Below are 89,695 nucleotides of genomic sequence, written 5' to 3'. Positions count from 1 at the left end.
ATCAAACTCTCCAATAAAGTGTTTGTCTAGCATCATAAATAAAAATTGACGTTTCACGTTGTTTGTTTCGTTCAGTTTTCAAAGAACTTATCCGTCGCTCATTTGCGACTTCCTCATGTTAACATCTTTGTTTTTCGATGTCAACATTGTTTTTTTCTTGTTTTTCATTTCGCTTTCTGCTTTCGTGCATCAGCGACGTTTATTAATATAGCATGATGATTTCCGAAATGCAACACCCTTTTTCAATATTTTTTATAAAAAGTGTCCAACTTTCCTTCCTTGTACCATATACTGAAAATATCAGCTTATCTATTACACCAAATTACGGGGAGGAATACAAATTGGAACACTTCGATTTATTACTTAAGATAGGCCTCTCTGCCATTTTAGGATTTGCAATTGGTTTAGAACGGGAACTAAAGCGAAAGCCACTAGGTTTAAAAACTTGCTTAGTTATTTCTATTATCAGTTGTTTACTTACTATTGTTTCAATTAAAGCAGCTTACAATTTACCAAGTTCTATCTCAAACAGAATCACTATGGACCCCCTCCGCTTAGCAGCTCAAGTTGTATCGGGAATTGGTTTTTTAGGAGCGGGAGTTATTTTACGTAGAGGTAACGACAGCATCGCAGGCTTAACTACTGCTGCCATGATTTGGGGCGCATCAGGAATTGGTATCGCAGTGGGCGCAGGTTTTTATTTAGAAGCTATTTCTGGTATGTGTTTCCTCATGATTAGCGTAGAACTTATTCCTTTTGTTATGAATATTTTAGGCCCAAAGTCTCTTAGACAGCGCGAAATTGCGGTAAACCTTGTCGTAAATAGTATGGAAAATATCCCTACAGTCATCGATGATATAAAAAAGATGGATATAAAAGTTAAAAATATGAAACTTAAAACATTAGAAAATGGAGCTCATTTTCTGCAAATGAAGCTATCTGTTGATCAAAAAATGCGTACAGCTAATGTATACTATGCAATTCAACAGCTTGATAGCGTTCAACAAACCGAAGTGGAAAGCATCTGACAACTCCCTCACTCATGAGGGGGTTTTTCTTTTTTCATAATGGCAACAATATAACTATATAAATCCAAGTTAGAAAACCGACATAAAAACCTTTTTTAGGTGAGCGAGAGCGTCTGGCCATGCGCAGAAGCGGTTAGGGCCTTTTTTTCTGCATAGCAGCAATCTATATGTGGAGAAGTCAAAATGGATTTATATATATTGATACAGGAGGAGCTACAAACATTGAATGTAAGAAGTAGTATTTTAGATACATTTCGCAATTCTATTATTTTACGACTGGTCACCTTAATTGGTTTATTCATCCTGTTCTTCGGATTTCTTATTCACAAATTAGAACCCGTTCACTTTCAATCATGGTTTGATGGTATATGGTGGGCACTTGTCACAACATTCACTGTTGGATACGGCGATTACGTTCCTCATAGTATACAAGGAAGAATCCTCGCGATCATTCTCATTTTATTAGGAACCGGATTTGGTTCTTATTATATGGTATCTTTTGCGACCGAAATGATTAGTAAACAATATATGAAAATAAAAGGTGAAGAGGCTGCCTCTTGCCATAAACATATGATTGTTGTCGGCTGGAACGAACGTGTGAAACACGTAGTAAGTCAAATGCGCGTATTACAACCAAACCTTGATATTGTTCTTATAGATGAAACACTCCCTCTGCTACCGAAGTCATTTCATCATCTACAATTTATTAAAGGTTGTCCTCATCATGATCACATTTTACTCAAAGCAAATATTCGTACTGCGCATACTATTTTGATTACAGCTGACAAAGAAAAAAGCGAGAGCTCTGCTGATACACAGTCTATTTTAACCATCTTAACAGCGAAAGGATTAAACCCAACTATATATTGTATCGTTGAAATGTTAACTTCCGATCAAATTCATAACGCGAAACGAGCAGGTGCAACAGAAATTATTGAAGGAAATAAATTAACGAGTTATGTATTTGCCGCTTCTTTATTATTTCCTTCGATTTCAGAAGTACTATTTACTATTTACAATGAAATTACTGCAAATAAATTACAACTTCTGCATACTCCTGAACAATACGATGGTGAAACTTTCGAATATTGTAACTGCGATTTATTAAAACAAAATATACTTTTACTTGGTTTACAACGTGACGGACACTATCATATAAATCCGATTCATTCCTTTACTCTGCAAAAAAATGATCTACTGATTGTAATTAAACATTAAGCAAGTATCCTTCTAATTCTCGAACTAAAGCTTTCCCAATATCAATATATTTTGCTTGAATATCTCCGTCTGGATCTTTCGGTTCTGCAAACTGATCAAAAGACGTCATCCCTGCTGTAAATGTATTTACTTCATCATCTAATTCGTCTTGATACACATGTGACAGAAGGTACGGTGTATCAAGGCTAACGATAACTCCATTTACATCAAGCTCTCCTTCAATGGCTGTAAACGGTAAGCGTAAAAATTGATATCCTCCCTCTTCATCTATTTTATAATCGAAACATCCCTTCTCATAATCCCAATTTCCGCCGATTGTATAGCCCAGCGGCTTTAATGTTTCTTCCAATTGGAAAAGAGCAAAGGTTTGTCCTTCTAGCTTCGAATGAATCTGAATCAAATGGATCATCCTTTCTAGATTTTTTTTAGCATTCCCGATTCGTGCTGTATATATCGGCGATTTTTTCAATATATCGGCGATTCGACACAAAATAAAGATTCCTCGACATTATTCGGCGAGCATTCACTAAAAAAAGCCGTTGGGATAATCCCAACGGCTCCGCTTTTCTTATTGTCTAGCTCCAGCGGCTAGAATGGTCGGTGGCTTCGCGCCTTCCTGCGAGGCAGAAAACACCTCTACGTCAGGAGCTCCATCCATCTCCCATTCTAAACGAGCCGCCTCCGCTTTTCTTATTGTCTAGCTATGCCTCCTAGCCCCTCCCGTCTAAGAACCTTCCGCACAAGAAAGTAAAAAACACTTTCTGTGCGAAAGAACCTTAGCCGACGGGCCTAAACAGTCGGCTCCGCTTTTCTTATTTCAAACGTTCTTCTAATTCTGCTTTTAGTTCTTCGAATCCTGGTTTTCCAAGCAATGCAAACATGTTTTTCTTGTATGCTTCTACGCCTGGTTGGTCAAAGGGATTTACGCCTAGTAGGTAGCCGCTCATCGCACATGCTTTTTCGAAGAAGTATACGAGATAACCGAATGTATACTCATTTAATTCAGGAATGTTTACGATTAAGTTTGGTACACCGCCATCGCTATGTGCAAGTAGTGTTCCTTCGTATGCTTTCGTATTAACGAAGTCTACAGTTTCACCAACAAGGTAGTTTAATCCATCTAAATCGTTCTCATCTAATTCAATTTTTAGTTCATGTGTAGATTTCCCTACTTTTAGAACTGTTTCAAATAGGTCACGGCGTCCTTCTTGAATGTATTGACCTAAAGAATGAAGGTCAGTTGAGAAGTTTGCAGAAGATGGGAAAATACCTTTTTGATCTTTTCCTTCACTCTCACCAAATAATTGTTTCCACCATTCAGAAAAATATTGAAGTGCTGGCTCATAGTTCACAAGCATTTCAATTGTTTTTCCTTTATTGTATAAAGCATTACGTACAACCGCATATTGGTAAGCTGGGTTTTCTTCAAGCTCTGATTTCGCAAAATCATCATGAGCTGCACTTGCACCTTGCATCATTTCTTCGATATTTAAACCACTTACAGCAATCGGTAATAAACCAACTGGTGTTAATACAGAGAAACGTCCGCCAACATCATCTGGAATCACGAATGTTTCGTAGCCTTCTTCGTCAGCTAATGTTTTTAAAGCACCGCGCGCTTTATCTGTTGTTGCGTAAATGCGTTTACGCGCCTCTTCTTTTCCATATTTCTCTTCTAATAACTTGCGGAAAATACGGAATGCAATTGCAGGTTCTGTTGTTGTACCTGATTTGGAAATGACGTTAATCGAGAAGTCCTTACCTTCTAATACATCCATTAAATCTTTCATGTAAGTGGAGCTAATGTTTTGTCCAACAAATAGCACTTGTGGAGTTTTGCGCTGTTCTTTAGACAGCATATTGTAGAAAGAATGATTTAACATTTCAATCGCTGCTCGTGCTCCTAAGTAAGAACCACCAATACCAACAACAAGTAAAATGTCAGAGTCATTTTTAATTTTCTCCGCGCACTTTTGAATGCGAGAAAATTCTTCTTTATCGTATGTAAGCGGAAGTTCTACCCAACCTAAGAAATCGTTTCCTGCTCCTGTTTTTTCATGAATTGCATGGTGTGATACTTTTACTACATCACGTAAGTATGTTAGCTCGTGTTCACTAATGAACGATAATGCTTTTGAATAATCAAACGTTACATGTGTGCTCATTTTTTTGCCTCCAATACAGTATGTATATGTATTTCTTTCTTCACTTTAGCGAAACCACCGTTGTAAATCAAGCGAACCACAAATTGTAAGCGTACCCAATTTGTTTTTTTTACAAAATCGTCATATCTCCTGTTTTTTCGATGAGAAATTTAATTTTTTTTGTATAAGAAGGGCAAAAGGTATCCATTCTATAAAAGAAGCTTGATTCAGCGAGTAAACGTAGCTCGTTTGTGCTTCATCATTTAAGGAGGGACTGCTTAAGATGAGTACATTACAACGCATTGCTTTAGTATTTACGATTATTGGCGCAGTAAACTGGGGACTCATTGGCTTCTTTCAATTCGATTTAGTAGCAGCTATCTTCGGCGGACAAGATACAGCACTTGCTCGAATTATCTACGGCATTGTAGGTATTTCAGGTTTAATTAACCTTGGTTTATTATTTAAACCTTCTGAAGAACTTGGAACACACCCAGAAGCACGTCAAGTTCGATAACTTATGATATTATAAAACATAGATCTCCGCTTGCTTGTAAACAAGTGGAGGTCTATCCTACCTTCCGACATACGGACGTTTCTTTATTCTGATTACAAGAAACGTTTGATTCTTTTATATCATAACGTAACACAAATAAAAGCAGGGAGCATGGCTCCCTGCTTTTATTTTGTAATCTGCGATTCTTCAATCCACTCTGTTAACTTGTCTCGTAATGTATTAAATCCATTTGCAGATGGATTTGGAATACGTACTTTCCCTTGTTTCCGTTTGGCAGCCTTCAATGACAAACTCATTTTTCCGTTCTTCTCATCAACTGAAAGTACCTTTACTTCCACTTCATCTCCAACTTTTAAAAAATCATGAATATCTTTTACATATCCATTTGTAATTTCAGATATGTGCACAAGCCCTTGTGTTTCTTCATCTAATGCAACAAATGCTCCGTAATCTTGAATCCCTGTTACTTTCCCCTTCACAACCACTCCAGTTGTATATTCATTTAACATAAGAAACACTCCCATATGTTTACCTTTTGTATTAGTAAATTATACCACCTAGTTGACTTTCATTCAAAATTCATGAAAAAAATTCCTTTTACATGTATAAATCTTCAAATATGGGGATAAAATACTAACACATGGCTTTCTAGTATTCCCCCCCTTTTATGGACAAAACGTATTGCGTTTTGTCCTTTTTTCATTCTCTACAAACCGCTTCATACGTTTCATCGCTTCCATAAGCTGTTCAAGTGACGTTGCATACGAACAGCGAATAAACCCTTCGCCGCTCTCACCAAATACACTTCCAGGTACAACAGCTACTTTTTCTGCTAACAATAAACGTTCAGCGAATTCCGCTGAAGATAATCCCGTCGAACGAATCGAGGGAAAGACGTAAAATGCTCCGCCAGGCATATGACACTCTAATCCCATTTCATTAAATGAAGTTGTCATAAAGTTTCGGCGTTGTTTATAACTCTCACGCATACGAATAACCTCTTGTTCTCCTGAGCGCAGTGCTTCTAGTGCCGCGAATTGAGACATCGTCGGTGCGCACATCATCGAATATTGATGAATTTTTAACATGATAGCCGCAAAATGTTGAGGAGCTGCAATTAAACCGAGGCGCCAGCCGGTCATCGCAAAGCCTTTTGAAAAACCAGAGATTAAAATCGTATGATCACGCATATGTTTCACACTTGCAAAACTTGTATATGTTTCATCATAAACAAGCTCAGCATAAATCTCGTCTGATAATACAATCAAATTGTATTTCTCCACAATAACAGCAAGTTTCTCCAATTCTTCTTTATTTAAGAGCGTTCCTGTCGGATTGTTTGGAGAACATAGTAAAATCGCTTTCGTATTCGATGTAATCGCCGATTCAATTTGGTGCGGCTGCACTTTAAATTCATCCTCTGGAGATGTAGACACAAGCACCGGTACACCGCCCGCTAACGTAACAAGCGGCGCATATGATACAAAGCTTGGTTCAATAATAATTACTTCATCACCGGGATTAACAATGGTACGCATTGCCACATCTAACGCCTGACTCGCTCCAACTGTTACAATGATTTCTTCTTTCGGATCATAAACTACCGAAAACTGTTTGTGTAAATATTTCGAGATTTCCTCGCGCAGCTCTAATAATCCAGCATTCGCAGTATAAGCTGTATACCCTTCTTCTAGCGAACGAATGCACGCTTGTCTTACATTCCAAGGAGTAACGAAGTCAGGTTCTCCAACCCCTAATGAAATAACCCCTTTCATACCGGCAGCCAAATCAAAGAACTTACGAATACCGGATGGTTGTAAAGATTCTGCTACCTTTGATAATTCAAATTTACTCACGGTGCCACCACAATTCGTTTATCATCATCTTTGTTTTCATATATAATTCCCTCATGTTTATACTTTTTCAAAATAAAATGCGTTGTCGTTGATACAACAGATTCAATTGTCGCTAACTTCTCCGCAACAAACGTTGCAACTTCAGCCATTCCTTTTCCTTCTATCGTAATGGAAAGGTCATATGTCCCTGACATTAAATACACCGACTTCACTTCTGGATAACGATAAATTTGTTCTGCTACCGCATCAAATCCAACACCATGCTTCGGTGTAACTTTCACATCAATCATTGCCGTTAAACCTGTGTGTTCTTTTACTTTTGTCCAATCAATCAGCGTTACATAATCGACAATCACTTTTTCTCTTTCTAATTTTTCAAGGATTGCTATTACTTCTTCTACATCTATGTTTAACATTTTGGCTAATGTTTCTTCAGATAATCGGCTACTTTTTTCAAGACAAGCTAACAATTCTAATTCTTTTTCTGTCATTGCAATCTCCCTTTCTTTTTTGTATATTTTCTAAATTATACAGACAGCTTTTCCGATTTGAAAAGAAGATTTTTTTCAGGAATTATGTGACAATACATAATGGAAAGGGGCTGGAGCTATGAAACAAAGAGTCTACATTGCAGAAAAAGTTCCTGCATTTGTTGAAGAATATATTGCTGAGCATTATGAGTACGAAAAGTGGGATGGTAATGAAAAAATCCCGCGTCACGTCTTATTAGAGAAAGTAAAAGATAAACACGGACTATTAAATTTCGGGGCTAGTATTGATGATGAACTACTCGAAGCTGCTCCGCAATTGAAGGTCGTAAGTAATATTTCTGTCGGCTATGATAACTTCAATATCGAAGCCATGAAGAAAAGAAACATAATCGGAACGAATACACCATACGTGTTAGATGATACTGTCGCTGATCTTGTCTTTGCGTTAATGTTATCTGTATCGCGCCGCGTTTGTGAACTTGATTGTTACGTAAAGTCAGGACAATGGAATGCGGAAATTGGCAAAGGGCATTTCGGCTTAGATGTTCACCATCAAACGATTGGAATTATCGGTATGGGGCGTATCGGCGAAGTCGTTGCAAAACGTGCAAAATTCGGTTTCGATATGGACGTTTTGTACTATAATCGAAGCCGTAAAGAAAAAGCAGAACAGGAGCTTGGCGCAACATATTGCGAATTAGAAACGTTACTGCAAAAAGCAGATTTCATCGTTCTTCTTACACCATTAACAGAAGAAACGTATCATTTCATCGGGGAAAAAGAATTTGATTTGATGAAAGAAACAGCTATTTTCATTAATGCATCCCGCGGGAAAACAGTAAATGAAGCCGCCTTAATTGAAGCATTGCAGCAAAAGAAGATTTTCGCGGCAGGCATTGATACATTCACACAAGAACCAATCGAAAAGGAGAACCCGTTGTTATCTCTAACAAATGTCGTGACGCTCCCTCACATTGGTTCAGCGACGTTAAAAACACGCCGAACTATGGCAATGACAGCAGCAAAAAATTTAGTAGCTGGATTGCAAGGGAAGACACCGCCGAACGTTGTGAATGAACTAAAATAATGAGAAAGCGCCTGTTTGTCAAAACAGGCGCTTTCTCATACCCTTTTTGTAACTACTCAGCTATACCTTTTAGAAATTTAGAAAAGGGGATGATTTTAGTGAAAGTGTGTCTCTCTATTACTTATAAATTCATTTTTTGACATGTAGACTGTTGTCATGCAAACAGGGCAGGAGCCTGCACTTATTGTCTACTTTTGTTTTCAAACCTTGCACGTGGCGGAAAAAAGCCCTGACCGCTCCTATGCATCGCCAGTCCCTCTCGTTTATTTAAAAAAAATGCTTTTCTGTCGGTTTTTCATAAAGTAACTGAGTAGTTACCCCTTTTTTTAATAGGAACGTATAAGTCAACCTTTGCTTTTCCTTCTGGATCAGTTGCCGGGTTATTCATACAAAATTCAAGGCACGGTTTATCATCTGCATCGTACTCACTATTAGGTAACCATTGTCCAAAGATACTTTGATAAGCAAGAGCAAATTTATCGAGAGTATCGTAAAACTGATACAAAGCGTAAGTGCCGCCTTGCAACGTTTTATATTGTATGTCATCATTATTTTCTTTATAGAAGTCTTTCGGGATTGTTACACACGCATCGTAGCGACAAGCATATTCATCAACAAAATTAGGATCATCTAATGAAATTCCAATCGAATATTTTGTTTGGTCAATTCCATGTTTATGTGCCCATTCCCCTAATTTACTCCATGCACGAAACGTTTCTAAATAACTCCCAACGTGTCTCACATACGCTACTTCATAATCAGGTAATTCTTTAATCGTAATATTCATTGTCCATATCCTCCTTAACAAGTTATTGTTGCTACCATTAGCGTAGCAAACGGAGGCAGACATCTCTTCTTGATTCTTGCTCATATATAACGAAATATTGCTATTATGAAAATTATTTTTCCTAACATCAGTAGGAACGATATGAAAGTGCTTTTTAAATAATGCATGAAATGTTGAAGCTGATTCAAAACCACAGAGATTACCTATCTCTAATATTGATTTGTTCGTTTCTGTTAAGTAGTATACCGATTTTTGAAGACGCTTTTTATTGACAAAAGACATCGGGGTTTCGCCAATAATAGCTTTAAAAATCTTACTAAAATGATGCTTGGAAAAGTTCGATACTTGAGCTAATGAATCAAGATTAATTTTTTCCGCGTAGTGGGCTTCAATATATTTTATAACCGTTTCAATTCGAGTTTGATAATCATTGTTCATATAAATCCCCCTACTCCTTCGTTAATAACAGCTTTCAATTCTCCTAAAAAATTCTCCCTTACTACTGCTTTTCCTTCTCGTTTCATCTAGGATAATTCACACTCAAAAAGGAGATGATATGAACAAAAAACAACGGAGTGATGAAGATGGAAAACGAAGTTCAACTCCCTCACTTCACCTTTTCTACAAGAGGGATGACGATTCATTATGAGCTCTATCAGTCTTTCAATGCCGAAGAAAAACCAACATTTGTTTTAATTCACGGGTTTCTCTCTTCAACCTTTAGTTATCGGCGTCTCATTCCCCTTTTAACAAAGCAAGGGAATGTGATTGCCCTAGACCTACCGCCATTTGGAAAAAGCGATAAACCTTGTCATTTCACATACTCTTATGGGAACCTCGCAACGATCGTCATTGAGCTTATCGAACATTTACAAACAAAACACGTTATTTTAGTAGGCCATTCGATGGGCGGGCAAATTGCGTTATATGTAAACAAATTGCGGCCTGACTTAATCCAAAAGACGGTTCTTTTATGCAGTTCAAGTTATTTATCACGGGCGAAGCTTCCGCTTATCTATACTTCCTATTTGCCGTTCTTTCATTTATACGTAAAAAATTGGATTGTAAGGCGAGGCATCATCCATAATTTAATGAACGTTGTTCACGATCATTCTTTAATTGATGATGAAATGATGCAAGGCTATGCAGCACCTTTTTATGATAATCGCATCTTCCCAGCACTGACTCGCATGATTCGCGATCGCGAAGGAGACTTAACGTCAAAAGAACTGCAAAAAATCTCAACACCTACTTTGCTCATTTGGGGAGAAAAAGATCGTGTTGTTCCTATTGAAGTTGGACACCGCCTGCACAATGACCTGCCGCATTCATACTTTATTTCTTATGAAAACACAGGACATTTATTACCTGAAGAAAAACCAGAGCACGTATACGAAGAAATTATGACTTTCTTAGCAAATTAAGAAAACAAAAGGCAGATATCAAAAAGTTCGCATTCATGAACTTTTTGATATCTGCCTCTACAGAAAAAACTATAGACTACAGCTACCGCCATCTTTTAATAACAACAACTGTTCTGCTAACCATTGACACTTTTCAATAGGTAATGTTCTATCAAATGATATTAAATAAATGTGCTGTATTTTCTTTGCGATATATTTTGCATCATCAAACGTACTTACAATGTAGACGATGTCGCTTGCTTCCGTTTCATAAAATTCCGGCCCCATTTGAAACGGGTCCCAATTCTTCACAAAGTCTATCATCTTCTCATATGTCCCCATACACTTCCCGCCTTTTTCTTAAATTCCACTTCCCTTTATCGTATCATATCAGCTATGCTAGAAGAAATGGGAGAAAATTCAATATATTTGTTCTAATCGAAGGGAGTAATACATATGGGGAACTTTAACGAAATGATAAATCGCCGCGGAACAAACTCCGTTAAATGGGATACACATAAAAACGAGGAACTTCTTCATGCCTGGATTGCAGACATGGACTTCCCTGTTCCCTCACCAATTCAAGATGCTTTAACAAAACGTTTACAACACCCTATTTTCGGTTATAACACTTCAAGTGAACAAGTAAAAGAAGCAATTTGTCATTGGGTAAAAACACAATACAATTGGGTTATTGAAAAAGAATGGCTTGTCTTTAGCGCTGGCATCGTTCCTGCACTTAGTGTTTCTGTACAAGCTTTTACTGAAAAGCAAGATTCAGTGCTTGTACAACCGCCTGTATATCCACCATTTTTTGAAATGGTAACAACGAATGGACGCCAAGTGCTGACCAATCCGCTGTACTTAGAAAACGGTGTTTACAAAATGGATTTTGAACAGTTAGAGAAACAATTTCAGCAAGGTATAAAACTAATGTTTCTGTGTAGTCCTCACAATCCAATTGGACGTGTATGGACAGCAGAAGAGCTCACAAAACTCGGTGCACTCTGCGAATTATATGATGTAACCGTCATTGCAGACGAAATTCATGCTGACATTATCTTTAATGGACGTAAGCATATTCCACTTGCCTCTTTATCATCAAACTTAGCGAAGCGAACTGTTACATGCATCGCCCCAAGTAAAACATTTAATATCGCTGGGCTGCAAGCATCAGTTATTATTATTCCAAATGAAAAGCTGCGAAATGCCTTTACCGCTGTGCAACATCGCCAAGGCTTTCATGGTTTAAACACATTTGCTTACGCAGCCATACAAAGTGCGTACACAGAATGCAATGAATGGCTAGCAGATCTGTTAGCTTATATAGAAGAGAATGCACAATTTGCATGTGACTTTATTAAACAGCATATTCCGCAACTATCCGTCATTCAGCCAGATGGTACGTTCTTACTTTGGATTGACTGTTCCAAACTTGGACTAACACAAAGTGAACGAATGGAATTATTAGAGACAAAAGGAAAAATCATCGTAGAACCTGGAGAAAAATTCGGTGCCGGCGGTGAGCAACATATTCGTTTAAATATTGGCTGTCCGCGCTCCGTATTAGAAGATGCGCTCCGCCGCTTACAATATACCTTTTCATGCAATTCCAAGGAAAAGCTATCTATGTGACTTGAATCTAGTTATTATAGTAAAAGAGCTGGAAATATTCTTTCCAGCTCTTTTATTTATCAGTATTTTTAGCTTTTATCGGTATCCACACTTCTTCTTTTGCGTTCACATCATCCGGACGATAATCATCAGCCATAACTTCAAAATGCTCCCTTACATCTAAACTATAATTTGACTTCGGTAACCACTCTTGAAAAATATACTGGAATGTACTCAAATCAGAAGCTGTTCCTTGATGTATGAAAACAGCATATAAGCCGCCTGCTAGCGTATGCGTGGATAATTCTGAAGAAGTATCTGTTTCGAAATGTTCCACCTCAACAGCAGCCCATTTTTCATAACTATAGTTCATATCACTTAAATTTAAAGGCGTTTTTAACACCTTTATAGAAAGAAAACAGGAGTTGCTTCTGTATGGGATACAATTTCTTAATGGCATAAATGTTTTCCATATTCCCATTGTAACTTCAGGATCCTTTGCAAAAGTTGTTTCTTTCCTAACTCCAACAATTTTTTTGGCCGGGATATTTATTATTTTAGGTTCCATTCTTTTCTTTCCTCTCATCCTTACTATTCAACATGAATATCTATACTAGAAGTTTGATTAAGGTTTATCTTTCTTATGTATGTACGTGTTCTATTATAAAGTGAAACTTTAATCAGCCCTCACCAATTGGGCTTTTACGGACAGTTTATCTCCCACCGAACATTCTAGCCACTGAAGCGGGACAAAGGTTTTTCTGGATAATTTCCCTAAAGATAATCCCAATCATATATCAACTGAAAAAACTATACATACTTTGGTAAAATATATTTTAGTGTACTCTCTATATAAATACAAATTGAAAAAACAAACTTAAAGACCGTGCACAATTATCATATATTTCCTTTTCCTACTTATGCCATCAAAATATAGAAAGGCCGCCATATTTTTTCTAGGCGACCTTTCAAATGTTCAGTTTTCTTTATTTTTCTTTTTCCTTTTTTAGATCCGAAGCTTTTTTCACAATGATACCGCATGCAATTCGTTTCCCCGAATTTCCAGCTGGTTGTGTCATCCCATCATCTGCATTTTCCGTAATAATAAGTGATGCACCGTCTTTTCTGTTCATCGTTGTTTTTCCTTCTTTTAAGTTCACTTGCGGTGCCGTGATATCCACCTTAATCTTTCCTTCACCATCTGCAATCACATTCGGCAAATCTCCATTTTCAAACCCTTTTGGGTTTAATAACCCATGCTTTTTATTATTTGGATTAAAATGATTCCCAGCAGAAGTAAAGTCCGGCGCTTGGCATTGCCCTACTTCATGAATATGTAATCCGTGTACACCAGGTGTAAGCCCCTCTGCTTTAATCGAAATCTTTACTCCACTTGATTGCTGAATAACCTTCGCCGTTCCTACTTGATCTCCGGAAGCATTATACAACTTCACTTCTATTTCTTTCGGGTTCTCTTTCGCACATCCGGTAAAGAGGATCGCTGCAAAACATCCCAATACGAGTTGCTTTTTCATCCGTGTTCCCTCCAAACTCATTCTGTTCTTATATTGTCCGAGCCTAGAAGGAAACATACAAAAACAACTTTTCCCTAATTACCGATTTTCCATAATGCGTTTTTCTATCTCTTTCAATTTTTCCGCCTCTCGCTCTGATGATTTAATAAACATACGCCACGTCGCAATTGCTCCAATGATAAATAGTACACATACAATGGCTGGTATAATATATTCTGTCTTATCTTCCGGAAAGTATAAAGGCATCATAACTGTTCCCTCCTTTGTTCATTTCCTTGCTACAATAAATTATACAGAAAATTCAGTCTGAACAAAACTTCCTTTCTTCTTTGACTCATTCCCTTCCATTGCTTACTATAAAACTGAGGTGAAAAATATGAATGAAACATTCCAAATTGGCGATATTGTAACAGGTATTTATAAAACAGGTAAGTACATCGGAGAAATTACAAACATCCGTCCGCAACATTATCTTGTAAAAGTTCTAGCTGTCGTGAAACATCCTATACAAGGCGACCTACATAATGTAAAACAAGCCGACGTACCTTTTTTCCATGAACGCCGCGCCTTATCATTTCGTGAACAAACAAATATTCCGCAATCAATGGTGAAACGTTATGAAGGCGATGTACCAGATTATAAAGAATCACTGCAAACAGCATTAACAGAACAAATCATGCAATTACAAGAAGACGACACGCCATTCGCAGAGCGCAGCTTACAAATGCTAGAACAATTAAAACATGATTATCAATTGTAAAAACAACAAAACGACCAAACTACAATTAAAATTGTAATTTGGTCGTTATTGTGCACTTACTCTTTTTAATACTTTTGAAAAGTCTACAAGTTCACCAAGTGTCGGAGGAGCTGGTTTTACTAAGTATTGTTTATCTTTCTCCACAAGTTTAAAAATATTATATGTCGTCATCGCATCATCTAACGCACAGTGATGCTTACCTGTTCCAACCTTTCCGTATGCTTCAATCGCTTTCCATAATCCAGTTTGATTTCGCTCTCCAAAAAAACGCTTATACTCTAATGATAAGTCACGACATTGTCCTGCAAATGGATAAGGAATATTCGCTACTTCACAATTATGCTTTAGCACTTTCATATCCATATTTCCCCACGTCACAACCGTTGTAGTGCAACGTTTTTCATAGTTTGCTAATCGTTCAACAAGCATTGCAAATGAAATCCCATTATCCACTGCTTCTTGCCCAATTCCTAAAAATGTTTTGCACCGCTCTGTTAATGCCGAAAAAGTTGCTGGTTTTACATAAGAAGAATACGTATCAACTACAACATGATTCACAACCGAAACAATTCCAACCTCAATAATTTCTGGAAAAAAACCTTTTGGCTTTTTACGATTTTGAGGCATCGTGAACTCAAAATCTAAAAATAAAAGTTGTTGTTCATCCATACGATCCCTTCCTTATTAACTCTTCCATTTTCATCCAGTATACCATAACAAATCACGACGAACACTTTTGAATTTACGAATTTTAATGTAGAGACCAAATCCAAATGAAACTTTCACTTCATACATTCCATAAGGTGTATCTTATATATATGTCAAATAGCAGCAAATATTTTCAAAAACAAGAAAATGGCTTAATTCATTTTTGCAGAAAATATGACAAAACAAGGGCTTTCATTTACAACATACATTTTTCTACTTTATAATGGCTTTAATTGTGTTTATTTCGCAATTGTATCAAATAATAAGAAAAACTTCTGAGAGGAGATGAGATTTTTGCACGAAACAACACAAGAAATTGCAAACTGGCAATACTACTTTGCAATTGTTGTCTTTTTAGTTACATATGCCATTATCATTTCTGAAAAAATTAATCGTGCTGTCATCGCGCTGCTCGGTGCAGCCTTAATGGTCATTGTAGGCGTTGTGGATTTACATAACGCTTTTACAAAGCATATTGAATGGGGAACGATTACCTTACTTATTGGTATGATGATTTTAGTTAACATTACAAGTAAGTCGGGAGTCTTTCAGTACGTTGCGATTAAATCCGCAAAGAAAGCAAAAGGAAATCCAATTCGCATTTTAATTGTTCTTTCCTTACTAACTGCAGTTGGGTCTGCTTTTTTAGACAACGTGACAACTGTTCTTCTCGTTGTACCAGTTACACTATCCATCACACGTATTTTACAAGTTAATCCCGTTCCATATTTAATATCAGAAATTATTTTCTCAAATATCGGCGGAACGGCTACACTTATTGGTGACCCGCCAAACATTATGATTGGCTCATCAAATAAACATCTAGATTTTAATGCCTTTTTAGTGAACTTAGCTCCAATTGTTATTATTATTATCGCTGTAACAGCGGTTATATTGTACTTCGTATACAGAAAACAATTAGTAGCTGATCCGATTCAAATTAAAAAATTAATGAGTTTAAATGAAAAGCAATATATTAAAGATCCAGTGCTGATGAAAAAATCATTAACGGTACTTGGACTTACAATTATCGGCTTTATGACACACTCTATTTTTCATATTGACGCAGCAGTTATCGCTTTAACAGGGGCAACTGTATTAATGTTAATCGGCGTGAAGGAACATGAAATTGAAGATGTGTTTGCACACGTTGAATGGGTTACGATTTTCTTCTTTGCTGGCTTATTCGTTCTCGTTGGTGGTCTTATTGATATCGGTTTAATTAAGTCATTAGCACAGCAAGTATTAAATGTAACTGGCGGTGACATTTCCTTTGCTTCTGTACTTATTTTATGGGTATCAGGTATCGCCTCTGCAACGATTGATAACATTCCGTTCGTGGCAACAATGATTCCACTTATTAACGATATGACAGTTGGACTTGGCTTAACACCATCCGATGCACAAGTTGATGTACTTTGGTGGTCATTAGCACTCGGTGCTTGTTTAGGTGGAAACGGAACATTAATCGGGGCATCTGCAAACGTAATTGTTGCAGGTATCGCAAACCGCGAAGGACATGGCTTTAGCTATATGGAATTCTTAAAAGTCGGCTTCCCAATTACAATTGTTTCATTAATCATTTCGAACATTTATATTTATTTACGTTACTTAATGTAACGTAAAAACGGAAGGGAAGTCCCTTCCGTTTTTTCTTTCTCTCAATATCTCGGTTCATTATTTCGGATTACGAATAAGTGAATCGGGAGAAAAATAGAACATGTAATAACGTGTAGAACCGTATATAGTACTGCATTTGTTGTGTATCTTTCAAATAATAAATATACAATATAAATCCCTACCACCAATAAGAAAAGTGAAGATATGAATCCTAAAAATGGAATCCATCTCATAATAAAACAAGCTACATATACACCGAATAGTTTCCAGCCTGATTGCGGTTGCATAAATTGCGGTAATTTCTTCCCAATTAAATCTCCCCATATTTTAGAGTTTAAAAATGGGATAAATGCAAAGAAGGAATCTTCGCGCTCATCCGCTTTTGCCATGTTATACAAAGCAAATGCCGTTAACAAATAAGCAGCTACTAGCCAAACTAATGCAATAATAATAAAAATAAGTCCTAACGCTAAAAATCCGGCTATAATCCCATCATCCGCTGTCCCGTTTATTACAACTTGATCCCCCATCCTAATACCCCCTTCTGTCTTAGTTCCATTCTTTTTCTATATATTCGCCATAAAAAGTATTAAGAAGTGGATAAAAAAATTTTTATCTATGCTACACTTAAATTGAAAAATATGAATGTGGAGTGAGCCTAATGCATCCTTTTACCGTAAGCTTACAAAAACACTTTGAAGCACATCGTAACCGTGAAAAAGCAGAACCAATGGAACGTTATATGAAAAATCACTTTCCCTTTCTCGGCATTCAAACACCAGAGCGAAAGCAATTATTTCGTGAAGTACTGCAAAGCACTGAAGCACCGAAAGCAGCAGATCTTCCCATAATTGTTCGCGAACTTTGGGCACTGCCAGAACGAGAATTTCAAATGCTTGCTTTAACGCTACTCGATAAATATCGAAAACATTTAGATGAAACATATATTCCTCTCTTAGAAGAGCTCATTACAACAAAATCATGGTGGGATTCGGTTGATATGCTCGCAAGTCATTTTATCGGCCTTATTTTAAAAGCACATCCACATTTAATCGAAACGTATATGCAAAAATGGATGGCATCTAACAATATGTGGCTCCAAAGAACATGCCTGTTATTCCAGCTCAAGTATAAAGAAAAAACAGATACGAAGCTTCTCTTCTCATTAATCGAACAGCTAAGTCACTCAAAAGAATTTTTCATTCAAAAAGCAATCGGCTGGGCACTTCGTGAATACGCAAAAACAAATCCTCAAGCTGTATGGGAATTCGTCCAAACGCATGAGCTCGCACCACTTAGTAAACTTGAAGCTACTAAACATATTAAAAATGTATTTGCAGAGTAAGTTTTGGGCTATACTACATAACAAACACTGCATATACTAACCTAAACACACGCTCTCTATTGTGAATTAGAAAAGAACATGATAGAATATGGTCATCTATTTTTTAAATATGGTAGCGATGAAGGACAAATAAGTACTTGCAAAGAAGAAGCGATTCAGGGATGGTGCAAGCCTGAAACTGCAAGGAAACGGCAGTCCCGAGCAATACAATATAAAGTGGACATACACCTTTGTGTGTCAACTAGGGTGGAACCGCGGGCAAACGCTCGTCCCTAGGCAAATAAGCCTTGGGATGAGCGTTTTTTTTATTGAAAAGCGGAGGCGGCTCGCTCAGAACAGGAGGACGTTGGAGTTCCTGACATAGAGGCGCTTTTGGCCTCGGCGGAAGGCGCGAAACGACCGACTGTTCTAGCCGCTGGAGCTGGATCTATTGAAAAGCAAAAGCGGCTCGCTCACCTAATCGCTTCTCCAAGTACTACACCACCTTTCATCGCCAATACGTTATCTTTTAAGGAGGAATTGAAAATGGCTTCAATGGAGCAAATCGTAAACTTAGCAAAGCATCGTGGTTTTGTTTTCCCTGGTTCTGAAATTTACGGCGGTCTTGCAAATACTTGGGACTACGGTCCACTTGGTATCGAATTAAAAAACAATGTAAAAAAAGCTTGGTGGAAAAAATTCATTCAAGAATCTCCGTATAACGTAGGTTTAGATGCAGCAATTTTAATGAACCCAAAAACTTGGATAGCATCTGGACACGTTGGAAACTTCAACGATCCAATGATCGACTGTAAAAAATGTAAAGCGCGCCATCGTGCTGATAAATTAATTGAAGATGCACTAGAAGCAAAAGGTATCGAAATGATTGTTGATGGTCTTACTTTCGATCAAATGGCTGGATTGATGAAAGAACACGAAGTAAAATGCCCAGATTGCGGTAGCGAAGACTTCACTGAAATCCGTCAGTTCAACTTAATGTTCAAAACATTCCAAGGCGTAACAGAATCTAGCACAAATGAAATTTTCCTTCGTCCTGAAACAGCACAAGGTATTTTCGTAAACTTTAAAAACGTACAGCGCTCTATGCGTAAGAAGCTTCCATTTGGTATCGGCCAAATCGGTAAAAGCTTCCGCAACGAAATTACGCCTGGTAACTTTACGTTCCGTACACGCGAGTTTGAACAGATGGAACTTGAATTCTTCTGCAAACCTGGTGAAGATTTAGAATGGTTCACATTCTGGCGCAACACTTGTAAAAACTGGCTTCTTACACTTGGTATGAATGAAGAAAGTATGCGTCTTCGTGACCATGGTGAAGAGGAATTGTCTCACTATAGTAATGCAACAACTGATATCGAATTTAAATTCCCATTTGGCTGGGGCGAACTTTGGGGTATTGCATCTCGTACTGACTTTGACTTGAACCGTCATATGGAACATTCTACTGAAGACTTTAACTATGTAGATCCACAAACGAATGAGCGTTACGTACCATACTGCATCGAACCATCTCTTGGCGCAGATCGCGTAACATTAGCATTCTTATGTGATGCATATGAAGAAGAACAATTAGAAAACGATTCTCGTACAGTTCTTCGTTTCCACCCAGCATTAGCACCATTTAAAGCAGCTATCCTGCCGCTTTCTAAAAAGCTATCTGAAGGTGCTGCGGAAGTGTTCGCAGAAATTGCGAAAGACTTTATGGTAGACTTCGACGAAACAGGCTCTATCGGTAAACGTTACCGCCGCCAAGACGAAATCGGTACACCATTCTGTATCACATATGACTTCGATTCTGTTGAAGATAAAGCAGTAACAGTACGTGACCGTGACACAATGGAACAAGTACGTATGCCAATTAGCGAACTAAAAGGCTTCTTAGAGAAGAAAATTCAATTCTAATGAAAAAAGGACTGCTAGAAGCAGTCCTTTTTTTCATGCCTACCAATATATCGGCGAAAGTAGAGCATTTATCGGCGACTTTTACGATATATCGGCGCTTCGACATGATTTAAAGACCCTTCGACGTTGTTCGACACGCGAAATGCAACGCAAAAAGATAAAAACGATTGCCCGCATCGGCAATCGTTTTTATCGCTTTTCTTTCACCGCAACTGTACATCTTGAAATACAAATTAAATTATTTTCTTCATCAATAATTCGAATGTCCCATACCATTGTCGTCTTTCCTTTATGAAGCGGCGTTCCAATCGCTGTGACTATGCCGTCTCGTTTAGACAGCAAATGATTTGCATTAATTTCAAGACCAAAACAAATATATTTCTCTTGATTAATTAAATTAAATGTACCGACACTAGCAACTGTTTCTGCTAAAGCAACAGAGGCTCCTCCGTGTAAAAACCCCAATGGTTGATGCGTACTTCCATGTACCGGCATCGTCGCCACAACCTTTTCCCCTGTCATTTCTAATAATTCAATACCTAACGCTTCCATTAATGTTTTAGGCATATGACTGTCTCCTTTCAAATTACCAAAAAATGCATAATAAAATCTATTTCTTTTCAAACTATTAGTAAATCATCTATGGAGGTATATTATATGAAGAAACTATTATATATCATGTTACTTTTTTTCTTCTTAATTGCTATTGTACCAAAAGAAACAATAAGAGCCCAAGCATCTAACATTACAATTGAAGTCCATACTGCAACCCAAAAAGGTAAGAAGCCTTATTTTGAATATCAGCTCAATTACCCGCAATTTCGTAACATTCCAAATGAGAAATTTCAAAAGAAAGTAAATAGATATTATGAGAAAAGCATAACTGAGTTTAAACGGAGATTAGAAAAAGATGCAAAAACATATTATGAACAGTTCAAAGAAACTGATGCTCCGTTTCATCCATATGTTGCAAATGTTGACTACAAAATTGGATTCAATACATTCCCATTACTCAGTCTGTATGTAAACTATTATCAATACACAGGCGGCGCTCACGGCATGTATGAATGGAAAGCAAATACATTCGATATAGAGCAGAACAAACCGCTTCGCCTAGCAGATTTATTTCAAAAAGATAGTCAATATGAAAACATTATTAAGACCGAAATTGTTAGACAAATTGAACAAAATAAGGAGAATTTCTTTCCAGACGCTTCCGAGAAAGTAATGAATGAAAAAAAGCTCAAATATGTTTTAGAACAAGACAATTTAATGATTTATTTCCCTTTATACGAAATTGCACCATACGTCAGTGGCATCCCGCAATTCCGTATTCCTTATACACTACTTCGTGAAGTTTTAGATCCGAAATACCAAAATATTTTAATTGACAACGCCTAGATGGATTCATTACTATAATGTTAACCTAAAAACAACAGGAGGTTAACATTATGAGTAAACTTCGTGCATTAGACTTAGCTTTAGCCGCTATGTTTGTCGCACTTATGGCGATTGGTGCCAATATTACATCTTGGGCACCATTTCTACAAGTTGCAGGCGTTCCACTTTCTATGCAGCCATTCTTCGCTATTTTAGCTGGTCTTCTTCTTGGAAGCCGTCTTGGGGCCTTATCTATGATCGTTTATACATTAGTTGGAATTGCCGGAGCACCTATATTTGCTGGATTTAAAGCTGGATTTAGTCAATTATTAAGTCCAACTGGCGGATTTATTATTGCTTTCATTATTGTTGCTTATGTAACTGGTAAGATTGTTGAGCAAGTGAAAAAGCCAAAATTCGGGACATTCGCAACAGCTTCAGCTGTTGGAATCATCCTTACTTATGTCATTGGAACAACTTATATGTACTTAGCTATCAATTACTGGATGGGTGGTCACATTAGCTATGTAGCTGCCTGGAAAATTATGATGTGGTTTGCAGTAAAAGATATTATCTTTACAATCATTGGTGCAGTTATTGCACCTCGTATATACTATGCGGTTCGCCGTTCTGCCTATCAAAGTAGCCGTTTTGCTTCCTAAAGTGAAGCTTCCATCAGTGACGCTTTTCTCACTGATGGAAAGCCCGCCCAACCGGGCTTTTACGGGCAGTTTTCTTACCTGCTCTTCTTCAGCCCTTACTGCCCACGAATAGCGGGATAAAGTGAAAATACCCTTATTTGGCAGGAATCGCGATTGTCTTTCATACGAGCTAAAGAGGATATTCTCCTATTGGATAATATCCTCTTTTTCATGGCTATTACCAAGATATATATTTGATTTTTACATACAAATAAATTATGCTTGAAAAAGAATTAAATTAAAGTAAGGATTTGATTAAAAATGAGTAGAGAAGCATCTCAAGACAAGGCAAAAAAATTTCTCATTGTAACACTATTTTTCACACTTGGGACAGCTTTAGGAAAACTACTTGGATTCGCAAAAGAAGTAACACTTGGAGCTTATTTCGGTACAAACTATGCTGTTGATGCATACGTTGTCGCTTTAAATATACCTACGATTGTTTTCACTGGTATTACAGGGGCTTTCGCCTTTTCTTTCATTCCTATCTTTATGGAGTTAAAGGGAAAAAATCCGGTTAAAGCATATCGGTTCATGAATAATTTTTTAAACATTGTTCTACTTATTTTTTTCATTCCGCTTTTGCTCATTGAATTGCAGCCCCGTTTCTTCATTTCACTCTTTGCGCACGGGCTTCCTGAGCAAACAGCTTTGTTATCAGCTCACTTAATACAAATTATTTTTCCGACCGTATTTTGTACATTCATGATCGATATTTTTAATGCTTATTTGAACAGTTTACATAAATTTCGTATTACAAGTATGCAATGGGTTGTATTAAACGGAATTACACTTATTATTTTTGTGGCCCTTGTACAATGGATTGGAATTTATGCACTTGCACTTGGTGTTATTGTCGGAAACATCGTACAAAATATACTCGTTTATGTCGCTTCCAAGAGGGAAGGATATCGTTATCAATTTATAATCGACTTTAAAGACCCTTCTTTAAAAACAATGATTTCTTTGAGCATTCCTGCTTTTATTACAAGTACGTCTGTTCAAATTAATCTACTTGTTGATCGTACACTAGTTTCTGGATTAAATGAAGGATCTATTGCGGCGCTTAATTATTCCCAAAAGCTATACTTTATTCCACTTGGGTTAATTGCTGCTCCTGTCTTAACAGTTATGTATCCTAAATTTGTTGAATACGTGAATCAATCAAACTGGAAAGACTTCGCAAAATTAATGGAAACAAATATAAAGGTGCTGTTATATTTATTTATTCCTGTCTTTATTTATTTCACCTTTTTTACAGAGGAAATTGTCAAAGTTATTTATAACTATGGGGCATTTGGGAAAGATTCTATTATAATGACAGCAACCGCGCTGCAATTTTATGCGTTAGCTGCCCTTATGCAGCCATTAAAAGACTTACTTGACCGTTTGCTTTTTTCTTTGAAGCTGAATCGATACATTATGTATGCATCGATTATTTCCATGATTATAAATGTTATATTATGTATTATACTTGTTAACCAGATCGGTTTAGCTGGTGCAGCTCTTTCCACTTCAATAGCATCGGCGAGCACTGTACTTATGCTATTATGGATGCTCCGAAAATTCATGAAAGAGAAAGAACAGGTGAACTTGCGCTACGGTGGCTTTTTATTCAAATGTATTGTTGCATCTTTTGTAAGCTTGTATACTTCCAAACTGCTGCTTCATTTCTTACATGATACAAAGTTGCTTATCTTATTAGCAATAGCAATTGGTGCCATCGTTTACTTACTCGTCACTTACACATTAAAGATAAAGGAGCTACAACAATTGCTATCGCTATTTTTAGGTAGAAGGAAGGATATAAATGAATAAAATTATGTACCTTTTAAATTATATCGGGGATGGAGGATCAGAAAAATACGTTCTAGATTTAATGGAATCTATTGGTCCAGAGCACTGTATCCTTGTGTACTCTATTCCTGGTCCTTTCTTAAAAAAGTTTGAACAACTAAACGTGCCGATGTACCGCATTAACATGCGTCATCCTTTTGATATACAAGCTGCTCTGCAATTAAAGAAGATTATCAAAAAAGAAAAAATCGATATTGTTCATGCACAATTTTTACGTGAAAACTATATTGCAATTTTAGCCAAACTTTTAGGTGCTCCTATTCGGGTCATTTGGACATATCACGTAAATGTGCCGATGCCATTTCACCTAAAGTACAGCAATTCTTTTTTTACTCGCTATAATGATGCAATCATTTGCATCTCTCAATTTATGAAGCAGCAACTATGTCAAAAGGGCGTACCAGAAAAAAAGATACATGTTATTTATAATGGCGTTGCAGATCCATATACAGATGTCCCTCTTTCTCAGCATGTGCCGAAAAAAATTGCTGTTATTGGGAGGCTAAGCAAAGAAAAAGGACAACCCTTCTTATTAACAAGCTTGCAAAAGTTAAAAGCTCTGCATCCATCTTTAGGGTGGCACTGCGATATTATTGGTGAAGGGCCATTAAAAACAGAATTAACAACTATGATTCAAGAGTTATCACTAAGTGAGTATGTATCCTTGAAAGGATTTCAAGACGATATTATAAAAGAGTATACAGAACATGATATTATTGTAATCCCATCAGAAAATGAAGGATTATCCTATGTCGCTATTGAAGCAATTGCTATGAAAAAACCTGTGATTGCAACAAATGTCGGCGGCTTGCCAGAAGTAATCGTTCATAACCAGTCAGGGCTACTAATACCATATGGATCGGAAGAAACATTAGTTGCTTCCTTAGCACAATTATTACAAGATGAACAGTTATATCATTCCTTAGCAGAATGCGGACGCGAACATTACTTACAACACTTTACTTTCTCAAAAATGGTGAACGAAGTTACAACTATTTATCGCATACCATCATCATGTTAAAGGAGAATATATATGACATATTCAACTCGATTCTACTATATATGGGCAAGTATCTTCTTCATTATATTGGGATTATTATTTCCATCAACTTATACCGGGCTTTTCATTTCTTTCGTACTAGCATGTGCTGCTTTTCGAGATGAAAAGCTCGGTATTGCTTATTTATTACTATTTATCCCAATGCGCCCATTTCTCGTTGCTTTTAACCCTGGGTTAAAGTTTATTGGTCTATTTATCATCATCTCTCTATTATTGCGTCTATTACGGCAATATCGAAATAATATTTCAAAGCTTTTTTCATTCCGATACTTTGAAATATTATACTTTCTTTTCTGCTTGTTTGGCGCTGGGATCGGTCTATTAAACGGCGTTTCATTCATTGCAATTGCTATGCAATTACACACATTGCTTCTATTTTATTTTGTGTACTATATCGCGTCCCGCATCACCATTCATCATGAGGATATAGTGTTTTTTGCGAAAATTACTTTTATCGCGTCTAGCATTATGTCCATGCAAGGTTTAATTGAAAAACTATCATTGCGTACTATGTTATTGCCGGAAGCTTGGAAAGATCTTGTCCTCGCTCCGACAAATAAAATTCGGATATACGGAATGGCCGGCGGTCCAAATGAATTAGCATTATATTTGACGTTAGCTTTTCTCATTTCTTTATACGTTTTGCAACACGTATCAGGGAAAATGAAATATGTCACATATACAGGGCTTACACTTATTGCCACAACATTATGGCTCACATATTCACGCGGTGCATTTCTGACAGTAATCGTCTTTATGCTTATCTATCTATGTATCCACCGAAAGATTCCAATTTGGAGATCATTGCTAGTCATCTCCCTTTTGTCATTCCTATGTGCAACATGCATCTCAAAAATGACAAACTATTTAGAGGGAGATCAAGTAGGCGTAAAACGATTTACAGAAGCATTATCAGAAGACACGGTTGAACTTAGTAAACAGGACGGACGCATTTACTACGTAAAAAAAGCAGTTGAAATCTTTCAAGATAAGCCGATTACCGGCTATGGACTAGGTACATTTGGGGATGCTGCTACGCAAACTTTTTCATCCCCTATTTACGAAAAATATGAGATTACATGGAATTTTTATTCTGACAATCAATACATTCAAATACTTGCTGAGACAGGTATAATTGGCGTGCTCTTATGTGCGGGATTTACATTTGGATTCCTTTCGCTTCTTTGGAAATATAGGAGACAAGCACAGTTTGCTCCTCTTACTTTATATTTAATAGTTGGAGCGATTATTGGCAGCGCATTTTATAACATATTAGAAAATGCTTCGTTTATGATGTATTTCTTTTTAACAGCCGGGTATATACAGCATGCCACGAAAAAAAGCTACTGAGGATTCAGTAGCTTTTTTCTTATACTATTTCTTTCCTAACTTTCTTACCTGTACAATCGTAAACAATATCGTAAGGATGATGCTTATACCGGAAATCATCATTCCAAGTTTTAACCCTGGAGAATGGTAAGTAAGCACCACTTCATGGTTACCAGCTTCCGCCTTCACTCCTAGCAATCCATCCACAACTGCTGTTGTAGTATGCTCTTTCCCGTCGATTGTAACTGACCAACCAGCATCATAAGGAATCGGGAATACAAATGTAGCTTCATTCTTTAACGAAATATTCCCTTTCACCATTTTTCCATAGTTTTCAGTAACCTTCATACTACTTTTTTGTAATGCTTTTATTGTCTCATTAAACTTGTCTATGTCTAATCCATAGAACTGTAATCCTTTTAATGAAAAGATATCTTCCTGTTCAACTTTGATCTTCATCGTCGTAATCCCATTTGTTGGGAAATAACCAAAATCAATCAAAGTTTTTTCGATATCTGGCGGTAAATAACACGGATACTGATCATTCACCATAATTTCTTTCCAATTTTCAATCCCTGTAGCTAATCCGTATAATTGAACCTCTTTTGGTATATTTACTCGAATCGTAATATATCCCGGTTTTTCCTTATTAACTCGTTCATATTTTCCTTCTTGCCCTGAAATAGCAGCCATATTTTCCAATGAAATCTTTGGATCTTCTAGCTTTTTAAATAACGTTCCTTCTTTTATATTAATCAATTTTTCTTGGAAAACAAATGGATTTTCTTCATCTTTAGAAGGTATATGTTCGATTGGATAACCAAATGGAATCATATTGTTAACCTTAAACACATTAGCAAAACCAAATTGATTTATTTTTTCATGCCCATATTTCGGTACGCTGCCGTCTTCAATTTTATATCCAATTTTTAAAATCGCATCCATAAGCAACGTGTCACCATGGTTATTGGATACTAAAAGGTCTGGAGACGTTGAATAGCCCGTTAGCTTTAAAAAGCGATGAAATGATCCATTTGCCATCGAGTTAAACGTTTGGAAAGATGGATAATCATATTGTAAGGAATCATTTAGCGTTCGGGAATATTTAGTACTTACGCGATAACGCTCTGCATTAACTTCATTTACATATTGAATAGCTTGTTTCGCATCTTTGTTCAATTCGTACTCATCACGCTTTGTATAAGCCATTTCTTTATGTAGTCCATGAATATATTTTCTTGTATTAAACCCTATGTCACATATTAAACATAGAAGCAATAATCCTGTCGTTATTTTTGTTAATGATGGTTTCATCATACGAATATGCAATACGACAACACTAAATGTTATAAAGATAGCGTTTATGATAAGTATCTTATTATGAACTACTTCATAATGTTTCACTGACAATGCATACAATAAAATTAGATGTAAACCATAACTAATCCATAACGGCAATACATCTTTTCGACTTATATGTTGAAATACTCGCGCTGCCATAAAAACAGCTAACATCACAAAAACAAACGCAAAACGATATGGATAGGCATTTGGCCACTTATTTCCATGCCATGCTAAATTTAAAAATGGAATTGCAAAACTACAAATTAAAAACAGAAATACAAATATAGATAAGAATTTTTCTCGTTTATTAATTTCTTTATTAACAAAGAATAAAGGTAATAATACGAGTACTAATGTGGATGCATATACGTTCGGATTACCAAATAAACTTGAATCATATCCACCAGATAATAACTTCCAATAGAAAAGAAGTAAATCAAGTTTCCATTCTAATTTGAATTCCGTTGAACTGATACTATATGGGTTACTCTTTAATGCTTCAAAAGTTGGAAGAATAATCACTGCTCCTATTCCAACAGCTAATCCCGTTCCTATGCAGAAAAGAAGAAAATGTTTTCCCCATGCTTTTATATCCCGAAACTCATATTGTGTAAAGAGTCGAATCATAAAATAAAGGAATGTAAAAATCCCAAACATAAAGGAAATATAGAAATTTGCGATAAACATAATTGCTAATGCAGCCGTAAAGAAAATAATCTTTTTATCTCGTAAAAGTTTTTCAACTCCCATTAAAACGACAGGTAGAAATACAATACCATCTAGCCACATTACATGAAACGAATAGGCCATAACAAAGCCTGATAATGCATAAGCTGTTGAAAACAATAACAACCCTTTATGCTGCTTTCCTATCAAATAACGTAAAAACAAGCCGCATGTTAATCCTGCAAACCCTACTTTTAAAAGTGTAATAAGAAAAATAAATTCCGGAAGGTTTGCTTTATTAAAGAAGAAAAGAAGAAGAGAAAACGGACTTGATAAATAGTAAGCAAATGTTCCAATAAAGTTAATTCCCCCGCCTAACTCCATTGTATATTGTAAACTCTTACCTTCTGTAAATACACTATGTAAATAAGAATAAAATTGAACATATTGCGTGCTTAAATCACTAATTAATACTGAATAGTTCCCAAACGGATACATACCAAATATAGCATAGCTTAAAAGCAGTATCCCGAATGGAATGAAAAAGAACAGAACGCCATATAAACTCCTTAATTGTTTCATTATTTTATGCTCCCGTTTTATTTTTATTTTTTTGTATACTTTCCTTTTTTCACATAAATGAACATATAAAAATCCTCCCTAAACAGGTTCTGCTACCCCTGCTTAGAAAGGATTCTCTTTCACATTACTTCCTCTTCTTTGGCACGATCAAACAAAGAATAACCGCTGCCAATAAGCTAATAACAGAAACGATGACCCCTACTACAAATCCAGGGGATGTATACTTCAATTCAATTGTATGTGTTCCTTTTGGTAGTTCTACGCCAAGAAATGCATCATTTAATTTCAGTACTTTTCCATCTTTTCCATCAACTGTTACTTTCCATCCTTTATCATATGGGATAGATAAGAAAAGGAGATTATCTTGTTTTACATCAATCTTTCCTTGAACACTGCGACCCGTATAGTTTGTTATGTTCAATGGTTGTTGTTTTAATTCATCTACACGCTTTTCAAATGTATCTATGTCGAGTCCATAGAACAACTGCTGATCTAATTCAACGGAATGACGTTTTACCTTCACTTCCACTTCTACTTTTTCATTTTCAAAAGAGCCTAGATCAAGGATACCATTGTTCCAATAATAAGATGGATAATCAGACACGTCGCTGTCTGGTCCTTCACCGATTGTTTTACCTAATGTTTTTCCATTTACGTAAACCTTTGTTACACCAGTTGGTTCTACACGTAATTTTGTATATAGCTGTTGTTTTCCTTTAACGTCAAACACGTATTTAATGCTAGCTGTCTTATCATCTTGTTGTCTAACTAACTGGATTGTTTTTTGGTTTGTGAGAGCTGCTTTTTTCTTCTCAGCAGCAAGTTGCTTTTTACTTTTTTCTGCAGCATCTACTACTGCTAAGTTATTATATTGAACAGAAATTGGTTCAAGCGGCTTATAATAGCTAGCAGGTTGTCCATTTAACTTGCCAATTAGTTTATTTTGCTCTTCAAATGAGTTTGTATAATTCGTTTTTTGAACTTTTAATTTCTCTTTGCCTTTTGTATCAAACTCATCTTTATTGACCATATATCCAAACGGAAGAGCATTTTTATTCTCGTATACGGAAATATCTCCGACACTGTCAATTTTGTCAAAACCATATTTATTTAATGGACGATCCGAAATCATATACTTCATACCAAATAAGGCATCAGTTGAAACAATTCCTTTGCCATTTTGCAAAATTAATGCGTCCAAATAACCGTAACCTAAATCTTGCATATATAAATTCAAATGCCCATTCGCAACAGAATTGAAATGAGTAAGTCCTTTATACCCAAAGCGTATTGCATCGTTCCAAGTTCTTCCCATTGTCGTTTCCATGCGATATAGCCCTTTGTCTTTTTCAGCTACTTTTTGAATTGTTTCTTCATATCTCGGGTATGGAGATGCATATTCTTGACGATTAATATAGCCATACTCATAACCCATTAACTTAATCATATATACTGTGTTAAGTGCAACATCTAGTCCAACTACAGCTACTAATGCGAAAGATACCAATGCTTTGTTCTTTGTTAATCGAACTTTTGCATATAGTAACAGCGCATATACAACAACGAAAAAGATGTTTGCCATCATTTTATTGGATTGCATATAAGAAGGTGCTACTTTTCCTAATAAAACAATCATAAATAAGTTAAAGAAAACGACCTTTTTCAATGCCGGTAATAATTCTTCTCCGAATACCAAAAACGTTCGAACAGCCACATAAATAAGTAAGAATGACAATACAAACGAATAACGATATGGGAAATTTGTTGGTGGTTCAAAACCATGCCAAGCAATATTTAAAAATGGTATTTCAAAAGAAAGGACGATAAAGAGCATCAATGCCCCGTATACAATTTTTTCTTTTAATGAAATTTTCTTTGTTACAAAGAACAACGGAACAAGTAAGAGTGTTAATACACCAGCATACACGTTTGGCATTCCATTAACTGTTGTATCGGTAATTCCATTAAAGAAACGACTATAAAAATCAAATGGGTCAAAATTAAACGCTGTAGAAAACGGCAGTTTCGTACGCTCTGCAAAGTTACTCTTTAAGTCCATATACGTCGGCAGCGTAATAAATGCTGACATTCCTGCTGCTAAACCTGTTCCAATGCAGAACCATACAAACTTTTGCATAAATTGCTTTACATTACGAACGTCATACAGGACACAGAAACGCGCCACAAAATAAATAAATGTAAAGATTCCTACCATAAAGGAAATATAGAAGTTTGTAATAAACGTAAGAGCTAAACTAAAAATAAACAATCCGTATTTTTTAGTCGTCAACAATTTCTCAATTCCGAGCATAATGAGTGGCAGTAAATAAATTGCATCCAACCACATCACGCAGAAGGAATATACTGTTACAAATGACATTAATGCATAAAAAGTTGAGAATAATGCGATTGTAATTTCACGACGCTTCATCATATGACTTAAATAATGCGTCATTGTCACGCCAGCTAATCCAACCTTTAATAATGTCATAACCATAATAGCTTCTGGAATATGAGCACGACCAAAAAAGAGAATTAAAATAGAAAACGGGCTTGCTAAATAATAGGCAAATACGCCTAGAAAATTTAGTCCCATTCCGCCTTCCCAACTATAAAAAATGCTTTTCCCATTTTTCATAACATCATATAAATATGTGTAAAACTGTACATACTGTGTGTGCAAATCAGTAACAAGAATTGATTTTTCTCCAAATGGAGCTATTCCAATCAGTATAAACATTACACCATAGATAGAAAACGGAAGGAAAAAAGCTAATGCATATAAAAATTTCTTTTTCTTGAATAAATCTAACAGCTGTTGCATTATACTCCTCCATATCATTCCTAGTTCGAAAATATATGTATAAAAAACAATAGCCGGCATCAAGCCAAGCTATTTGTTTTTTATGCATTTTGGCCTTGTTTCACGTCGACCTTCTTTTTAAATATTATATATTTACTTGCAAAATAGTTAACAACAACAACAATAACATTCGCGATAATTTTTGATACTAAATCATTGATACCTAACCATTCAATTAATACAATCATGGATGCGATATCAATAAAGTACGATAACACGCGGAAGCCCATAAAATAAAAGAATTCTTTCAGCGCATGGGCAAAGCTTGTTGGCTGACTTTTAAATACGTACTTTTTATTTGTAACATACGCAAACAACACAGATACAATCCATGCGATTGTCGTAGCAACTTTATAATCCATTCCAGCTAAAGTTGCACAAACAAAATACGTAACGATATTAACCAGCGTCGTTAAACCGCCAAAAAGCAAATAGTTAAAGATTTCCTTCGTTCTGTTATTCACGTTTTTAATCTCCTAACGATTTGATTTTACTTTATGATCTTCTACGCGATATAACTTTGCTGTCGGCTTTTCATCCAAATTTGTCACTTTATCATCATTATACTCATCTACAAAGTACAGTGGACGATTTTTCGTTTCATTAAAGATACGACCTAAATACTCACCGATAATTCCAATTGAAATCAACTGTACTCCACCAAGGAATAAAATCGCTGTCATCATTGATGGATATCCAGTTACAGATTCACCATACATCATCGTTTTAATAATAATCCAAAGCATATAGCAAAATGCGCCAAATGATACGGTGAATCCTAAGAAGGATGCAAGACGTAATGGAAACGTTGTAAAGGATGTGATTCCTTCAATTGCTAAATCCATTAGCTTAAAGTAGTTCCATTTCGTTTCACCAGCTGCACGTGGATCGCGGTCGAATAAAATTTCTTTCTTATTGTATCCAATCCAACTGAACATTCCTTTTGTATAACGCTGTGTTTCACGAATTTTCTTTAATGCTTCCACGCAGCGTCTATCCAATAAACGAAAATCTCCTGTATTTTCTTGAATTGGGATTCTTGTTGTTTTCTTTAATAGGCTATAGAATTTTCCAGCCGTCCATTTTTTTGCCCAAGATTCTCCTGCACGAGAACGTCTTTTGGCATAAATATCATCATAGCCTTGCTCCCAATATTGAATCATGTCTGGGATTAATTCTGGCGGGTCTTGTAAATCAGCATCAATAATGATAACCGCATCTCCCGTCGCATGATCAAGTCCTGCGATCATAGCCGTCTCTTTTCCAAAGTTACGAGATAAGTCTACATAAGAAATGCGTTTATCACGCACTCGAAATTCTTTGATCATATTTAATGTATTATCTTTACTTCCATCATTTACAAATAAAATCTCGAAGTTGTAGTTTGGCACCGACTCAATTACGCCCGTTAACCGACTGTACAGCTGATCTAACACTTCTTCTTCATTGTATGCCGGTACTAAAATTGTAATGGTCTTCAAAGAAGGTACCCCTTTCTTTTTCAAATTTTCTCAGTAAAGAACAATTTATAAGCACAGATTAGACATAGTAAATTGGATGTTTCCCTTAGAATACCTCATTCTCCAATTCACTATGTCTAATCTTACACATCTATCAATAATTAATTTTTAACCGCTTGTTCTTGCACTAGTTTTTGCATAATTTGCAGTAAATCTTCTTTTAATTCATCATGTTGCAGCGCCATTTCAATTGTTGTTTGAATAAAGCCAAGCTTTTCACCAACATCATAACGTTTTCCTTCAAAATCGTAAGCAAATACGCGTTGAATTTCGTTTAGATTTTGAATTGCATCCGTTAATTGAATTTCACCGCCAGCACCGATATGTTGCTCTTCTAAGAAGCGGAAGATTTCAGGTGTTAAGATATAACGACCCATAATCGCTAAATTTGAAGGTGCTGTACCTTGTGCTGGTTTTTCAACAAATTGTTTTACTTGATAACGACGACCATCTTTTTCTAATGGATCAATAATACCGTAGCGATGTGTTTCATTTTCTGGAACTGTTTGCACACCAATTACAGATGATAATGTTTTTTCATACTCATCGATCAATTGTTTTAAGCAAGGTGTTTCTGCTTGCACAATATCGTCTCCAAGTAATACAGCAAACGGCTCATCACCAATGAATTTACGCGCACACCATACTGCATGCCCTAAACCTTTTGGTTCTTTTTGGCGGATATAATGAATATCAACCATTTTAGAAGAAGCTTGTACTCTTTCAAGTAACTCATACTTTTTCTTCTCTAATAAATTTTGCTCTAATTCAAAGGCATTATCGAAATGATCCTCAATCGAACGTTTTCCTTTACCTGTAACGATAATAATATCTTCAATACCCGCAGCCACTGCTTCTTCAACGATATATTGAATTGTTGGTTTATCAACAATCGGTAACATTTCCTTTGGCATTGCCTTCGTTGCTGGTAAAAAACGTGTTCCAAGACCAGCAGCAGGAATAATAGCTTTTCTTACTTTTTTCATGTTTACAACCTCTTTCTTTATGGTTTTACATGGCGAACATTTTTTTATTTCCTATCAGTTAATTTATCCTACACAGGATAAATTTATTGTACAAAGCACACTTAATATAGAGAACATAAATATGAAGTACCTCGTCATAGTAACTCTTGTATAGTATCTCTCTAGGAATCTTACACCCTTTTTGCTTTGTAATATTCCCTTGTTTTTTATGACAAAGTGACATTCCCTACAAATTTTACATGATTGTCTCTTCATTAGTCAAGGTTTCCTCAAACTTGTCATAGATTGATAACATAATAAACGAGCGCCATGTCAACTGATTCTGTGAAAGAAATCCTTTATTTTGAGAAGCCATTTCCCATGAAACAGTTTGTTATGCGCAGTCCTTTTTCCATTATTTTTCTACGACAAAGTATTCTCAATACATGTACCTTTTACTTATTTATTAAATCTTTATGCAATAAAAAAAAAGGGATTTCTCCCTTTTTTATTGTACTCGATTCATAATAGCTTTTTTAATCGCTTCAAGTTTCTCTTCACTATGTTGTAAGGAATCACCTTGCACACCGAAGTAAAACTTGATTTTCGGCTCTGTTCCCGATGGGCGTAAGCAGAACCAAGATCCATCTGCCAAATAATACTTTAATACATTTGATTTTGGTAATTTGATTTCTTCTGTCGCATTTTCTTCTACTTTTGTTCTAACGCTTGCTTTATAATCTTCAGCAATCGTTACTTCTAAGCCCGCAACTTCTGTCGGTCTATTTTCACGGAACGACGTCATCATAGTTTGAATTTGTTCTGCTCCGTCTTTTCCTTTTAACGTTAAGGAAACAAGACCTTCACGGAAGAATCCGTACTTTTCAAATACTTCAAGTAAACCATCATACAATGTTTTACCTTGTGCTTTATAATATGCAGCAACTTCACATGCAAATAATACAGATTGTACCGCATCTTTATCACGGCAGAACGGACGAATTAAATAACCATAACTTTCTTCATAACCGAACTGGAACTCATATTCTCCGCTCGCTTCATATTGCTTAATCTTTTCACCGATAAATTTAAAGCCAGTTAACGTATCAATTGTATCAAGTCCGTAAGATTTTGCGATTGTACGTCCTAACTCTGATGTAACGATTGTTTTTAATACAACACCGTTTGTTGGTAAAATACCTTGTTCTTTCTTTTGTGATAATAAGTATTCTAGCATTAAAGCACCTGTTTGGTTTCCTGTTAACACTTGATACTCACCATCATGATTGCGAACTGCAACGCCAAGACGATCCGCATCTGGATCTGTTGCAATTAATACATCTGCATCAATTTCTTCACCGTATCGAATTGCCAATTCAAACGCAGCATGTTCTTCTGGATTTGGTGATTTTACTGTTGAAAAGTCTGGATCTGGCTGTTCTTGTTCTTTTACAACGGTTACATTTTTAAATCCAACTGCCTCTAATCCGCGGCGAGCCGGAATGTTAGATGTTCCATGTAAAGGTGAGAAGACGATTTTTAAATCTTGTCCAATTCCCTTCACAAGCTCTTTATTCAAAATAACTGTTTTTAATTGTTCTAAATATGCATCGTCAACTTCTTGACCGATAATCTGTAGAAGACCGTTTTGTTTCAATTGCTCTACATCGGCAACCTCTACTGTCAATTCATCACTTACATGATTTACATATTGAATTAACTCATCCGCTTCTTTCGGAGGCAATTGTCCCCCATCATCTCCGTATACTTTGTAACCATTATATTCCGGAGGGTTATGGCTTGCTGTAAGAACGATACCACTGTACGTATGTAAATAACGCACCGCAAAGGACAATTCTGGTGTTGGGCGCAGACTTTCAAATACGTATGTTTTAATACCGTGAGCACCTAATGTTGCTGCCACCTCCATTGCAAACTCTGGAGATTTATGACGAGAATCGTATGCAACAACAACGCCGCGTACTTTTGCTTCTTCGCCTTGCTTTTCAATAAAATGAGCTAAACCTTCTGTTGCTTTACGAACAGTATACACATTCAAACGATTTGTGCCGGCACCTAATTCTCCGCGCATACCGCCTGTACCAAACTCTAAATTTTTATAAAAACTATCTTCAATTTTCTTCTCATCACTTTGCATTTCTTCTAGTTGCTGCTTTAACTCTGCATCTAAATCTGTAAAGGAAATCCAGCGTTCATATTCTTTTTTCCATTCCATGTTGTTTTCTCCTCTCAATCAGCATAGTCTCATTATATGAAAAAAATTATGCTTCCCTCAATATTTTTTATTTTTTTACAACATTTAATTCCCTATTTATCGTAGAAAACCATTGATGCATACCAAAAAAAAGGATTGGCAAATGCCAACCCTTTCCTCACTTACTCTTCATTTCCAAATCTTTCAACAAACGTTGCCAATGTACGCACCATTGCTCCTGTCCCTCCGCTTGGACCTAAGTCATGTGCGCTACTTGTATCAGATGTTCCCGCGATGTCTAAATGCACCCAAGGTGTTTCTTCTGCAAATTCTCCAAGGAATACCCCTGCCATAATTGCATGGCCCTCACGTCCTGGGGAGTTATTTAAATCTGCTAACTTACTATTTCGAACACGCTCTTTATCGAGTTCGAAAATCGGTAATTGCCAAATTGTCTCATCTGTTTCCATCGATGCTTCTAACACTTGCTCATAAAATGCTTCGTTATTTGTCATAGCACCTGTTGTATGAGTTCCTAAAGCTACAATAACACCACCTGTTAACGTTGCAACATCAACAAGGTAATTCGCTCCAAGATTCTTCGCATACGTAATACCGTCAGCTAACGCTAGGCGGCCTTCTGCGTCTGTATTTAACACTTCAATCGTTTTACCACTCATTGATGTAATCACATCATCTGGTTTAAATGCAGTTCCGCTTACCACATTATCTGTCGAAGGGATAACAGCCACTACGTTTTGCTCTGGGCGAAGTTCACCGATAATTTCCATTGCGCCAAGAACAGCTGCCGCACCGCCCATATCGCCTTTCATACCAACCATACTTTCACGTGGTTTTAGAGAATAGCCACCTGTATCATATGTAATCCCTTTCCCAACTAAGCCAATTACATCTGTCCACTCTTCTTTTCCTTTATATAAAAGAGCAATCATTTTTGGAGGCTCTGTAGAACCTTGGTTTACCGCAAGTAGAGCACCCATTCCAAGCTCTTCCATTTCCTCTTTCTCGAGAACTTTATAATCCATATCATACTTTTCGGCTAGTTCAACAGCATAATTTGCTAAAGCCGTTGCTGTCAACATGTTTGGCGGCATATTGATAAGCGTACGCGCAGAGTTTGTAGCACGTCCATGTACATAGCCAACTGTTAAGGCAGCTTCAATTTCTTGCGTATCTTCCTCTGTAATCACAACAAAGCTATCTAATTGATGCGCTTCTTTTTTATCTGTTTTATATGTTACTAACTCATATGTACCAAGGAAATATGTTTCTGCAGCAATGTGCGCAACATCAACAGCGTCCAGTTTTTCTGTAACAAATGAATCTAACATAAATGCCACACTTTTCACTTTCGCACTTTGCAATGTTTTCGCTAACTTTCCAAGTGCACCGCGCAGCGTTTCTGTCGTATATTTTTCTTTTTTGCCAAGACCAACAAAATAATAACGCTTTACATCTGTTTTTCCTAAGCTATGTACTTTCGAAATAACTTTTTTCTTTGGAGAAATTTCCTTTTCATCTAGTAGCACTTGTAAATGTCCATCAAACGCTTCGTTTAATTCCTTTACAAAACTACTCATTACTTCATCTTCAAATAATGCAACAACTACTGCTTCATGACTTGCTAATTCTTTTTGTACTAGAAACATGTCAGCACCCCCTGTTTTTTCTCTTCCTATTATACCTTTATTTTCAGGAAAATGCGATAATTCAAACTTCTTCCATATATAAAATAAATGGCGGAAACTTCGGCAAATCCTGAATTTGCTCATATGGAATTTGATTTATCTCTTTTGGTAACATTTCACGACACGTTTGAATGAACTGTACAACTTTTTCAACATTCAAGTTCCAATAAACCTTGCAATAGGGAGTCAAATACATTTCAGCTACTTCCATCATCATTCGTGCGCCCTTTATATTCCCGTAGCTATAATGATACTGTGCAACTGTCATTTGCAATAAACCTTTTAAAAACAAATTCCCTCGGTCCTCAAGCCACATTTCTTCTAATAAATCATGGCACGTATAATAATCACCTTCATTATATTTTATAAAAAAATCATAATACGCTAAAGGATAATCTTTCATCATATCTCTCCCCTTACCGCGTTTTTTCTTCTCCATTTCACTCTATGATAACAAACGAAAAAAAGTCTAGCGCTACAAGCGTCTAGACTACTGTTGTTTTAAATATTGCGCGCGAAACACTTGCAATGTTTCGTCTTCATTTAAAAGCACTAAATCTTGTTCTGTAAGTTTGCCATTGCCCACTTTCACAACGTAAACATTCACTTTTTTCTTTCCCCATTGATTATATACATCTCGCACGGTTTCATAATATAAATCAAGGCGATCCCCTTGAATTGCACCGCCTTTATCCGCCACAACACCGTAGCCATATCCAGGAACGAACAGAATTGTCCCAATCGGAAATACGCGAAGGTCAGCTGCGATTGTTGAATATATATCTCGTTTTACCTTCACCCCGGAATATGTAATCCCGTACTGAGGATGTCCTTTTGTTTTTCCTGTCGACTCCCTACCAGCTGTATATCCTGTTGCAGTAACTTCCACCTGGCGATACTTTGACCAATCTTTTGCATTCTCTAAAGCGCGAATCACTTCGGCACTTGGAATCGCCTGCTTATTTTCTTCAGCTGCATGTACGACTTTCACTTCATTTTTCTTATACATATGAATCATTTCAGAAAGAGAGATTCCTGACATAGCTTGCCAAGTTACACACAATGCAGCTACAAATAAGCAAACCATTATCATGCGAATGCTATATTGTTTTATCATTTTCGTTTTCCACACTCCTTCATCGTTATTGTGCCCCAACTGATGAAGAAAATATTCATGAAAAAACTCCTCAGAAAGGAGCTTTAAAACATTTGATATCCACGTTGCCGTAATGATTTGATTACAATACCAGATAGAGCAGCGCCAACTAACCCCGTTGATAAAATGAAAATGTCAGCCTGTCCAAGATGAAGAAAACTTGTTCCTAATGAAGAAAATGCTTCTTTCGGCTTTACAAAGTAATCTAAGAAATCAACTTTATCAATAATAAATACACAAATAAGCGGATATACAACAAGCATCACCCATGTTGCCCGCAAAATCATATTTAATAAAAAACCAATTCCAAAAAATAAAACTAAGAATAACATCATCGAAATTAACAAAACAGGTATGCTCATTATTTCCATCCCTTCTTATTTATTTTCTGTATTTCCTACAAAAACGTTATATGCTGTATAACCAAACTGATCTCCTGGATTTAACGTCCCGTCCATTTGTAAAAGCGGAAATGGCATCGCTTCTAATAAATACTGTATTAACACAGAAGCACTTTCATCATTTATGATATCTTTTGGAAATAAAAACGCTCCTTCAGACAATTCTCGCTCCTGAATAACAATCTCTTCTCCTTTTGGCTCTAAAAGAAAAATAATCATATTATCACTAATCTCACCCTGTATTACACCTGATCGCACACTTACAATTCCGTTCACACAGGTAGCAATTCCTGTCTCTTCTAACACTTCACGCTGCACTGCTTGATCGATTGTTTCGCCTTCATTGACAAAACCAGCAGGCAATGACCATTTTCCTTTTAATCCGCCATAGTTTTTCTTAACGACAAGCCATCTTCCATCTGACGTTACGACAAGACCACTTACCGCTAACCATACCTTTCCACGTTTACTCATTACTAGAAACCCCTTCCGATCAAACGAACAGAATATTCATTCTTTTCTTTCATTATACTATAAAGATTTCAAAAGGAGAACGCGTCCCCCTTTTGAAAAAGAACTTTACAAACAGCTGAATATTCAGTAAAACCAAAAACAAAAAAAACAGAAATAGCTATAATAGCCATTTCTGTTTTGAATTACAAATTAAAATAGTTTTAATTTACCTTTTTTAAGAACTAATAAAGGTCCGCCAAGTATGAATAAATAACGGTTATCGATTACTTTCTTCATAAATGAAGCTTTCCATCCAGTTAATTTTTTGCCCATTACAACGCCCATTGCATCGTCATGACCTAATGAACATACAGAACCTTTGTTATCGAATACAAACTTTTGTATTTCGCCTTTACCACGAACAAGAACAGCTAAGTTATGCGCAATGTTGTAACCTTGTTGAATTGCGATTTGTGCTGTCGGTGGGTATGGACGGTTAATTTCTTCGTTAATAATTAACGCTGCATCACCAACCATGAATACTTCTTCATGACCTGGAGCGTGCATGTACTCATCCACTTTTACACGGCCGCGCATTGCTTCAAAGCCAGACTCTTCTACAATGCCGTTACCACGTACACCTGCAGCCCAAACTACAGTTGCAGATTTCAATAATTCTACATCGTCGCCGTTTGCAACAATAATACCTTCTTCAGTTGCTTCTTTAATCGCTGTACCGATGCGGAATTCTACACCTTTTTTCTCTAATTGTTTTACAGCATACTCAACTAGCTCTGGGTCGAAACCAGGAAGTGCTGTTGGAGCAGCTTCAACACAAATGATACGCGCTTTTTCGCGAGGAACATCATACTCTTTGCAAAGTTCAGGAATACGGTTTGCAAGCTCACCTACATACTCGATACCTGTAAATCCAGCACCGCCGACAACGATTGTAACTAACTCATCGCGTTTTTCTGAAGCATATAGTGAGAACATGTACTCCATATGATCACGAATTTGCCGAGTTGCATTAATGTTAGCGATTGAGAATGCATGCTCTTTTAATCCTTTAATTCCAAATGTTTCAGACTCGAAACCAAGGCCGATTACTAAGTAATCATACTCTAGCTCGCCATTTTTTAAGATAACGTGCTTTTCAGCTGCTTTAATTTCTACAACTGTGTCTTGCACGAAGTTTACTTTGTTTGTGTCGATTACATCTTTAATGTCTAAACGAACTTTGTCGTGATGCAACGTACCAGCTGCACTTTCATGTAACCAAGTTGCTTGATAGTGATAGCTGTTATTATTTACTAATGTGATTTCAGCTTCACTTACAGATAATGTTTTTTGCAGACGAACAGTAGTAATCATTCCGCCATAACCTGCGCCTAAAACTACTATTTTGGGCTTCTTCAACCTAATCACACTCCTCTTCTTTATATAGATAGTTAAAAATAATAAAAATAGTGCTAAAACAAATTAAATGTTAAGAATGTAAAATTTTTCACATTCTTAACATTATCAATAACAAGTTCAAAAATTGTTACGAAATTTGTCACAAAAAATTAATATATTTACTTTCCTATACTAGTCGTTTTCTCTTTACTTTTCAAGCACTTGTAAAATTATCGATATATTAAAATAATATGCCCTTTTTAAGTTTTTCGACATTTGCTTATTTACTAAGCAAATACAGCTTTTTACTGGACTCTTTCGCTTTCTCTTATGCCGTATATATATTGAAACACCAACAAAAATACACATAATTACCAAACATTACATCCTTTACTTATTGGCGAGTTTCTTCTATATATAATATATCCATACAAAGCGCATACACAATTCAGTCGTTTTCTACGGTATTTTTTCATAAAATATGATATCATTTGTCTTGAGTGCGCTTGCACTCCGCTCATGGAAGTTTCGTATAACATACATACGAGTGTATATAGGAGAAGCACGAAAAATTTCCTAATTATAGGGGGAGTAAACAGTGACAGAAAATCAAAAGGTATACGACATCACTATTATTGGTGGAGGCCCAACTGGATTATTCACAGCTTTTTATGGCGGTATGAGACAAGCAAGCGTAAAAATTATCGAAAGCTTGCCACAACTCGGGGGTCAATTATCCGCATTGTATCCTGAAAAGTTCATATATGATATCGCAGGTTTTCCAAAAATTCGTGCACAAGAACTGATTAACAATTTAAAAGAACAAATGAGCAAGTTCGAACCAACCATTTGCTTAGAAGAGGCTGTTCAAACATTAGAGAAACAAGAAGATGGCGTGTTCAAACTTGTAACAAATAAAGAAACACACTATTCTAAGTCCGTCATCATTACAGCTGGAAACGGTGCGTTCCAGCCACGTCGTTTAGAATTAGAAGGAACAGAAAAATTCGAAAAAACGAACTTACACTATTTCGTTGATGATATGAATAAATTTGCCGGCAAACGCGTTGTCGTCTTTGGCGGCGGAGATTCTGCAGTAGACTGGACAATGATGTTAGAGCCAATCGCTGAGGAAGTTACAATCGTTCACCGCCGTGATAAATTCCGCGCACATGAGCATAGCGTTGAAACGTTAATGAACTCTCGCGCACAAGTGAAAACACCATACATTCCAATTGAACTGATCGGTGAAGAGAAAATTAAACAGGTTGTCCTTCAACATGTGAAAACAGAAGAGAAAGTTGTCATTGACGTTGATGATGTCATCGTCAACTACGGATTTGTCTCTTCCCTCGGTCCAATTAAAGACTGGGGCTTAGATATCCAAAAAAACAGCATCGTTGTAAATTCCAAAATGGAAACAAATATCCCTGGTATTTACGCAGCTGGTGATATTTGCACATATGAAGGAAAAGTAAAATTAATTGCATGCGGATTTGGCGAAGCACCAACAGCAGTAAACAACGCAAAAGCGTACTTCGATCCAAATGCAAAGCTGCAACCAATGCATAGCTCTAGTATGTTTTAATAAAAAGAGACTGATTCAAAGATGTACCTTTGAATCAGTCTCTTTTTTATGTGCCCAGCAATTTATCAGCGATTTTCACGATATATCGGCGGAAGTGAGGCATTTATCGGCGGTTCGACACAATATAAAGATCCTTCGACGATGTTCGACACACAATCCACTATCCTCTCCCTGTATAATTATGGTACAATAAGCAGGAACGTTTGTTCCTATTCAAAAAGAGAGGATGATACAATGATGCAACCTAAAATCGTAAAAAAAGAAGCTTTTCAAGCCATTGGTGTCTCTATTACTACAAACAATGAACTGGAAATGTCAAGCGACGGAAAAATCCCTCACCTATGGAATCAATACTTCCAAGAACAAATTAGCAACCTCATTCCAAATCGGACTACACAAACAGAAACGCTCGCACTATATTCCAACTATGAATCTGATGAAACAGGCTTCTATACGTATACAATTGGTGTCCCTGTTTCCACTGTTATTGATACACCAGAAACCATGACATCATTCACGATCCCCGCTGCTACATACGCCGTATTTACAACGCGCCGAGGACCGCTATCCGAAATCATTATAGAAGCATGGCAAGACATTTGGAACTGGTCAAAAGAAAATAAACGTGCGTTCACAACAGACTTCGAACTGTATGATGAACGAGCTTTCGATCCAAACGACGCTCAAGTTGATATTTACATTGCGCTATCTTAATACATTAAAAAGACACAGTAGATGCTGTGTCTTTTTTCATACTTATTCCTTGTCATACCGTTATATACGATTTTTAATCAACAGATGAATATAACACTGAATCTCCAAAAAAAGCCTTACATTACATATCGCCAAATCTTACAAAACTGTTATGTTTCTGTAAGATTCGGCGATAGCAAGTCCATTCGTTCTCCTACATAATAAACGTATAAACAACAAACAAAAGCAAACAAATTTATGAGGTGATACATATGAATGGAAATAAAATTTTATCTGCGCTTTCGTACTTCAGTGTTCTCTTTGCACCTATCTTGTTCCCAATTATTGTTTGGATCGTAGGCGATTATGAAACAAGAAGTCACGCTAAACGTGCCCTTTGGACACATATTATTCCAGGCATCGCTACCTTTATCGGACTTGCAGTATTAGGAATTATGGATGTTGGTTTTAATCAGCCTGATAAGGCACTTGCGATTGGTTCAGTAATTGTGGTATGCATTTGTGCTCTAATTAGCCTATACTACTTTATTTGGAATATGGTAAAAGGAATTAAAGTCCTTAAAGGATAATTTCTCTCAATAAGAACGGATCCCCTAGCTAAAAACACAACCACCAATATCTCCCCTAAGAGACGTTTGGTGGTTTTTCCTTTTTCAACATGAAAAATCCGCTGGGCAAATTGCACTTTTTTGAATACAATAAAAAAGTATCTGTATAGAAAGATTAGAAACTGTTAACAAAGATAAAAAGACATATGACAGAAAGGGATTCATATGGAAGAATTACAGAAAAGTAAACCTGCCCTAGCAGAAACGGAAATGCCTTTATTAAAAAATACAAACTTCCTATTTCTTTGGGCAGCCACTCTATTTTCAAGCTTTGCCTTAGCATTTTTTACGTTTTCCCAAACGTGGTACATAGCAAAAACATTAAATTTAGAAGCATCACTCGGCGTTGTCTTTGTCGCTCTTAGTGTTCCCCGCCTCATCTTCATGATTATCGGCGGAGCTGTTGCAGACAAATTCCCGAAAAAGAATATCATGTTTTATTCTAATATCGTTCGAGCACTTCTTGTCACGATCATTCTCATTTGGTTTATTGTTGGGCACGTCACACTATACACATTTGCTTTATTTGCACTATTCTTCGGCTTAGCCGATGCCTTTTTCTGGTCCGCTGATGGTTCTATCTTACCTGAGCTCGTAGCGAAGCATCGCCTTACACAAGCAAATTCACTTACACAAATGACGAATCAAGCATCAGTTATCTTCGGCCCTGTCCTTGGCGGGATACTGATTAAATTCAGTAATTATGAGACAATCTTTACAATAACCATTCTATTATTAATAGTCGCTGCCATACTCATTCAAAAGGTGCATTCAAACGTAGGACAAGAAGAAAAACAAGCAAATAAAGGTATGTTCACTTCTATTAAAGAAGGCATTCTTTATGTGAAAGAATCTTCTTTTTTATCAACCTTCCTTATTTGTAGTGCCTTTTTAAATTTGTTTTTAATCGGGCCAATGCAAGTTGGTTTTCCATTGTTCGTAAAAAATGTACTGCACGGTGACTCTTTACAATTTAGTTATTTAGAAGCAGCAGTTGGCGGCGGAATGGCCATCGGCGCTGTTATCGTTGGACTGCGAAATATTAATCGCCGCCGCGGATTATTTTGCATTATTATGATGCTGTTGTCAGGTGTTTTCTTCTTGTCTATTAATTTCAGTACAACACTTTGGCAAGCGCTTCTTTCCGGCTGCTTTTACGGCATTACGATCGCAATGGCAATTGTGCCGCTAATGGCTATGATTCAATCAACTGTAAAGGAAGAAATGATGGGCCGCGTTATGAGCTTACTTATGTTATCATCGATGGGCTTTATCCCTGTTTCTTATGCAGTTACTTCACTTGCCTTAGCAGCTGGAATACCGATTGTTACAGTTATGAAAAGCGGTGCCATTGCGGTCATTGTCTTTGTACTCTTTATCGCAATCCGCGTTCCAACTGTACGGAAATTTGATTGAAAGAAAGGAGTTATGCTTCAAACGCATGACTCTTTTCTTTTTCACTTTCAAATGGATTATACAAAACAATCCCGCTATTCCGCCGCGCTTATGCCTTTCTTTTGTGAACACACGCTTAATAATCCCAAGTTGTTCAAGCCTCGCCACAGAACGGCGCACAGTTCGTATACTTTTCTCTATTTTCACAGCGATCGTTTCCATTAACGGACATGCAACACCAACCGTTTTTTGTTTCTCATTCACCGCATATCTCCCTAACAAACAAATAACAAGAAAATCCGTTTTGTTAATTTGAGATTGATACTGCGTCAAAACTTTCTGCTGATATGTATTAAATTCTTCTTTATTTTGAAATTCACTATGCTGCTTCATTAATGAATACAATTTACTCATGTTCATCGCCCCCTTTTATAAATAAGAGAAAATATATAAAATTGGCGAGGAAATTTATTGTATGATGGAAATAAATTCTTCCAAATGAGGTGAAAAAATGATTGTAATCAGTGCATGTTTAGCTGGAATTGCTTGCCGTTATGATGGAAACGACAATCTCGTTGCAAAAGTTCAAGAACTACTCGAAAAGGAAGAAACAATTCTTATTTGCCCTGAAGTGTTAGGCGGATTACCGACACCTCGTATGCCTGCTGAAATTATCGGGGGCAATGGCGATGATGTACTAGATGGAAGGGCGAAGGTTATCGATCGCAGTGGAAATGATGTCACAGAAATCTTTATTGCGGGTGCCTACAAAGCATTAGAACAAATAAAAGATCTAAACCCTGAGTATATTATCCTAAAAGAACGCAGTCCATCATGCGGAAGTTCTGTCATTTACACAGGTGAATTTAATGGGCAAAAACAAGATGGTTACGGCGTTACGACCGCATTATTTAGACGACATGGTTTTATTGTTATTTCAGAAGAGGATTTTGTAACACAGTGAAAAAAACGCTAAAAAAAGAAGATAACCGACTACTACAAATAATTGGTTATCTTCTTTTCATTTTCGTTTTGTTTAAAACCTCATACGTACCAGGAAACCGCTTACATTAATGACCAAACGCCCTCATCCCACCTAACAAGAAAGAGATTTTTCTGTCAGTTTTCAACTTGTATATAGCTTATTACGAGGCTGACTTTTTCGCCCCATAACGCTGTTCAATACGTTGTTCAATTTTTTCCATCTCTTGTTTATCATTCAGTATTTTTTGTTTATTCTCCTGTACCAATTCTTTGAAAGATTTATTAAGTAATTTACAATGCTTTTTCACCTTCATCATTCCTCCTTATTTTCTATGAAATCAAGACTTAGAATGAAAAATAATCACATAAAACTTTTTTCTTTTTGTAAAAACTTGTCTTTATTTGTCGAAAAATTCTTCTTAATTAGATGATACTATAACTTTTGCATTTTCAAAAGAAAATTTTTTGAACATTTTGTGAAATCGACAGATCATAACATATAAGTTGCTGCTACACCGAACAGGAGATGACCGTTTCTATGTATACAAAAAGAGCGTCCAGCCTTAGACGCTCTTTTTCGTTAGCAAGGTATAATGATAGAAAAGCATGTTCCTTTTCCTTTTGAACTCTCTATTTCTATATCTCCATTTAACTCTCTAATAATGCTGTATGCAATCATAGTGCCGAGTCCAGTCCCTTTTTCTTTTGTTGAATAAAATGGCGTGGCAATTCGCTTTACTTCTTTTTGGGACATTCCAATTCCCGAATCAATAATATCAATTACAATATGACTTTTGATTTTTTGTGCATGAATTTGTAACACTCCACCATCTATCATAGCTTCAATTCCGTTTTGTAAAATGTTAGTGAAGCACTGTTTTAATTTTTCAGGATTCGCATTTATATACAAACACTCTGGAATATCTTTCTGTATTTCAACGTTGTATGAAAATGCTAGCGGAGAAATCGCATTTGTTACTTCCCGAAATATACACTTTATATTTAGTCGTTCTTTTATTGTATTTTGTGGTTTTGTTAGAGATAAATAATCATTGATAATCAATTGTACTTTTTCTAATTCCATTAACATAATTTTCAAGTATTCATCTTGAGATGTTTTTGACAGTTCGTTTTCACGGAATAATTGCGTGAATCCATATACAGTCGTTAACGGATTATGAACTTCATGTGCAATCGATGCGGCTAATTCACTAGCTGTATAAAACTTTTCAGCTCTTTGAATTTTTTCTTTCATTTTAAATTTCTCAATCATTCCCTCTACTAAATAAATAGACAATACTCCTGTGAAGGCGTTAACCAGTACATAATTAATCAAAAATCCAATAAAAACCGTTTCAATTTTACCATATATTTCAATTTGATTCATTAGCGCAGAGATAGAAAAAAAACTCGTACAAATCAAAAGCAATAGTGTGTGAAACAATATTTTTTTTCTCCTAAAATAAATAGGGAGAAAATAACGTAATATTGTCGTAACAGCTGTAGTTATAGTATATATAATAACTGATGAAAAAAAGCCGTTTCCGCCTAAGTAAAATCGATACCCCATATATACAATACTTATACAAATAATACTTCTTGTATTTCCATATAGAAGTACTAAAAGAATAGGAATAAACCGCAAATCATAAATATACCCATCATGTAAATGAATAGGGAATGTCATACAAAAAACAATTGCGATCGATGAAAAAAAAGAAATTAATATATTATTATGTGGTTTTTTTTCTGTCTTATCTAACCAAAATACTTGATAACTAAGGATACAAATAATAATAATAAATGCATTTAATAGTAGTGTAGAAATTCCCATGTTCTATGCCTCCCTAATTTTTTGTAAGGGGGATCATACACTCTTCCTTGAAAACGTTTTTAATTTCATATTACGTTTTTTTGATTTATTAGTTCATTATGTTTTTCGATTTTAGAAATAATAGCTAGGCATATGTGCTTTTTATTGTATATAGTAATTAAATGTAGAGACGTACAAGAAAGAGGAAATGGGAAAAAGCTATCTAATTATTTTCTGAAAATTCCGTTAATTTAAAAAGAAAAACCATCTTCTCTATTATAGAATATCATGAAAATGAGCAAATAACAACAAAAAATCTCAAATTTCTACCTTTTTCGCCATTTTCTCCTATTTCCTCACAAAATAAAAACCCCCTTAACGAGTGAACTTAGTCATTCATCGTCAAGAAGGTTAGTATGATTAATCTTTAAAGATACGCACTACATAAATGCTATCTAACATTAGCATTCTTCAGGCTTACCAGCATTCGTTGCTGTGCGGAAAGATGATCCGCAGCCACATGATGCGATCGCGTTTGGATTGTCGATTGTAAATCCGCCGCCAAGCATCGATTGCTTATAATCAATTTTTACTCCTTTTACAATTGGAGCACTTTCTTTATCAATAACAAATTCAACACCGAAAAATTCAAGAACTGTGTCGTCTTCATTTGGTTCTCTTTCAAATCCTAAGCCGTAAGAAAGACCACTACATCCACCGCCGTGTACAGCAAGGCGAACGTATCTTTCTCCTTCTTCAGCGTCTTTTAACATATCTTTAATTTGATATGCTGCTTGTTCTGTTACAGTAATCATAGAATCCACCATCCTTTCTTCTATCGTTCTATTATACATCTTTACTCTTCAATCTTATAATAATATACACCGCTGCAAGTGACTTCTGCTGGACCATTCATGAGAACTGTTCCTTCTTCTGTCCATGTAATCATTAAATCTCCGCCTGCTAAATGAACCGTGATTTCTTGTCCTCGCTTCATCTTTCCATTTAAGATTGCAGCTACAACTGCAGCACATGCTCCTGTTCCGCATGCTTGTGTAATGCCAGAACCACGTTCCCATACACGAAAATGCATTTCATGATCATCTAGTACTTCAATAAATTCGACATTTACACTTTCCGGAAACATCTCATGTGTTTCTAATACAGGTCCTAATGTTGTAAGCGGTGCTTCTTCAATATTCTCTACAAAAATAACAGCATGCGGATTTCCCATTGAGACAGCCGTAAATGTATAACGGTGGTTATCATAAAGGAAATCTTCACAAATAAATGGCGTTTCTCCTTCACCTAACATTGGTAAATCAACGCGTTTTAACCTAGGTGCCCCCATATCTATTGTAGCTGAAGTTACAATTCCATCGAAAGCTTTTACTTCTGCTGTAACGATTCCTGCTAACGTTTCAATTGTGAACACAGTCTCTTCTACTAGTTTATGCTCATATGCGTACTTTGCAACGCAGCGCAGCCCATTACCGCAGCTTTTTCCTTCTGAACCGTCTTTATTAAAAATACGCATTTTCACAGGAGCAACGTCAGAAGGACAAATTAAAATCATCCCGTCGGAACCAATTCCAGTATTCACATCTGATACTTTTTCCGCAACTTGTGCAAGATGCTCTTCTGCAATTTGTTCTTCAAACATATTTACATAAATGTAGTTATTCCCAAGTCCGTGCATTTTTGTGAAAGAAAATTGTGCCATGTGATTTCACTCCAAAATTTTTGATTGTTATAAGTATAAAATGAGCGCTTTTTGAAAACAATAAGAATGTCCCCCGTTTCTCATATTCAACGACAATTTTGGCGTAACAATGTCGTGCTTACACATATGGTGTAAGAAAAAAGCCCTCAGACAAAGGGCTTTCTTTTTTTGTATCTCCTAATTTGTTAACCTGCTCTTTCGAAATAATTTTATACGTTCAACTGAAAAAGACGCTGCCTCATTGCAACGCCCTAAAACATCGGATTTTCATCTAAATAATCATATATATTTTTCACAAGTTCATCCGGTGTTTCCCCTTTTACAACTTCACCGTTCACAAGCGCATATGGCCCTTCAAAACAAACACCGCAATATCCAAGACATCCATACTCAATCACATCTAAATTTGGATCTTTCTCTAATTGTTCACGTGCCTTTTGTGCACCATTTGCAAGGTTGCCAACACAAAACTCAATTAATGGTTTAATCAACCTTAATCCCTCCTGTATCTATTTCAAAGCTTGTCTTATAACAGTAAGCCTAAGATGTTTATCTAAATCCAGCGAAAAGCCCCAACATTCTACTAATTCTGAACGTTCCGCTGCTATGCAATGCAAAATACAGCATGACCTCCACTCGCTCCCCTGTTTTAAACATGGCATGTAGTAGAATATGGATCTGACCGCTTCTATACACGGCCAGATGCTCTCGTCCACCTATAGAAAAAGAAGGCTTTATATAAATCCAATTTGACTTTCTAACACACAAGTCGCCGCCATGCTGAACAAAAAGTAACCTGCTACTTTCTTTCTCTCTTTGTTTTAACATTATCTGTGGCAGAAAAAGGCCCTGACCGCTTCTACGCATGGCCAGACGCTCTCGCCCACCTAAAAAGAAAAGGGTTTATGTCGTTTTTCTACTTAGTATTTATATAGAATGGTCCATAACATCGCTTTCACTTTCTTACTATTGTACAACAGAGTATGCATTCACGCATTGTTATTTGCTTCTAAATTCGATATAATTTGAATGAGTAAAGTCAAAATATTTTTGTAATATAAAAATTTCTATGATTAGGGGATATTTCAACAGAAAAGGGGTAATCCATCATGAAGCACCTCGTAATACTTGGTGGCGGCTACGGTGGAATGAGAGTTTTACAACGTCTTCTTCCGAGCAACCAACTTCCAGATGATGTTCAAGTAACATTAATCGACAAAGTACCGTATCACTGTTTTAAAACAGAATACTACGCATTAGTAGCAGGAACGATTTCTGAAACGCATATTCGCATTCCATTTCCAGAGCATCCACGACTAAATATTCAATATGGCACAATAACCAATGTTGATCTAGAAAACAAAGCTGTTCATCTTGAGGGCAGCGAAGTTGTCAATTATGATGACTTAATTATCGGACTTGGTTGTGAAGATAACTACCACAACGTTCCAGGAGCGAAGGAAAATACATATAGCCTTCAATCCATTGAGCAAGTTCGTCAAACATATCAACAACTAAATGGTTTAGAACCACACGCAACAGTTGCTGTTGTAGGAGCTGGACTAAGCGGCGTTGAAGTAGCAAGTGAGCTTCGCGAAAGTCGTCCAGACTTAAACATTTATTTATTTGACCGAAAAGATCGCATTCTTTTCCCATTCCCAGAGAAATTAAGTAGATACGTAGAAGAGTGGTTTTTGAAACATAATGTTACAATTGTTCGCAACTCGAACATTACAAAAGTAGAACCAAACATTGTGTATAACCACGATGAACCACTTGAATGTGACGCAATTGTATGGACAGCTGGCATTCAAGCGAGTGAAGTCGTTCGTAATCTCCCTGTCGAGCATGATAATAGCGGGCGGGTTGTATTAACAAAATATCATAATATTCCAGATTACGAGAATGTATATGTGCTAGGTGACTGCGCTGCATTGCCACATGCACCATCTGCACAGCTTGCAGAAGGTCAAGGTGAACAAATTGTCCAAATATTATTAAAACGTTGGAACAATGAAGCATTACCAGAAGAGCTACCTGTTATTAAACTAAAAGGTGTTCTCGGCTCTCTTGGTAAAAAACATGGCTTTGGTTTACTGGCAAATCAGCCATTAATGGGCCGTGTACCTCGCCTTTTAAAATCGGGCATTCTTTGGATGTATAAACATCATAATGGTTAACGAAGACAAGGGCCCTATGTGGCTCTTGTTTTTTCTATAATGAATAAGAATCATTATTCCTATCCTTCACGTTCCTCGAAGAAATGCGCTCCTTACCTAAAAACATTGAAATTACATTCCTCCTATCATCAATGCATACTTAATGAAACAGCAATTCTATTCAACAATATACAGAAAAATATTATTGAATTAGTATATATAACTATATAGAATAAAAAAGATAACTCATCTAAATTAAGGAACTTATATAAATCCATTTTAATTTTTCCACATATAAATCGTAGCTATGCAGAATACAATATGACTTGTACTCGCTTGCTCCCTGTGTTTTAAAACCTCGCATGTGGCAGGAAAAGGCCTTGACCACTTCTAGGCATAGCCAGATGCTCTTGTCCTCCCTAAAAAGAAAGAGTTTTTTTAACTTGGATATATATAGATAACTTAAAACTACTCACCTATAGATCTTTACAAAAAAAATTACCTTAGGAGGTACATCTTATGACTATATTTTGGCGCTCTGAAAAAGAAACAAGGTCATGGCTTAAACAAGCTGAACGATTGCACATAGAAATCAATGTGAATAATCCTGATATTTTATCAAAAGTCCAAATGATCCGTTTAAACAAATCCGATTTACAAATGATAAAATGTATTCAGCCCCTTATCGAACAAAATATAGAAAGGCTTGTCGATGATTTTTACAATAGTATTCTAGAAATAAATGAATTGAAAGAGATTACTCAAAAACATAGCAGTGTAGACAAATTGAGAAACACATTAAAGGTCCATTTAGTTGAACTGTTTAATGGAAAAATCGATAATCACTTCCTAGAAAAGCGGCTTAGAGTCGCAAAAGTCCACTATCACATTGGTCTAAAGCCAGCCTGGTATATGGGGGCCTTTCAAAACTTACAAAATTCACTCATCAATATAATCTCAAATACAATAAGTGCAAAAGAAGAAGTAACAACTTTTATAACAGCCATCACTAAAATATTAAGTTTGGAGCAACAAATTGTTTTAGAAGCATATGAAGATGAAAATCTAAAACAAAGAAATGGACAATATGAAAATGCCAAAACTGAAATAAAAGGGAAAATTTTAAAAACAAGCTTAGAATTAGTTTCTCTTGCTGAAGAGACAAACATATCTGTAGAAAGATTAATTGAAAATAGCAATACAGTAAATCAAATGGTGATTAGGAGTAATGAAGACTCTACAATGGCTCAAGCGTTTACAAAAGAGGGGCAACAGAAAATTAATGACCTAGTACAAAATATACAAGGCATTTCCACAAATATTGAAAATATGAATCATTCTGTGACAAAGTTATCTGAAGCTTCCTCTCAAATTACCACCGTTGTAAAAATCGTACAAAACATTGCAGATCAGACCAATTTATTAGCTTTGAACTCAGCTATTGAAGCAGCAAGAGCCGGGGAACACGGTAAAGGATTTTCGATAGTGTCAGAGGAAGTTAGAAAGCTTGCAGAAGAAACAAAGAATTCAGTTGGAAAAATTCAAAATTTAATCCATTCCTCCAATGAGTATACGCAGCATGTAATAGAGACGCTGAAACAAGTCAATAAAACAGTCCTTATAGGAAATGAAACGTCTTCTCAAGCCCACGAATCATTTACAAAAATTTCCGAATCCATTTGCGAGAATGTTCAAAAAATTAACCTTGCTAAAAATCAAATGGATGATTTAGTAGTAGCTATTAAGGAAATAGGTACGGCTACTTCTGGTGTGACAGAAGCAGCAGAACATCTAAACGAAACCGCTAACTTAGCATAAAGTGCATCTTCCATCAGTAGAAAGAGAATCCCCTCTACTGATGGAATCACCTAATCAATTGAGCTTTTTCTAGATTCTTAAAGAAAAGATACCCCCCACCCGCTCATATAAAATTAAAATATAACTACTCACCTATACCTTTTAGAAAAGTGTATGATTCTAGTTAAGATGTGCCTCTCTATTACTTATAAATTCATTTTTTGGCATATAGACTGCTGTCATGCAAACCGGGCAGGAGCCTGCACTTATTGTCTACTTTTGTTTTCAAACCTTGCACGTAGCAGGAAAAGGCACTGACCGCTCCTATGCATCGCCAGTCCCTCTCACCCATTTAAAAAAATGCTTTTCTGTCGGTTTTTCATAAAGTAACTGAGTAGTTACTTTAAAATTATCATTCTTTTCACGGCATATAACTTTTTACTTCATTCCATTTCCCCCTACATTGTTTGACGCTAAACAACAAATACTGCTTCGTCATCTGAGCGCGTCTCCATCTTGATAAAGACGATTTTAATCCTTCTTTTTGACGAATCCAGTACACCTCTTGCAGAAGTGGTTCCCATTCTTTACAACTGTTCATCATATATTGCAGCCCTTCATCTTTCGAAACAATCCGTTCCATCTCTAGCGTGCACATAATACGTCCCATTGTCACAACAGCAAACTCTACCCATTCTGTGGATAAAAATAAATATGGACGCTTTACTTTCTCACTCCAATATTGTTCTACATTGTATTTCATTGTGCTGACAACATCATCCCACGTCACTACATATGGAAGCTCGTCTGCTGTTTGACCCAAAACCGTAATACCGCAATTTTTTATCGTCCACCACGTCACAGAATTAATGTCCCAATGTCCTTCATTTATTTTTCCCTCTGAACAATACAAGTATGGTGACATCTCATGATTTTGCTTTCCTACATGGGCAAGCGGAACATACATCCCGTCCATCCGTTTACCGAGGTCATGTGTACAGAGCCTCTTATGTAATTCACAGATTTTCACCTTCTCTGCTTCACTGACCGCTTCTTTCGTAACCGTTACGAAGTCAATATCACTCGATTCTGGATGAAACGCAGCTAATGCCAATGAACCATATACATACACTCCAACTAACTTTTCATTCGAAATTACTTCCTGTAGTTCATTCACGTATTGATCTAAGAAGAACTTCACTTCTTCTGGTATAAAATGCTTTGTTACGATATCCATAAGTATACTCCTAACGCTACTGCCACATTCGGAATTGCCGCAAATGCATTCGTTTTCGCAGATTGAAAGCGAGATTCTTTTCGCGTTGGCTTTGCCGAAGCAAATGTCCCTCTTGCTCCTAAAATGAAGCCATCTATACAAAGAAATGCTGCACTAGCTAAGAAAAAGATGTTCAGCCAACTTGCTAACGAGTAAACCGCTGCTGCATCCCCTTTCATATAAGCAATACTACTGACTAGAAAAAGCCCGATAATCCCTATTACAAACCCTTTTTTCATCCTATTCATCCTCCTAAGCACAGAAAAAGCCCCTGCGATTCATAGTCTACGTTGCAAGAGCTTTGTGAGTGATAAGTTATGTTATAAATATTTATCAATTTCTTCGTATACATCCTTTAAGCGCGGATTACCTTCTCCAACAATCTCATGATTCACGAGAACAACAGGATAAAATAAGTCTTCTTCAATAACACGCTCAGCAAAAGCGCGTTTTTCTTCCTCTGCTTGCTCCGCATGAATATCCACATATTCAAAATGGAATTTATTTTCTTGTCCTTCATATTTTCGTCCAATCGCTGCTTGCAGCCATTCATACGTTTCCGTTGAAGATGGCATTCCAACGCAGCTTGCACATACAACCTTCGCCCCGTAAACACTAACTTTTATCATATTCTCTCCCCCATTTGCACATTCATTTCTTTCTACATCTTATTGTCACATATAAGAAAGAATCTTCCATAAACTAATTTGACAACATAAGAAAGATATTAAAAATAGATTTTCCCCTGTATCTTGATTATAATAAAACTGATGAAAGGAGTCGATAAAAATGGAAAACGAAAACTTACACGAACAAGTAGTAGAAGTATTAGATAAATTACGTCCATTCTTACTTCGCGATGGCGGTGACGTAGAATTAGTAGATATCGAAGACGGTATCGTTAAATTACGCCTTCTAGGTGCTTGCGGCAGCTGCCCAAGTTCTACAATCACATTAAAAGCAGGTATCGAGCGTGCTCTTTTAGAAGAAGTACCTGGAGTAATTGAAGTAGAACAAGTATTTTAATCTAAAAGCGGAAGCGGCTCGCTCAGAATGTGAGGGGGATGGAGCTTCTGACATAGAGGCGCTTTTTGCCTCGGCGGAAGACGCGAAGCCACCGACTGTTCTAGCCGCTGAAGCTAGATAAACTAGAAGAAGAGACCCACTACGGTCTCTTTTTTCTAAACTACATATTACGTTAGCCAATCAAGCTTACGAATTCCTAACTTATCAATAGGTAGACCGATGAGGTCATAAAACTGCTGAAGAAATTGTTCCGACTGATCTACGCGCTGCAAAATGGTTTCTAATTTATCTTGATATACATATTTTTGCGCTTCACTTCCCGCTAAATAATATCCTTCAACTGTTTCAAAATAATGAAGCGGAAAGAGAAGACGGGCAAACAATAACCGCCAGCCAAACGAAGATAATGGATAGTTCCGTTCGTAGTCGCTTAAGAACTGGACAATCGTTTCTTCCCAGTTCTCTTTTTTTTCAAAAGAAGTATAACGTACCCATTCGGCTAAGTCGCGACTTGGATGGTCATACACCCAATCAACCGGCAGCTTTAATCGCTTTGTCTCCTGCCAAAGCAAGGGTGTAAATCGTTCCTGACAAATGGTTGCAGCATCAGCAACTTGAGGAGTATCATCAATTTCTGTATCTACTACATATTGAATTGCATTTTCGGCAAGACCTAAGTGGTACGGAAATGACTCAATAAATAATTGTTCAAACATATCAGTAGGGTGACTCACCATTTTGGATTGCCAAAAACGTTCGAGCTGATCTAATCGTTTTTCCCAAAGCGCCTTCCATTCACCAATTCGGCTAAGATGTTCAATTTCTTCTGAAAAGAATGCACCGCGTTTATGAAATAACGATAGCTCACTTCCTAATGAAATAACATTACGCTCTAACGTACGTATTCCTTTTAACAAACAATAATTTGCTTTTTCTAGCTCACTAACGTAATAACCTTGTACGTTGGGCACAAACGTCGCAACGGTAATATCACCTTGCTGATTCATATAATCACTTAATTTCTTCATTTCAACAAGCTCTTCTTCTTGCAAATGACCCGTAGCAAGAAGCACATAAATTTTATTACGAACCCAAAAGCTTTTATAAGGACCAAGAGGTGTAAATTCTTTGACGTGTATATGATAGTTCTCATAAATATGTTGAATCATCGTACTCGCCACCTACATTTTTTCTATATATATATGAGCCGGTAATTAACTTTCATGCCTATGCACATCATACACCTATACGTATACAATATTAAAAAGAAAAAAAGGTGATAAACATGACACAACGAAATGAACTACAAGAAAGAGCATTACAATTACTACAAGAACGCGGTGTAAAAATTGACGATATTGCAGAACTCGTTTATTTTCTTCAAAAAAATTACCATCCAAATTTAGCAATGGAAGAATGTCGTTATAACGTAGAACGCGTCTTATCCAAACGTGAAGTACAAAATGCCCTCATTACAGGAATTGAATTAGATGTTCTTGCTGAAAAAGGTTTGCTAAGTGCACCTCTTCAAGACATCATCCACCGCGATGAAGGATTATACGGAGTAGACGAAGTTGTCGCCTTATCTATCGTCAACGTATACGGCTCAATCGGCTTCACAAACTTTGGCTATATCGATAAATTGAAACCAGGTATTTTAAAATATTTAAACGATAAATCTACAGGTAAAGTTCATACATTCCTTGACGATATCGTTGGAGCGATTGCTGCTGCTGCCTCAAGTCGTTTGGCGCATAGAGCTGCACATGCTGAATAATACACCAACAAGAAAACCAGCTTCTTTAGAAATAAAGAGCTGGTTTCTCTTATTTTTTTTCGCATTTCAACACATCATACTCCATAAGCACAAATTCCCTACCTCTGCTCATAAAAGACACTCTCTTTTGAAAACCTGCTTTCATATATAGAGCAATAGCCCGCTCATTAAAAGCCGCAACACTTAACCGAATTGTCTCTGGCTTAAACTCTTCCTTCGCAAACTGCAATCCCGCTTGTAAAAAAGATATCCCCAATCCTTTTCCGGTTAACGCCGGTTTCATCCCAAGTCCGATATCTATGGCGCGCTCACCTGTGTATAACTTCGCATCTCTTCCGCCTGGCACCTGTGCGTTATCCCCAAAACAAAAATAACCGATGAATGTATCCTGCTCATCACAAATGCCGTAATATGTACCATCGAGCAATTCTTTTAACGTTTCAGCTTCCCCAGTAAAACTATACAGGTCATACGGGGCCTCATATTGCCATGTATTGATTTCTTCCGCTTCTTCTAATGTAAGGTTATGAATGTTCATTTGTATGCTCTCCTCGCTTTCCTTATACCTATTCGCCTACACGAAAAGAATTCCTGTTACACAAAGCATCTTCTTTGCTATCTCCTAGTAAGTAACTGCGGTAGTTACAAAAGATGTTTTTGATTGATTTGGAACATACTACTCACATATCCACATATAGGAGGAACTATAATGAAACATTTAATCGTTTATGCACACCCGAATCCACAAAGTTTTAACCATGCGATTTTAGAAGCACTACAAGGACGACTACAAGAAAAAGGACACGAGGTGCGCGTTCTATACGAGCGTTTCTTCTGTGGATATTGAGATGAGAAAACAATACCTTGAAAAATCCACCTTGTGAGGTGGATTTTTTAGTTTCCAATCATCTTAGGAATATATCTTTGCAGGACTTCTTCTAACTCTTTTATATCTTCATTTCGAATCAATAAATTCACATTGTTATTCCACTTTTCTATACCACGATCCAAAAAGATATTCTCTTGCGGAAATTGTCCCGGTACGAATGTTTTATAACCTTTTACTTCTTGATAAGGATAATAATTTATTCCATCCACAACTCCTGCTTCATAAACCTCGATGTCCCTTAACAATTGAACCGTTAAAAGGCTCGTAAAGCAAATTGCTACAGCATAAACCCCCACCTTTAATAAAAACTTTTCAAAACTATCAATCTCACCATTCGAATATTTAACACACGTTAAAACAAGTTGTCCAATAAAATAAATAGGACAAAATAGCATAGAGAAACATTGTTTTGCCCGGCGATACATTGCAATCCGTTTTCCAATTTTCTTTTTCATGCTATTTATCTTATATATTTTCCATAGTAGCACTGCGAAAGCACTTGTCATGAAAATAAGGATAACCATTAATACTGGTTTCATTTCTAAACCTCCTTCTCTTCCATACTTCTATCTTAACTAATTATTTTCGTATCAAAAATGTAATTTTGCATATTTCTCTTATAGTCATCCATACAAACCCTTAAAAATAAAAGAAGCCAAACACCTTGTTCGGCTTCTAAACATCAATTACAATTCATTTCTTCTCCGACTATAAGCTACTGTATAGATAGTTATCCCAGTTAATACGGCAACAATAAAAACGAGTAGTAAATTACTATACAAGTACGCTTTCGTATTTTGTATAGTGGAAAGTAACGGATATTCTAGTATATGTTTTGTTAATAACCCACCAACAATAGCCATCCCTAGTCCTTCTGCTAAGAAGCAGGCGAAGCTGAGAAACCCCATACCCGCCCCGACTTCCTTTGGCCCCAAAGCAGCCGCAACACTCGTGGAAATTACTGTTTTAACGAAAGAGAGTCCGCCAAACATTACGATTAGCATAGCCGAAACTAGCCATGGTGTTTGATCTGCAAATAATGAAATGATAAAAAAGCTTGCAAGAATGAAAGACGAGCCCAGCCATAGAACAAATGTCGTTCCTCGTTTATCAACTAAGCTGCCACCAATAAGACCAAATAGCACGACACTCATCGTTCCCGGGAATATAACCCATCCAATCATACTTGCAGACAGTTGGTGTACATCCCTCATCATATAAGGAATCATTGTTATACAACCTGCCACAGTACCTAGAAGAATACCGCCAGTTAGAACGCCCCATATAAACTTTCGGTTCGTCAATAATCTTGGTTCTATAAAGGGCTGTTCCACTTTGTGTATATGCAAAGTGAAACCTGCAAATAACGCAAAACTAATCGCCAAATACAACCAATTATATTGCGTTATATTTATAGTGAATATAACAATTCCACAGGACAGTAACGCTATCCCCCAAGTATCTATCTTCTTCCCCTTTACGGATTCATTCGGAAGTTCTTTTAGAAAAAAAGGGATCGTGAAAAGTGTCAGCATCGGAATCAGGAAAAGAACGGGCCACTGTACATAATGAACAATCGTTCCGCCAAGAGCTGGGCCTATAACTTCCCCCATCGCTACCAACGAGCCGATTATGCCAAATGCTTTCCCGCGATCTTCTGATTTCACGTAGCGTGCAACGATTACCATAATAAGCGCCGGCACTGCTGATGCCCCAACACCTTGAATAAACCGTGCAGCAATTACAACAAAGAAATGAGAATGTGCCAACACGCCTAAAAGTGATCCGCCGCTATAAGCTAGCAGACCAAAGAGAAGTAATTTCTTCACACCATACTGATCACTGATTGTTCCGTACGTGATTGACCCAATCGCAAATGAAATCATAAAACTTGTATTTACCCAGTTAGCCAAAGACGGCGCTATACCAAGGTCCTTCGCGATATCAGGTAAAACTACATTAAATACCATTTCATTCAATACACTGAAGAATGCAAGAAAGCCAAGCCATAGAAAAGCTTTCTTCACATCAGTAAACATATAATTCGGTAAATCTTTTTCCACCAGGATGATACCCCCATTTTAAAGGGGAGCCACGCAGTTTATAGGGTAAATGATACGTTTTCCCCTCGAATTTGTACCCTCATCATGTTTGTGCACTTCATAAATACGCCTCCTTACTACATTTTCCATATTATACTATTCACCTGTTCTGCAAGAAAGAAATAAAATCTCACACAATTCGACCGCATTTATCATAAAAAATAGGCAATCATTTACGATTGCCTATCTCTTCTTACATCTTCTCAATCCACTCCGTCAAACTGTGGACAACATGCGTTGGCTGCACGTCATATTCTGTTAACTTCTCCACAGATGTGACCCCTGTGTGGACAAGTAGTGTATCCATGCCCGCATTCATGCCTGCTAAAATGTCGGTGTCGTAGTTATCCCCAACCATTAATGTCTCTTCTTTCGTTGTTCCGAGTACTTTTAATGCTTGTTCCATAATAATGGATTCTGGTTTACCGATGAAAATTGGATTTACTGTTGTGGATACTGTTACAACGGATGTTAAGGAACCGTTTCCTGGTAATAAGCCGCGTTCTGTCGGAATGGCAATATCACCGTTTGTGGAAATAAATGTTGCCCCGTTTCGAACGGCTAAGCATGCTTTTGCTAATTTTTCATATGTAACTTCTCGATCTAGCCCAACAACAACAAAATCAGGATTACTATCCACAAGTGTGAAGCCTTTTTCCACAAGTGCATCACGTAAACCTTCTTCTCCAATCATATATACAGAAGCATTTTGTTTTCTTTCATATATAAAATTTGCCGTGGCCATGCTTGTCGTAAATACTTGCTCTGGTGTAGCTGGAATATCAAACTGAAGCAGCTTGTCTGCAACTTGCTCCGGTTTACGCGTCGAGTTGTTCGTCACAAATAAATAAGGTAAGTTCCGCTCTTGTAGCGCCTTTATAAAATCACTCGCCTCTTCAATGCGTTCTTCGCCTCGGTACATTGTTCCGTCTAAATCAATTAAATAGCCTTTATACACAGGTGTCACTCCTTTTTGATACTTACTCTCTTCTTATCGTATCCTTTTTTCAAAAAGAAAAAAACGCTTTTTCCAAAAGCGTCTCGTAATGTTCATTTTTTTTCTTTTATTTGATACGAACAGAAGCAGTCTCCATCGCACATACTTGATAATACTTTCACATCAGCATTTGGCAATAGCTTATTATACATGCTTTTTTCATCATGACAAATTTGCGGAAACTTTGCAGCTACCTCTATTAACGGGCAATTTTGCTTTTGTAGGATGAAAGAACTTTCAGTTTCTTGTTCTACATGCACCATATATCCGTTTTTTTCTTGCATTATCGCAATTTCTTGTAAGCGCTCTAATGTTGTTTCCTTTCGATTCACACGTTTTGCTAATTGTTGTTCCATACGATTCGTTCTTGCCCGCAAAATCTTCTCAACGAGCCTCGCATCGCCAATATGCTGTAAGTCTTCTAACATCTCAACTGCAAATTGCTTATATTGCTTCGGAAACAAGTCTTCTCCTTTTGTGCTTAAGCAATACACATACATCGGTCTCCCGACATGTTGCCGAACCAAGTTCATTTCAATAAGCCCATCTTTTTCGAGATTATTTAAATGACGGCGCACAGCCATCTCTGTAATTTGCAATACTTCTGCTAATGCCGCAACAGTTTGTTCTCCTCTTACTTTTAAAAGTTGAAGAATTTCCTCTTTTGTGGAACGCATCGCTTCCCCCATTTCTCAACCTTCTTTCCTTTCCTAAAGTTCTAATGGACCGTGTACATCAAGGCCCATTAGAACCAACATAATCTAATCTCCTGCAAACGCAGATACCGGTCCAAGTTCTTGTTCCAAATAACGACGAATATTAGCAGGATATTGTTTCACCATATCAATATGCTTTTGCACTGTATTATACACGTCTGCGTGATTCATATTTACATACTCTTGTACAATCATTTTACGAAGACGAACAACTTCTTTTAAACGTTCTCCTTCTTCATTTGTAACAACTTTTTCATCCACTAAAATATCAATAATATCTTCATAGCTGCCTGGATCGCGCATAATAAATCCATCAATCATGGCATTTCCTACATCTAAAATACAATCGATCATGAGATGCGCCATACGCTCTAACGCATATTCATCAAGCGCTCCCTTATATTCTTGCTTTGTTTGAAATGCTGCAACAACTTTCTCTAAACACTGTAACATTTGTTCAATTTTTTTCCGATCTACAAAGTACATATATGTCACCTACCTGGTAATTAAAGCATTTTCATCACCAATTGTACCCTTTTATTCAAAAAAAATCGACAATTTTTCGAATTCACCTTTTTCTCGTTCTTTGTTATAGTTATATTTGTATGATTTTCGAAATTGGAGGAATGTCACAATGGAACGTGAACTCGCATTAGAAATTGTCCGTGTAACAGAAGCAGCAGCCCTTGCATCAGCACAATGGATGGGCCGTGGAAAGAAAAATGAGGCAGATGACGCTGCAACAACTGCAATGCGTACAATGTTTGACTCTGTTAACATGGCAGGTACTGTTGTGATTGGCGAAGGGGAACTTGATGAAGCACCAATGCTTTACATTGGAGAAAAGCTTGGAACAGGAAACGGTCCAGAAGTAGACATCGCCGTTGACCCATTAGAAGGAACAAATATTGTAGCAAAAGGTCTTGCAAACGCGATGGCTGTTATCGCTGTCGCTGATAAAGGAAACCTTCTACACGCTCCAGATATGTACATGGAAAAAATCGCGGTTGGTCCAAATGCAGCTGGTAAAATTAGCTTAGATGATCCAATCGAAAAAACAATTGAAATTGTAGCAGAAGCAAACAATAAAAAAATTCGCGACTTAACAATTATTATCCAAGAGCGTGAACGTCATCAAGAAATTATTGACCGTGTTCGCGCAAAAGGTGCACGCGTAAAATTATTCGGTGACGGTGATGTTGGAGCCTCTATCGCAACAGCTCTTCCAGGCACGGGAATCGACTTATTTATCGGTACTGGTGGTGCCCCAGAAGGCGTTATCTCTGCTGCTGCACTGAAATGCCTTGGCGGAGAGATGCAAGCGCGTCTCGTTCCAATGAACGAAGAAGAAGAAGCACGCTGCCTTGCAATGGGCTTAGAAAATCCGCGTCAACTGCTTATGCTAGATGATTTAGTATCCGGCGATGATGCAATCTTCTCAGCAACAGGTGTATCTGCTGGCGAGTTATTAGACGGTGTGAAATTCCTTGGCGGCGATTTAGCCGAAACATATTCAATCGTTATGCGCTATAAAACAAGAACAGTGCGCTTTATTAAAACGCACCACCATTTAGATCATAAACCACACTTAAATTTAGATATTTAAAAAGGAGTCATATTCATGGAAGAACGTTTTTTTCTTTACGATGACACAGTAGAAACAAAAACGCGTTTCGTAAGCTTTATGGGAGAAAACGAACGCCAGGATTTAGCACTTTTGTACTCCGATCGTCATTATGGCAAAACAATCGTCCTTGATATGCAGCGCAATAAATTTGCAATTATCGGTCGTGACGATTTAGAAGAACCTGGCTACTTAGAACATGCATTTTCGATTTCTGAAGAAAATGCAGAAGAATTACGCTCATTTTTATTTGAACTGATGTAATCCAAATTACCAGCTTATAATAGAGCTGGTAATTTTTCACTTAGTTTGTTTTGAATTTTCAGTTTAATGTGATATACTAACGACAAATCTATTTGGATAGAAAGGATGTTACACTACGTATGCCAACATTTACTTTGTAATGGATCAGCAACTGGATAGCATTACTCTCAAAAAAGCACAACGCTTTTTGCAAGGGAGTAGTCTGCCCAATTCCCATTGCAAAGGAACGTAGCACATCTGCAGTATGATTGTTACGAAGGTTCCTCATAGGGGAACCTTCTTTTATTTTTCTCTTTTTTCTATATTTCATACCGCAAGACATCCAAATAGATGTCTCACGTTCCTTTATCTAAATACGAGGTGAAGGAAAATGCAGAACGTACAACTTTCTTGGAATTTATATAAAACAGAATTAGAAACAACTGTAGAAAAACATTGTAAAAATTGCGGACACACAGCTATTTTTACGGATACACACATTCGCAGACATAACGCAAACGGTAAAAACATTTATCGTTTTGCGATTTATAAATGCGAAAAAGGACATACATGGAATAAGAAGTTACACATTTATAAAACATATTCTGAACATGTTGAAACAGTCGACACGTTTCAAGAAGAACACCAAGAATCGCTAAACAATATTTCAATTATGTCCTATAAAAATACAGGAACAATAGAACTAACTATCCTATTAGAATCCGTGCATGGATTCTTTCGCATCGACAAAGCACTCGCAACCTATATTTCAGAATGGAGCCGTACAGTAATTACAGAAAAAATTAAACAAGGATCTATTCACTTAAACGGACAACAGATTAAACCAAATGCCAAACTTACAGTTGGTGATTGTATTTCTATATATATGTAATATATCAACCGCTTCTCATCACAAATATCGGCGGAAATGGTCAGTTTATCGGCGATATTTGTGATATATCGGCGCTTCGACATGAAATAAAGACCCTCCGACAACGTTCGACACGCTCATAAAACTGAATCACATCAAAAAAGAAGAAGGAGCTGACTTTTAAAAGCCAGCTCCTTCTTGCTATTTCTTCACTTTTCTCAGTACAAAGTACGAACACCCAAAATTACAATACTCATATAAATACTCTGATAACGTACTAATTTTTGTGTCATACGTTGCGCGCTGGTTACTATCATCAAAAAAGCCGCGTAAACGAAGCTGATCATAACCCCAATCGCCCACAATATAATCATATTTATTTAAAATTTCTGCATAGCGAGCTTTAAATGCTTCTTCATTAAATCCGTTTCGGTTCTCTTTGATTACTTCATACTGGATATTATTCACATGAACTGTAGTGCGAATCTCCTGCTTCTGCTCCATTTTCCAATCCCTTTCCTGTTCTTTCTTCTTTTTATCGTATCATAAAGCCTCAAAACCAACAATTTCAAATACAAAAAACCTTCTCAGTGGGAAATGCTATAGAGTGAAACTTCCTTTTGGAGCGCTCTTCTCCAAAAGGTTAGTTGAACCAATCGGGCTCTTATGGGCAGTTAACTCTTCTTTGCTTTCTCTAACTATTACTGCCCGTTAGAGCGGGGTAGAGTGAAACTTCCTTTTGGAACGCTCTTCTCCAAAAGGTTAGTTGAACCAATCGGGCTCTTATGGGCAGTTAACTCTTCTTTGCTTTCTCTAACTATTACTGCCCGTTAGAGCGGGGTAGAGTGAAACTTCCTTTTGGAACGCTCTTCTCCAAAAGACTAGTTAAACGAATCGTACTTACATCAAATAAGGAGAAAATCATCATGAAAAAACAACTGCTCTTATCCCTTCTCACTCTTTCCATCTTTGCTGGATGCCAAACAAAGAAAGCTGAAATGAAACGTGAAGAAGGAAGCCGTGTACTCGTGTCAGAACATAAAGATTTATACGGGAAAGACGTCCCAAACAGAGTGTTAACAAGGGTTGGCTATTCTCACAAACAAAAAGATGAAGTGTCCAATCGCCAAGTTGGTAGCATTAATAAAGAACGATTAGCAGAAATGATTACAGATTTAACCGTGAAACTACCAGATGTGATGAACGCTGCAACACTTGTAACAGATGACGAAGTGTTTATTGTCTACCGCGCAAATACAACAGACCCAGCTTTAGTTGCTGATCAAGTCCAAAAAACAGCACTGTCTATCGTTCCCCGCTATTACAAAGCATATGTATCAACAGAACAAAAATTAATATCACAAATTCAAGGACTAAAATCAGGCACATTAAACGATAAAGAATATGCCCAAACAATTGATATGCTTAAACATGAGATGAGCAAAAACCCGCACTTAAATAATACACAAACGGATACAATGCCTAATACCCTGAAGTAAAGTATTGCCGAATCAAATAACCTGGGAAGATAATCTCAGGTTATTTCCTAAACATTTCACCGTTTTTCAGGCATAATATAGAATATATATATTAGAAAGTGGTGAAATTTATGGTTTCAAATGCAGCAATTGGAAGTATAATTGTCCAAATCGCGATTTCTGTTCTTATTCCGATTATTGCTCTCATTTATTTTCGAAAAAAGTATAGAATCTCTTTCAAAATTGTCGGTGTCGGAATTGTATTTTTTATTGGATTCTCACAAATTTTAGAGAAGACATTACATGTATTTATATTAGGAAATCCAGCGACAGCTTCACTGTTGAAAAATTCGTTTCTCTACGCCCTATATGGTGGATTAACAGCTGGCATTTTTGAAGAACTGGGCCGTTTTATTGCCTTTTACTTTCTCCTTAAAAAATATCAGGAATATAAAGACGGTCTCGCTTACGGAATTGGTCACGGGGGGATTGAATCATTATTAATCGGAGCAACTACTGGAGCCCAAACCCTTGTATTCGCTTTTGCGATTAATAACGGCACCTTCGCCCAAATGATTGAAAAAGTTCCACAGCTTAGCAACGTCCAAGACGCATTAGTACATAATCCACCTTACCTCTATTTATTTGGCGGCGTAGAACGAATTGTTGCTTTTATTATGCAAATCGCTCTTACAATGCTTGTCTTATACGGGGTAAAACATAAAAAGTACATGTTTGTAGGATTAGCAGTATTCCTTCATGCGTTTACTGATTTTTTCGCAGCACTCTACCAACGCGGGCAAATCAATTTATTCGTAATCGAGGGACTTATGATACTGTTTGGTATCGGTGCTTACATGATTATTCGTAACATCAAAACGAAATTCACATTAGAACATACAAGCTAAGCCGAGCCGGCTTAGCTTTTTCTTTTGTAAGCCCTAAACTTCCCAATAATTAGAAAAAATAGAGGATTTTTCACTCTATTTGTCGAAGTATGTACAGGTTCGCCTATATCAGATTACTGCCTGTCAGAAAAGAGAGGGATACATTATGAAAAAGTTAATTGTTGTCCGCCATTGCTCAGCAACTGGACAAGAATATCACGCTCCGCTTACAGCAATAGGTGAGCAACAATCAAACGATCTTACCAGTTTTCTCATCACAGAACAGCTTCCTATCCAAAATATTATCTCTAGTCCCTTTACTCGTGCCGTTCAATCCATTACACCTTATGCGTCACATATGCAGCTCCCGATTCAGGAGGATGAGCGGTTAACTGAGCGTGTACTAAGCGGCGTCCCAATGAGTAATTGGCTACAAATGTTAGAACAAACTTTTACAGACATAGATGTCGCTTTTCCTGGCGGAGAATCTACGCGCCAAGCGACAGAGAGAGTTCAATCACTTATCCACAGCATATTACAAGATGATACACAAAAAGTAACACTGCTCGTTACACACGGTAACTTATTCACACTCATTTTAAAGATTTTTGACGCAAGCATCCGTTTTTCCACATGGAAAAGCTTAAGCAATCCAGACGTATACGAAATTACGATTGAACAGGATGCAGCAACTATCCACAGATTGTGGAGGGATACATTGTGAAACAAATCCACGTAACTGCTGATAATTTAGAAACAGAACATATTTGCTGCGCTATATCTGACAAGAGAATGGCACGCGGAGTCCTGCAAAAGAAAGCATGGTTGCAAAAACGAATTGAAGAAGGACTTGTCTTCAAAAAGTTAGATGTAAATGGAAAAGTATTCATTGAATACCTTCCAGCTGAATACGCCTGGGTACCCATTATAGCTCCAGGGTATTTGTGTATAAACTGTTTTTGGGTGTCTGGACGCTTTAAAGGACAAGGGCACGGCGCGGCATTGTTAGAAGAATGTATACAAGATGCAAAAAACAGTGGTAAACACGGTGTTGTCGTGATTTCAAGCAAAAAGAAACGCCCGTATTTATCTGATGGGAATTATTTAAAGAAAAAAGGATTCGAAGTTTGTGATACAGCACCACCTTACTTTGAATTACTTGTGTATAAGCTTAATTCTCTAGCACCTATCCCGCAGTTTCATACGAGCGCAAAGGAAATGCATATTGAGACGCAAGAAGGATTGGTTGTGTATTACACAGATCAATGCCCGTTTACCGATTATTATGTCCAGCAAGAACTGAAAGAAATTGAACAAGAATACAATATTGCCATTCAGCGTAATAAAATTTCAAACCGGGAAGCTGCTCAAACTGCGCCGTGTGCTTTTACAACATATAGCACTTTTTATAATGGGCAATTTCTTACACATGAAATTATAAACAAAAAGAAATTCGAAAAGTTGTGGAAAACATTTAAAAAGTGAAGCGAAAGGAGTTTGCATTCCAATGTATGAAGAAGTCATCTCATTACTACATAAAACGAATGTTTTATATGAGAAATTTGAACATGAACCTATTTTAGATTATGAAACAGATCGGCTCATTCGAGAGCGTCTTGGCTTAGAAGGTGAACCAAGTAAAAGCCTGTTTATGAAAACAAAATCTGGGGATTACTATGTCTTTTTTACGTTAGAAGGATCTCGCTTTGATATAACGCAAATGAAAGACATCATCGGTACGCGTGTATCTCTTTGTTCACCTGATGAACTAAGAGAGATGACAGGATGCATTCCAGGATGCGTTGCTCCGTTTGGTTATACACAAGATGTAACGATTATTGTGGATTCTTCTATTTATCATTACGAAAAAATATTAATTTCACCTGGGGTCCCTGAATTTACAATTTCTTTATCCACAGAAGAATTGCGAAAAATTTTATGCACATGTGGAAACACCGTATTAGAATACGAATGAAATAAGAGCTGAAAATTTCAGCTCTCGTTTCATCCATGTGCACCGGAACCCGACATATTTAATACAACGACTCCGCCAATAATAAGCACTAAACCAACGAATGTTTGCCATGTAAAAGCATCTTTCCAAATAAGAACACCAATTACTGCCGTTAACGCCGTACCAACTCCGGACCAAATCGCATAAGCAGTGCTAATTTGAAGATACTGCAATGTTTGTGACAAAAAATAAAAGGCAGATGCAAAACCAAGAACAACCCCAATACTTGGCCATACTTTCGTAAAGCCCTCTGATAGCTTCAGCATCGTTGTTCCAAAAACTTCACTCACAATTGCAAATGCTAATAAAACAAATCCTTTCATAAAATTCTCCCTTTCTCGAAAAAAAATCCCTCTTAGCTAAGTTACTAAGAAGGATCTCCTCATTATTTTGCTGCTACTGTATTCTCTTTTGCAGATTGTACTTGCTCATCCGCATGGTAAGAAGAACGCACAAGTGGACCAGCCTCACAGTGACTAAAGCCTTTGCTAAGTGCAATTTCTTTTAGCTCTGCAAATTCTGCTGGTGTGTAATATTTAATAACCGGTAAATGCTTTTTAGACGGCTGTAAATATTGACCAAGCGTTAAAATGTTAACGTTGTTTGCACGCAGGTCATCCATTGCTTCGATAATATCTTCTGTTGTTTCACCAAGCCCAAGCATGATACTTGATTTTGTCGGAATGTCTGGCTGCATTTCTTTTGCACGACGTAAAAATTCTAATGAACGATCATATTTTGCTCTTGCGCGAACTCGGTCAGATAATCGACGCACTGTTTCAATGTTATGGTTTAAAATATCAGGACGTGCATCCATTAACATTTTTAAATTTTCTTCTACCCCACCCATATCAGATGGTAAAACTTCAATAGACGTAAATGGACTTTTGCGACGAACAGCACGCACTGTTTCCGCAAAAACTGCCGCTCCTCCGTCTTTCAAATCATCACGTGCAACCGCTGTTATAACAACATGTTTTAAGTTCATTTGATACACGGAATCCGCTACGCGTTCCGGCTCTTGTAAATCAAGCTCTGTTGGTAAGCCTGTTTTAACAGCACAGAAGCGACATGCACGTGTACAAACTGCACCTAGAATCATAAATGTTGCTGTTTTACGAACAGCCCAGCATTCGTGAATATTCGGACATTTCGCCTCTTCACAAACGGTATGAAGGTTCTTAGAACGCATCATTTTCTTTAAGCCTGTATAGTTTTCATTTGTATTTAATTTAATTTTTAACCATTCGGGCTTGCGCTTGTATTCTGTTTGTTTTGTCATGTTCATCAACTCCGCACAATATGAAATAGTTTACCGTGTTCGCTTCTTTCAATGTAACATATCTATTCTATCGCATGAAAGCGATTTGCTCAAATGAAGATTGCAAGAATTCTTTCCAATTATTACTTATAATGAAATATCGTGTATATCTCACACTAAAGGTAGTGATTCGGAAAGGAGCTTACTACCGTGCATCGAAAACTTTTCCTTTTGCTTTTTATTTATTTTCTTCTTCAAGCGAATATTGTGTACGGAGAAGAAAACAAGCAAGATATATATAAGAAGCGAATGACATTATACAAAGAAATGGAAACCGTCTCTCTTGTTCCATGGTACTACTTCGCTGCCATTGATCAGTACGAGCGCAATATTCGTTCTGTACGCCGCGATATTCCGAAAAAGCCAGATGCTACGATTTCAATTTATTTCAAACCAGAAATATGGGCTGGCCCAGCTAATCCAAACTTACATGATACAAAGCCTTATACAATCTCCTTATTTGGAGGCATGGGCTTAGATGGAAACGCCGATGGATTAGCAGATGCAAATAATGAAAAAGATGTTCTCTACACAATGGCTACCATAATAGGAAAACAAGGGGCAAATCGGGACCAATTAAAAATTATGCTGTGGGAATATTATCAGCGGTCAAAAACAGTAGAGTTAATATTAGGATATGCCCGTATGTATAAACAGTACAATCGAATTGATTTAGAAGGAAATGCCTTCCCCTTGCCCATTCACAGTAACCATAGCTACCGCAGCACATTTGGTGCGAAACGAAGCTTCGGCGGACGGCGTATGCATGAGGGGACAGATATTTTCGCCGGGCATGGTGTACCTGTTCGTTCTACTTGCTATGGCATTATTGAAACGAAAGGATGGAATCGCCTTGGCGGCTGGCGCATCGGTATTCGCGACCTCTACAACAACTACCATTATTACGCACATTTAGGCGGATTCTCAAAAGAAATACAGCTTGGACAAATCATTGAACCCGGAACCGTTCTTGGATTTGTCGGCAGTACTGGCTACGGCCCTCCTGGAACAGCTGGTAAATTCCCCCCTCACTTGCATTTTGGATTATATAAAGATAATGGCTATACAGAATGGGCATTTGATCCATATATGCATTTAAGCTTATGGGAACGAAAAGAACGAATGAACTCCAAGAAAAAATGATTTAAAAAAAGCGGCTCATTTCAGTTAGCCGCTTTTTTCTCATTCTTTTCTGGGACAACAACTCCTCCGCCCCCGTAATAACCGGGCACCTCACCTTGAACAATGCGCGTGGCGATTGGAATGTCTTGCTTCACAGTTACTTCTTTTGTATGAAACGGAATAATCACCTGAAGGGCCACTTCAATTTCCATCACAATTTTAATCGCCGTATTGTTAATTCCTTGCTGCTGGAAATCTTGTTTAATGTTTGTCGATACATGACCAATTGTTGTAAACGTAATGGGAATATTTGGTCCGATATTACCGAGCAACGCATTATCCGTAATTCTTCCGAGCGGAACAGATAGTGCAGTTCCGTCATCTTCTGATAATCCTAACGCTTTCGTATCTCCTTTTTCAACTCGGTGTAAATATTCTTCTATGTCTGCTGTTGTCGACGTTAAAATCTTATTAACTACTTCTGTATTTAAATCCATTGTAGAAACTTTTCCGTTCTTATCAGTTTGCACTTTCATTAATGAATCAACATCGATGCCTTGTGCAACCCTATCTTTCACTGCCTTCGTCATCACAACTGTCGCAGTCCGCTTCGTTTGCATTTCTGCATACTTCATTAACGTTGGTCGAATGCTTTTATTCACAAGCCACAAGCCTTGTAAGGTAAGCAAAATAAAAATAGCAAATGAAATAAGCAATACGTAACGAAATGGCAATGGTCCTTTCCGAAATCGAGAAGTTCGGGGACGAAACGCACGCATAACAAAATCCCTCCTTCTTACACATGTATATGCAAAAAAGAGGGACGATATATTAAATCATTTTTAACAATGCTTCTTTTCCAATTGTACCAGCTGTAATTCCTAATCTCTCTGCTTCAACCGTAACCGATTCAAGGGGTGCTTCTAACAACTGCTCAATAGTTCTAACCCCAACTGCACGCCCCGCAAGAATGCCGCGATCGCTTAACTTTTCATTTAATAGCGCCACATCTAGCGCACCGCACATAATATACCCTTTGTCGCTCTTAACAGCTAACAGATTTGTTTTCGGAAGCTGTACACTCACTGCTATAAACGTATGTTCATTTATTATAATTGGTTCTACATTAACCATAGTTCACACTCCTCTCTCTTTATCTGTATGAAAAGAGAAAAATGAATGTGAATATTCCAACGCAGTAAGCTATAATTTTACAGATGATGCATATGTCCGTAATGTATTTGTCAAAACATCACGGAGTAGTTCTGGCATATAATATTCTTTTTCTGATACAACTGCAAGCTCTGGATACAAATAGCCGAATGTGAACATATCAATCGTCCCAACTGTGTAAGTTCGTTCTAGGTTCAATGATTCTCCGCCAATCACGACATCTTCAAGTAATATTTTATTATTCGGAATCGTATCTGGAATCACTTCAACACCTGCATATATCATTTTCCCCATAACTTTTCCGCGGAACCCTAAACCTTTTACTTCAAGCTGCTCCATGCTTGGACGACGCGCCTTCAAGATTACCTCCCGAAGCGTTTTCCCTGTCACCTGCAAACGGCACGGGTTAATTGGATGTGGACAAATGCGATGAATATCTCCTCGCGTAACAACACCTTCTTGTAGTCCTTCAAGTAATACCCCCGCATTTACCATACCGATTTCAGCATCGCACCATTCTTTGAGGGACTCAGCAAGCATATGAGCAAATTTCATTTCTTGAAACCAATCCATTTCTAACGACTCTTTTAAGCTTACAACAGGCTCTGCCATAATGAGCTTACTCTCTTGTTCAAGCTCTTCTAATAAAATATGAGAGCCCCCGTATGCGCCTAATCGCTTCGTATTAATGGCCCGTCCATCTTTTTTCGTCACTTTCTTTGTCTCTAAATCCACTGTTATTTGTACATGTCCGACATAATGTCCCCACTTCTCTCCGCAGCAAAGAAGTGTTTCATTCATCAACACACCTCGTTCAAATAAATGGTGAGTATGTGCGCCTAAAATAACATCTATGTCATAATGCTCCGCCATGTATTCATCAGCATTTTTCCCTAAATGAGACAAGACAACAATAACATCTGCCTGCGAACGCACCTCTTCTAAAACGGCTTCTAAATGCAAATACGGATCTTCAATATGCCAATCTAGCTTCGCATAAAAATCAGGATATGCGACTGTTAAACCTATAAATGCAACGGTAATCCCGTTATCAAGCGTCTGCAGTACATATGGTTTTGCCCACTTCGGACGAGTTTGATCACTTTCAAATAAATTGGCAACAAGCACTTCAAAATTGGCATCGTCATAGAGATGATCCAACTGCTCTTTCGCAAGTGTAATTCCTTCATTGTTCCCAATTGTTACATAATCGTACAATGCCTCATTTAAAAGACGTACATTTCCTTTTCCACCCGTTGCCTCAGAAATCATATGAAAACGATCAACATGATCGCCAATATCTAATGTAAAGACCGCTTCACCAGCAGCAAGACGACGCTTTTTCTCTTCTAACACAAAACGAGAAATTTGCGGCCAATTTTCAAAATGACTATGTATATCATTCGTATGATAAAGATGAATTGTAACTTCTTGCAGAGAAAAAACCTCCTCTCAATTCCATACTTCTTGTTTACGCTATATATAAGCTTGAATCCTGTAAATACTTTTCGTCTTTTCTTGCTATTTTACATTGTACTCTCATTGAAGGAAAAAGCAAAAGTTTCTTCTCTAAAAGTTAAGGGCTTTTTGTATGTCAAACATTGTCGAATGGTCTTTATATCATGTCGAAGCGCCGATATATTTTAAAAGTCGCCGATAAACGTCCTATTTGCGCCGATATATCGCAAAAATCGCCGATATATTTTCGGCCAAATAAAAAGCGCCCTGTAAACAGGGCGCTTCCACCTTTAATTATAACTAATATTAGAGGTTGGGTATAATGTCGTTCCGCTAATCCAAATTTTGATTTCATTTGTTAATGGAACATTTTGTTCATTAATAACAGTTCTCCACCATTCCCATGCAAGGCCCGTACATTCTCTCGCTACGACTTTTACATTTTTTGAATTTGGTGGAAGTGGGATAACTGTATTGAAATGAGCCGTTCTGTCTCTGTTGTTTCCATCCCAAGTTTTATGGGTTAGTACTTCTTTTCCATTTTCATCATATGAGAATTCATCCCAAGATACATCAAATTGAGCAACATATGCACCGTAATGATCAAGCGTCATTTTCGCACTAGAATATTCTGTAGTTGTAGTCTCAACATAATCTGTATTGTTATGAACAGCAGCAACCGCATTATCTTTTAAGAAAGTGCTAGTATATGAAATTGGATATGCTGGATTTTTAGAGCTTAATTCTGCATTATCTTTAATGATATTTCGGATTTCGTTAAAATCTTTTGTAACAACCTTGTTATGCTCTTTTGCATCTCCGCCTAATACTACAGCAGTAAAGGTACTGTCTTCAAAAATATCTTTGTACTGTCCACTCGCTTCGACGCTGTTATTCTTAAGTAGTGCTTTAAAGGCAGCTTGTACATCTTTGCTCTTAGATGATGTTTCTAATTTCACATAAACTGTTCTACCATAAGCTACATTTGACACCATAACAGGCGGAGCCGCATTACTTACTCCTTTACGAGTTAACTCGTCAAACGTAACGCTATTATCAAAAAGGTCTGATGGATTGTTTGGCTGTTCTGCACTTACTGTATAAAAGATTTGCTTATATGCCGCAACCATCACTTTTTTCTCTCCATTTGCAACAGCATTAAAGTCAATGTTCAGTGAATTATCAAGATACTTAGCGTTAACATTAAGAGCACTTGCGATTTGAGATTTACTATAAACCATAGATTCTGTATACTGCATTCTTGCAGGTAACGTATTTGTTTTTGAATACTTTTCATTCCAAGTAGATACTAACTCATCTACTGCTCCAGACACATTACCATATGTAGGATTTTGGACAGTAATTGTATTCTCTTTTCTCATGCCAGGTAAGTCTATACTAATATTCAAGGGTTTTCTCTTAGCCACTAATAAACTAGGTTGATTATCTGCAAAAGCTTTATTTGCAAGTTGTACTGCCCCTGGATAAGTACGATTAGCCACAGAATCAATAATTGAAATATCCACTGGTGAAGTTGTAAGTGATTTTTTCTCACGTTCAACTACTACAAATTTACCATTTGAATTTGTACCTTCTTTCGGAACAAAACTCTCTACCTTATCACCATTTACTGCTAAAATATCTCTACTATCATACTTTAAATTTCCTATGCCAGTATCAATATCAATAGCTTGTTTTGGTGCATTAGCTGAATTACTTGTTTGTGTTTCAGCAAAAGAAAGAGATGAATAATTAATAGTGCATAAACCAACCGATAGACATACTAGAAATTTTGTTGCTTTAACATGATTTAAAAATTTCAAAAAACTCGCCTCCTTTTTTAGGAAAATTATATCATATATTCCCTCTTTTCCGTTCAATTATTTTAATATAATAAAAAACAAATAAAACAAACTAAAAACGGAAATAAGAAAACTTCGCCAAAAATAAAATACGTGTCCGAGCGACTTAAGCACGCAAAGGTGAAAGTCACTACAGACACGTATTTTCCTCAAAATATTGAAGGGTATTATTTAAGGAGTTGGGACGCCTTATCCAATACTACCTTCCATCTCAAACTTGATTAGGCGGTTCATTTCTACTGCGTACTCCATTGGAAGTTCGCGAGTGAATGGCTCGATGAAGCCCATTACGATCATTTCTGTTGCTTCTTGCTCAGAAATACCGCGGCTCATTAGGTAGAATAATTGTTCTTCTGATACTTTTGATACTTTCGCTTCATGCTCAAGTGAAACGTGATCGTTTTTGATCTCGTTGTAAGGAATTGTATCAGATGTAGATTGGTTATCCATAATTAATGTGTCACACTCAATGTTAGAGCGAGAGTTTGTCGCTTTTGGTCCGAAGTGTACGATACCACGGTACGTTACTTTACCACCATGTTTTGCAATCGATTTAGAAACGATTGTTGAAGATGTATTTGGTGCTAAGTGAATCATTTTCGCACCAGCATCTTGGTGTTGGCCTTTACCAGCAATCGCGATTGATAATGTTAAACCGCGAGCGCCTTCGCCTTTTAAGATAACAGCTGGGTATTTCATCGTTAATTTTGATCCGATGTTACCGTCAATCCATTCCATCGTTGCGTTTGCTTCACAAACTGCACGTTTTGTAACTAGGTTGTATACGTTGTTCGCCCAGTTTTGGATTGTTGTATAACGGCAATATGCATCTTTCTTAATGATGATTTCTACTACCGCACTGTGAAGTGAGTTTGTTGTGTAAACAGGTGCTGTACAACCTTCTACATAGTGTACGTGCGCGCCTTCGTCTACGATAATAAGCGTACGTTCGAATTGTCCCATATTTTCAGAGTTAATACGGAAATACGCTTGAAGTGGTGTATCAACTTTTACACCTTTTGGAACGTAGATGAATGATCCACCAGACCAAACTGCAGAGTTTAACGCTGAAAATTTGTTGTCTGTTGGTGGAATTACTTTTCCGAAATGCTCACGGAAAATATCTTCGTTCTCTTTTAATGCGCTATCTGTATCTTTGAAGACGATTCCTAGTGCTTCTAGGTCTTCTTTCATGTTGTGGTATACAACTTCAGATTCGTACTGTGCAGATACACCCGCTAAATATTTTTGCTCTGCTTCTGGAATACCTAATTTATCAAATGTTGCTTTAATTTCATCAGGTACTTCATCCCAAGACTTCTCAGATTTCTCAGATGGTTTTACATAGTACGTAATTTCATCAAAGTTTAAATCATTTAAGTCTCCGCCCCATTGTGGCATTGGCATTTCATAGAAGTGATCCAGAGATTTTAAACGGAAGTCTAACATCCACTGTGGTTCTTCTTTCATACGTGAAATCTCTTCTACGATTTCTTTTGTTAAACCGCGCTCAGCACGGAAAATCGAAACGTCTTTATCTTTGAAACCATATTTATAATCGCCGATATCTGGCAGCTGCTTCGCCATGTTCGTATGTCCCTCCTTGGATAACCTCTATTTTAGGAAGTGATCTGCATTACTTTTCTTCGTTCAAGCCTTTTTCTAACGCTTTCCAAGCTAATGTTGCACACTTAATACGCGCTGGAAATTTGCATACGCCTTGTAATGCTTCAATATCTCCTAAATCAATGCTGTCATCATACTCTTTTCCTAGCATCATATCAGAGAAAATTTTCGAAAGCTGAAGCGCTTCTTCAATTTTCTTTCCTTTTACTGCTTGCGTCATCATAGAAGCGGAAGACATGGAGATGGAACAACCTTCTCCTTCAAACTTCGCTTCTTGTACAATCCCGTCTTCTACTTTCATCGTAAGTTGAATGCGATCGCCGCAAGTAGGGTTGTTCAAATTCACCGTAACACTATCTTCTAATACACCATGGTTACGTGGATTTTTGTAATGATCCATAATAACTTGGCGATATAATGTATCTAAATTATTAAATGACATTTGTGAAATACTCCTTTGTTTTCGTCAGCGCTTCGACAAATGTATCAATTTCTTCTTTTGTATTATATAAATAGAAACTTGCACGTGCTGTAGAAGAAGCTTTTAGCCACTTCATTAACGGCTGTGCACAGTGATGACCGGCACGAACCGCAATCCCTTCTACATCTAATACTGTTGCCACATCATGCGGATGTACTTCATCAATATTAAATGTAATAAGACCGGCACGTTTTTTTGGACCATAAATTGTAACACCGTCTACTTCTGATAGTCTTTCTAAAGCATACTGCGCTAATTCATGTTCATGCTTTTCAATATTGTCAAGACCGATTTCTTCTAAGAAATCAATCGCCGATCCAAGTCCGATTGCATTCGCAATAATCGGTGTACCTGCTTCGAATTTCCACGGAAGCTCTTTCCACGTAGATTCTTGTAAATCTACGAAATCGATCATTTCACCGCCAAATTCAATTGGCTCCATATTGTTAAGCAATTCCTTCTTACCATATAATACGCCAATACCTGTAGGCCCGCACATTTTATGAGCGGATAAAGTGTAAAAATCACAGTTTAAATCTTGTACATCCACTTTCATATGCGGTGTACTTTGTGCACCATCAACGACCATAATTGCACCGTTTTGATGTGCGATTTCTGCAATTTCTTTTATAGGGTTAATCGTTCCAAGTACGTTTGACACATACATGATAGAAACGATTTTCGTATTTGGCGTAATCGTTTGACGAACATCTTCTAATGAGATTGTTCCGTCTTCTTGAAGCGGAAGATATTTTAACGTTGCGCCTGTTTTCTTCGCAACTTGTTGCCAAGGAATGATATTACTATGGTGCTCCATGTAAGAGATGACAATTTCATCGCCTTCTTTTACATTTTCCATACCATAACTTGCCGCAACTGTATTTAACGCCGTTGTTGTACCGCGTGTAAAAATAATTTCTTCCATCGATTTCGCATTAATAAACTTACGAACTTTCTCACGTGCGCCTTCATACGCATCGGTTGCTTTCGTACCGAGCGTATGAACACCGCGATGCACGTTTGAATTGTACTCTTTATAGTAATGTTCTAACGTTTCAATAACTTGAATCGGTTTTTGAGAAGTTGCCGCACTGTCGAAATAAACAAGTTGTTTGCCGTTTACTTTTTGATCAAGAATTGGAAACTGTTTGCGTATTTCATGAATATCCATTAGCGAACTTTCCTTTCGATTACCTCAACAAGCTGTGCTTTTACTCCTTCGATTGGAAGCTCATTTACTACAGGTGCTAAGAATCCATGGATGACTAGACGTTCTGCTTCTTTCTTCGGAATACCACGGCTCATTAAGTAGTATAGTTGTGTAGGATCTACGCGTCCTACAGAAGCTGCGTGACCTGCCATTACATCGTCTTCATCGATTAAAAGAATTGGGTTTGCATCACCGCGTGCTTTTTCATTTAACATAAGAACGCGAGAAGATTGCTGTGCATTTGATTTAGATGCACCGTGCTCAATTTTACCAATTCCGTTAAAGATAGATGTTGCACTATCTTTTTGAACACCGTGTTTTAAGATGAAACCTTCAGAGTGTTTACCGAAGTGAACAACTTTTGTTGTAAAGTTTTGTGTTTGGTTGCCACGGCCGATTGTTACTGTTTTTGTATCAGCAAATGAACCGTCGCCCATTAAGTTCGTTACGTTCTCAGAAATTGTATTTCCATCGTTCATAAGACCTAATGCCCACTCAAGACGTCCGTCTCGTCCAACTACGCCGCGGCGGTTTACGTAAGATGTCACGTCTTTCGCTAATAAGTCAACCGCACCAAATTTCACTTGTGCGCCTTGTTCTACAATAACTTCTGCCACGATATTTGCGATACCTGTAACAGTTTCATTTGCCACGTAGTTTTCTACATATGTTGCAGAACTATTTGCATCTGCAACAAATAATACGTGGTTATAAACGTTTGCTTCTTCGCCGTCTACTAAGAATACAGCTTGAAGCGGTGTTTCAAGAACAACGTTTTTCGGAACGTATACGAACGCACCGCCGTTGATCAGTGCAGCATGAAGAGCTGTTAAGCGATGCTCGTCAACTTTCACGCCATCTTTCATTAAATACTTTTGCACTAATTCAGCATGCTCAGTTGCAGCTGTTACGATATCTGTAAAAATAACGCCTTTTGTTTTTGCTTCTTCTGATAAAGAAACGAATGCAGTTGTACCGCTGCGCTGTACAAGTACGTTATTATTTTCATCAATTATATTTTTCACTGCTTCTGGAAGTTCTTCTAAAGAACTCACAGGCTCTTGCTTTACAGTTTTACCTTTGCCGATAAAATCCCATTTATCAATTTTTGTTTTATCTGGCGTTGGCATTGGAAGTTCAGTTGCCTTTGCAAGAGCTTGTAAGCGGAACTCAGTCAACCAAGCAGCTTCATTCGCTTCGCTTGCAAATTGACGGATAGAATCTTGATCGAAAGGTAATGTACCAATTGTCATGTTTATTGCTCCTCTCTTACGCTTCTTGCTCTTCTGTTTCGTCTTCGATACCTAGTTCTTTTTTAATCCAGTCATAACCTTCAGCTTCTAAACGGTGTGCAAGCTCAGGACCGCCAGATTTCACAATACGACCATTCATCATAACGTGTACATGATCTGGAGTAATGTAGTTTAATAAACGTTGGTAGTGAGTAATCATTAAGCAACCGAAATCTTCGCCGCGCATTTCGTTAATACCTTTAGATACAACTTTTAATGCATCGATATCAAGACCAGAGTCGATTTCATCTAAGATTGCAATTTTCGGCTGAATCATCATTAATTGAAGAATTTCGTTACGTTTTTTCTCACCGCCAGAGAAACCTTCATTTAAATAACGTTGTGCCATTGCTGGATCCATTTCTAGGAATTCCATATTTTTATCTAATGTACGGATAAATTTCATAAGAGAAATTTCATCGCCTTCTTCGCGACGTGCATTAATTGCAGAACGTAAGAAGTCAGCATTTGTTACTCCGCTAATTTCACTTGGATATTGCATTGCTAGGAATAGACCAGCTTGTGCACGCTCATCTACTTCCATTTCTAATACATCTTCACCGTCGATGATGATGCTACCTTGTGTTACTTCATATTTTGGGTGACCCATAATTGCAGAAGATAAAGTTGATTTACCTGTTCCGTTAGGTCCCATGATTGCATGGATTTCTCCACCTTTTACTTCAAGGTTTACACCTTTTAAAATTTCTTTGCCATCAATTGATACATGTAAATCTTTAATCGTTAATGTAGAACCCGCCATCTCAATACCTCCAATAATTCTCTATATACATTTTAAAAATTCCTAAAACGTTCACATTCTCATTTTATTCTCATTCTAATTTTATATCAAATAAAATGATATCGCAAACGCTGAAAAAATGTAACAATTTTTCTACAAATACGAACAGGAATTTTCTGCACATTATATTATGATACACCTTTCTTCCTAATTATATAAAGAAAAAAGGGCTAAGAAATCCCAGCCCTTTTTTCACCTTATTCACTTACAGGAAGCACAGCTCCTTTGTATTCTTTTGTAATAAAATCTTGAATTTCTTTTGAATGTAATACTTCTACAAGTGCTTTAATTTCTTTCTTATCTTTATCCCCTTTACGAACAACAACTACGTTTGCATATGGAGAATCCTTACCTTCAATTGCAATTGCATCTTTGTCTGGATTTAATTTCGCATCAATCGCATAGTTTGAGTTAATTAAAACTGCATCGCCTTCTTTATTGTTATACACTTGCGGTAATAAACCAGGCTCAATGTCTGTTTTGAACTTCAAGTGTTTCGGATTTTCCGCAATATCTTTTAAAGTTGCTTTAACAGGTTCTACACCGTCTTTAATTTTTAAAATACCCTCTTTTTGTAAAATTGCTAACCCACGTCCATGGTCAGCAACAGAGTTACTCATAATGATTGTTGCTCCGTCTGGAAGGTCTTTTAAGCTTTTATACTTTTGAGAATATACACCGATTGGCTCTAAATGAATTTTCCCTGCTACTTCAAAATCATATTTTTTATCTTTCATTTCTTTCTCTAAATACGGAATGTGTTGGAAATAGTTTGCATCCAAATCTTTACTAGCTAACGTTTCGTTTGGTAGTACATAGTCCTGGAATTTTTTAATTTTTAATGTAATACCTTTTTTCTCTAATAGTGGTTTCGCTTTTTCTAAAATAACCGCATGCGGTACGTTAGAAGCACCAACTACAAGTGTTTTCTTATCTTTTTCGCCGCTACCACAAGCAGCTAATGCAAATACAAATACAGCAATAAGTGCTGAAAATAATACCTTTTTCATGTTATAACGCCCTTTCTTTTTGTAATATTCAAAATAGTAATTTTATAGAAAGCCTTCGTCTGAGACGAAAACTCTTCTTTATCTTTTATCAAGCCGCTTCGTAAAGAAGTCACCAAGCACTTGAATAATAAATACGATCACAAGCACAAGAATTGTTGCCATAAGAGTTACATCGCTATTGCCCCGCTGGAATCCCTCTAAATAAGCAAGTGTACCAAGGCCGCCTGCACCAACCACTCCAGCCATTGCCGTATAACCGACCAGTGCAATGGCCGTTACAGTGATACCTGAAATAAGCGCCGGAAAAGCTTCTGGTATTAATACTTTTAAAATAATTGTACTTGTCTTTGCCCCCATCGCTTTCGATGCTTCAATGACACCTTTATCAATTTCACGAAGCGCAATTTCAACCATTCTCGCATAAAACGGCGCTGCCCCAACAATTAATGCTGGCAATGCAGCACTTGCTCCAAGAATGGTACTTAGAAGAAACTTCGTAAATGGAATGAGTAAAATAATTAAAATGATGAACGGGATAGAACGGAAAATATTCACAAACGCACCAATTACAACATTGACCGGTTTGTTCTCCCATAAATTATCTTTTCCTGTAAGAAACAATAATAATCCAAGAATAAGACCTAATACAAATGTTGCCAGTGTGGCAACTGTCGTCATATATAACGTTTCTCTAGTAGCTTCTAGCATTGTATCCCAATCGACATTTTGAAATAGATTATCCATGTGCAATCACCTCCAGCTCGACTTGCTCTTGTTCAATCGTTGCGATTGCTTTTGCAACTACATCTTCATCGCCATTTAAGTGGACAATTAAGCTTCCATACGCCCCGTTTGTCGTTTGTGCAATATTCCCTTGCAGAATGCTCACTTCCACTCCATCTTGCTTCATTAACTCCTGTAAAACTGGTCTTTCTACCGCATCGCCAATAAATTGCAGTTTCACAACCTTACCTTCTGGGTATTTCTCTGCTAAATGCTCAATTGCTTCATCTGCATCTTCAGAATCTGTTATTTGTTTAACGAAGCGCTTTGTAATATCTTGCTGCGGATTACGAAATACATCCAACACGCTTCCGCTTTCAACAATCTTTCCTTTTTCCATAACAGCAACGCGGTTACAAATTTTTTGAATAACATGCATTTCATGTGTAATAAGTACAATTGTTAACCCGAGACGCTTATTAATATCAAGAAGCAAATCTAAAATTTGATCTGTCGTTTCTGGATCTAATGCTGACGTTGCTTCATCGCACAATAATACTTTCGGATTATTTGCTAATGCTCTCGCAATACCGACGCGCTGCTTTTGTCCACCACTTAACTGAGATGGATACGCATCTCCTCGTCCTTCTAAACCAACAAGACGAATTAATTCGTCGACGCGCTGATTTCGCTTCTCTTTTGTCACCCCAGCAATTTCAAGCGGGAAAGCAATATTTTCACGAACAGTTCGTGACCAAAGTAAGTTGAAGTGCTGAAAAATCATCCCAATTTCTTGACGTGCTTCTCGAAGTTCCTTCCCTGTAATTGCCGAAATCACACGCTCTCCGATCTTAATCTTTCCAGACGTCGGTTTTTCCAATTGATTAAACAAACGAATTAACGAACTCTTTCCGGCACCGCTATAGCCGATGACCCCGAAAACCTCGCCTTTTTCTATTTGTAAATTCGCATCATCCACAGCGGTAACATCACCGTGTTTAGAGCGATATATTTTCTTTACATTTTCTAAAATGATCATAGATGTCACCCCTTTTAAATTAAAAAGCGTAAGCGGCTTGCTCAGAATCGCAGGACGTTGGAGCTCTCGACCGAGAAGTGTTTTTTTACTTCGACCGAGAGAGCGAAACGACCGGAGATTCTAGCCGCTGAAGCTGGATTATAAAAAGCGTAGGCGGCTTGCCGCTATTACTATATAAACGGTTTGTTGTTCAAGTGTCCTCCTACACCGAAACAACAAAAAACCTTTCTGCTTTAAAATGAGCAGAAAGGTTTATATACATAAATTACTATTATCCTTTCCTCTCATCTCTCAAAGCATTCGCTTTGCAGGAATTGGCACCATTTCAACATAAGTTGACGGTTGCCGGGTTTCACAGGGCACAGTCCCTCCACCTCTCTTGATAAGAGAAAATCAGATATAAATTTCGTCTGATTTTATCGTTATGAAGTTTTCGTTATTTTATGTTTTGAATTGTATCAACGCAAGAAATAGATGTCAACAGAAATTTTTAGCAAAAAATAAACTTTCTGAAATTTAAGCACCTACTCTTAACGGTTTGCAAATATGAAATACAGATTCTACCAATAACATCGTTCGATATGTCCCTCTGTATGTAATCGCATTTCGGCGCAATAGCGACTGCAAGCGAACTTGTCCTGTAATTAACAATCTCAAATCTGTTTCTTGAAAACAAACAATTTCTTCTGTTTCCACCGCACCATTTATAAGTTCAATTTTCTCTCTTGAAATATTCAATGAATAACGTTCATCTTGGAAAGTAAAACAAACAACCTTTTCGAATTGTGGTAATAGTGGTTCTAAGTGATATTGCGTATTGGCATATGTTACAAATGATTGAAGCAGTGAATACAATTTCATCTTTATCACACTCCCCATATCACGTTTTACATATTACCATTCCATTTTCATCACGCGCTCTCCTGTACCATTCTCTCGACAAAAGCTGTACGAAAACCCACTTATTTCTTACTATTTCCCAAGAAATATGTCGAGGCGGCAAAATTTTTGCCGCCTATTGTAATTCCATATATAAATATTCCACAGATTGAAATGCATATATTTTCTTTACAAGTTGATTCTTTTCAAATACAAGCAAACATGGAACACTTTCAATTTGATACGCCCGCGCAAAATGCGGTGCATAATTTACATTTAGCATTCCAATTTCTAAATGAGGCAACGCTGCCTCAACAACCGTTAGCATTTTTTTTGCAAGCTGACACGTACCGCACATTGGCGTATATACGTATAACACTGCTTTATCTTGGTCTCTAACTGCAACTGTTGCTTCATGTCCTGTCCAATCAATCATTGTACCCTTCCTTACCGTAAAAATTCTGTATAGACGTCAATGTCAGCTCCCCATAAAACGTTCGCTAAATGAGACGACGGTGCAGTTGCAACCTCTCGATACGAACGATCAATGTAAATATGTTCAGCATGTGGAAATTCTCGGCGAAACTGTTTGCGTAATTTCTCTCCTGCATCATCTGCGTCCACAAGAACATACACTTCTTTATCATACAACTGGTCAATGAGTTCATCCATTTTCGACAAACCAATTGTACCATTTGTACAAACAATTTCCACCGGTTCTCTAATAATCGTTTCGATCTTTCTCTTATCTGATTTACCTTCAACAATAATTACTTTTTCCACATAGACCATTTGGCATCACCCGATCACCATATACTATGATACAACCTTACCCTTAGTATATAGTATATTCGATATTTTAATGTTGTTTCCTGTTTATTTTTGTGAAGAAAAGCGGAAGGGGCTTGGTCAGAAGCGCAGGGCGTTGGAGCTCTCGACCGAGAAGTGCTTTTTACTTCGACCGAGAGAGCGAAACGACCGGAGATTCTAGCCGCTGGAGCTGGATCACAAGAAAAGCGGAAGCAGCTTGGTCAGAACAGGAGCGCGTTGGAGCTCCTGACGTAGAGGCGCTTTTTGCCTCGTAGGAAGGCGCGAAACGACCGACTGTTCTAGCCGCTGGAGCTGGATCACAAGAAAAGCGGAAGCGGCTCGTTCAGAACAGGAGCGCGTTGGAGCTCCTGACGTAGAGGCGCTTTTTGCCTCGTAGGAAGGCGCGAAACGACCGACTGTTCTAGCCGCTGGAACTGGACAATAGAAAAGCGGAAGCGGCTTGGTCAGAATGTGAGGGTGCTAAAATCTCCAATTTGTTTCTAAAAAATAAAAAAGACAGCTCACGGCTGTCTTTTCTAAATTAGTCTTGGTTAATCATTTCTTCGTATTGCTCTGCAGTCAATAATTTTTCTACTTGACTTGCATCTTCAAGCTCAACTTTAATCATCCATGCACCTTCGTATGGAGATTCGTTAACAAGCTCTGGTTGGTCATTTAAGTCTTCGTTTACTGCTACAACTTTACCTGCTACAGGTGCGTATAGTTCAGAAACTGTTTTAACAGACTCTACGCTTCCGAATGGCTCGTCAGCTGCAATTGCTGCACCAACTTCAGGAAGTTCCACGAATACGATATCTCCTAATTCGTGTTGTGCGAAATCTGTAATACCGATAATAACTTGGTTGCCTTCAACTTGTACCCACTCGTGCTCTTCAGAGTAACGTAATTGTTTTGGAATGCTCATGTCTGTACCTCCAATGAATGTATTAATTATGTAAAAGCACCTTATTGGTACTTTTTCCACACGCTTTCAAATTGCTCTTCATTAAAGCCAACCGTTACATCATTATCGCCTGTTACAATTGGTCGTTTGATTAACATGCCATCAGAAGCGAGCATGTCTAACATTTCCTCTTCACTTGCATCTTTTAGCTTGTCTTTTAACCCAAGCTCGCGGTAACGCATCCCACTTGTGTTAAAGAATTTTTTTAATGGTAATTCACTATTTTCATATATAGTACGAAGTTCCTCCTTAGAAGGTGGATTTTCGACAATATGAACCATTTCATATGCTACATCATTTGCTTCTAACCATTTTTTTGCCTTTTGACATGTTCCACATTTTGGGTATGAATAAAATGTTACTGACATACATTCACCTACTTTTCACTAACCTTTATCCTTATCATATAAAAAATATTTTTTCATTTCAAACTTTAACTTATTTCGCTAAAAATTTCTTTTATCCTGCAAAATTTTTATTTTTTTGCAGATTCTTAAAAACATTTTACTACCGAAAAAAAATTATCTCAATAGAATATCATAAAATATTAATATATAGTTTTTAAAATACTGAATGTTATATTAATTTATATTGTTTTTTAATAAATCATCATGTATCCTCTTTAAGGTACAATAAAAATTCTTAACCTTATGTATTACTTGAAACTTTTATATAAATTCTTTTGTTCTATACGTTATAGTACATAAAGAAAAGGAGATTATTTATTATATGGAGCTACAAATTCAACCAGTAATCCAAGAACAAATTCACGAATTCACAAATCAAACTATAATTCAGCTGCAACTTGAAGAACTTGATCAGTTCACAGACACAAAGTTAAAAACAACAACATTGTCCATTACAATAAACAAAGAAATTCTCCAATTTCAAATTACAACTCAAAGTGGAAACAATCGGTACTGTAAAACGTATGCCATTCCTGTAAAAGCATTTCACTACATCCTTGTATCAACACACGAAGATTCAGAGCAAATGAATGCAAATATACAAGTATTTGGACATCAGGGTGAATTTCTCTTACATGAGAAGCTTTCTTTACATCATGTAAATAGCATTCACACAATTCGTTCAGAATTTACAGAGTTTTTCGCAACATTAAATGAAAAGGTTACCAAATATATTAATCAATATAAATAATCTCTTTAAATTCTCACACAATATTTTATCGATATAATAACTTTAAGGTAAAATGTAAAAAAAGAGACGACTGTCAGCCCCCCACTACTTAAACGCTCATACCTTTTAAAGTTGGGGCTTTTTCATTAGCCGTCTCTTATATAAATCCATTTTGACTTTTCAACATATAGATTGCTGCTATGCAGAAAGAAAAGATTCTGCTACTTTCTTTCTCCCTTTGTTTCAACATCGCATGTGGCAGACTGCTTCTACGTATGGCCAGACGCTCTCGCCCACCTAAAAAGAAAAGGGTTTTTATGTCAGCTTTTTAATTTGGATTTATATATTTTTTATTCTTTAATTTTAAATTGTGAAATCAATCCTTCTAGTTCTTCAATTTTTTTCTTTATTTGCATGGATTGATTTGTTATTTCTGTAATTGATGATGCTTGTGTTTGAATTGCTTGTACAGTCTCATTCGTATCTTTCTC

At 37.0% G+C, this 89,695-nt stretch carries 95 protein-coding genes, 4 pseudogenes and 1 riboswitch; of the genes and pseudogenes, 37 read left to right on the top strand and 62 right to left on the bottom strand.

Going from position 1 to position 89,695, the window contains the following annotated elements; genetic code table 11:
* Positions 1-341: 341 nt before the first annotated feature.
* Both Q9306_RS12420 and Q9306_RS12415 read left to right on the top strand, forming a co-directional pair.
* A complete protein-coding gene (locus Q9306_RS12420; protein WP_306198816.1) occupies positions 342-1,028 on the top strand; it encodes an MgtC/SapB family protein in 687 nt (228 codons plus the stop codon).
* 222 nt (positions 1,029-1,250) lie between these two features.
* Positions 1,251-2,246, top strand: coding sequence for a potassium channel family protein (locus tag Q9306_RS12415; RefSeq protein ID WP_371932379.1), 996 nt, complete (start codon positions 1,251-1,253; stop codon positions 2,244-2,246).
* On the opposite strand, the gene Q9306_RS12410 is transcribed toward Q9306_RS12415, so the two are convergent.
* Complete coding sequence (locus Q9306_RS12410) at positions 2,236-2,646, bottom strand: YugN-like family protein (RefSeq protein ID WP_306198811.1); 411 nt, start codon at positions 2,644-2,646, stop codon at positions 2,236-2,238. The two genes, Q9306_RS12415 and Q9306_RS12410, sit on opposite strands and share 11 nt — an antisense overlap.
* Positions 2,647-3,058: 412 nt before the next feature.
* Entirely contained in the window at positions 3,059-4,411 is a 1,353-nt protein-coding gene (locus tag Q9306_RS12405; protein WP_306198809.1) for a glucose-6-phosphate isomerase, read from the bottom strand.
* 262 nt (positions 4,412-4,673) lie between these two features.
* On the opposite strand from Q9306_RS12405, the gene Q9306_RS12400 reads away from it, so the two are divergent.
* Positions 4,674-4,907: a DUF378 domain-containing protein gene (locus tag Q9306_RS12400; RefSeq protein WP_035433268.1), complete on the top strand. Its 234-nt coding sequence runs from the start codon at positions 4,674-4,676 to the stop codon at positions 4,905-4,907.
* A gap of 164 nt (positions 4,908-5,071) precedes the next feature.
* Here Q9306_RS12400 and yugI read toward each other — a convergent pair whose 3' ends face one another.
* The 3 genes from yugI to Q9306_RS12385 all read right to left on the bottom strand — a co-directional run bounded on the left by yugI (position 5,072) and on the right by Q9306_RS12385 (position 7,254).
* A complete protein-coding gene (gene yugI, locus Q9306_RS12395) occupies positions 5,072-5,416 on the bottom strand; it encodes a S1 domain-containing post-transcriptional regulator GSP13 (protein ID WP_306198806.1) in 345 nt (114 codons plus the stop codon).
* Between the two features lie 156 nt (positions 5,417-5,572).
* Entirely contained in the window at positions 5,573-6,763 is a 1,191-nt protein-coding gene (locus Q9306_RS12390; protein WP_306198804.1) for an aminotransferase, read from the bottom strand.
* A complete protein-coding gene (locus Q9306_RS12385; protein ID WP_020062563.1) occupies positions 6,760-7,254 on the bottom strand; it encodes an Lrp/AsnC family transcriptional regulator in 495 nt (164 codons plus the stop codon). The genes Q9306_RS12390 and Q9306_RS12385 overlap by 4 nt, the downstream gene beginning before the upstream one ends.
* A gap of 118 nt (positions 7,255-7,372) precedes the next feature.
* Between Q9306_RS12385 and Q9306_RS12380 the strand changes: the two genes are divergently transcribed.
* Entirely contained in the window at positions 7,373-8,341 is a 969-nt protein-coding gene (locus tag Q9306_RS12380) for a 2-hydroxyacid dehydrogenase (RefSeq protein WP_306198800.1), read from the top strand.
* A gap of 295 nt (positions 8,342-8,636) precedes the next feature.
* Here Q9306_RS12380 and Q9306_RS12375 read toward each other — a convergent pair whose 3' ends face one another.
* Positions 8,637-9,566: an AraC family transcriptional regulator gene (locus Q9306_RS12375; protein ID WP_306198797.1), complete on the bottom strand. Its 930-nt coding sequence runs from the start codon at positions 9,564-9,566 to the stop codon at positions 8,637-8,639.
* A 146-nt stretch (positions 9,567-9,712) separates the two neighbouring features.
* Here Q9306_RS12375 and Q9306_RS12370 point away from each other — a divergent pair, with 146 nt between their 5' ends.
* Positions 9,713-10,552 (top strand): alpha/beta fold hydrolase, encoded by an 840-nt coding sequence (locus Q9306_RS12370; protein ID WP_306198794.1) that lies wholly within the window; start codon positions 9,713-9,715, stop codon positions 10,550-10,552.
* A gap of 69 nt (positions 10,553-10,621) precedes the next feature.
* Here Q9306_RS12370 and Q9306_RS12365 read toward each other — a convergent pair whose 3' ends face one another.
* Positions 10,622-10,873, bottom strand: coding sequence for a DUF1871 family protein (locus tag Q9306_RS12365; protein WP_306198791.1), 252 nt, complete (start codon positions 10,871-10,873; stop codon positions 10,622-10,624).
* A gap of 114 nt (positions 10,874-10,987) precedes the next feature.
* Here Q9306_RS12365 and Q9306_RS12360 point away from each other — a divergent pair, with 114 nt between their 5' ends.
* Positions 10,988-12,166: a MalY/PatB family protein gene (locus Q9306_RS12360; protein ID WP_306198788.1), complete on the top strand. Its 1,179-nt coding sequence runs from the start codon at positions 10,988-10,990 to the stop codon at positions 12,164-12,166.
* A 52-nt stretch (positions 12,167-12,218) separates the two neighbouring features.
* Here the strand turns inward: Q9306_RS12360 and Q9306_RS12355 are convergent, their stop codons facing one another.
* The 3 genes from Q9306_RS12355 to Q9306_RS12345 all read right to left on the bottom strand — a co-directional run bounded on the left by Q9306_RS12355 (position 12,219) and on the right by Q9306_RS12345 (position 13,929).
* Positions 12,219-12,713: a GyrI-like domain-containing protein gene (locus Q9306_RS12355; RefSeq protein ID WP_306198785.1), complete on the bottom strand. Its 495-nt coding sequence runs from the start codon at positions 12,711-12,713 to the stop codon at positions 12,219-12,221.
* Positions 12,714-13,131: 418 nt separating this feature from the next.
* Positions 13,132-13,680, bottom strand: coding sequence for a superoxide dismutase family protein (locus Q9306_RS12350; protein WP_306198782.1), 549 nt, complete (start codon positions 13,678-13,680; stop codon positions 13,132-13,134).
* A 78-nt stretch (positions 13,681-13,758) separates the two neighbouring features.
* Positions 13,759-13,929, bottom strand: a complete 171-nt coding sequence (locus Q9306_RS12345) for a hypothetical protein (RefSeq protein ID WP_306198779.1) — start codon at positions 13,927-13,929, stop codon at positions 13,759-13,761.
* Between the two features lie 127 nt (positions 13,930-14,056).
* Between Q9306_RS12345 and kapB the strand changes: the two genes are divergently transcribed.
* A complete protein-coding gene (gene kapB / locus Q9306_RS12340) occupies positions 14,057-14,440 on the top strand; it encodes a kinase-associated lipoprotein KapB (RefSeq protein WP_306198776.1) in 384 nt (127 codons plus the stop codon).
* 45 nt (positions 14,441-14,485) lie between these two features.
* On the opposite strand, the gene kapD is transcribed toward kapB, so the two are convergent.
* Entirely contained in the window at positions 14,486-15,109 is a 624-nt protein-coding gene (gene kapD, locus Q9306_RS12335; protein WP_306198773.1) for a 3'-5' exonuclease KapD, read from the bottom strand.
* A gap of 333 nt (positions 15,110-15,442) precedes the next feature.
* Here kapD and Q9306_RS12330 point away from each other — a divergent pair, with 333 nt between their 5' ends.
* Positions 15,443-16,768 carry an ArsB/NhaD family transporter gene (locus tag Q9306_RS12330; RefSeq protein ID WP_306198772.1) on the top strand — a complete coding sequence of 442 codons (1,326 nt, stop codon included), beginning with the start codon at positions 15,443-15,445 and terminating at the stop codon, positions 16,766-16,768.
* A gap of 41 nt (positions 16,769-16,809) precedes the next feature.
* Here Q9306_RS12330 and Q9306_RS12325 read toward each other — a convergent pair whose 3' ends face one another.
* On the bottom strand, positions 16,810-17,298 hold the full coding sequence (locus Q9306_RS12325) for a hypothetical protein (protein WP_306198771.1): 489 nt from the start codon (positions 17,296-17,298) through the stop codon (positions 16,810-16,812).
* A gap of 131 nt (positions 17,299-17,429) precedes the next feature.
* Between Q9306_RS12325 and Q9306_RS12320 the strand changes: the two genes are divergently transcribed.
* Positions 17,430-18,113, top strand: coding sequence for a DNA alkylation repair protein (locus Q9306_RS12320; protein ID WP_306198770.1), 684 nt, complete (start codon positions 17,430-17,432; stop codon positions 18,111-18,113).
* Positions 18,114-18,638: 525 nt separating this feature from the next.
* A complete protein-coding gene (locus Q9306_RS12315; RefSeq protein ID WP_306198825.1) occupies positions 18,639-20,015 on the top strand; it encodes a glycine--tRNA ligase in 1,377 nt (458 codons plus the stop codon).
* 189 nt (positions 20,016-20,204) lie between these two features.
* Here Q9306_RS12315 and Q9306_RS12310 read toward each other — a convergent pair whose 3' ends face one another.
* Entirely contained in the window at positions 20,205-20,582 is a 378-nt protein-coding gene (locus Q9306_RS12310) for a hotdog fold thioesterase (RefSeq protein ID WP_306198768.1), read from the bottom strand.
* Between the two features lie 90 nt (positions 20,583-20,672).
* On the opposite strand from Q9306_RS12310, the gene Q9306_RS12305 reads away from it, so the two are divergent.
* The 5 genes from Q9306_RS12305 to Q9306_RS12285 all read left to right on the top strand — a co-directional run bounded on the left by Q9306_RS12305 (position 20,673) and on the right by Q9306_RS12285 (position 26,363).
* Positions 20,673-21,416: a DUF3298 and DUF4163 domain-containing protein gene (locus tag Q9306_RS12305; RefSeq protein WP_306198765.1), complete on the top strand. Its 744-nt coding sequence runs from the start codon at positions 20,673-20,675 to the stop codon at positions 21,414-21,416.
* Positions 21,417-21,466: 50 nt separating this feature from the next.
* Positions 21,467-22,057: a biotin transporter BioY gene (locus tag Q9306_RS12300; RefSeq protein WP_306198763.1), complete on the top strand. Its 591-nt coding sequence runs from the start codon at positions 21,467-21,469 to the stop codon at positions 22,055-22,057.
* Between the two features lie 300 nt (positions 22,058-22,357).
* Positions 22,358-23,914 (top strand): murein biosynthesis integral membrane protein MurJ, encoded by a 1,557-nt coding sequence (gene murJ, locus Q9306_RS12295; protein ID WP_306198760.1) that lies wholly within the window; start codon positions 22,358-22,360, stop codon positions 23,912-23,914.
* Entirely contained in the window at positions 23,907-24,974 is a 1,068-nt protein-coding gene (locus tag Q9306_RS12290) for a glycosyltransferase family 4 protein (protein WP_306198758.1), read from the top strand. The genes murJ and Q9306_RS12290 overlap by 8 nt, the downstream gene beginning before the upstream one ends.
* Positions 24,975-24,986: 12 nt before the next feature.
* Positions 24,987-26,363, top strand: a complete 1,377-nt coding sequence (locus Q9306_RS12285; protein WP_306198755.1) for an O-antigen ligase family protein — start codon at positions 24,987-24,989, stop codon at positions 26,361-26,363.
* 24 nt (positions 26,364-26,387) lie between these two features.
* Here the strand turns inward: Q9306_RS12285 and Q9306_RS12280 are convergent, their stop codons facing one another.
* The 12 genes from Q9306_RS12280 to Q9306_RS12225 all read right to left on the bottom strand — a co-directional run bounded on the left by Q9306_RS12280 (position 26,388) and on the right by Q9306_RS12225 (position 41,635).
* Complete coding sequence (locus Q9306_RS12280; protein ID WP_306198753.1) at positions 26,388-28,934, bottom strand: YfhO family protein; 2,547 nt, start codon at positions 28,932-28,934, stop codon at positions 26,388-26,390.
* Between the two features lie 124 nt (positions 28,935-29,058).
* Positions 29,059-31,758 (bottom strand): YfhO family protein, encoded by a 2,700-nt coding sequence (locus tag Q9306_RS12275; RefSeq protein WP_306198751.1) that lies wholly within the window; start codon positions 31,756-31,758, stop codon positions 29,059-29,061.
* Between the two features lie 80 nt (positions 31,759-31,838).
* Positions 31,839-32,261: a GtrA family protein gene (locus tag Q9306_RS12270; protein WP_306198748.1), complete on the bottom strand. Its 423-nt coding sequence runs from the start codon at positions 32,259-32,261 to the stop codon at positions 31,839-31,841.
* Positions 32,262-32,273: 12 nt separating this feature from the next.
* Complete coding sequence (locus tag Q9306_RS12265) at positions 32,274-33,278, bottom strand: glycosyltransferase family 2 protein (RefSeq protein ID WP_306198746.1); 1,005 nt, start codon at positions 33,276-33,278, stop codon at positions 32,274-32,276.
* Between the two features lie 140 nt (positions 33,279-33,418).
* A complete protein-coding gene (galU, locus tag Q9306_RS12260; protein WP_306198742.1) occupies positions 33,419-34,303 on the bottom strand; it encodes a UTP--glucose-1-phosphate uridylyltransferase GalU in 885 nt (294 codons plus the stop codon).
* Between the two features lie 487 nt (positions 34,304-34,790).
* A complete protein-coding gene (locus tag Q9306_RS12255; protein WP_306198740.1) occupies positions 34,791-36,518 on the bottom strand; it encodes a phospho-sugar mutase in 1,728 nt (575 codons plus the stop codon).
* Positions 36,519-36,679: 161 nt separating this feature from the next.
* Positions 36,680-38,167 (bottom strand): leucyl aminopeptidase, encoded by a 1,488-nt coding sequence (locus tag Q9306_RS12250; protein WP_306198738.1) that lies wholly within the window; start codon positions 38,165-38,167, stop codon positions 36,680-36,682.
* Positions 38,168-38,228: 61 nt separating this feature from the next.
* The gene (locus tag Q9306_RS12245; protein WP_306198735.1) at positions 38,229-38,609 is read right to left on the bottom strand and encodes a DUF309 domain-containing protein; all 381 of its coding nucleotides are present in this window, start codon (positions 38,607-38,609) and stop codon (positions 38,229-38,231) included.
* Between the two features lie 87 nt (positions 38,610-38,696).
* Entirely contained in the window at positions 38,697-39,323 is a 627-nt protein-coding gene (locus Q9306_RS12240; protein WP_306198732.1) for a 3D domain-containing protein, read from the bottom strand.
* Positions 39,324-39,406: 83 nt separating this feature from the next.
* A complete protein-coding gene (locus tag Q9306_RS12235; protein ID WP_035433336.1) occupies positions 39,407-39,724 on the bottom strand; it encodes a YuiB family protein in 318 nt (105 codons plus the stop codon).
* Positions 39,725-39,739: 15 nt separating this feature from the next.
* Positions 39,740-40,237 (bottom strand): NUDIX hydrolase, encoded by a 498-nt coding sequence (locus Q9306_RS12230; RefSeq protein WP_306198729.1) that lies wholly within the window; start codon positions 40,235-40,237, stop codon positions 39,740-39,742.
* A gap of 189 nt (positions 40,238-40,426) precedes the next feature.
* Entirely contained in the window at positions 40,427-41,635 is a 1,209-nt protein-coding gene (locus Q9306_RS12225) for an NAD(P)/FAD-dependent oxidoreductase (RefSeq protein WP_306198726.1), read from the bottom strand.
* A gap of 577 nt (positions 41,636-42,212) precedes the next feature.
* Here Q9306_RS12225 and Q9306_RS12220 point away from each other — a divergent pair.
* From Q9306_RS12220 to Q9306_RS12205, 4 genes are all read left to right on the top strand, one after another.
* Entirely contained in the window at positions 42,213-43,202 is a 990-nt protein-coding gene (locus tag Q9306_RS12220) for an NAD(P)/FAD-dependent oxidoreductase (protein ID WP_306198724.1), read from the top strand.
* A 234-nt stretch (positions 43,203-43,436) separates the two neighbouring features.
* Positions 43,437-43,916 (top strand): GyrI-like domain-containing protein, encoded by a 480-nt coding sequence (locus Q9306_RS12215; RefSeq protein ID WP_306198723.1) that lies wholly within the window; start codon positions 43,437-43,439, stop codon positions 43,914-43,916.
* A 251-nt stretch (positions 43,917-44,167) separates the two neighbouring features.
* Positions 44,168-44,485, top strand: a complete 318-nt coding sequence (locus Q9306_RS12210; RefSeq protein WP_306198721.1) for a magnetosome magnetite crystal formation protein family — start codon at positions 44,168-44,170, stop codon at positions 44,483-44,485.
* 204 nt (positions 44,486-44,689) lie between these two features.
* Positions 44,690-45,940: an MFS transporter gene (locus Q9306_RS12205; protein ID WP_306198719.1), complete on the top strand. Its 1,251-nt coding sequence runs from the start codon at positions 44,690-44,692 to the stop codon at positions 45,938-45,940.
* 78 nt (positions 45,941-46,018) lie between these two features.
* Here the strand turns inward: Q9306_RS12205 and Q9306_RS12200 are convergent.
* Positions 46,019-46,333, bottom strand: a pseudogene (locus Q9306_RS12200) (helix-turn-helix domain-containing protein); the annotation flags it as partial.
* Positions 46,334-46,430: 97 nt separating this feature from the next.
* On the opposite strand from Q9306_RS12200, the gene Q9306_RS12195 reads away from it, so the two are divergent.
* A complete protein-coding gene (locus Q9306_RS12195) occupies positions 46,431-46,883 on the top strand; it encodes a 2-thiouracil desulfurase family protein (protein ID WP_306198716.1) in 453 nt (150 codons plus the stop codon).
* 181 nt (positions 46,884-47,064) lie between these two features.
* On the opposite strand, the gene Q9306_RS12190 is transcribed toward Q9306_RS12195, so the two are convergent.
* The 5 genes from Q9306_RS12190 to Q9306_RS12170 form a co-directional block, all read right to left on the bottom strand.
* Positions 47,065-47,217, bottom strand: coding sequence for an FbpB family small basic protein (locus tag Q9306_RS12190; protein WP_020063316.1), 153 nt, complete (start codon positions 47,215-47,217; stop codon positions 47,065-47,067).
* 266 nt (positions 47,218-47,483) lie between these two features.
* Positions 47,484-48,737, bottom strand: a complete 1,254-nt coding sequence (locus Q9306_RS12185; protein WP_306198713.1) for an ATP-binding protein — start codon at positions 48,735-48,737, stop codon at positions 47,484-47,486.
* Positions 48,738-49,177: 440 nt separating this feature from the next.
* Positions 49,178-49,531 (bottom strand): HesB/IscA family protein, encoded by a 354-nt coding sequence (locus tag Q9306_RS12180; protein ID WP_306198709.1) that lies wholly within the window; start codon positions 49,529-49,531, stop codon positions 49,178-49,180.
* A gap of 41 nt (positions 49,532-49,572) precedes the next feature.
* On the bottom strand, positions 49,573-50,439 hold the full coding sequence (dapF, locus tag Q9306_RS12175; RefSeq protein WP_306198707.1) for a diaminopimelate epimerase: 867 nt from the start codon (positions 50,437-50,439) through the stop codon (positions 49,573-49,575).
* Positions 50,440-50,690: 251 nt separating this feature from the next.
* On the bottom strand, positions 50,691-50,930 hold the full coding sequence (locus Q9306_RS12170; protein WP_306198705.1) for a YuzB family protein: 240 nt from the start codon (positions 50,928-50,930) through the stop codon (positions 50,691-50,693).
* Positions 50,931-51,548: 618 nt separating this feature from the next.
* On the opposite strand from Q9306_RS12170, the gene Q9306_RS12165 reads away from it, so the two are divergent.
* From Q9306_RS12165 to Q9306_RS24635, 3 genes and pseudogenes are all read left to right on the top strand, one after another.
* Positions 51,549-52,619: an NAD(P)/FAD-dependent oxidoreductase gene (locus Q9306_RS12165; protein WP_306198703.1), complete on the top strand. Its 1,071-nt coding sequence runs from the start codon at positions 51,549-51,551 to the stop codon at positions 52,617-52,619.
* 498 nt (positions 52,620-53,117) lie between these two features.
* Positions 53,118-53,651: pseudogene (locus tag Q9306_RS24640) on the top strand (protoglobin domain-containing protein); the annotation flags it as partial.
* 159 nt (positions 53,652-53,810) lie between these two features.
* Entirely contained in the window at positions 53,811-54,416 is a 606-nt protein-coding gene (locus Q9306_RS24635) for a methyl-accepting chemotaxis protein (protein WP_371932380.1), read from the top strand.
* A gap of 400 nt (positions 54,417-54,816) precedes the next feature.
* Here the strand turns inward: Q9306_RS24635 and Q9306_RS12155 are convergent, their stop codons facing one another.
* The 3 genes from Q9306_RS12155 to Q9306_RS12145 all read right to left on the bottom strand — a co-directional run bounded on the left by Q9306_RS12155 (position 54,817) and on the right by Q9306_RS12145 (position 56,300).
* Positions 54,817-55,632 (bottom strand): nucleotidyltransferase domain-containing protein, encoded by an 816-nt coding sequence (locus tag Q9306_RS12155; protein WP_306198697.1) that lies wholly within the window; start codon positions 55,630-55,632, stop codon positions 54,817-54,819.
* Positions 55,620-55,910: a hypothetical protein gene (locus Q9306_RS12150; RefSeq protein WP_306198695.1), complete on the bottom strand. Its 291-nt coding sequence runs from the start codon at positions 55,908-55,910 to the stop codon at positions 55,620-55,622. Before Q9306_RS12150 ends, Q9306_RS12155 begins: the two co-directional genes overlap by 13 nt.
* Positions 55,911-55,991: 81 nt before the next feature.
* Positions 55,992-56,300, bottom strand: coding sequence for a YuzD family protein (locus Q9306_RS12145; RefSeq protein ID WP_306198693.1), 309 nt, complete (start codon positions 56,298-56,300; stop codon positions 55,992-55,994).
* 178 nt (positions 56,301-56,478) lie between these two features.
* Between Q9306_RS12145 and Q9306_RS12140 the strand changes: the two are divergent.
* Positions 56,479-56,697 (top strand): annotated as a pseudogene (locus Q9306_RS12140) (NifU family protein); the annotation flags it as partial.
* 167 nt (positions 56,698-56,864) lie between these two features.
* Here the strand turns inward: Q9306_RS12140 and yutH are convergent.
* Positions 56,865-57,866: a spore coat putative kinase YutH gene (gene yutH / locus Q9306_RS12135; RefSeq protein WP_306198690.1), complete on the bottom strand. Its 1,002-nt coding sequence runs from the start codon at positions 57,864-57,866 to the stop codon at positions 56,865-56,867.
* Between the two features lie 116 nt (positions 57,867-57,982).
* Here yutH and Q9306_RS12130 point away from each other — a divergent pair, with 116 nt between their 5' ends.
* Positions 57,983-58,474, top strand: coding sequence for a phosphatidylglycerophosphatase A family protein (locus Q9306_RS12130; protein ID WP_306198688.1), 492 nt, complete (start codon positions 57,983-57,985; stop codon positions 58,472-58,474).
* 49 nt (positions 58,475-58,523) lie between these two features.
* On the opposite strand, the gene Q9306_RS12125 is transcribed toward Q9306_RS12130, so the two are convergent.
* Entirely contained in the window at positions 58,524-59,012 is a 489-nt protein-coding gene (locus Q9306_RS12125; protein ID WP_306198685.1) for a GNAT family N-acetyltransferase, read from the bottom strand.
* A 171-nt stretch (positions 59,013-59,183) separates the two neighbouring features.
* Here Q9306_RS12125 and Q9306_RS12120 point away from each other — a divergent pair.
* Positions 59,184-59,309: pseudogene (locus Q9306_RS12120) on the top strand (NAD(P)H-dependent oxidoreductase); the annotation flags it as partial.
* A gap of 59 nt (positions 59,310-59,368) precedes the next feature.
* On the opposite strand, the gene Q9306_RS12115 reads toward Q9306_RS12120, so the two are convergent.
* From Q9306_RS12115 to hepT, 6 genes are all read right to left on the bottom strand, one after another.
* Positions 59,369-59,902, bottom strand: a complete 534-nt coding sequence (locus tag Q9306_RS12115; protein ID WP_306198683.1) for an iron ABC transporter substrate-binding protein — start codon at positions 59,900-59,902, stop codon at positions 59,369-59,371.
* A gap of 147 nt (positions 59,903-60,049) precedes the next feature.
* Entirely contained in the window at positions 60,050-61,402 is a 1,353-nt protein-coding gene (locus Q9306_RS12110) for an MFS transporter (RefSeq protein ID WP_306198823.1), read from the bottom strand.
* A 62-nt stretch (positions 61,403-61,464) separates the two neighbouring features.
* On the bottom strand, positions 61,465-61,527 hold the full coding sequence (locus Q9306_RS24630; protein WP_154713460.1) for a tetracycline resistance efflux system leader peptide: 63 nt from the start codon (positions 61,525-61,527) through the stop codon (positions 61,465-61,467).
* Positions 61,528-61,658: 131 nt separating this feature from the next.
* Positions 61,659-62,423, bottom strand: coding sequence for a TIGR01457 family HAD-type hydrolase (locus tag Q9306_RS12105; protein ID WP_306198682.1), 765 nt, complete (start codon positions 62,421-62,423; stop codon positions 61,659-61,661).
* A 92-nt stretch (positions 62,424-62,515) separates the two neighbouring features.
* A complete protein-coding gene (locus tag Q9306_RS12100; RefSeq protein ID WP_306198680.1) occupies positions 62,516-63,151 on the bottom strand; it encodes a helix-turn-helix transcriptional regulator in 636 nt (211 codons plus the stop codon).
* Between the two features lie 72 nt (positions 63,152-63,223).
* Entirely contained in the window at positions 63,224-63,664 is a 441-nt protein-coding gene (gene hepT, locus Q9306_RS12095) for a type VII toxin-antitoxin system HepT family RNase toxin (RefSeq protein ID WP_306198678.1), read from the bottom strand.
* A 148-nt stretch (positions 63,665-63,812) separates the two neighbouring features.
* Here hepT and glpX point away from each other — a divergent pair, with 148 nt between their 5' ends.
* The 3 genes from glpX (at position 63,813) to Q9306_RS12080 (ending at position 65,937) form a co-directional block, all read left to right on the top strand.
* Positions 63,813-64,784 carry a class II fructose-bisphosphatase gene (glpX, locus tag Q9306_RS12090; RefSeq protein ID WP_306198675.1) on the top strand — a complete coding sequence of 324 codons (972 nt, stop codon included), beginning with the start codon at positions 63,813-63,815 and terminating at the stop codon, positions 64,782-64,784.
* A 15-nt stretch (positions 64,785-64,799) separates the two neighbouring features.
* Entirely contained in the window at positions 64,800-65,066 is a 267-nt protein-coding gene (locus Q9306_RS12085; protein ID WP_306198672.1) for a DUF3055 domain-containing protein, read from the top strand.
* 370 nt (positions 65,067-65,436) lie between these two features.
* Positions 65,437-65,937 (top strand): Hsp15 family protein, encoded by a 501-nt coding sequence (locus Q9306_RS12080; protein WP_306198669.1) that lies wholly within the window; start codon positions 65,437-65,439, stop codon positions 65,935-65,937.
* Between the two features lie 180 nt (positions 65,938-66,117).
* On the opposite strand, the gene Q9306_RS12075 is transcribed toward Q9306_RS12080, so the two are convergent.
* Positions 66,118-66,420, bottom strand: coding sequence for a YutD family protein (locus Q9306_RS12075; RefSeq protein ID WP_306198666.1), 303 nt, complete (start codon positions 66,418-66,420; stop codon positions 66,118-66,120).
* A 422-nt stretch (positions 66,421-66,842) separates the two neighbouring features.
* On the opposite strand from Q9306_RS12075, the gene Q9306_RS12070 reads away from it, so the two are divergent.
* The 5 genes from Q9306_RS12070 (at position 66,843) to Q9306_RS12050 (ending at position 70,256) form a co-directional block, all read left to right on the top strand.
* Positions 66,843-67,415 (top strand): YhcN/YlaJ family sporulation lipoprotein, encoded by a 573-nt coding sequence (locus Q9306_RS12070; RefSeq protein WP_306198665.1) that lies wholly within the window; start codon positions 66,843-66,845, stop codon positions 67,413-67,415.
* A gap of 110 nt (positions 67,416-67,525) precedes the next feature.
* Entirely contained in the window at positions 67,526-68,302 is a 777-nt protein-coding gene (locus Q9306_RS12065) for a YhfC family intramembrane metalloprotease (RefSeq protein WP_306198662.1), read from the top strand.
* 145 nt (positions 68,303-68,447) lie between these two features.
* Positions 68,448-69,005 carry a histidine phosphatase family protein gene (locus Q9306_RS12060; RefSeq protein WP_306198658.1) on the top strand — a complete coding sequence of 186 codons (558 nt, stop codon included), beginning with the start codon at positions 68,448-68,450 and terminating at the stop codon, positions 69,003-69,005.
* 68 nt (positions 69,006-69,073) lie between these two features.
* Positions 69,074-69,766 carry a GNAT family N-acetyltransferase gene (locus Q9306_RS12055; protein ID WP_306198820.1) on the top strand — a complete coding sequence of 231 codons (693 nt, stop codon included), beginning with the start codon at positions 69,074-69,076 and terminating at the stop codon, positions 69,764-69,766.
* A 22-nt stretch (positions 69,767-69,788) separates the two neighbouring features.
* A complete protein-coding gene (locus tag Q9306_RS12050) occupies positions 69,789-70,256 on the top strand; it encodes a YbaK/EbsC family protein (protein ID WP_306198656.1) in 468 nt (155 codons plus the stop codon).
* A 29-nt stretch (positions 70,257-70,285) separates the two neighbouring features.
* Here the strand turns inward: Q9306_RS12050 and Q9306_RS12045 are convergent, their stop codons facing one another.
* Together Q9306_RS12045 and lipA are read right to left on the bottom strand one after the other, a co-directional pair.
* Complete coding sequence (locus Q9306_RS12045; protein WP_306198654.1) at positions 70,286-70,618, bottom strand: DMT family transporter; 333 nt, start codon at positions 70,616-70,618, stop codon at positions 70,286-70,288.
* Between the two features lie 62 nt (positions 70,619-70,680).
* Positions 70,681-71,577, bottom strand: coding sequence for a lipoyl synthase (gene lipA, locus Q9306_RS12040; RefSeq protein WP_306198652.1), 897 nt, complete (start codon positions 71,575-71,577; stop codon positions 70,681-70,683).
* Positions 71,578-71,766: 189 nt separating this feature from the next.
* Between lipA and Q9306_RS12035 the strand changes: the two genes are divergently transcribed.
* Complete coding sequence (locus Q9306_RS12035; RefSeq protein ID WP_306198649.1) at positions 71,767-72,759, top strand: M23 family metallopeptidase; 993 nt, start codon at positions 71,767-71,769, stop codon at positions 72,757-72,759.
* Positions 72,760-72,779: 20 nt separating this feature from the next.
* On the opposite strand, the gene yunB is transcribed toward Q9306_RS12035, so the two are convergent.
* The 15 genes from yunB to Q9306_RS11960 form a co-directional block, all read right to left on the bottom strand.
* Positions 72,780-73,517, bottom strand: coding sequence for a sporulation protein YunB (gene yunB, locus Q9306_RS12030; protein WP_306198647.1), 738 nt, complete (start codon positions 73,515-73,517; stop codon positions 72,780-72,782).
* Between the two features lie 52 nt (positions 73,518-73,569).
* Positions 73,570-73,872 (bottom strand): YunC family protein, encoded by a 303-nt coding sequence (locus tag Q9306_RS12025; protein WP_306198645.1) that lies wholly within the window; start codon positions 73,870-73,872, stop codon positions 73,570-73,572.
* Positions 73,873-73,941: 69 nt separating this feature from the next.
* Entirely contained in the window at positions 73,942-75,333 is a 1,392-nt protein-coding gene (locus Q9306_RS12020; RefSeq protein ID WP_306198818.1) for a bifunctional metallophosphatase/5'-nucleotidase, read from the bottom strand.
* Between the two features lie 326 nt (positions 75,334-75,659).
* Positions 75,660-77,192: a thiol-activated cytolysin family protein gene (locus Q9306_RS12015; protein WP_306198643.1), complete on the bottom strand. Its 1,533-nt coding sequence runs from the start codon at positions 77,190-77,192 to the stop codon at positions 75,660-75,662.
* 228 nt (positions 77,193-77,420) lie between these two features.
* Positions 77,421-78,818 carry a Fe-S cluster assembly protein SufB gene (sufB, locus tag Q9306_RS12010; protein WP_020063240.1) on the bottom strand — a complete coding sequence of 466 codons (1,398 nt, stop codon included), beginning with the start codon at positions 78,816-78,818 and terminating at the stop codon, positions 77,421-77,423.
* A gap of 49 nt (positions 78,819-78,867) precedes the next feature.
* The gene (gene sufU / locus Q9306_RS12005; protein ID WP_035433100.1) at positions 78,868-79,299 is read right to left on the bottom strand and encodes a Fe-S cluster assembly sulfur transfer protein SufU; all 432 of its coding nucleotides are present in this window, start codon (positions 79,297-79,299) and stop codon (positions 78,868-78,870) included.
* Positions 79,289-80,509 (bottom strand): cysteine desulfurase SufS, encoded by a 1,221-nt coding sequence (gene sufS, locus Q9306_RS12000; RefSeq protein ID WP_306198640.1) that lies wholly within the window; start codon positions 80,507-80,509, stop codon positions 79,289-79,291. The genes sufU and sufS overlap by 11 nt, the downstream gene beginning before the upstream one ends.
* Positions 80,509-81,801, bottom strand: coding sequence for a Fe-S cluster assembly protein SufD (gene sufD / locus Q9306_RS11995; RefSeq protein ID WP_306198638.1), 1,293 nt, complete (start codon positions 81,799-81,801; stop codon positions 80,509-80,511). The genes sufS and sufD overlap by 1 nt, the downstream gene beginning before the upstream one ends.
* Positions 81,802-81,817: 16 nt before the next feature.
* Positions 81,818-82,603 carry a Fe-S cluster assembly ATPase SufC gene (gene sufC / locus Q9306_RS11990; RefSeq protein ID WP_090916120.1) on the bottom strand — a complete coding sequence of 262 codons (786 nt, stop codon included), beginning with the start codon at positions 82,601-82,603 and terminating at the stop codon, positions 81,818-81,820.
* A gap of 236 nt (positions 82,604-82,839) precedes the next feature.
* Positions 82,840-83,652 (bottom strand): methionine ABC transporter substrate-binding lipoprotein MetQ, encoded by an 813-nt coding sequence (gene metQ / locus Q9306_RS11985; RefSeq protein ID WP_306198636.1) that lies wholly within the window; start codon positions 83,650-83,652, stop codon positions 82,840-82,842.
* A gap of 78 nt (positions 83,653-83,730) precedes the next feature.
* On the bottom strand, positions 83,731-84,396 hold the full coding sequence (locus Q9306_RS11980; RefSeq protein ID WP_306198634.1) for a methionine ABC transporter permease: 666 nt from the start codon (positions 84,394-84,396) through the stop codon (positions 83,731-83,733).
* Complete coding sequence (locus tag Q9306_RS11975; RefSeq protein ID WP_306198631.1) at positions 84,389-85,414, bottom strand: methionine ABC transporter ATP-binding protein; 1,026 nt, start codon at positions 85,412-85,414, stop codon at positions 84,389-84,391. Before Q9306_RS11975 ends, Q9306_RS11980 begins: the two co-directional genes overlap by 8 nt.
* 281 nt (positions 85,415-85,695) lie before the next feature.
* Positions 85,696-85,803: riboswitch (SAM riboswitch) on the bottom strand.
* 127 nt (positions 85,804-85,930) lie between these two features.
* Complete coding sequence (locus tag Q9306_RS11970) at positions 85,931-86,275, bottom strand: hypothetical protein (RefSeq protein ID WP_306198629.1); 345 nt, start codon at positions 86,273-86,275, stop codon at positions 85,931-85,933.
* A 154-nt stretch (positions 86,276-86,429) separates the two neighbouring features.
* Positions 86,430-86,729, bottom strand: a complete 300-nt coding sequence (locus Q9306_RS11965; protein WP_306198626.1) for a thioredoxin family protein — start codon at positions 86,727-86,729, stop codon at positions 86,430-86,432.
* An 11-nt stretch (positions 86,730-86,740) separates the two neighbouring features.
* On the bottom strand, positions 86,741-87,085 hold the full coding sequence (locus tag Q9306_RS11960) for a toprim domain-containing protein (protein WP_028411342.1): 345 nt from the start codon (positions 87,083-87,085) through the stop codon (positions 86,741-86,743).
* A 113-nt stretch (positions 87,086-87,198) separates the two neighbouring features.
* On the opposite strand from Q9306_RS11960, the gene Q9306_RS11955 reads away from it, so the two are divergent.
* Positions 87,199-87,378 (top strand): hypothetical protein, encoded by a 180-nt coding sequence (locus Q9306_RS11955; protein WP_306198624.1) that lies wholly within the window; start codon positions 87,199-87,201, stop codon positions 87,376-87,378.
* A 266-nt stretch (positions 87,379-87,644) separates the two neighbouring features.
* Here Q9306_RS11955 and gcvH read toward each other — a convergent pair whose 3' ends face one another.
* Complete coding sequence (gcvH, locus tag Q9306_RS11950; protein ID WP_306198622.1) at positions 87,645-88,028, bottom strand: glycine cleavage system protein GcvH; 384 nt, start codon at positions 88,026-88,028, stop codon at positions 87,645-87,647.
* Between the two features lie 41 nt (positions 88,029-88,069).
* On the bottom strand, positions 88,070-88,435 hold the full coding sequence (locus Q9306_RS11945) for an arsenate reductase family protein (RefSeq protein WP_306198620.1): 366 nt from the start codon (positions 88,433-88,435) through the stop codon (positions 88,070-88,072).
* A gap of 361 nt (positions 88,436-88,796) precedes the next feature.
* Here Q9306_RS11945 and Q9306_RS11940 point away from each other — a divergent pair, with 361 nt between their 5' ends.
* Positions 88,797-89,225, top strand: a complete 429-nt coding sequence (locus tag Q9306_RS11940; protein ID WP_306198618.1) for a DUF3978 family protein — start codon at positions 88,797-88,799, stop codon at positions 89,223-89,225.
* The last annotated feature ends 470 nt before the right edge of the window (positions 89,226-89,695 follow it).

This window comes from Bacillus multifaciens (assembly GCF_030756675.1).
Classification (GTDB): domain Bacteria; phylum Bacillota; class Bacilli; order Bacillales; family Bacillaceae_G; genus Bacillus_A; species Bacillus_A multifaciens.
This window is presented reverse-complemented; position numbering and strand designations above follow the sequence as displayed.

What these genes read in the sequence shown, in the direction of transcription:
- galU (WP_306198742.1), bottom strand. Translation starts at nt 34,303, where the DNA reads ATGAAAAAAGTAAGAAAAGCTATTATTCCTGCTGCTGGTCTTGGAACA.
- Q9306_RS12085 (WP_306198672.1), top strand. Translation starts at nt 64,800, where the DNA reads ATGGAAGAACGTTTTTTTCTTTACGATGACACAGTAGAAACAAAAACG.
- Q9306_RS12230 (WP_306198729.1), bottom strand. Translation starts at nt 40,237, where the DNA reads ATGAGTAAACGTGGAAAGGTATGGTTAGCGGTAAGTGGTCTTGTCGTA.
- Q9306_RS12380 (WP_306198800.1), top strand. Translation starts at nt 7,373, where the DNA reads ATGAAACAAAGAGTCTACATTGCAGAAAAAGTTCCTGCATTTGTTGAA.
- Q9306_RS12145 (WP_306198693.1), bottom strand. Translation starts at nt 56,300, where the DNA reads ATGATAAAAGTTAGTGTTTACGGGGCGAAGGTTGTATGTGCAAGCTGC.
- Q9306_RS12275 (WP_306198751.1), bottom strand. Translation starts at nt 31,758, where the DNA reads ATGCAACAGCTGTTAGATTTATTCAAGAAAAAGAAATTTTTATATGCA.
- Q9306_RS12125 (WP_306198685.1), bottom strand. Translation starts at nt 59,012, where the DNA reads ATGAACATTCATAACCTTACATTAGAAGAAGCGGAAGAAATCAATACA.
- Q9306_RS12045 (WP_306198654.1), bottom strand. Translation starts at nt 70,618, where the DNA reads ATGAAAGGATTTGTTTTATTAGCATTTGCAATTGTGAGTGAAGTTTTT.
- Q9306_RS12285 (WP_306198755.1), top strand. Translation starts at nt 24,987, where the DNA reads ATGACATATTCAACTCGATTCTACTATATATGGGCAAGTATCTTCTTC.
- Q9306_RS12370 (WP_306198794.1), top strand. Translation starts at nt 9,713, where the DNA reads ATGGAAAACGAAGTTCAACTCCCTCACTTCACCTTTTCTACAAGAGGG.
- Q9306_RS12180 (WP_306198709.1), bottom strand. Translation starts at nt 49,531, where the DNA reads ATGATTACTGTAACAGAACAAGCAGCATATCAAATTAAAGATATGTTA.
- sufD (WP_306198638.1), bottom strand. Translation starts at nt 81,801, where the DNA reads ATGACAATTGGTACATTACCTTTCGATCAAGATTCTATCCGTCAATTT.
- Q9306_RS11980 (WP_306198634.1), bottom strand. Translation starts at nt 84,396, where the DNA reads ATGGATAATCTATTTCAAAATGTCGATTGGGATACAATGCTAGAAGCT.
- Q9306_RS12365 (WP_306198791.1), bottom strand. Translation starts at nt 10,873, where the DNA reads ATGGGGACATATGAGAAGATGATAGACTTTGTGAAGAATTGGGACCCG.
- yunB (WP_306198647.1), bottom strand. Translation starts at nt 73,517, where the DNA reads ATGCGTGCGTTTCGTCCCCGAACTTCTCGATTTCGGAAAGGACCATTG.
- sufC (WP_090916120.1), bottom strand. Translation starts at nt 82,603, where the DNA reads ATGGCGGGTTCTACATTAACGATTAAAGATTTACATGTATCAATTGAT.
- Q9306_RS12305 (WP_306198765.1), top strand. Translation starts at nt 20,673, where the DNA reads ATGAAGAAACTATTATATATCATGTTACTTTTTTTCTTCTTAATTGCT.
- lipA (WP_306198652.1), bottom strand. Translation starts at nt 71,577, where the DNA reads ATGACAAAACAAACAGAATACAAGCGCAAGCCCGAATGGTTAAAAATT.
- dapF (WP_306198707.1), bottom strand. Translation starts at nt 50,439, where the DNA reads ATGGCACAATTTTCTTTCACAAAAATGCACGGACTTGGGAATAACTAC.
- Q9306_RS12205 (WP_306198719.1), top strand. Translation starts at nt 44,690, where the DNA reads ATGGAAGAATTACAGAAAAGTAAACCTGCCCTAGCAGAAACGGAAATG.
- sufU (WP_035433100.1), bottom strand. Translation starts at nt 79,299, where the DNA reads ATGTCATTTAATAATTTAGATACATTATATCGCCAAGTTATTATGGAT.
- Q9306_RS11945 (WP_306198620.1), bottom strand. Translation starts at nt 88,435, where the DNA reads ATGTCAGTAACATTTTATTCATACCCAAAATGTGGAACATGTCAAAAG.
- Q9306_RS24635 (WP_371932380.1), top strand. Translation starts at nt 53,811, where the DNA reads ATGGTGATTAGGAGTAATGAAGACTCTACAATGGCTCAAGCGTTTACA.
- Q9306_RS12070 (WP_306198665.1), top strand. Translation starts at nt 66,843, where the DNA reads ATGAAAAAACAACTGCTCTTATCCCTTCTCACTCTTTCCATCTTTGCT.
- Q9306_RS12215 (WP_306198723.1), top strand. Translation starts at nt 43,437, where the DNA reads ATGATGCAACCTAAAATCGTAAAAAAAGAAGCTTTTCAAGCCATTGGT.
- glpX (WP_306198675.1), top strand. Translation starts at nt 63,813, where the DNA reads ATGGAACGTGAACTCGCATTAGAAATTGTCCGTGTAACAGAAGCAGCA.
- Q9306_RS12150 (WP_306198695.1), bottom strand. Translation starts at nt 55,910, where the DNA reads ATGAAAAAAGGGTTTGTAATAGGGATTATCGGGCTTTTTCTAGTCAGT.
- Q9306_RS12405 (WP_306198809.1), bottom strand. Translation starts at nt 4,411, where the DNA reads ATGAGCACACATGTAACGTTTGATTATTCAAAAGCATTATCGTTCATT.
- Q9306_RS12325 (WP_306198771.1), bottom strand. Translation starts at nt 17,298, where the DNA reads ATGGGGGATCAAGTTGTAATAAACGGGACAGCGGATGATGGGATTATA.
- Q9306_RS12195 (WP_306198716.1), top strand. Translation starts at nt 46,431, where the DNA reads ATGATTGTAATCAGTGCATGTTTAGCTGGAATTGCTTGCCGTTATGAT.
- Q9306_RS12130 (WP_306198688.1), top strand. Translation starts at nt 57,983, where the DNA reads ATGACACAACGAAATGAACTACAAGAAAGAGCATTACAATTACTACAA.
- Q9306_RS12050 (WP_306198656.1), top strand. Translation starts at nt 69,789, where the DNA reads ATGTATGAAGAAGTCATCTCATTACTACATAAAACGAATGTTTTATAT.
- Q9306_RS12165 (WP_306198703.1), top strand. Translation starts at nt 51,549, where the DNA reads ATGAAGCACCTCGTAATACTTGGTGGCGGCTACGGTGGAATGAGAGTT.
- Q9306_RS12360 (WP_306198788.1), top strand. Translation starts at nt 10,988, where the DNA reads ATGGGGAACTTTAACGAAATGATAAATCGCCGCGGAACAAACTCCGTT.
- sufB (WP_020063240.1), bottom strand. Translation starts at nt 78,818, where the DNA reads ATGGCGAAGCAGCTGCCAGATATCGGCGATTATAAATATGGTTTCAAA.
- Q9306_RS12065 (WP_306198662.1), top strand. Translation starts at nt 67,526, where the DNA reads ATGGTTTCAAATGCAGCAATTGGAAGTATAATTGTCCAAATCGCGATT.
- Q9306_RS12100 (WP_306198680.1), bottom strand. Translation starts at nt 63,151, where the DNA reads ATGGGGGAAGCGATGCGTTCCACAAAAGAGGAAATTCTTCAACTTTTA.
- kapD (WP_306198773.1), bottom strand. Translation starts at nt 15,109, where the DNA reads ATGGATGAACAACAACTTTTATTTTTAGATTTTGAGTTCACGATGCCT.
- Q9306_RS12255 (WP_306198740.1), bottom strand. Translation starts at nt 36,518, where the DNA reads ATGGAATGGAAAAAAGAATATGAACGCTGGATTTCCTTTACAGATTTA.
- Q9306_RS12110 (WP_306198823.1), bottom strand. Translation starts at nt 61,402, where the DNA reads ATGTTTACTGATGTGAAGAAAGCTTTTCTATGGCTTGGCTTTCTTGCA.
- Q9306_RS12250 (WP_306198738.1), bottom strand. Translation starts at nt 38,167, where the DNA reads ATGTTTCTAGTACAAAAAGAATTAGCAAGTCATGAAGCAGTAGTTGTT.
- Q9306_RS12210 (WP_306198721.1), top strand. Translation starts at nt 44,168, where the DNA reads ATGAATGGAAATAAAATTTTATCTGCGCTTTCGTACTTCAGTGTTCTC.
- Q9306_RS12060 (WP_306198658.1), top strand. Translation starts at nt 68,448, where the DNA reads ATGAAAAAGTTAATTGTTGTCCGCCATTGCTCAGCAACTGGACAAGAA.
- Q9306_RS12320 (WP_306198770.1), top strand. Translation starts at nt 17,430, where the DNA reads ATGCATCCTTTTACCGTAAGCTTACAAAAACACTTTGAAGCACATCGT.
- Q9306_RS12290 (WP_306198758.1), top strand. Translation starts at nt 23,907, where the DNA reads ATGAATAAAATTATGTACCTTTTAAATTATATCGGGGATGGAGGATCA.
- Q9306_RS12300 (WP_306198763.1), top strand. Translation starts at nt 21,467, where the DNA reads ATGAGTAAACTTCGTGCATTAGACTTAGCTTTAGCCGCTATGTTTGTC.
- Q9306_RS12155 (WP_306198697.1), bottom strand. Translation starts at nt 55,632, where the DNA reads ATGGATATCGTAACAAAGCATTTTATACCAGAAGAAGTGAAGTTCTTC.
- Q9306_RS12190 (WP_020063316.1), bottom strand. Translation starts at nt 47,217, where the DNA reads ATGAAGGTGAAAAAGCATTGTAAATTACTTAATAAATCTTTCAAAGAA.
- Q9306_RS12355 (WP_306198785.1), bottom strand. Translation starts at nt 12,713, where the DNA reads ATGGAACCTAAAATAATAAATATCCCGGCCAAAAAAATTGTTGGAGTT.
- Q9306_RS12185 (WP_306198713.1), bottom strand. Translation starts at nt 48,737, where the DNA reads ATGGGAATTTCTACACTACTATTAAATGCATTTATTATTATTATTTGT.
- Q9306_RS12115 (WP_306198683.1), bottom strand. Translation starts at nt 59,902, where the DNA reads ATGAAACCAGTATTAATGGTTATCCTTATTTTCATGACAAGTGCTTTC.
- metQ (WP_306198636.1), bottom strand. Translation starts at nt 83,652, where the DNA reads ATGAAAAAGGTATTATTTTCAGCACTTATTGCTGTATTTGTATTTGCA.
- gcvH (WP_306198622.1), bottom strand. Translation starts at nt 88,028, where the DNA reads ATGAGCATTCCAAAACAATTACGTTACTCTGAAGAGCACGAGTGGGTA.
- Q9306_RS12345 (WP_306198779.1), bottom strand. Translation starts at nt 13,929, where the DNA reads ATGATGCCTTTATACTTTCCGGAAGATAAGACAGAATATATTATACCA.
- Q9306_RS12240 (WP_306198732.1), bottom strand. Translation starts at nt 39,323, where the DNA reads ATGATAAAACAATATAGCATTCGCATGATAATGGTTTGCTTATTTGTA.
- Q9306_RS12055 (WP_306198820.1), top strand. Translation starts at nt 69,074, where the DNA reads ATGGCACGCGGAGTCCTGCAAAAGAAAGCATGGTTGCAAAAACGAATT.
- Q9306_RS11975 (WP_306198631.1), bottom strand. Translation starts at nt 85,414, where the DNA reads ATGATCATTTTAGAAAATGTAAAGAAAATATATCGCTCTAAACACGGT.
- Q9306_RS12375 (WP_306198797.1), bottom strand. Translation starts at nt 9,566, where the DNA reads ATGAACAATGATTATCAAACTCGAATTGAAACGGTTATAAAATATATT.
- Q9306_RS12080 (WP_306198669.1), top strand. Translation starts at nt 65,437, where the DNA reads ATGCAGAACGTACAACTTTCTTGGAATTTATATAAAACAGAATTAGAA.
- yugI (WP_306198806.1), bottom strand. Translation starts at nt 5,416, where the DNA reads ATGTTAAATGAATATACAACTGGAGTGGTTGTGAAGGGGAAAGTAACA.
- Q9306_RS12245 (WP_306198735.1), bottom strand. Translation starts at nt 38,609, where the DNA reads ATGAAAGATTATCCTTTAGCGTATTATGATTTTTTTATAAAATATAAT.
- Q9306_RS12280 (WP_306198753.1), bottom strand. Translation starts at nt 28,934, where the DNA reads ATGAAACAATTAAGGAGTTTATATGGCGTTCTGTTCTTTTTCATTCCA.
- Q9306_RS12350 (WP_306198782.1), bottom strand. Translation starts at nt 13,680, where the DNA reads ATGAAAAAGCAACTCGTATTGGGATGTTTTGCAGCGATCCTCTTTACC.
- Q9306_RS11965 (WP_306198626.1), bottom strand. Translation starts at nt 86,729, where the DNA reads ATGATTGATTGGACAGGACATGAAGCAACAGTTGCAGTTAGAGACCAA.
- sufS (WP_306198640.1), bottom strand. Translation starts at nt 80,509, where the DNA reads ATGGATATTCATGAAATACGCAAACAGTTTCCAATTCTTGATCAAAAA.
- Q9306_RS11960 (WP_028411342.1), bottom strand. Translation starts at nt 87,085, where the DNA reads ATGGTCTATGTGGAAAAAGTAATTATTGTTGAAGGTAAATCAGATAAG.
- Q9306_RS11940 (WP_306198618.1), top strand. Translation starts at nt 88,797, where the DNA reads ATGGAGCTACAAATTCAACCAGTAATCCAAGAACAAATTCACGAATTC.
- murJ (WP_306198760.1), top strand. Translation starts at nt 22,358, where the DNA reads ATGAGTAGAGAAGCATCTCAAGACAAGGCAAAAAAATTTCTCATTGTA.
- kapB (WP_306198776.1), top strand. Translation starts at nt 14,057, where the DNA reads ATGAATGAAACATTCCAAATTGGCGATATTGTAACAGGTATTTATAAA.
- Q9306_RS12400 (WP_035433268.1), top strand. Translation starts at nt 4,674, where the DNA reads ATGAGTACATTACAACGCATTGCTTTAGTATTTACGATTATTGGCGCA.
- Q9306_RS12025 (WP_306198645.1), bottom strand. Translation starts at nt 73,872, where the DNA reads ATGGTTAATGTAGAACCAATTATAATAAATGAACATACGTTTATAGCA.
- Q9306_RS12315 (WP_306198825.1), top strand. Translation starts at nt 18,639, where the DNA reads ATGGCTTCAATGGAGCAAATCGTAAACTTAGCAAAGCATCGTGGTTTT.
- Q9306_RS12075 (WP_306198666.1), bottom strand. Translation starts at nt 66,420, where the DNA reads ATGGAGCAGAAGCAGGAGATTCGCACTACAGTTCATGTGAATAATATC.
- yutH (WP_306198690.1), bottom strand. Translation starts at nt 57,866, where the DNA reads ATGATTCAACATATTTATGAGAACTATCATATACACGTCAAAGAATTT.
- Q9306_RS12385 (WP_020062563.1), bottom strand. Translation starts at nt 7,254, where the DNA reads ATGACAGAAAAAGAATTAGAATTGTTAGCTTGTCTTGAAAAAAGTAGC.
- hepT (WP_306198678.1), bottom strand. Translation starts at nt 63,664, where the DNA reads ATGTACTTTGTAGATCGGAAAAAAATTGAACAAATGTTACAGTGTTTA.
- Q9306_RS11970 (WP_306198629.1), bottom strand. Translation starts at nt 86,275, where the DNA reads ATGAAATTGTATTCACTGCTTCAATCATTTGTAACATATGCCAATACG.
- Q9306_RS12235 (WP_035433336.1), bottom strand. Translation starts at nt 39,724, where the DNA reads ATGAGCATACCTGTTTTGTTAATTTCGATGATGTTATTCTTAGTTTTA.
- Q9306_RS12310 (WP_306198768.1), bottom strand. Translation starts at nt 20,582, where the DNA reads ATGCCTAAAACATTAATGGAAGCGTTAGGTATTGAATTATTAGAAATG.